The sequence below is a fragment of the Streptosporangium canum genome (assembly GCF_900113865.1).
In the GTDB taxonomy this organism is placed as follows: domain Bacteria; phylum Actinomycetota; class Actinomycetes; order Streptosporangiales; family Streptosporangiaceae; genus Streptosporangium; species Streptosporangium canum.
The window spans coordinates 56,844-170,727 of the sequence record NZ_FOQY01000007.1 but is presented as its reverse complement, the minus strand read 5'-3'; the positions used below and the strand labels follow the sequence as shown (position 1 = coordinate 170,727).

Annotated in this window: 104 protein-coding genes and 4 pseudogenes (2 of these 108 only partly in view); 52 read left to right on the top strand and 56 right to left on the bottom strand. The window is 71.9% G+C overall.

The window, feature by feature from the left end; genetic code table 11:
* Window positions 1–171, bottom strand: the 5' portion of a protein-coding gene (gene ctaD / locus BM085_RS13140) for an aa3-type cytochrome oxidase subunit I (RefSeq protein ID WP_245789305.1). 1,419 nt of this gene lie to the left of the window's left edge; the window shows 171 of its 1,590 coding nt (coding positions 1–171); its start codon is at window positions 169–171; the stop codon falls past the left edge of the window.
* 68 nt (window positions 172–239) lie between these two features.
* A complete protein-coding gene (gene ctaC, locus BM085_RS13135) occupies window positions 240–989 on the bottom strand; it encodes an aa3-type cytochrome oxidase subunit II (protein WP_435810403.1) in 750 nt (249 codons plus the stop codon).
* Window positions 990–1,205: 216 nt separating this feature from the next.
* Between ctaC and BM085_RS13130 the strand changes: the two genes are divergently transcribed.
* Genes BM085_RS13130 through BM085_RS13120 form a run of 3 tightly spaced genes read left to right on the top strand, consistent with a single transcriptional unit; the run spans window position 1,206 to window position 3,119 of the window.
* Window positions 1,206–2,342, top strand: coding sequence for a cysteine desulfurase family protein (locus BM085_RS13130; RefSeq protein ID WP_093887277.1), 1,137 nt, complete (start codon window positions 1,206–1,208; stop codon window positions 2,340–2,342).
* 25 nt (window positions 2,343–2,367) lie between these two features.
* Window positions 2,368–2,637, top strand: a complete 270-nt coding sequence (locus BM085_RS13125) for a sulfurtransferase TusA family protein (RefSeq protein WP_093887276.1) — start codon at window positions 2,368–2,370, stop codon at window positions 2,635–2,637.
* A 59-nt stretch (window positions 2,638–2,696) separates the two neighbouring features.
* Window positions 2,697–3,119, top strand: a complete 423-nt coding sequence (locus BM085_RS13120; RefSeq protein ID WP_093887275.1) for a CBS domain-containing protein — start codon at window positions 2,697–2,699, stop codon at window positions 3,117–3,119.
* A gap of 85 nt (window positions 3,120–3,204) precedes the next feature.
* Here BM085_RS13120 and BM085_RS13115 read toward each other — a convergent pair whose 3' ends face one another.
* Window positions 3,205–4,191 carry a carbohydrate kinase family protein gene (locus BM085_RS13115; protein WP_093887274.1) on the bottom strand — a complete coding sequence of 329 codons (987 nt, stop codon included), beginning with the start codon at window positions 4,189–4,191 and terminating at the stop codon, window positions 3,205–3,207.
* Window positions 4,192–4,332: 141 nt separating this feature from the next.
* Complete coding sequence (gene erpA, locus BM085_RS13110) at window positions 4,333–4,686, bottom strand: iron-sulfur cluster insertion protein ErpA (RefSeq protein WP_012889376.1); 354 nt, start codon at window positions 4,684–4,686, stop codon at window positions 4,333–4,335.
* A 194-nt stretch (window positions 4,687–4,880) separates the two neighbouring features.
* On the opposite strand from erpA, the gene nadA reads away from it, so the two are divergent.
* Complete coding sequence (gene nadA / locus BM085_RS13105) at window positions 4,881–6,035, top strand: quinolinate synthase NadA (protein WP_177245088.1); 1,155 nt, start codon at window positions 4,881–4,883, stop codon at window positions 6,033–6,035.
* A 63-nt stretch (window positions 6,036–6,098) separates the two neighbouring features.
* Here the strand turns inward: nadA and BM085_RS13100 are convergent, their stop codons facing one another.
* From BM085_RS13100 to BM085_RS13065, 8 genes are all read right to left on the bottom strand, one after another.
* Window positions 6,099–6,830 carry an SIMPL domain-containing protein gene (locus tag BM085_RS13100; RefSeq protein ID WP_093887272.1) on the bottom strand — a complete coding sequence of 244 codons (732 nt, stop codon included), beginning with the start codon at window positions 6,828–6,830 and terminating at the stop codon, window positions 6,099–6,101.
* A gap of 176 nt (window positions 6,831–7,006) precedes the next feature.
* Window positions 7,007–9,451: a serine/threonine protein kinase gene (locus BM085_RS45900; protein ID WP_093887271.1), complete on the bottom strand. Its 2,445-nt coding sequence runs from the start codon at window positions 9,449–9,451 to the stop codon at window positions 7,007–7,009.
* A gap of 66 nt (window positions 9,452–9,517) precedes the next feature.
* The gene (gene lysX, locus BM085_RS13090; RefSeq protein ID WP_245789304.1) at window positions 9,518–12,817 is read right to left on the bottom strand and encodes a bifunctional lysylphosphatidylglycerol synthetase/lysine--tRNA ligase LysX; all 3,300 of its coding nucleotides are present in this window, start codon (window positions 12,815–12,817) and stop codon (window positions 9,518–9,520) included.
* Window positions 12,818–12,855: 38 nt separating this feature from the next.
* Window positions 12,856–14,295, bottom strand: a complete 1,440-nt coding sequence (locus BM085_RS13085; protein ID WP_093887270.1) for an alpha/beta fold hydrolase — start codon at window positions 14,293–14,295, stop codon at window positions 12,856–12,858.
* Between the two features lie 4 nt (window positions 14,296–14,299).
* On the bottom strand, window positions 14,300–14,869 hold the full coding sequence (pspAB, locus tag BM085_RS13080; RefSeq protein WP_093887269.1) for a PspA-associated protein PspAB: 570 nt from the start codon (window positions 14,867–14,869) through the stop codon (window positions 14,300–14,302).
* Between the two features lie 4 nt (window positions 14,870–14,873).
* On the bottom strand, window positions 14,874–15,776 hold the full coding sequence (gene htpX, locus BM085_RS13075; RefSeq protein WP_093887268.1) for a zinc metalloprotease HtpX: 903 nt from the start codon (window positions 15,774–15,776) through the stop codon (window positions 14,874–14,876).
* Between the two features lie 9 nt (window positions 15,777–15,785).
* Window positions 15,786–16,064 (bottom strand): PspA-associated protein PspAA, encoded by a 279-nt coding sequence (gene pspAA, locus BM085_RS13070; RefSeq protein WP_093887267.1) that lies wholly within the window; start codon window positions 16,062–16,064, stop codon window positions 15,786–15,788.
* Window positions 16,061–16,879, bottom strand: coding sequence for a PspA/IM30 family protein (locus BM085_RS13065; protein ID WP_093887266.1), 819 nt, complete (start codon window positions 16,877–16,879; stop codon window positions 16,061–16,063). Before BM085_RS13065 ends, pspAA begins: the two co-directional genes overlap by 4 nt.
* Window positions 16,880–17,025: 146 nt before the next feature.
* Between BM085_RS13065 and BM085_RS13060 the strand changes: the two genes are divergently transcribed.
* Window positions 17,026–17,634: a DUF3043 domain-containing protein gene (locus BM085_RS13060; protein WP_012889366.1), complete on the top strand. Its 609-nt coding sequence runs from the start codon at window positions 17,026–17,028 to the stop codon at window positions 17,632–17,634.
* A gap of 107 nt (window positions 17,635–17,741) precedes the next feature.
* Here BM085_RS13060 and BM085_RS13055 read toward each other — a convergent pair whose 3' ends face one another.
* Window positions 17,742–19,022, bottom strand: coding sequence for an SMI1/KNR4 family protein (locus BM085_RS13055; protein ID WP_143120905.1), 1,281 nt, complete (start codon window positions 19,020–19,022; stop codon window positions 17,742–17,744).
* Between the two features lie 56 nt (window positions 19,023–19,078).
* Here BM085_RS13055 and BM085_RS13050 point away from each other — a divergent pair, with 56 nt between their 5' ends.
* On the top strand, window positions 19,079–20,077 hold the full coding sequence (locus BM085_RS13050; RefSeq protein ID WP_093887264.1) for an aldo/keto reductase family protein: 999 nt from the start codon (window positions 19,079–19,081) through the stop codon (window positions 20,075–20,077).
* A gap of 105 nt (window positions 20,078–20,182) precedes the next feature.
* On the opposite strand, the gene BM085_RS13045 is transcribed toward BM085_RS13050, so the two are convergent.
* Window positions 20,183–20,389: a hypothetical protein gene (locus BM085_RS13045; RefSeq protein ID WP_031167793.1), complete on the bottom strand. Its 207-nt coding sequence runs from the start codon at window positions 20,387–20,389 to the stop codon at window positions 20,183–20,185.
* A 287-nt stretch (window positions 20,390–20,676) separates the two neighbouring features.
* On the opposite strand from BM085_RS13045, the gene BM085_RS13040 reads away from it, so the two are divergent.
* Together BM085_RS13040 and BM085_RS13035 are read left to right on the top strand one after the other, a co-directional pair.
* Window positions 20,677–21,882, top strand: a complete 1,206-nt coding sequence (locus tag BM085_RS13040; protein ID WP_093887263.1) for a bifunctional adenosylcobinamide kinase/adenosylcobinamide-phosphate guanylyltransferase — start codon at window positions 20,677–20,679, stop codon at window positions 21,880–21,882.
* Window positions 21,883–22,041: 159 nt separating this feature from the next.
* Complete coding sequence (locus BM085_RS13035; RefSeq protein WP_245789292.1) at window positions 22,042–23,067, top strand: adenosylcobinamide-GDP ribazoletransferase; 1,026 nt, start codon at window positions 22,042–22,044, stop codon at window positions 23,065–23,067.
* Window positions 23,068–23,073: 6 nt separating this feature from the next.
* Here the strand turns inward: BM085_RS13035 and BM085_RS13030 are convergent, their stop codons facing one another.
* The 3 genes from BM085_RS13030 to BM085_RS13020 form a co-directional block, all read right to left on the bottom strand.
* Window positions 23,074–23,997 carry a CPBP family intramembrane glutamic endopeptidase gene (locus tag BM085_RS13030; RefSeq protein ID WP_093887261.1) on the bottom strand — a complete coding sequence of 308 codons (924 nt, stop codon included), beginning with the start codon at window positions 23,995–23,997 and terminating at the stop codon, window positions 23,074–23,076.
* 83 nt (window positions 23,998–24,080) lie between these two features.
* Window positions 24,081–25,106, bottom strand: a complete 1,026-nt coding sequence (locus BM085_RS13025) for a DUF1648 domain-containing protein (RefSeq protein WP_093887260.1) — start codon at window positions 25,104–25,106, stop codon at window positions 24,081–24,083.
* A complete protein-coding gene (locus tag BM085_RS13020) occupies window positions 25,103–25,438 on the bottom strand; it encodes a GntR family transcriptional regulator (RefSeq protein WP_093887402.1) in 336 nt (111 codons plus the stop codon). Before BM085_RS13020 ends, BM085_RS13025 begins: the two co-directional genes overlap by 4 nt.
* Before the next feature lie 102 nt (window positions 25,439–25,540).
* On the opposite strand from BM085_RS13020, the gene BM085_RS13015 reads away from it, so the two are divergent.
* The 7 genes from BM085_RS13015 (at window position 25,541) to lipA (ending at window position 33,951) form a co-directional block, all read left to right on the top strand.
* Complete coding sequence (locus BM085_RS13015; protein WP_093887259.1) at window positions 25,541–27,064, top strand: leucyl aminopeptidase; 1,524 nt, start codon at window positions 25,541–25,543, stop codon at window positions 27,062–27,064.
* Window positions 27,065–27,270: 206 nt separating this feature from the next.
* Entirely contained in the window at window positions 27,271–28,650 is a 1,380-nt protein-coding gene (gene lpdA / locus BM085_RS13010; protein ID WP_093887258.1) for a dihydrolipoyl dehydrogenase, read from the top strand.
* A gap of 38 nt (window positions 28,651–28,688) precedes the next feature.
* Window positions 28,689–30,152: a 2-oxoglutarate dehydrogenase, E2 component, dihydrolipoamide succinyltransferase gene (gene sucB / locus BM085_RS13005; RefSeq protein ID WP_093887257.1), complete on the top strand. Its 1,464-nt coding sequence runs from the start codon at window positions 28,689–28,691 to the stop codon at window positions 30,150–30,152.
* 138 nt (window positions 30,153–30,290) lie between these two features.
* Window positions 30,291–31,187: a TIGR01777 family oxidoreductase gene (locus BM085_RS13000; protein ID WP_177245086.1), complete on the top strand. Its 897-nt coding sequence runs from the start codon at window positions 30,291–30,293 to the stop codon at window positions 31,185–31,187.
* A gap of 38 nt (window positions 31,188–31,225) precedes the next feature.
* On the top strand, window positions 31,226–31,963 hold the full coding sequence (locus BM085_RS12995) for a Type 1 glutamine amidotransferase-like domain-containing protein (RefSeq protein ID WP_093887255.1): 738 nt from the start codon (window positions 31,226–31,228) through the stop codon (window positions 31,961–31,963).
* A gap of 28 nt (window positions 31,964–31,991) precedes the next feature.
* Window positions 31,992–32,669, top strand: coding sequence for a lipoyl(octanoyl) transferase LipB (gene lipB / locus BM085_RS12990; RefSeq protein WP_031167774.1), 678 nt, complete (start codon window positions 31,992–31,994; stop codon window positions 32,667–32,669).
* Between the two features lie 352 nt (window positions 32,670–33,021).
* Window positions 33,022–33,951 carry a lipoyl synthase gene (gene lipA, locus BM085_RS12985; RefSeq protein WP_093887254.1) on the top strand — a complete coding sequence of 310 codons (930 nt, stop codon included), beginning with the start codon at window positions 33,022–33,024 and terminating at the stop codon, window positions 33,949–33,951.
* 382 nt (window positions 33,952–34,333) lie between these two features.
* Here the strand turns inward: lipA and BM085_RS12975 are convergent, their stop codons facing one another.
* Complete coding sequence (locus BM085_RS12975; protein WP_093887253.1) at window positions 34,334–34,651, bottom strand: hypothetical protein; 318 nt, start codon at window positions 34,649–34,651, stop codon at window positions 34,334–34,336.
* A 2-nt stretch (window positions 34,652–34,653) separates the two neighbouring features.
* Window positions 34,654–34,815 carry a hypothetical protein gene (locus tag BM085_RS44365; RefSeq protein WP_177245085.1) on the bottom strand — a complete coding sequence of 54 codons (162 nt, stop codon included), beginning with the start codon at window positions 34,813–34,815 and terminating at the stop codon, window positions 34,654–34,656.
* Between the two features lie 205 nt (window positions 34,816–35,020).
* Here BM085_RS44365 and BM085_RS12970 point away from each other — a divergent pair, with 205 nt between their 5' ends.
* The 3 genes from BM085_RS12970 to BM085_RS12960 all read left to right on the top strand — a co-directional run bounded on the left by BM085_RS12970 (window position 35,021) and on the right by BM085_RS12960 (window position 39,184).
* The gene (locus tag BM085_RS12970) at window positions 35,021–37,459 is read left to right on the top strand and encodes a beta-glucosidase H (protein ID WP_093887252.1); all 2,439 of its coding nucleotides are present in this window, start codon (window positions 35,021–35,023) and stop codon (window positions 37,457–37,459) included.
* 247 nt (window positions 37,460–37,706) lie between these two features.
* A complete protein-coding gene (locus BM085_RS12965) occupies window positions 37,707–38,387 on the top strand; it encodes a DUF4191 domain-containing protein (RefSeq protein WP_093887251.1) in 681 nt (226 codons plus the stop codon).
* On the top strand, window positions 38,387–39,184 hold the full coding sequence (locus tag BM085_RS12960; protein ID WP_093887250.1) for a class I SAM-dependent methyltransferase: 798 nt from the start codon (window positions 38,387–38,389) through the stop codon (window positions 39,182–39,184). The genes BM085_RS12965 and BM085_RS12960 overlap by 1 nt, the downstream gene beginning before the upstream one ends.
* A gap of 105 nt (window positions 39,185–39,289) precedes the next feature.
* Here the strand turns inward: BM085_RS12960 and BM085_RS12955 are convergent, their stop codons facing one another.
* Window positions 39,290–39,754, bottom strand: a complete 465-nt coding sequence (locus BM085_RS12955; protein WP_093887249.1) for an RDD family protein — start codon at window positions 39,752–39,754, stop codon at window positions 39,290–39,292.
* A gap of 293 nt (window positions 39,755–40,047) precedes the next feature.
* Between BM085_RS12955 and glnA the strand changes: the two genes are divergently transcribed.
* The gene (gene glnA / locus BM085_RS12950; protein ID WP_012889343.1) at window positions 40,048–41,472 is read left to right on the top strand and encodes a type I glutamate--ammonia ligase; all 1,425 of its coding nucleotides are present in this window, start codon (window positions 40,048–40,050) and stop codon (window positions 41,470–41,472) included.
* 326 nt (window positions 41,473–41,798) lie between these two features.
* Here glnA and BM085_RS12945 read toward each other — a convergent pair whose 3' ends face one another.
* On the bottom strand, window positions 41,799–42,536 hold the full coding sequence (locus tag BM085_RS12945; protein ID WP_093887248.1) for a COG1361 family protein: 738 nt from the start codon (window positions 42,534–42,536) through the stop codon (window positions 41,799–41,801).
* 120 nt (window positions 42,537–42,656) lie between these two features.
* Window positions 42,657–43,193 (bottom strand): hypothetical protein, encoded by a 537-nt coding sequence (locus BM085_RS12940; RefSeq protein WP_218158700.1) that lies wholly within the window; start codon window positions 43,191–43,193, stop codon window positions 42,657–42,659.
* 221 nt (window positions 43,194–43,414) lie between these two features.
* Here BM085_RS12940 and BM085_RS46800 point away from each other — a divergent pair, with 221 nt between their 5' ends.
* The 3 genes from BM085_RS46800 to BM085_RS12930 all read left to right on the top strand — a co-directional run bounded on the left by BM085_RS46800 (window position 43,415) and on the right by BM085_RS12930 (window position 45,174).
* Window positions 43,415–43,540: a hypothetical protein gene (locus tag BM085_RS46800; RefSeq protein ID WP_281249842.1), complete on the top strand. Its 126-nt coding sequence runs from the start codon at window positions 43,415–43,417 to the stop codon at window positions 43,538–43,540.
* Window positions 43,541–43,721: 181 nt separating this feature from the next.
* Window positions 43,722–44,330 carry a C40 family peptidase gene (locus BM085_RS12935; protein WP_093887400.1) on the top strand — a complete coding sequence of 203 codons (609 nt, stop codon included), beginning with the start codon at window positions 43,722–43,724 and terminating at the stop codon, window positions 44,328–44,330.
* Window positions 44,331–44,337: 7 nt separating this feature from the next.
* Window positions 44,338–45,174: an LLM class flavin-dependent oxidoreductase gene (locus tag BM085_RS12930; protein WP_093887247.1), complete on the top strand. Its 837-nt coding sequence runs from the start codon at window positions 44,338–44,340 to the stop codon at window positions 45,172–45,174.
* An 80-nt stretch (window positions 45,175–45,254) separates the two neighbouring features.
* Here BM085_RS12930 and BM085_RS12925 read toward each other — a convergent pair whose 3' ends face one another.
* The 3 genes from BM085_RS12925 to BM085_RS12915 form a co-directional block, all read right to left on the bottom strand.
* Window positions 45,255–46,334, bottom strand: a complete 1,080-nt coding sequence (locus BM085_RS12925; protein WP_093887246.1) for a hypothetical protein — start codon at window positions 46,332–46,334, stop codon at window positions 45,255–45,257.
* 67 nt (window positions 46,335–46,401) lie between these two features.
* The gene (locus BM085_RS12920) at window positions 46,402–49,371 is read right to left on the bottom strand and encodes a bifunctional [glutamine synthetase] adenylyltransferase/[glutamine synthetase]-adenylyl-L-tyrosine phosphorylase (RefSeq protein WP_177245098.1); all 2,970 of its coding nucleotides are present in this window, start codon (window positions 49,369–49,371) and stop codon (window positions 46,402–46,404) included.
* 267 nt (window positions 49,372–49,638) lie between these two features.
* Entirely contained in the window at window positions 49,639–50,340 is a 702-nt protein-coding gene (locus BM085_RS12915; protein ID WP_093887244.1) for a type 1 glutamine amidotransferase, read from the bottom strand.
* A 230-nt stretch (window positions 50,341–50,570) separates the two neighbouring features.
* Between BM085_RS12915 and BM085_RS12910 the strand changes: the two genes are divergently transcribed.
* Window positions 50,571–51,434: an alpha/beta hydrolase gene (locus BM085_RS12910; RefSeq protein WP_093887243.1), complete on the top strand. Its 864-nt coding sequence runs from the start codon at window positions 50,571–50,573 to the stop codon at window positions 51,432–51,434.
* A 100-nt stretch (window positions 51,435–51,534) separates the two neighbouring features.
* On the opposite strand, the gene BM085_RS12905 is transcribed toward BM085_RS12910, so the two are convergent.
* The 3 genes from BM085_RS12905 to BM085_RS12895 all read right to left on the bottom strand — a co-directional run bounded on the left by BM085_RS12905 (window position 51,535) and on the right by BM085_RS12895 (window position 55,344).
* Window positions 51,535–52,260 carry a hotdog fold domain-containing protein gene (locus BM085_RS12905; protein ID WP_093887242.1) on the bottom strand — a complete coding sequence of 242 codons (726 nt, stop codon included), beginning with the start codon at window positions 52,258–52,260 and terminating at the stop codon, window positions 51,535–51,537.
* A 431-nt stretch (window positions 52,261–52,691) separates the two neighbouring features.
* Complete coding sequence (locus tag BM085_RS12900) at window positions 52,692–53,639, bottom strand: trypsin-like serine peptidase (RefSeq protein WP_245789291.1); 948 nt, start codon at window positions 53,637–53,639, stop codon at window positions 52,692–52,694.
* Window positions 53,640–53,982: 343 nt separating this feature from the next.
* Entirely contained in the window at window positions 53,983–55,344 is a 1,362-nt protein-coding gene (locus tag BM085_RS12895) for a glutamine synthetase family protein (RefSeq protein ID WP_086575665.1), read from the bottom strand.
* 226 nt (window positions 55,345–55,570) lie between these two features.
* On the opposite strand from BM085_RS12895, the gene BM085_RS12890 reads away from it, so the two are divergent.
* The 3 genes from BM085_RS12890 (at window position 55,571) to BM085_RS12880 (ending at window position 58,123) form a co-directional block, all read left to right on the top strand.
* The gene (locus BM085_RS12890) at window positions 55,571–56,449 is read left to right on the top strand and encodes a terpene synthase family protein (RefSeq protein WP_093887240.1); all 879 of its coding nucleotides are present in this window, start codon (window positions 55,571–55,573) and stop codon (window positions 56,447–56,449) included.
* Window positions 56,450–56,483: 34 nt separating this feature from the next.
* Window positions 56,484–57,029, top strand: coding sequence for an EF-hand domain-containing protein (locus tag BM085_RS12885; RefSeq protein ID WP_031167725.1), 546 nt, complete (start codon window positions 56,484–56,486; stop codon window positions 57,027–57,029).
* 80 nt (window positions 57,030–57,109) lie between these two features.
* A complete protein-coding gene (locus tag BM085_RS12880; protein ID WP_245789290.1) occupies window positions 57,110–58,123 on the top strand; it encodes a terpene synthase family protein in 1,014 nt (337 codons plus the stop codon).
* Window positions 58,124–58,289: 166 nt separating this feature from the next.
* Here the strand turns inward: BM085_RS12880 and BM085_RS12875 are convergent, their stop codons facing one another.
* Window positions 58,290–59,267, bottom strand: coding sequence for an ArsR/SmtB family transcription factor (locus BM085_RS12875; protein ID WP_093887239.1), 978 nt, complete (start codon window positions 59,265–59,267; stop codon window positions 58,290–58,292).
* Window positions 59,268–59,314: 47 nt separating this feature from the next.
* On the opposite strand from BM085_RS12875, the gene BM085_RS12870 reads away from it, so the two are divergent.
* The 7 genes and pseudogenes from BM085_RS12870 to BM085_RS46795 all read left to right on the top strand — a co-directional run.
* Window positions 59,315–60,553 carry an MDR family MFS transporter gene (locus tag BM085_RS12870; protein ID WP_177245084.1) on the top strand — a complete coding sequence of 413 codons (1,239 nt, stop codon included), beginning with the start codon at window positions 59,315–59,317 and terminating at the stop codon, window positions 60,551–60,553.
* A 71-nt stretch (window positions 60,554–60,624) separates the two neighbouring features.
* Entirely contained in the window at window positions 60,625–62,577 is a 1,953-nt protein-coding gene (locus BM085_RS12865; RefSeq protein ID WP_093887237.1) for a sensor histidine kinase, read from the top strand.
* 85 nt (window positions 62,578–62,662) lie between these two features.
* On the top strand, window positions 62,663–64,123 hold the full coding sequence (locus tag BM085_RS47180) for a BTAD domain-containing putative transcriptional regulator (RefSeq protein WP_093887236.1): 1,461 nt from the start codon (window positions 62,663–62,665) through the stop codon (window positions 64,121–64,123).
* Between the two features lie 2 nt (window positions 64,124–64,125).
* Window positions 64,126–66,288, top strand: a complete 2,163-nt coding sequence (locus tag BM085_RS12855; RefSeq protein ID WP_093887235.1) for a sensor histidine kinase — start codon at window positions 64,126–64,128, stop codon at window positions 66,286–66,288.
* Window positions 66,289–66,347: 59 nt separating this feature from the next.
* Window positions 66,348–67,247, top strand: coding sequence for a TolB family protein (locus BM085_RS12850; protein ID WP_093887234.1), 900 nt, complete (start codon window positions 66,348–66,350; stop codon window positions 67,245–67,247).
* An 87-nt stretch (window positions 67,248–67,334) separates the two neighbouring features.
* A complete protein-coding gene (locus BM085_RS12845; protein WP_093887233.1) occupies window positions 67,335–69,119 on the top strand; it encodes an NAD+ synthase in 1,785 nt (594 codons plus the stop codon).
* An 87-nt stretch (window positions 69,120–69,206) separates the two neighbouring features.
* Window positions 69,207–69,302, top strand: a pseudogene (locus BM085_RS46795) (helix-turn-helix domain-containing protein); the annotation flags it as partial.
* 21 nt (window positions 69,303–69,323) lie between these two features.
* Here BM085_RS46795 and BM085_RS45235 read toward each other — a convergent pair.
* The 9 genes from BM085_RS45235 to BM085_RS12800 all read right to left on the bottom strand — a co-directional run bounded on the left by BM085_RS45235 (window position 69,324) and on the right by BM085_RS12800 (window position 78,578).
* Entirely contained in the window at window positions 69,324–69,746 is a 423-nt protein-coding gene (locus BM085_RS45235; protein WP_218158706.1) for a cytotoxic translational repressor of toxin-antitoxin stability system, read from the bottom strand.
* Window positions 69,746–70,162 carry a prevent-host-death protein gene (locus tag BM085_RS12835; protein WP_093887231.1) on the bottom strand — a complete coding sequence of 139 codons (417 nt, stop codon included), beginning with the start codon at window positions 70,160–70,162 and terminating at the stop codon, window positions 69,746–69,748. Before BM085_RS12835 ends, BM085_RS45235 begins: the two co-directional genes overlap by 1 nt.
* Before the next feature lie 299 nt (window positions 70,163–70,461).
* Entirely contained in the window at window positions 70,462–71,049 is a 588-nt protein-coding gene (locus BM085_RS12830; RefSeq protein ID WP_093887230.1) for a TetR/AcrR family transcriptional regulator, read from the bottom strand.
* A gap of 7 nt (window positions 71,050–71,056) precedes the next feature.
* A complete protein-coding gene (locus BM085_RS12825) occupies window positions 71,057–72,355 on the bottom strand; it encodes a hypothetical protein (RefSeq protein WP_245789289.1) in 1,299 nt (432 codons plus the stop codon).
* A gap of 17 nt (window positions 72,356–72,372) precedes the next feature.
* Window positions 72,373–72,762, bottom strand: a complete 390-nt coding sequence (locus BM085_RS12820; RefSeq protein ID WP_093887229.1) for a hypothetical protein — start codon at window positions 72,760–72,762, stop codon at window positions 72,373–72,375.
* A 62-nt stretch (window positions 72,763–72,824) separates the two neighbouring features.
* Window positions 72,825–74,858, bottom strand: coding sequence for a right-handed parallel beta-helix repeat-containing protein (locus BM085_RS12815; RefSeq protein WP_093887228.1), 2,034 nt, complete (start codon window positions 74,856–74,858; stop codon window positions 72,825–72,827).
* Between the two features lie 161 nt (window positions 74,859–75,019).
* Complete coding sequence (locus tag BM085_RS12810) at window positions 75,020–75,637, bottom strand: TetR/AcrR family transcriptional regulator (protein WP_093887227.1); 618 nt, start codon at window positions 75,635–75,637, stop codon at window positions 75,020–75,022.
* A gap of 7 nt (window positions 75,638–75,644) precedes the next feature.
* A complete protein-coding gene (locus BM085_RS12805) occupies window positions 75,645–77,207 on the bottom strand; it encodes an MFS transporter (protein WP_093887226.1) in 1,563 nt (520 codons plus the stop codon).
* A 177-nt stretch (window positions 77,208–77,384) separates the two neighbouring features.
* Entirely contained in the window at window positions 77,385–78,578 is a 1,194-nt protein-coding gene (locus tag BM085_RS12800) for an MFS transporter (RefSeq protein ID WP_093887225.1), read from the bottom strand.
* Window positions 78,579–78,739: 161 nt separating this feature from the next.
* On the opposite strand from BM085_RS12800, the gene panB reads away from it, so the two are divergent.
* Window positions 78,740–79,585, top strand: a complete 846-nt coding sequence (gene panB / locus BM085_RS12795; protein ID WP_093887224.1) for a 3-methyl-2-oxobutanoate hydroxymethyltransferase — start codon at window positions 78,740–78,742, stop codon at window positions 79,583–79,585.
* A gap of 64 nt (window positions 79,586–79,649) precedes the next feature.
* Here the strand turns inward: panB and BM085_RS12790 are convergent, their stop codons facing one another.
* Window positions 79,650–80,561 (bottom strand): threonine/serine dehydratase, encoded by a 912-nt coding sequence (locus tag BM085_RS12790; RefSeq protein WP_093887223.1) that lies wholly within the window; start codon window positions 80,559–80,561, stop codon window positions 79,650–79,652.
* A gap of 213 nt (window positions 80,562–80,774) precedes the next feature.
* The gene (locus tag BM085_RS12785; RefSeq protein WP_093887222.1) at window positions 80,775–81,947 is read right to left on the bottom strand and encodes a trans-sulfuration enzyme family protein; all 1,173 of its coding nucleotides are present in this window, start codon (window positions 81,945–81,947) and stop codon (window positions 80,775–80,777) included.
* Between the two features lie 62 nt (window positions 81,948–82,009).
* On the opposite strand from BM085_RS12785, the gene BM085_RS12780 reads away from it, so the two are divergent.
* Complete coding sequence (locus BM085_RS12780) at window positions 82,010–83,446, top strand: aminotransferase-like domain-containing protein (RefSeq protein WP_093887221.1); 1,437 nt, start codon at window positions 82,010–82,012, stop codon at window positions 83,444–83,446.
* Between the two features lie 164 nt (window positions 83,447–83,610).
* On the opposite strand, the gene npdG is transcribed toward BM085_RS12780, so the two are convergent.
* A complete protein-coding gene (gene npdG, locus BM085_RS12775) occupies window positions 83,611–84,276 on the bottom strand; it encodes an NADPH-dependent F420 reductase (protein ID WP_093887220.1) in 666 nt (221 codons plus the stop codon).
* Between the two features lie 126 nt (window positions 84,277–84,402).
* Here npdG and BM085_RS12770 point away from each other — a divergent pair, with 126 nt between their 5' ends.
* The gene (locus BM085_RS12770) at window positions 84,403–84,981 is read left to right on the top strand and encodes a hypothetical protein (protein ID WP_093887219.1); all 579 of its coding nucleotides are present in this window, start codon (window positions 84,403–84,405) and stop codon (window positions 84,979–84,981) included.
* Between the two features lie 166 nt (window positions 84,982–85,147).
* Here the strand turns inward: BM085_RS12770 and BM085_RS12765 are convergent, their stop codons facing one another.
* Complete coding sequence (locus tag BM085_RS12765) at window positions 85,148–86,089, bottom strand: LysR family transcriptional regulator (protein ID WP_093887218.1); 942 nt, start codon at window positions 86,087–86,089, stop codon at window positions 85,148–85,150.
* Between the two features lie 103 nt (window positions 86,090–86,192).
* On the opposite strand from BM085_RS12765, the gene BM085_RS12760 reads away from it, so the two are divergent.
* Both BM085_RS12760 and BM085_RS12755 read left to right on the top strand, forming a co-directional pair.
* Window positions 86,193–86,462 (top strand): CBU_0592 family membrane protein, encoded by a 270-nt coding sequence (locus tag BM085_RS12760; RefSeq protein WP_245789288.1) that lies wholly within the window; start codon window positions 86,193–86,195, stop codon window positions 86,460–86,462.
* Window positions 86,459–87,118 (top strand): cyclase family protein, encoded by a 660-nt coding sequence (locus tag BM085_RS12755; protein WP_093887216.1) that lies wholly within the window; start codon window positions 86,459–86,461, stop codon window positions 87,116–87,118. The genes BM085_RS12760 and BM085_RS12755 overlap by 4 nt, the downstream gene beginning before the upstream one ends.
* Window positions 87,119–87,334: 216 nt before the next feature.
* Here BM085_RS12755 and BM085_RS12750 read toward each other — a convergent pair whose 3' ends face one another.
* On the bottom strand, window positions 87,335–87,517 hold the full coding sequence (locus BM085_RS12750; RefSeq protein ID WP_093887215.1) for a hypothetical protein: 183 nt from the start codon (window positions 87,515–87,517) through the stop codon (window positions 87,335–87,337).
* 45 nt (window positions 87,518–87,562) lie between these two features.
* Here BM085_RS12750 and map point away from each other — a divergent pair, with 45 nt between their 5' ends.
* Entirely contained in the window at window positions 87,563–88,411 is an 849-nt protein-coding gene (map, locus tag BM085_RS12745; RefSeq protein WP_012889292.1) for a type I methionyl aminopeptidase, read from the top strand.
* 3 nt (window positions 88,412–88,414) lie between these two features.
* On the opposite strand, the gene BM085_RS12740 is transcribed toward map, so the two are convergent.
* From BM085_RS12740 to BM085_RS12720, 5 genes are all read right to left on the bottom strand, one after another.
* Window positions 88,415–88,822 carry a sensor histidine kinase gene (locus BM085_RS12740; RefSeq protein WP_143120904.1) on the bottom strand — a complete coding sequence of 136 codons (408 nt, stop codon included), beginning with the start codon at window positions 88,820–88,822 and terminating at the stop codon, window positions 88,415–88,417.
* Window positions 88,823–89,011: 189 nt separating this feature from the next.
* A complete protein-coding gene (locus tag BM085_RS12735; RefSeq protein WP_093887213.1) occupies window positions 89,012–91,048 on the bottom strand; it encodes a bifunctional copper resistance protein CopD/cytochrome c oxidase assembly protein in 2,037 nt (678 codons plus the stop codon).
* Window positions 91,045–91,653 carry a copper resistance CopC family protein gene (locus BM085_RS12730; RefSeq protein WP_093887212.1) on the bottom strand — a complete coding sequence of 203 codons (609 nt, stop codon included), beginning with the start codon at window positions 91,651–91,653 and terminating at the stop codon, window positions 91,045–91,047. Before BM085_RS12730 ends, BM085_RS12735 begins: the two co-directional genes overlap by 4 nt.
* Window positions 91,654–91,707: 54 nt before the next feature.
* Window positions 91,708–93,000 carry a helix-turn-helix domain-containing protein gene (locus BM085_RS12725; RefSeq protein ID WP_093887211.1) on the bottom strand — a complete coding sequence of 431 codons (1,293 nt, stop codon included), beginning with the start codon at window positions 92,998–93,000 and terminating at the stop codon, window positions 91,708–91,710.
* A gap of 237 nt (window positions 93,001–93,237) precedes the next feature.
* Window positions 93,238–94,743 carry a PucR family transcriptional regulator gene (locus tag BM085_RS12720; protein WP_093887210.1) on the bottom strand — a complete coding sequence of 502 codons (1,506 nt, stop codon included), beginning with the start codon at window positions 94,741–94,743 and terminating at the stop codon, window positions 93,238–93,240.
* A gap of 95 nt (window positions 94,744–94,838) precedes the next feature.
* Between BM085_RS12720 and BM085_RS12715 the strand changes: the two genes are divergently transcribed.
* Together BM085_RS12715 and BM085_RS12710 are read left to right on the top strand one after the other, a co-directional pair.
* A complete protein-coding gene (locus tag BM085_RS12715; RefSeq protein ID WP_093887209.1) occupies window positions 94,839–97,055 on the top strand; it encodes a xanthine dehydrogenase family protein molybdopterin-binding subunit in 2,217 nt (738 codons plus the stop codon).
* A 33-nt stretch (window positions 97,056–97,088) separates the two neighbouring features.
* Window positions 97,089–98,474 carry an NCS2 family permease gene (locus BM085_RS12710; protein ID WP_093887208.1) on the top strand — a complete coding sequence of 462 codons (1,386 nt, stop codon included), beginning with the start codon at window positions 97,089–97,091 and terminating at the stop codon, window positions 98,472–98,474.
* Here BM085_RS12710 and BM085_RS42950 read toward each other — a convergent pair.
* On the bottom strand, window positions 98,471–99,355 hold the full coding sequence (locus tag BM085_RS42950) for an excalibur calcium-binding domain-containing protein (RefSeq protein WP_143120903.1): 885 nt from the start codon (window positions 99,353–99,355) through the stop codon (window positions 98,471–98,473). The genes BM085_RS12710 and BM085_RS42950 overlap by 4 nt on opposite strands.
* A gap of 701 nt (window positions 99,356–100,056) precedes the next feature.
* Here BM085_RS42950 and ald point away from each other — a divergent pair.
* Window positions 100,057–101,172, top strand: a complete 1,116-nt coding sequence (ald, locus tag BM085_RS12700; RefSeq protein ID WP_093887206.1) for an alanine dehydrogenase — start codon at window positions 100,057–100,059, stop codon at window positions 101,170–101,172.
* A gap of 52 nt (window positions 101,173–101,224) precedes the next feature.
* On the opposite strand, the gene BM085_RS12695 is transcribed toward ald, so the two are convergent.
* Window positions 101,225–101,953, bottom strand: coding sequence for a thioredoxin-like domain-containing protein (locus tag BM085_RS12695; RefSeq protein WP_093887205.1), 729 nt, complete (start codon window positions 101,951–101,953; stop codon window positions 101,225–101,227).
* Window positions 101,954–102,075: 122 nt separating this feature from the next.
* Between BM085_RS12695 and BM085_RS12690 the strand changes: the two genes are divergently transcribed.
* Together BM085_RS12690 and BM085_RS12685 are read left to right on the top strand one after the other, a co-directional pair.
* Window positions 102,076–102,726 carry a DUF305 domain-containing protein gene (locus BM085_RS12690; protein WP_093887204.1) on the top strand — a complete coding sequence of 217 codons (651 nt, stop codon included), beginning with the start codon at window positions 102,076–102,078 and terminating at the stop codon, window positions 102,724–102,726.
* 76 nt (window positions 102,727–102,802) lie between these two features.
* Window positions 102,803–103,102, top strand: coding sequence for a DUF3467 domain-containing protein (locus BM085_RS12685; protein WP_031167651.1), 300 nt, complete (start codon window positions 102,803–102,805; stop codon window positions 103,100–103,102).
* A 57-nt stretch (window positions 103,103–103,159) separates the two neighbouring features.
* Here BM085_RS12685 and trpS read toward each other — a convergent pair whose 3' ends face one another.
* The 4 genes from trpS to BM085_RS12665 form a co-directional block, all read right to left on the bottom strand.
* Window positions 103,160–104,125 (bottom strand): tryptophan--tRNA ligase, encoded by a 966-nt coding sequence (gene trpS, locus BM085_RS12680; RefSeq protein ID WP_093887203.1) that lies wholly within the window; start codon window positions 104,123–104,125, stop codon window positions 103,160–103,162.
* Window positions 104,126–104,286: 161 nt separating this feature from the next.
* Window positions 104,287–105,345, bottom strand: coding sequence for a threonine aldolase family protein (locus tag BM085_RS12675; RefSeq protein ID WP_177245083.1), 1,059 nt, complete (start codon window positions 105,343–105,345; stop codon window positions 104,287–104,289).
* 62 nt (window positions 105,346–105,407) lie between these two features.
* Entirely contained in the window at window positions 105,408–106,049 is a 642-nt protein-coding gene (locus BM085_RS12670; RefSeq protein WP_177245082.1) for an SDR family NAD(P)-dependent oxidoreductase, read from the bottom strand.
* Window positions 106,046–108,112 carry a DUF6421 family protein gene (locus BM085_RS12665; protein ID WP_093887202.1) on the bottom strand — a complete coding sequence of 689 codons (2,067 nt, stop codon included), beginning with the start codon at window positions 108,110–108,112 and terminating at the stop codon, window positions 106,046–106,048. The genes BM085_RS12670 and BM085_RS12665 overlap by 4 nt, the downstream gene beginning before the upstream one ends.
* A gap of 203 nt (window positions 108,113–108,315) precedes the next feature.
* On the opposite strand from BM085_RS12665, the gene BM085_RS12660 reads away from it, so the two are divergent.
* The 3 genes from BM085_RS12660 to BM085_RS12650 all read left to right on the top strand — a co-directional run bounded on the left by BM085_RS12660 (window position 108,316) and on the right by BM085_RS12650 (window position 110,484).
* Window positions 108,316–108,510: a helix-turn-helix transcriptional regulator gene (locus tag BM085_RS12660; protein WP_031167642.1), complete on the top strand. Its 195-nt coding sequence runs from the start codon at window positions 108,316–108,318 to the stop codon at window positions 108,508–108,510.
* A complete protein-coding gene (locus BM085_RS12655; RefSeq protein WP_093887201.1) occupies window positions 108,500–108,880 on the top strand; it encodes a hypothetical protein in 381 nt (126 codons plus the stop codon). Before BM085_RS12660 ends, BM085_RS12655 begins: the two co-directional genes overlap by 11 nt.
* Before the next feature lie 134 nt (window positions 108,881–109,014).
* Entirely contained in the window at window positions 109,015–110,484 is a 1,470-nt protein-coding gene (locus BM085_RS12650; protein WP_093887200.1) for a serine hydrolase domain-containing protein, read from the top strand.
* Between the two features lie 177 nt (window positions 110,485–110,661).
* On the opposite strand, the pseudogene BM085_RS47405 reads toward BM085_RS12650, so the two are convergent.
* A pseudogene (locus BM085_RS47405) lies at window positions 110,662–110,736 on the bottom strand (hypothetical protein); the annotation flags it as partial.
* An 85-nt stretch (window positions 110,737–110,821) separates the two neighbouring features.
* A pseudogene (locus BM085_RS47400) lies at window positions 110,822–110,935 on the bottom strand (hypothetical protein); the annotation flags it as partial.
* A 157-nt stretch (window positions 110,936–111,092) separates the two neighbouring features.
* Between BM085_RS47400 and BM085_RS12635 the strand changes: the two are divergent.
* From BM085_RS12635 to BM085_RS12615, 5 genes and pseudogenes are all read left to right on the top strand, one after another.
* On the top strand, window positions 111,093–111,449 hold the full coding sequence (locus BM085_RS12635; protein WP_093887199.1) for a VOC family protein: 357 nt from the start codon (window positions 111,093–111,095) through the stop codon (window positions 111,447–111,449).
* 134 nt (window positions 111,450–111,583) lie between these two features.
* Window positions 111,584–112,156, top strand: a complete 573-nt coding sequence (locus BM085_RS12630; protein ID WP_093887198.1) for a DoxX family protein — start codon at window positions 111,584–111,586, stop codon at window positions 112,154–112,156.
* A 203-nt stretch (window positions 112,157–112,359) separates the two neighbouring features.
* A pseudogene (locus BM085_RS46790) lies at window positions 112,360–112,458 on the top strand (methyltransferase domain-containing protein); the annotation flags it as partial.
* Window positions 112,459–113,086: 628 nt separating this feature from the next.
* A complete protein-coding gene (locus BM085_RS12620; protein ID WP_093887197.1) occupies window positions 113,087–113,740 on the top strand; it encodes an NAD(P)-dependent oxidoreductase in 654 nt (217 codons plus the stop codon).
* Window positions 113,741–113,881: 141 nt separating this feature from the next.
* Window positions 113,882–113,884 carry the 5' portion of a hypothetical protein gene (locus tag BM085_RS12615; RefSeq protein ID WP_093887196.1) on the top strand. It continues 702 nt past the right edge of the window, so only the first 3 of its 705 coding nucleotides appear in the window; it begins with the start codon at window positions 113,882–113,884; the stop codon falls past the right edge of the window.

Sequence of the window (113,884 nt, the reverse complement as noted above, 5' to 3'; positions counted from 1 at the left end):
CGTGCCGTGCATGGTGAACAGCTGGTTGAACTGCTCGTTGCTGGTGATCTGCAGGCCCGGTTGCGCCAGCTCCGCTCGCATGATCAGCGCCATGACGCCGCCGATCAGGAAGAACACGAACGAGGTGATCAGGTAGAGATGTCCGATGATCTTGTGATCGGTGGACGACATCCACTTCGCGATGACGGAGCCCTTGCGGGCCCCCACCGGCGCGAGAGTGAGGGGTTCGTTAAGTGCGGTCACTGGGCACCCGCCTGGCTAGCGATGTACTGGTCGAACTCGGCCTGCGGGACGAGCTTCACGTTGAAGAGCATCCGGCTGTGGTCCGTACCGCAGAGCTCGGCGCACCGGCCGGCGTAGACGGCGGGCTTGTCCAGCGTGTCGACCTCGAACTTGTTCTCGACACCCGGGATCACGTCGCGCTTGAAGTGGAAGGCCGGCACCCAGAAGGAGTGGATGACGTCCGGCGAGACGAGGTCGAACTCGACCTTCTGGTTCACCGGGAGCATCAGCTGCGGCCCCTGGGTGTAGTCGCTGACGGGCTTGCCGACGACTTCGACCTTCTTGCCGTTGTATTCCGTCGTGAAGCGCCAGCTCCACTGGAATCCCTCGACCTTGACCTTCACGGGCGCCTGGCCGGTCATCGCGTTGACATAGTTCTGGTCACGCGCGGTGAAGTAGAAGAACACGCCGACCATGATGATCGGCACCACCGTGTAGAGGATCTCGATGGGGAGGTTGTAGCGCACCTGGGGCGGCAGCTCGTCCTTCGAGTTCTTCTTCTTGCGGTGGAAGGCAACGGACCACAGGATCAGGCCCCACACGACCACACCGGTGGCGAGAGCGGCGATCCAGGATCCGTTCCACAGATTCTGAACGGTCTCGGCCTGCTTGGTGATGGCGCCGGGCAAGCCGCCCCGGGACCACTCATCGGCACTACAGGCCGTCGCGGACACCAACAGCAGCGCCAGAGCGGCAGCGCGTGGCACCCGGCGGCGGGCCAACGGACGCCGTGCAGAACGGCGGGTCGGACTCACGGATCGCCTACCCCACAGATGAAGCCCAGGAGTCACTCCTGGGCGGTCGTTTATTCATGTTCACAACTTGTAGTTCACAGCTTTACGCTGGGGGACACACTAGCGCGGACCACCCCCGCCCCCCCGCGCAGCCCCCGAATGCGCCGCACTTGGTGCGACGATTGAGGCGTGGCGTACTTCGACGCGGCCTCCACCGAGCCGCTGCACCCTCAGGCACGCGAGGCGCTGATCGCGGCGCTCGACGTCGGCTGGGCCGACCCGGCGAGACTGTACGGTCCAGCCCGCCGCGCAAGGATGTTACTGGAACAGGCGCGGACGGAAATCGCCGAGGCGCTCGGCGCCCGGCCCGACGAGGTCTCGTTCACCGCCTCCGGGACCCAGGCCGTGCATCTGGGCGTGCTCGGCACCCTGCACGGGCGGCGGCGCGCCGGGCGCCGCCTGGTGACCTCGGCGGTGGAGCACTCCAGCGTGCTGCACGCCGCCGGGATCCACGAACGCGACGGCGGTTCGGTCGAGACGATCGGCGTCGGCCGTACCGGCGTGGTGGACCTGGCCGCGTTCGGCGAGGCGGTCCTCGCCGGCGGTACGGCCCTGGCCTGCCTGCAGAGCGCCAACCACGAGGTCGGCACGGTCCAGCCGGTCGCCGAGGCCGCGGCCCTGTGCGCCGGGGCCGGCGTGCCGCTGCTGGTGGACGCGGCGCAGACCGCCGGCCGGATGCCGCCGCCGGACGGCTGGTCGGTGCTGACGGCGAGCGCGCACAAGTGGGGCGGCCCCGCCGGGGTCGGCGTGCTGGTGGTCCGCAAGGGCACCCGGTGGCGCACCCCGCTGCCCGAGGACGACCGGGAGCGCCGCCGGGTCCCCGGCTTCGAGAACGTGCCGGCGATCGTCGCGGCGGCCGCCGCGCTGCGCGCCATGGCGGCCGAGTCGGCACAGGAGTCGGCCCGGCTCTCGGCGCTCGTGGACCGGATCAGGAGGGAGGTGCCCCGGCTCGTCCCCGATGTCGAGGTCATCGGCGATCCCGTCGCGCGAGCCCCGCATATTGTCACCTTTTCGTGTCTTTACGTGGAGGGCGAAGCGTTGCTGACAGAACTGGACAAGGCGGGATTCGCCATATCGTCCGGCAGTTCATGTACGGCGAGTACGCTTCGTCCATCGCATGTTTTGGAGGCCATGGGCGTGCTTACACACGGCAACGTCCGGGTATCGCTGCCCCAGGGCGCGTCCGGCACGGATGTCGACCGCTTCCTCGCCGTCCTGCCGGACATGGTGAAGAGGATCCGCGAGGACGCGGGCGTAAGGACGTGATCGACATTCGGGGAGTGAAGGTTTCATGACGTCCAGGCAGACCGCCGCGGAGGGGTCCACCCAGCCTCCGGCGCTGACCATCGACGCCCTGGGCAAGAAGTGCCCGATCCCCATCATCATGCTCGCCGAGCAGATCAACCAGGTCCCCCGCAACGGGATCGTCTCGGTCCTCGCCGACGACCCCGCGGCGTTCACCGACATCCCGGCCTGGTGCCGGCTGAAGTCCCACCACCATGTGGCCAGCTACGAGCTCCCCGGCGGCGGCTGGGCCATCCATGTGCGGCGCAATTACTGACTTATCCGGAAAAACGGGTAGGAACCCCCGAAAGTCAGCACACGTTTCGGGGGGAACACATGAGCGGAGAGACTGCCAAGGACCTGATGAGCTCGGGGGCCCGGTGCATCGAGGCGCACGAGACGCTCGACCGGGCCGCGCAGATGATGCGGGAGCTGGGGGTCGGCGCGCTGCCGATCTGCGGGAGCGACGACCGGCTCAAGGGGATCATCACCGACCGCGACATCGTGGTGAAGTGCGTGGCCGCCGGCAAGGACCCGTCGAAGGTCACCGCCGGGGACATGGCCACCGGTCTGGTCTGGGTGACCGCCGACGCCACCGCGGGGGACGTCCTGGCCAAGATGGAGCAGCACCAGATCAAGCGGCTTCCGGTGATCGAGAACAGCCGCATCGTCGGGATGATCAGTGAGGCCGACCTGGCCAAGCATCTCCCGGACGACCAGCTCGCCGACTTCGTGCACCGCGTCTACGCGAAAGCCTGAGCTCCAGGTCCACGCGTAAGCCCGAGCTCCGGACGCTCCGCGCCCCCGGCCTCGCCGTGGGGGCGCGGAGCGCCGTGGCGAGAACTCAGGCGTGGTGGCACTTCACGTGCTGGGCCACCTCGGCGGCGGCCTCGGCGCCGTAGGCGGCGGCGAAGCGCTCCAGGAAGACCTTCTGGCCCAGTTCGTACTCCTGACCGCCGACGCGCTCCAGCACGTGGGTGGCGGTGAGGTTGCCGACCTGGCCGCACCGCTCCAGGGACAGGCCCCAGGCCAGGGCGGCCAGGAAGCCGGACCGGAAGGCGTCGCCCACGCCGGTGGGGTCGGCCTTGCCGAGCTCGGGGGCCGGGGGGACGTGCAGGGGCGGCTCGCCCTTGCGGTCGATCACGACGCCCTTGGGGCCGAGCGTGGTGACGCGGACGCCGACCCGGTCGAGGATCTCCTCGTCGGACCAGCCGGTCTTCTGCTCGATCAGACCCTTTTCGTAGTCGTTGCCGAACAGGTAGGCGGCGCCGTCGATCAGCTCGCGGATCTGCTCGCTGGGCATGCGGGCGAGCTGCTGCGACGGGTCGGCGGCGAAGGGGATGGCGCGCTGGCGCGCCTCGTCGGTGTGCCGGAGCATCGCCTCGGGGTCGTTGGGGCTGATCAGCACCAGGTCGAGGCCGCCGAGCCGCTGGGCGATCGGGCCGAGCTCGATCAGCCGGGCCTCGGCCATCGCGCCGGTGTAGAAGGACGCGATCTGATTGTGATCCTCGTCGGTGGTGCAGAGGAACCGAGCGGTGTGGTGAAGCTCGGAGACGTACACCGACTCACAGTCGACGCCGTGCCGCTCCAGCCAGGAGCGGTAGTCGGCGAAGTCAGCGCCGACGGCACCGACCAGGACGGGGCTCAGCCCCAGGCAGCCCATGCCGAAGGCGATGTTGGCCGCGCAGCCTCCTCGGCGGACCTGCAGGTCGTCGACGAGGAATGACAGGGACACCCGGTCGAGCTGGTCGGCGACGAGCTGATCGCCGAAGCGACCCGGGAACGTCATCAGATGGTCGGTCGCGATAGAGCCGGTGACGGCGATGCGCACGGGATCTTTCTCCTCGTTGTCAGCATCTAAGGGAAGGGCGAGCGGTGAAACCCCGCAAGAATACGCGACCCCGCGGACGCGCGACGGCCCCGCGGAGTGAGAGATCTCACCCCGCGGGGCCGTCAGGTGCCGCGCCGCCGCCTAGTTGAACGAGTCTCCGCAGGCGCACGAGCCCGTGGCGTTCGGGTTGTCGATCGTGAAGCCCTGCTTCTCGATCGTGTCGACGAAGTCGACCGTGGCGCCCACGAGGTAGGGCGCGCTCATCCGGTCGGTGACCACGCTGACACCGTTGAAGTCCGTGACGATGTCGCCGTCCATGGAACGATCGTCGAAGAAGAGCTGGTAGCGCAGGCCCGAACAGCCGCCCGGCTGCACGGCCACGCGCAGCTGGAGGCCCTCCTCGCCCTGCTGCTCCAGCAGGCTCTTGACCTTGGCGGAGGCCGCGTCACTAAGGATCAGACCCTGCGCCGTGGTCTCGCTGCTCTCAACCGACATGTGGTGACTCCCGCGTCTGCGTCAACCGCCCGATCGGAACGGCTGTCTGTTTTGACGTCCTTCTTAGACGCTACCAACACCTGCCGGCAGCTACACATTCCTCAGTCCCGCACTACCCCCCGCGACCCCGGAATAAAGCGACCACCGCCGTGTGTCATGATTAGTCGTCAGTTCGACGATAAGGGGGTGTGGCCGTGACGACCACCGAGACCGGGCTTCCGCTCTTCGTCCTCGGCAGGGGGACCGATCCGCACAGTGAGCGCGGTGTCGACTGCCCGGGCGAGCTGCCGTCCGCCTCCGACCCGGCGCTGGTGGAGCGCGCCCGGCGGGCCAAGGCCGCGCTCGGCGACCGGGTCTTCGTGCTGGGGCACCACTACCAGCGTGACGAGGTCATCCAGTTCGCCGACGTGACCGGCGACTCCTTCAAACTCGCCCGTGAGGCGGCGGCCCGGCCGGACGCCGAGTACATCGTCTTCTGCGGCGTGCACTTCATGGCCGAGTCCGCCGACATCCTCACCGGCGACTCGCAGCGGGTCGTGCTGCCCGACCTCGCGGCCGGCTGCTCGATGGCCGACATGGCCACGTTCGACCAGGTCGAGGAGTGCTGGGAGGCACTGGAGGACGCCGGGATCGCCGGCGTCACCGTCCCGGTCACCTACATGAACTCCAGCGCCGACATCAAGGCGTTCTGCGGGCGCAACGGCGGCGCCGTGTGCACCTCCTCCAACGCCAGGCGCGCCCTCGACTGGGCCTTCTCCCGCGGCGAGAAGGTGCTGTTCCTGCCCGACCAGCACCTGGGGCGCAACACCGCGGTGCTGGAGATGGGCCTCTCGCTGGACGAGTGCGTCGTCTACAACCCGCACCGGCCGAACGGCGGGCTGACCGCCGAGCAGCTCGAGAACGCCAAGATGATCCTGTGGAAGGGCCACTGCTCGGTGCACGGCCGCTTCACCTCCGAGTGCGTGGACGACGTCCGCGCGCGGATCCCCGGCGTCAACGTGCTGGTGCACCCCGAGTGCAGGCACGAGGTGGTCACCAAGGCCGACCACGTCGGCTCGACCGAATACATCATCAAGAAGCTCGAAGAGGCGCCGGCCGGGTCGTCCTGGGCGGTGGGCACCGAGCTGAACCTGGTCAAGCGGCTGGGCCAGATGTTCCCCGACAAGAACGTGACGTTCCTGGACCGGACCGTCTGCTACTGCTCGACGATGAACCGGATCGACCTGCCGCACCTGGTGTGGGCGCTGGAGTCCCTGGCGGCCGGTCAGGTCGTCAACCAGATCACGGTGGACGAGGACACCACCCACTGGGCCAAGGTGGCGCTGGACCGGATGCTGGCCCTGCCCTGATCCGCGTCTCCGGAACGGGCCCGGCGCGCTGCGGCCGCCGGGGCCCGTCGTGCTCGCCCGGGGCTATCGCAGCTCGTAGACCACCCGGACGCGGACCGAGATGTTCTGCTGGCCGGGGCTGATGGAGGCCTTGTCGGCCGCCAGCGCGCCGCCGAACATGACCGGCGAGGGCGGTGTGCCCCCCTCCTCGGTGATCGACACGACGCGGCCCAGCTCGTCACCGGCCAGTTCGGCGTACTGCTCGGCGCGGGCCCGGGCGTCCTCGAAGGCCGCGTCACGCGCGGCCTTGAGCATCTTGTGGGTGTCGGACACCTCGAAGGAGACGCCGTTCAGCCGGGCCTCCTCCCCGACCGCGGCCACCGCGTCGATCACCTTGTCGGCGGAGTCGACGTCGCGCACCACGGCCTCGACGCCCTGTGCCGCCCGGTATCCGGCGACGACGGGGTAGTTGTCGTACACGGGGCCGAGGGACAGCTCGTTGGTCTGCAGATCCTTGGCCGCGATCCCGGTGCCGAGCAGCGCCTCGGTCAGCTTGGCGGCGGCCTTGCGCGCGTCGGCGAAGGCCGTGCTCGCGGAGGAACGGCGCACCTCGACACCGGCGGTCAGGCGCATGACGTCGGGGATGGAGGACAGGTTCCCCTCCCCCACGACCGTGATCTGCGACCGGTTGTCGTTCACCGTCACCTTCGCGGAACCGGGAACGGGACCGGAACCGGAGTCGGCGGACGCGATCCCGCCGAACATGCCCATGGTGACGAGCGCGGCCAGGGCCACGGTGCGTGGAAACTTGATCATAGGTGCATGGCATCACGGGGCGGCGGCGGCGGCGGGGAGCCGCCGGTGCGCCCTGTCATATCTTGAACTTCGGATCACCGCGCGCTCCCGCCACCGGGCGAGCGGCCCGGCGCCGCCGGGCGGGCGGTCTCCCGGCCGGCCGCCTCGGCGTGTCCGGCGGGGTCCACTCCCCCGCGTCAGCCCTCCCGGGTGAAGCGCATGAACTGCTTGTCGTACTCCTTGGCGTCGGTGCTGGTGGCCAGCACCCGCTTCACCTGCCCCCGAAAGTCGATCACTACCGCCTCGTAGCCGGCGCCCTTGCGCCGCCAGCCGGCGATGTGCTGGTCGTCGTACCAGCCGATGAGCCGCTTGGTCGCGAACGGGATCCTGACCTTGGCCTCGGCGTCGGCGGCGGTGGACCAGACGCAGATCTCCCGCTCGGTCCCCTTGCAGTACGTCATGAGCAGCGTGCCCGACGGGGAGATGTCGTCGCCCTCCACGGTGATCGGGGTGCCGACGTCCAGCAGGGTCTGCAGCACGGTGCCCTGCAGGTCGTAGAAACGGATGCGCTGGGTCTTGCCGGTCAGCGCCCAGGTGCCGACCGCCCGGCCGTCCCCCCGCCAGAAGTAGCTCCAGGTGCCCGCGTCCTTCTCCTTCACGCGGACGATGGCGGCCTTCTTCCTGGCGATGTCGATGACCGCGTAGCCGTACTCCTTGCTGGTGTCGCCGACCGCCTCGTACAGCGTCACCAGGCCCCGCCTGCCGTCCGGGGACCACTGCGGCAGGGTCGGGTAGACCGGTGCCTTGGTGATCTTGATCTTGCTCACCGAGCCCGACCGCCGGTCGACGACGGAGACGACGGCGTAGTTGTTCTTGTCGTAGACCTTGTCGGTGGCCAGCGCGTGGGTGCCGGAGGCGTTCGTCGTGTACTGGAAGTATTTGCCGTTCTTGGCGAAGCTCCCGCCGGGGGCGCGGACGTAGAGGTTCTTGTCCCAGTCGAGGCTGTAGGCGCTCAGCTTGATCGGGTCGTCGTCGCTCTCGTGGAGCGTGATCGAGCTGCCGGGAAGTTTGACCGTCCTGGTCGCCCGGGGCGGGCCGGAGACCGTCGCGGCGGGGGTGGCGGTGGGCTCCCCGGGCTGGGGGGTGGGGTCGCCCGGCTGGGAGGTGGCGGGCGGGTAGGTGCTGCCCGCGTGGGTGGACACGATCGGGTCGGACGGGGTGTCGCGCAGCGCCAGCGTGATCCCCACGGCCGCGACGAGCGTGACCGCGAGCCCCGCGCCGGCCACGACCCAGACCTTGCGCCGGCGCCCCGGCTCCGGTCCCTGCCCCGGGTACGGCGAGGCGCCGCGGGAGGGGTAGGTCGCGGGGCCGCCGTAGGGCTGCGGGACCGCCTGCTGCGGGTGACCGCCGGGCCCGCCCTGAAGGTGGCCCGGCCCCTGCTGGTGGTGGGCGTGCTGCGGGTAGCCCCCGGGACCGGTCTGGGGGTAGCCGTCCGCGCCCGCCCACTGCTGCGGGTAGCCCTGCCCGGTCTGCGGATGCCCTCCGGGCCCGGTCTGATGGGGATGCCCTCCGGACCCGGTCTGCGGATGCCCTCCGGGCCCGGTCTGATGGGGATAGGAGTGGCCCGGCCCGGCCTGGGGATAGCCGTCCGGCCCCGCATGCGGGTAGCCCTCCGGGCCGGCCTGCTGCGGATGGCCGCCCTGCGCGGCGCCGGGGTGCTGGGCCGGGGCCTGGCCGCCGGAGCCGGGGCCCGTCTGCTGCGCGGCCGCCGCCGAGCCCTCGGCGAGGATGCCGCGCGGCGCGGTGGGCGTCGGCACGCCCGGCGCGCCGCCGGCGTGGCCGAGCAGTCGCAGCAGCGCCTCCCCCGCCGTGGGCCGCAGGGCGGCGTCCTTGGACAGGCACTGCCCCACCAGGTCACGCAGGGCCGGATCGGTGATCGCCCGCAGGTCGGGCTCCATGTTCATGATCCGGTTGAAGATCGCGGGCAGGCTGTCGGTGCCGAACGGCGGCCCGCCGGTGGCCGCGAAGACCATCGTGCAGCCCCAGGCGAACATGTCGGCGGGCGAGCCGGCGGTCTCCCCCGCCAGTTGCTCGGGGGTCATGTAGGAGGGGGTGCCGATCGCCATCGCGGTCAGCGTGGAGGTCCGGTCGAGCGCCTTGGCGATGCCGAAGTCGATCACCCGGGGGCCGTCGGAGGCGAGCAGCACGTTGGACGGCTTGAAGTCGCGGTGCACGATCCCGGCCTGGTGGATCGCGACGAGCGCGGTCACCGTGCCGATCGCCAGGCGGTGCAGGGCCGAGCCCTCGCGCGGCCCCTCGCCGGCCACGACGGCGTCCAGCGTCGGGCCGTCGATGTACTCGCTGACGATGTACGGCCGGTGCTGGTCGACGCCGGTGTCGATGACCGCGGCGGTGCAGAACGGCGCGACCCGCTGGGTCGTGCTGACCTCGCGGACGAAACGCTCCAGCGCCTCCTCGTCCTGGGCGAGATCGGCGCGGAGTAGTTTGACCGCGACGCGGGCGCCCGTGGGCGACACGCCGAGAAACACCGTCCCCTGACCGCCCTCGCCGAGCCGCGCGGTGAGCTGATACTCCCGCACCCGCTCGGGATCCCCAGGCCGCAAGGACACGAGGTCCGGCATGGCGACACCCTCCCTTTAAGGACTTTTTACGGTCCATTGTGAGGGCAAATGGTCACAGTCAGTGCATCAACCCCGGGGCCGCGTCAGCGGGAAGGCCAGCGTCTGCCGGATCGTCTTCCCGGTCAGCAGCATGATGAGCCGGTCCACGCCGATGCCGAGGCCGCCGGTGGGCGGCATGGCGTACTCCAGCGTGCGCAGGAAGTCCTCATCCAGCTCCATCGCCTCCGGGTCCCCGGCGGCGGCCAGCAGCGACTGCCCGGTCAGGCGGCGGCGCTGCTCGACCGGGTCGATCAGCTCGGAGTAGGCGGTGCCGAGCTCGACACCGTAGGCGACCAGGTCCCACCGCTCGGCCAGCCGGGGGTCCTGGCGGTGCGGCCGGGTGAGCGGGGACACCTCCGACGGGAAGTCGGTGTAGAAGACCGGCCCGGCGGTCCGCTCCTCCACCAGCCGCTCGTACAGCTCCAGGAGCACCGCGCCCCGCCCCCATCCCGGATCGTACGGCACCGCCAGGCGGTCGGCCAGCTTGCGGAGCTCCTGGACGGAGGTGTCCACGGTCACCTCCTCCCCCGCCGCCTCCGAGACGGCCTCGTTGACCCCGACCGTCCGCCAGGCTCCGGAGATGTCGATCTCCTGCCCGTGCCTGCGGATCACCGGCGCGCCGAACGCCGCGACGGCCGCCTCCTGGACCAGCGCGCGGGCAAGGTCCAGCATCGTCCGGTAGTCCGCGTACGCCTGGTAGGCCTCCAGCATCGTGAACTCCGGGTTGTGCTTGTAGGAGACCCCCTCGTTGCGGAAGGCCCGGCCGAGCTCGAAGACCCGCTCCGCCCCGCCCACGCACAGCCGCTTGAGGTGCAGCTCCGGAGCGATCCGCAGGTAGAGCCTCGTGTCGTAGGCGTTCATGTGGGTGACGAACGGCCGGGCGCAGGCGCCGCCGTGGACGGACTGCAGGATGGGCGTCTCGACCTCCAGGAAGCCCCGCCGTACCAGGGCGTCGCGGAGGCCGTGCAGGACCGCGCCCCTGATCCGCAGCGTCTCGCGGGCCTCGGGGCCGGTCACCGGGTCGAGGGGAGGCCGCCGGGCCCACGTCTCCGAGCCGGCCACGCCGCGCCGCCTGCCGGGCGGCGGGCGCAGGCATTTGGCGGTCGTCGCCCACTCCTCGGCGAGCACCGACAGCTCCCCGGTCCTGGTGGTGACGACCTCGCCGACGCAGCCTACGTGGTCGCCCAGGTCCACCGTGTCGCGCCAGCGCTCCAGCCCCGCGACCTTGGTGATCATGAGCTGGAGGGTGCCGCTCCAGTCGGCGACCGTGGCGAACAGCAGCCCGCCGTGGTCGCGGACCAGCGTAACCCTCCCGGTCACCGCCACCCGCTCCCCGGTCCGCAGGTCGGCGGCCCGGCCGGGATGGGCCTGCCGTACCTCGGCGGCGGTGTGGGTGCGCGGATAGTTCACCGGGTAGGGGTCGCCGCCCCCGGCCCGGATCCGGTCCAGCTTGGCGAGACGGACCCCGACCTGTTCCGGTACGGCGGGGCCGCGCTCATCGCTCTCGCCCGGCTCCGGCGCGAGGGCCGCGCGGGCCGCCGCGGGGGGCTCCACCGCCGGGCGGACCGGCCCCTCCCCGCGCCGCAGCAGGGTGGGCAGGCTCGGCGCGTGCCCCAGGAAGCCTTCGGCGATCACCGAGGCGAGGCCGACCTTGGGCAGGTCGCGGCCGTCCTCGTAGGCGAGGTAGCGCGGCACCCACTCGGGGCGGTACTTCACGTTCGCCCGGTACAGCGACTCGAGCTGCCACCAGCGGGAGAAGAACAGCAGCATCCCCCGCCAGGCCCGCAGCACCGGCCCGGCGCCGATCCTCGCGCCCTCCTCGAAGGCGGCCCGGAAGACCGCGAAGTTCAGCGAGATGTGCTCCACTCCCAGCGTGGGCGCCTGCCTGACGAGGCCGGAGACCATGAACTCCGTCAGGCCGTTGTCGGCCTCGCGGTCGCGGCGCATCAGGTCCAGGGAGAGGCCGCGCTCGCCCCACGGCACGAACGACAGCAGCGCGGCGTGGCCGCCGTCCGGCCCGAGTGCCTCGACCAGCACGCACCTGCCGTCCGCCGGGTCGCCCAGGCGTCCCAGCGCCATGGAGAAGCCGCGTTCGGCCTCGGTGTCCCGCCACGCCTCGGCCCGGTCGATGATGCGGCGCATCTCCTGCGGGGTCAGCTCCTCGTGCCGCCGGACGCGCAGGGTGTATCCGGCCCGCTCGACCCGGTTGACCGCCTGCCGCACCCCGCGCATCTCCCGGCCGGACAGGGTGAAGCGGGCGACCTCGATCACGGCCTCGTCGCCGAGCTGGAGGACCCGCAGCCCGGCCCGGTTGTAGGCCCTGGCGCCCTCCTCGCTCGCTCCGATGGCCGCCGGGGTCCAGCCGTACTCCCCGGCCTGGTCCATCCACGTCCGGATGGCCGGTTCCCACGCCTCCACGTCTCCGATCGGGTCGCCGCCGGCCAGGCTGACCCCGGCGACCACCCGGTAGGAGACGGCCGCCTTGCCGCTGGGGGAGAAGATCGCGGTCCGGTCCCTGCGGGTGGCGAAGTATCCGAGCGAGTCGCGCTCCCCGGTGGCGGCCAGCAGCGCGCGCACCCCGGCCTCCTCCTCCGGAGGCAGTTCGGCGCTGGCCCGTTGGGAGCGGAACAGGACCATGAAGGCCGACAGGATCGCGACGGCGGTCAGCAGGCCCACGACGAAGCCGACCCAGGCCGGCGGGTGCCCGACCCGGTCGAGGTCGAGGGTGACGGCGCCGCCCAGTGACTTCTCCAGCGCCCAGGCGAACCTGCCCCGCGACTCCAGCGTGCCGGGGAAGAGGGTGACCAGCAGGTAGGCGACGCCGAAGGACATCGTGAACAGGAGGGCGAGCGTGAGCAGCGCCTTGCGGAAGGCGCCGCGCTGCACCTTGGCGTAGAACTCGCGGCGCGCGAGCACCAGCACGGTCAGCAGGCCGGCGACGAAGACCAGGTTGACCGTCCCGGTGGCCAGCAGCCAGGTGGATTCGTGCCCCCGGAAGGCGCTGTCGCCGAAGAGGTAGACCAGGGGCAGCAGGAGCACGTCGAGCAGGAGGGTCAGCGACAGCAGCACCACCAGCAGCCAGTACGCCGCGCGCTTGTGGCGGGAGAGGGCGCCGGCGAGGATCGCCAGGAACACCGCGTAGCCGAGGTTCGCCTCGACCGAGAAGACGCTCGTGCTGATCACGTCGGTGGCCGGCCGCAGCAGTCTCCGGACCGGCCCGGCGAGCGCGATGAGCGCCGAATAGGCCGCAAGCACCGCGAAGAACACGCCCAGCGCCCGAGGCACCGCCGCCGTCCAGTCCCGATCCTTCAGCCGAGATGCCATCATCACCCCCGAGATGATCGCTACTCAGATCGTATACCCGGCTACGTATCGTGAAATCTGCTAATCGTCCGGACCGCTTCGGCGATCGCCTCGGGGCTTTCGAGCTGGACCTCGTGCCCGGTGCCGGGCAGGGCGATCAGCTTGGCGTCGAGGAGCTCGGCGAGGTCGTGGTGGCAGCGGTCCTCCGGACCGGCGCTGAGGATGACGACGGGGATCTCCGGGAAGGGACGGGTCCCGCGCAGCTCGTCGAGCTCGGCGGTCATGTCCGGATAGGCGAGCCACTCGGCCGTCGCGGCGGCCAGGACCCGGCCCCTGCCGTACACGGTACGGGCGCGGTCGTGCGCCCCCATGAGGAGACGGTGCGCGAAGGGCAGCACCAGGCAGGCGACGGCGGTCGCGCCGAACGTGCCGCCCAGCGCCGGAAGGGCGCGCTGTACGGCGCGCACGGCCGCCGCCCGCGCCGCGCCGCGGGGCCGCACCGCGGACTCGCAACTGGGGTCGACCAGCACCAGCCCCGCCACCCGCCCGGGATGGAGCCGGGCGAAGGCCTCCGCGTGCCGGCCCGCCGCCGAGTGCCCCACCACCACCGCCGGCGATCCCGCGAGCGCGCCGATCCGGTCCGCCTCCTCGCGCAGCGTGGGCGGCCTGCGGTGGCCGGAGCTGAGGCCCAGGCCCGGCCGGTCGAACCGGATCACCGCGTGGTCGCGGCTGAGGTCGGCGGCGACCCGGTCCCAGTGGAACCACGCCCCCGCCATTCCCGCGCAGATCAGCACCGGCGGCGTCCCGGTCCCCTCCAGCAGGACGTGCGACTTCGGCGGTGCCGCCATCGTCCGGTCCCGCCACAGCGCGGCCCCCAGCAACAGCAGCCAGAGCCCGATGACCGCGACCTGGAACCGCTGCGCGAGCCCCACCGGGGCGCCGGACGCGACGGCCGCCAGGGTCCACACCGTGGCCACGGCCATGAGCACGGCCAGCGCCGCCCCGCCGTACCCGATGAGCGGCCACCTGCGCCGCCGCAGCGCGCTCACCGGCAGCGCCAGGAGGCTGACCATCGCCCCCGCGGACGCCAGGGCGCTGGTCGCCGTGTGGATCCGGTGGGACGGTGAGACCCGCCCCGCCGCCTCGGCCGCCGCGCACACGGGATCGCTCAGCGCGGCGCAGTCCAGCGGGAACAGGCCGCTGTCCAGAACCGTCATCCCGCCCAGCAGCGCGAGACCGAGCCAGCCGAGCGCGCCCCACCGGCCGGGACGCTCGTCGGGGACCAGGGCCACCGCGGCCAGGCAGGCGATCCCGGAGATCACGTCGGCGGCCCGCACCAGCCACGACCACGGCTGGTCGGCGGCCGCCAGCTCGCTGACGTACGCGTCCGGCCCGCCGATGCCGGGGTTGAGGAACTGCACCGGCAGCCAGGCGCTGTAGCACAGGCCCGCGACGGCGAATCCGCAGGCCGCGATCCAGGTCAGCCTCCGCCGGGCGTGCATCGCTCTAGAGCCCGGGGGCGCCCCACAGGGGGAACCAGCGGCTGAGGTCGGGCTCGATCGGGAGCTCCCCCTCGACCGCGGCACGCACCTGAAGCTCCAGCGCGTTGTCCCTGTGCTGGCCCGACAGCGGTGCGAACGGGTAGAAGGTGCCCCGCTTGTAGAGGTAGACCAGGGCGAGCGCGCGGGCGGACTCGTCGGCGAACACGACCAGGGAGCAGAGCAGGGAGGGGCCGAACCCCGCCGCCTCAAGGGAGGAGTTGACCGCGTGCAGATCGGTGACCAGGTCGCTGAGCTGCTCGGGCGTGCGGCGCACCAGCAGCCAGGTGTAGCCGTAGGCGTCCTTGGACTCCTCCACCGGCGGCCCTCCGCCGGCGGCGAGCAGCTGGGTGACGTCACGCTCCAGCTCGGCGAAGGCCCCGCCCTCGGCCGAGCGGAAGCAGACCGACCCCGTCCCGGTCGGCGCCAGCCCGGTCGCGGCCTGCAGGGTCACCGCCGCCGACGGCAGCGCGAACAGCGCGTCCAGGTCCGGTTTCACCGCTTCGGTACGGCCCAGCAGCGCGTCCCACCACTTCACCGGCTCACACCCCCTGGCCGAGCTGGGCCGAGATCCTGGCGAGCTGTTCCAGCCGCCGGTTCAGCGGCGGATGGGTCGCCAGCAGTGTCGCCAGGCTGGCGCCACCCGACAGCGCGGGGACGAAGAAGAAGGCGTTGAACGGCTCGGCCTCGCGCAGGTCCCTGGTCGGGATGCGGGCCATCTCACCGCTGATCTTGACGAGTGCGCTGGCCAGGACGGAGGGGCGCTGGGTGAGCAGCGCTCCGGCGCGGTCGGCGGCCAGCTCGCGGTAGCGCGACAGGGCGCGGGTGAGCAGGAAACTGACCCCGTACACCAGGGCGGAGACCAGCATGATGATCAGGCCGATCGGCAGGCCGCCGCGGTCGTCGCGGCCGCGCCCCAGGCCGCTGTAGAGCGCGACCCTGGTCATGAGCCCGGCGACGATGCCGAGGAACGAGGCGATGGTCATCACGGCGACGTCGCGGTGGGCGACGTGGGACATCTCGTGGGCGAGCACGCCCTCAAGCTCGGCCCGCTCCAGGCGGCGCAGCAGGCCGGTGGTCACGCACACCACGGCCTTCTTCTGGTTACGGCCGGTGGCGAACGCGTTCGGGACGTCCGAATCGGCGATCGCCACCCGCGGCTTGGGCATGTCGGCCATCGCGGAGAGGCGGTCGATCATGCCGTGCAGCTCCGGGGCCTGCTGCGGGGTGACCTCACGTCCGTGCATCGCGAACAGCGCGATGCGGTCGGACATGAAGTACTGCACCAGCAGGGTGCCACCGGCTATGAGCAGCACCAGGATCGTCTGGACTCCCAGCGTGATCAACACGCTCACGAAGACGACATACAGCAGTCCGAGCAGGAACATGGTCAGAACCATGCGACTGGTCAGGCCCCGGTCCGGGGCGAACCGGGTGTGTGCCATATGCCCAAACTATCCGGGAATCAGCCCCTCATCGCCGAGCATCTCCCGCACTTCTTCCATGGAAGCGTCAGCCGGAGGCAAAATCAGCTCCGAGGACTCCAGACTGTCGTCCGGGAGCGCCTTGCCGACATGGCGGACCTTGTCCAGCAGATCGTGCAGGCGGGCCCGGAAGACCTCCTCGTCGCCGGCCTCGATCGCCGCCTCCAGCTCACCGTCCAGGGCGTTGAGAACGCCGAGGTCGCTGGGATCGATCTCGGTCTGGCCCTCGCCCATGATGCGAACGATCACAGCCCCTCCCCCGGCTGACGGTACTGCTGGGTCTGGGGGGACTGCTGCTGCTGAGGCTGCTGGTGGGGCTGCTGCTGGGGCGCTCCGGACTCGATCGCGCTCTTGGGCGCGGAGCCCTGCCCGAGCTCGGCCTTCATCCGGGCGATCTCCAGCTCCACGTCCTGGCCGCCGCCCATGCGGTCCAGCTCGGCCTGGATGTCGTCGCCGCGCTGCCCGCTGAAGTCGTCGAGCGCACCGCTGGCCAGCAGCTCGTCGATGGCGCCCGCGCGGGCCTGCATCGAGGCCGTCTTGTCCTCGGCCCGCTGGATCGCCAGACCGACGTCGCCCATCTCCTCGGAGATGCCGGAGAAGGCCTCGTTGATCCGCGTCTGAGCCTCGGCCGCGGTGTAGGTCGCCTTGATCGTCTCCTTGCGGGTGCGGAAGGAGTCGACCTTGGCCTGCAGCCGGTGCGAGGCGGTGGTGAGCTTCTCCTCCTCGCCCTGCAGGTTGTCGTGCTGGACGCGGAGGTCGGCGATCTGGGTCTGCAGGCTCGACCGGCGGGTCAGCGCCTCGCGGGCGAGGTCCTCGCGGCCGACGCCCAGCGCCTTGCGGCCCTGCTCCTCAAGCTTGCGCGACTGGGCCTCGATCTGGTTGATCTGCAGCTCCACCCGCTTGCGCGAGGTGGCGACGTCGGCCACACCCCGGCGCACCTTCTGCAACAACTCCAACTGACGCTGGTAGGAGTAGTCCAGGGTTTCGCGTGGATCCTCCATCTTGTCCAAGGCGTTGTTGGCCTTGGACTTGAAGATCATGGAAAGTCTCTTCATCACGCTCATGCGCGTCGGCCGTCCCCTTCTTCAAATGCGCTTCGGGTCACCCCAGTGATTCCAGCCCCCCATAGAAAGCTCCGGAGCCACCTAGGTTCACCCTACGCATAACGCACGAGGGCGTCACTAAGTTGCAGTCCCGGTAGGCTGACGATGTGTTCCGACGTACCCAGACCACCGCGGACGACTCCCCCGTCTCCGCTAACGATCCTAAGCCTGCGGGCAAGGGGCGTCCCACACCCAAGCGCCGGGACGCCGAAGGCCGTCGCCGCCAGCCGGTGAACGCCCCCCAGAACCGCAAAGAGGCCTACAAGCAGCTCCGCGAACGCCAGGCCAACGACCGCGTCAAGGCGCGCGAGGGCATGATGCGCGGCGACGAGCGCTACTTCCCGGCACGCGACCGGGGCCCGGCACGCAAGTTCGCCCGTGACTGGGTGGACTCCCGCCGGATCATCAGCCAGTATTTCCTGCCGTTCTCGCTGCTGATCCTGCTGCTCACCTGGGTCCCCTTCCCCGGCGAGACCCGGCAGTACATCTACGCCGCCGTCATCACGATCGGCTGGCCGATCATGATGGTCGGCGTGCTGTTCACCTCGGTCTGGGTGTCCTGGAAGGTCAAGAAGCTCGTGACCGAGAAGTTCCCCGGCGAGAGCGTCAAGGGCGTCGGCTTCTACGCCGCCATGCGCGCGCTGCAGATCCGCAAGCTGCGCTTCCCGCCGCCCGCCTTCCTCCCCGGCGGCAAGCCCGTCCCGGCGAAGAAGTAGGCGTCCGGGTCCTCTCCGAGGACATCGCGTCCCTCCGCCCCGCCCGGTCATCCGGCGGGGCGGGGTGCCGCTGAGCGGCCGGCTCCGGCGGTAGCCGTACCGCGGCCTCAGTTCACGACGTCCCAGTCGAGCTCACCCTCGGTCACCCCGGGCTTCCAGTAGCCGACGGCGCCGTCGGTCTCCATCGCGTCGGCGACCGCCTTGAGCAGGGCGTAGTGCGAGCGGATCGGGACCCCGCCGGGCGTGAAGCTCATCTGGCCCTCGTGGTCGGTCTCCCCCACGTCGCGCATGACCGAGTCGACCACCAGATGGTTGCCGCTCCCGTCGGAGCCGAACGGGATCATGCGCCCATCCCACCACTCCGTACGCGGGTCGGAGCCCTCACCCCGGTCCTCGAGCTCGTCGTCGATCCCGCACAGCATCCGCCAGGTGTCGCGGATCTCGCGGACGCCGAGGAACCCGTTGGGCAGGAAGCCGAACGGCCAGGTCCCGTCCACGGCCGCGGCGCCGTTGTGCCGCAGCAGGGAGGCACGCAGGTCGTTGGGGAAGCGCAGGCCCATCTGGGCCTCCGCGACCGCGATCGTCCGGGCCCTGGCGGGCCCCCTGAGCGTGCGGCGGCTCGCGGGGGCGTTCGCCTTCAGCCACCTCTCGATCCGCGCCCACTGCCGGTTCACCGCCCGGGTGACCCTCGGGCTGAGTGGCCGCACCCGGGGCGCCCGTGTCACGGGGTGGCAGTCGGCGTCGGGAACCGTCTCGTCCGGGGCCGTCGCGGTGCCGTCCGGAGCCGGGGCGGTGTCCACGGGGAACGGGGCCTCCGCCTGCGACCATCGGGAGGTGCCCTCCGCGCAGAGCGTGCCGACGCGGTCACCCGCTATCACCGTGGCCGGGTCCGGCTCGCCGGGCACGCACGGGCCGATCAGGGTCTCGGACATGTCCCCGAAACGGATCTCCCCCGTGGCCTCCTCCGTGACCGTCGGCTCCTTGGAGAATGTCGCGTTCTCCAGGGCCTGCGTGCCGAACACCAGCAGGCACAGCGCGACGGCGACGGCACCCCAGCGGGTCAGGCGGCGCCGGGTGAGGTCGTCCAGGGGCTTTCGCGGCGGAGAGTCCGGGGCCAGGAAACGGGGGATGTAGGGCCTGACGGCGTAACGCTTGAGGTCGTCGGCGGTGGGGGTGCCGAGGATCGGAGCGGGGGGCCACTGCGGTGAGGGAGCCGGTACGGCCTCGACCTCGGGTCCGAGTCCGGATCCGGGGGCGATCTCCGTGCGGAGGGCGTCCCCGGGGACGGCCGGAGACCGGCGCAGGCGCAGGACCGCCACGACGATCGCCGCCACCGCGGCGGCCACGAGTGCGAGCCGTACCCATCGAGAAGTGATCAACCGCAACACGCCGGGCAGAGTATCCCGAATCGGTCTGTCGCATGACACCTACTAGGGTCGGAAGCATGGAATTCCGCCACCTTGGCCGTAGCGGCCTCATGGTCAGTGAGATCAGCTACGGCAACTGGATCACTCATGGTTCCCAGGTCGAGGAGGACGCCGCCCGGGAATGCGTGCGGGCGGCGCTCGACGAGGGGATCACCACCTTCGACACCGCCGACGTGTACGCGGACACCAAGGCGGAGGAGGTGCTCGGCCGCGCCCTGAAGGGCGTCCGCCGCGAGTCTCTGGAGATCTTCACCAAGGTCTACTGGCCCACGGGTGCCGGCCCCAACGACCGCGGCCTCTCCCGCAAGCACATCACCGAGTCCGTTCACGGCTCGCTGCGCCGCCTGCAGACCGACTACGTCGACCTGTACCAGGCCCACCGCTTCGACAACGAGACGCCCCTTGAGGAGACCCTCAAGACCTTCGACGACCTCGTACGCCAGGGCAAGGTCCTCTACGTCGGCGTCAGCGAGTGGACCGCCGACCAGATCGCCCAGGCCTTGAAGATCGCCGACGAGATGGGCTTCGACCGCCTGGTATCCAACCAGCCGCAGTACTCGATGCTGTGGCGGGTCATCGAGGCCGAGGTCGTGCCGCTGTCCGAGAAGGAGGGCCTCAGCCAGATCGTCTGGTCCCCGATCGCCCAGGGCGTGCTGACCGGCAAGTATCTGCCGGGCCAGCCGCCGCCCGCCGGCTCCCGGGCCACCGACCCCAGCGGTGGCAACTTCATCTCCCGGATGCTGAACGACGACGTGCTCACCCGCGTCCAGGACCTGAAGCCGATCGCCGGCGACCTCGGGCTGAGCATGGCCCAGCTCGCGGTGGCGTGGGTGCTGCAGAACCCGAACGTGGCCTCCGCCATCATCGGGGCGACCAAGCCGGAGCAGGTCCGCGACAACGTCAAGGCCTCCGGGGTGAAGCTGGACGCCGAGGTGCTGAAGAAGATCGACGACGTTCTCGGCCCGGTGGTCGAGCGCGACCCCGCCAAGACCGTCAGCCCCGAGAAGCGCCCGTAGTCACCCGAACAGCCAGAACCCCTTGAGCCGCCATTCCTGCAATGGCGGCTCAAGGGTTTTCCTTTTCATTCGGGGCGCGGAGACGTCATTCAGGACGCGGAAATGTCATTCGGGGCGCAGTGACATCTTCTCGTATTCGACCCGGTCGTCCTCAAGCAGAGTGACCTTCTCGACACCGGCTTCCAGCAGCTCACGCCAGCTCTCACCGAGCCACGACTCCGCGTCCGCCTGACTCGGGAACGTTTCGGGCGGCACGACCCCCTCGGTCACCAGCCCGCCGTTCGCGTTCTCATAGCGCCAGTGCCAGGTCATGTCACACGCTCCTTCTCGCGGGTTCTGCCGGCGCCTCCGACGGCTCAGCGAACCCTACATCCCCGAGCATGAGGGCGGCCGGAGGCAGCCGCGCGTCCGTCGCCCCGAGCCACGCCTCCCCTGCCATGCCCGCGCGGCGGGGGGGCGGTGCCCCTGCCCCGGCGGGCGGCACCTCCCCGGTGAACGGCACGCCTTCCACCCGGTTGAGGGAAACAGCACGCCTTCCACCCGGTTGAGCGGTGCGACCGCCTTCGGCCTGCCAGGCCGGGTGCGCCTACCCTGAGGCCGTGAAAGTCCTGATCTCCGGCACGGCGGCGGTCCCCGGCTGGCCTGCCCCGGGCTGTGGGTGCGCCTCCTGCGGGCGCCTCACCCCCGGCCACCGCCGCCCCACCGAAGTCACCCTCACCGACGACTCCGTACGGCTCCCGCTCACCGGCCCACTCCCGCCCTGCCACCAGGTCTCCAGCCGCCCCACCGGAGTCACCCTCGCCGACGACTCCGTACGGCTCCCGCTCACCGGCCCACTCCCGTCCGGCCACCGGGTCTCCACCGGCCCGGACGGTCTGACCCTCACCACCCCTGGCGGGGAGCGGGTTCTCTACGCGGCCCCGGCCGCCTCCCACGACACCTCATCCCCGGCCCCTTCCCCGGACTCCCGTGACGCCCCGCCCTCGGCGGACCGGTACGGCGAGCGCGGAGCGGAGCGGGTCCCGGCGCGCGCGGAGAACGGGCCGGCCGTCTGCGATCTGGTGCTGATCGACGTGCTGGACCGGCCGGAGCGGCTGGGAGATCTGCGCCGCCGAGGCGTGATCGGCGAGCGGACCCACGTCGTGGCCGTGGACATCGATCATCGGGTGCCGACGGAGGCGGAGCTGGCGCGGCGGGCGGCGCTGTGGGGAGTGCGGGCCGTACCGGACGGGACGGTCCTCGACACCGGCGAACCCGTCCCCGGCCGGCCCCCGCGACCGCGGCGGACCCTGCTGCTGGGTGGGGCGCGCTCGGGGAAGTCGGCCGAGGCCGAACTCCGGCTGGCGGGCGAGCCTGAGGTCCTCTACGTCGCGACCGGGCCGTCCGGCGGCGGCGACGCCGAATGGACCCGCCGGGTCCAGGCGCACCGTGACCGCCGACCGGCTCACTGGGGCACGGCCGAGACCACCGACCTGGCCGGACTGCTCCGGACCGCCGAGGTCCCGATGCTGATCGACGGGCTCGGCACCTGGGTCGCCGCGGTCTTCGACGAGTGCGACGCCTGGTCGGGCGGGGACGGCCGGGACGCGGTCACGGCCCGGTGCGACGAACTGGTGGCCGCCTGGCGGCAGGCCCGCGCCCAGGTCGTGGCGGTCTCCGACGAGGTCGGGCTCGGCGTGGTGCCCGCCACCTCCAGCGGCCGGATGTTCCGCGACGTCCTCGGCCGCCTGAACCAGCGGCTGGCCCTCGAATCGGAGGACGTCGCCCTGGTGGCGGCCGGCCGCCTCCTCCCCCTGCCCATCTGACCGCCCCTCCCCGGGCCGCCCCTACCCGTTACCCGTCCGGCCGGGCACAGGCCCCTGCCACCGGGCCGGGCATGGGACAGCGTGCCGTGTGGAGGTGCCCGGCGGTGGGCGGCGTGCGAGAGGCGGCCGTCCAGGGGTTCCGGACTACGATCGTCGATCGTGTCTGAAACGCCGCCTTCGGAGAGACCGTCCTCGTTCGCCGACGGAGTGCGCCTGGCGATCGGCACGTTGAGCGTGTTCACCGTCCGCCCGGGGGTCGTCGACCGCAGGGCCGGGGGGATCGCGATGACGGTCGCCCCGTTCGTGGGAGCGCTGATCGGAGCCGTCGCCGGGGCGGTGCTCACGGTGGCGCTGCGGCTGGAGATCACCCCGCTCCTGGCGTCGGCGCTGGCCGTGGCCACCGTGGCGCTGCTCACACGGGGGCTGCACCTGGACGGGCTGGCCGACCTGGCCGACGGGCTGGGCAGCGGCAGGCCCGCCGGACAGGCGCTGGACATCATGAAGCGCTCCGACATCGGCCCGTTCGGCGTCGTGACGCTGATCTTCACGCTGCTGGCCCAGGTGGCGGCGCTGTCGGAGGTCGCCGCCGCGGGGGCGGGCCCGACCGCGCTGTTCACCGCCTGCGTGGCGGGAAGACTGGCGCTCACCTGGGCCTGCCGCGCGGGCGTCCCCTCCGCCCGCCCGGGCGGGCTCGGCGCGATGGTCGCGGGCACCGTACGGCGGGGCCCCGCGCTGGCCGTGACGGCGCTCATGCTCGCCCTGTCGGCGGCCCTGACGCTCCTGCCCTCCATCGGCGCGTTCAGCCCGGTGTCGCCCGCCTTCTCCGGCGCCTCCGATGGACGCGACCTGTCCGTCTTCTACGTCTCGCCCGGTGATCCCGGAGCCACTCCCCCTCACGGCGATCCCGGAGCCGCTGTCTCGCCCGGTGGCTCCGCAACCGCTGGAGAAGTGATGCTCTCCGAGACCAACGGGCCGGCCGGCTTGGCGGCCGCCGGCGCCGGTTACCGGCGTTCGTCCTCCCTCTGGGGCCCCTGCGTGGCCGTTCTCGCCGGACTGCTCGCCGCCTGGGCGCTGCGGCGCAGGGCCGTGCGGCGGCTGGGCGGGATCACCGGGGACGTGCTCGGCGCGCTCGTCGAGATCGCCACGGCCACCACGCTGGTGGTGTATGCGGTGACCGTGGGCTGACCCCGGTCAGACGGCCACCGGGGCGGGCCGCTCGACCGGCCGCCATTTGAACAGCGCGGCCGAGACCACGGCCAGCAGCGCCGAACCGACCAGCCCCGTGATCCCGGCGACGACGAGGTCAGGCGGGTCGGCCGCGTCGCCGACGAGCAGGACGAGACCCCCCGACGCGTTGAGCGCGCCATGGCCGACGACCGCGGGCCAGATGCTCCCGGAGTAAAGGCGGAGCCAGCCGAGCAGGGCTCCGTAGGCCACGCAGAAGACGACGAACATGGGCGCCGCCCACGCGCCGAGCTCGGGGTAGTTGTAGCCGCGCAGGGTGAGCGGGGCGTGCCAGAGGCCCCAGATCACGCCGGACACCAGCAGCGCCCGCCAGGTGCCCAGCGGCATCAGACGCGGCAGCAGCCAGCCTCGCCAGCCCCACTCCTCCCCGAACGCCGCGACCGAGTTGATCAGCGGGGCGATCAGGAACGCCGCCACGATCTGCACGACGGCCAGCGTCCCGGGATCCACCGAAGGCGCCTGCCCCGGGGAAACCGCGGCCAGGCCCTCGCGGAACAGGCTGAGCCCCTCGAGGTCGACGGAGAGCAGCCCCAGGGCGGCGCTGAGCGCGATGGCCGCGGCGGCCAGCAGCGGGGTGCCGAACCAGGCCATCGCGACGAGCGCGAGGGTGCGGCCCCGGCGCTCGCCCAGTGTCAGCCCCGTCCGCCGGGCCCATTCGCGCCAGGTGGTCCCGGGCGCCGCGCGCCGCCTGCCGTACAGCCGGACGGCGAGGACGGCGAGTGCCGGTGTGAACATCATCGCGACGCCGCTCACCATGATCAGCGGGGAGGCGAGAGAGGCTCCCGTCAGCCAGATGGGGAGGGCGAACAGCCAGGCCAGGCCATACGCGGTGAGCAGGAACAGCCGGAGGTCGGCTGGACGACGGGGCATGACACCACCTTCGGGGGGAGATCTTCACGGAGCGGGGAGCACTTCGGGGCAGGCGTGGGGGTGGTCCCGGTCGGCGCCCGGGATCAGCGGGCGCCCTCCATGACGAGGGTGTTCAGCAGGGCGGCGCCGCGCTCGGCGTCGTCGACCGAGATGGCGAGCCTGCCGCCCGAGGCGTAGCGGACGACGAGGCACTCCCCACCCCGGAGCATGATCGTCGCGGCGCCGGGCAGGCCCCGGACGCCCCAGCCGCCCACCTCCCGGGGGAAGCGCTCCTCCGACCAGGCGCTGTCCAGCTTGACGAGCGGGACGTGCCTGCGGGGCAGGCGCAGCGGCCCGTAGGAGACCTGGAGGCCGTCCTGGGCGATCCGCACGCGCACCGAGCTGAGCGCCACGCAGAGGAGACCGGCGACGATCGCGGCCACGAAGGTGGGCCAGGGGGCGCTCTCCGCGCCGAACGCCGCGGCCACCAGCAGGCCCGTCCCGACGGCGGCGAGGGAGGCCCCGATGGCGAGGAGCCAGCCGTTGCGGGCGGAGGAGACCCAGACCGCCCGCTGGCCGGGGCGCAGTTCGAGCAGGTCGGCGTCGGTGCCGCCGCGCCGGGAGACCTCGTCGGGGCCGGGGCGGGCGGCGAGCGCGCCCAGCCAGCCGCCCAGTGCCAGCCCGGCCGGGGCCAGCAGCGCGGCGAGGGACAGGCTGCCCGCCCGCCGCCAGTCGGGCGCGTCGAGGTTGGCCGACACGGTGGCGAGCTGGACGGCCAGGAAGAACAGGCCGCCTCCGCCCAGCAGCGCTCCCAGCCCCATCCGGCCGGCGCGGCGGCGCAGCCTCGCGGCGCCGGTGGCGGCGGCCGACACGCAGGCCCCGGCCCCGATCAGCAGCCACACCGCCGTCCAGGCGACCAGCGCGACGGTGAAGGGCGCCGACCCGTCGGGGCCGCCCGACGGCCCCCAGTGGACGGCCAGCGGGTCGGGCAGCCGGTCGCGCAGCGTCAACGGCACGGCGACCAGCACGGCGGTCACCAGCGTCACCCAGCCGGCGGCCACGGAAACGAATCGGCCTCGCAGGCCCATGGCGGTCTCTCCCTCCGGTGACCGGCCGTCCGGCGCGGTCACGAGATCTCCCTGATCAAGTCGATGACGTCGTCGTGCCGGTAGCCGTACTGGCTCGCCTCGGCGAGCAGCGACCGGAGCCTCTCCTCCAGCACGCTGCGGGGGTCGGGGCGGCTGAGCACGCTCACGCCGCGCCCGCGGCGGAACTCCAGCACGCCCTCGTCGCGCAGGTCCCGCAGGGCGCGCAGCACCGTGTTGGCGTTGATGCCCAGCGCCTCGGCCAGGTCGCGGGCCGGTGGAAGCCGGTCTCCCGGCGCGTAGGAACCCTCGGCGACGGCGCGCCGGATCGCCTCGGCCACCTGGTCGTGCAGGGGCCGGGGATCGTTCAGATCCAAGGTGATCAACATAGTGCTATCGACATTAGCACCATCACTCCGAATGGTGCTAATCGAAGTGGCATCATCGGGCCGAGTGATTCGTAGGACGAACCCGCGTTTATGCGTACTGCGCAAGCCCGACTAGCATCGGGCGACGTGACCACTGTGCGGCTGAACTCAACTGACAACGCTGTCTCGTTTGATACCGATGCCCTGGTCGTCGGCGTCCACACCGGCCCGGACGGCCCGCGTCCCGCTCCGGGGGCCGAAAGTGTGGACGAGGCGCTGGGCGGCGGGCTCGCCGCGACACTCCTCGCGATGGGCGTCAAGGGCAAGCAGGGCGAGATCGCCAAGCTTCCGACCTTCGGCGCGCTGTCCGCCCCGCTCCTGGCCGTCGTCGGCCTCGGTGACGCTCCCGAGGGCGACTACGACACCGAGTCCCTGCGCCGCGCCGCGGGCACCGCCTCGCGCGCCCTCGCGGGGACCGCCCGCGTCGCGCTCGCGCTGCCCGCCGCCGACGCGCAGCGGGCCGGGGCCGTCGCCCAGGGCGCCCTGCTCGGCGCCTACTCCTTCACCACATACCGGACCACCGGCGAGCAGACCGCCCCGGTGGCCGAGCTGACCGTGCTGAGCGGCGCCGACGGCGCTCAGGCCGCGGTCGAGCGCGCCGCCACCGTGGCCGCCTCGGTCTCCCTGGTCCGCGACCTGGTCAACACCCCGCCCTCGGACCTGTGGCCGGCCCGCTTCGCCGAGATCGCCGAGCAGACCGGCTCGGCGGCGGGCCTGTCGGTCGAGGTTCTGGACGACAAGGCCCTCAAGGAGGAGGGCTACGGCGGCATCGTCGCCGTAGGCCAGGGTTCGGCCAACCCGCCGCGCCTGGTCCGCCTCGCCTACAGCCACCCGGAGGCCGCCAAGACGGTCGCGTTCGTCGGCAAGGGCATCACCTTCGACTCCGGCGGCCTGTCGCTCAAGCCGACGTCCTCGATGGACTGGATGAAGTCCGACATGAGCGGCGCGGGCGCGGTCTTCGGCGCGCTCGTCGCGATCGCCAAGCTGGGCCTCAAGGTCAACGCGATCGGCTATCTCTGCCTGGCGGAGAACATGCCCAGCGGCACCGCCCAGCGCCCCTCCGACGTCTTCACCAGCTTCGCGGGCAAGACCGTCGAGGTGCTCGACACCGACGCCGAGGGCCGCCTGGTCCTGATCGACGGCATCGCCCGCGCCGGCCAGGACGACCCCGACCTGATCGTGGACGTCGCCACGCTCACCGGGGCGCAGATCGTGGCGCTCGGCTGGCGTACGGCCGGCGTCATGGCCAACGACGACGAGCTCCGCGAGGAGGTCGTCCGTACGGCCGGCGAGCAGGGCGAGGCCGCGTGGGGCATGCCCCTGCCGGAAGAGCTCCGCAAGGGGCTCGACTCCCCCGTCGCCGACATCGCCAACCTCCACCCGGAGCGCTTCGGCGGCATGCTGACGGCGGGCATCTTCCTTCGGGAATTCGTGCCGGACGGGGTCCGTTGGGCCCACATCGACATGGCGGGACCGGCCTTCAACAAGGGGGAGCCCCACGGCTACACGCCGAAGGGCGGCACCGGGGCGATCACCCGGACCCTCGTCGGCCTCGCCGAGCGTTACGCGAGCTAGCCGGCGCCGCGCAAGCGGGTCACAAGCTACGTGGACAAATGAAAAGATGCGGTTGTCGGGGCCAGGCCAAGAGCGAGGCCCCGACGATGCGGCGAGCCGTGCCCGAGGGGGAGGCGTGGATGCTAACCAGTTTCCGCGCGACCAGCCGGGGCACGGAGCGGGCGCGACCGTGAAGACGGTAATCCAATCCGACAAGGAGCTTTCCTGTGGCTGATGGCAGCGGCCCCTACGACATCGTCGTCCTGGGTGGCGGTAGCGGCGGGTATGCCTGCGCCCTGCGGGCGGCCGAGCTGGGCAAGACGGTCGCGCTGATCGAGAAGGACAAGATCGGCGGCACATGCCTGCACCGGGGATGCATCCCCACCAAGACCCTCCTGCACTCGGCGGAGGTCGCCGACGAGACCCGGGAGAGCGCGGCGTTCGGCGTCAAGGCCCGCTTCGAGGGCATCGACATGGACGGCGTCCACGCGTTCAAGGACAAGATCGTCACTCGCGCCTGGAAGGGCGTCCAGGGCCTGCTCAAGAGCAAGGGCATCACCATCATCGAGGGTGAGGGCCGCCTCGCGGGCCCGAACCGGGTCGCCGTCGGCTCCGAGGTCTACGAGGGCCGCAACATCGTGCTGGCGACGGGCTCCGCGCCCCGGTCGCTGCCCGGCCTGGACATCGACGGCGAGCGGGTCATCAGCAGCGAGCACGCGCTCAAGCTGGACCGGGTGCCCACCTCGGTGATCGTGCTGGGCGGCGGCGTCATCGGCGTGGAGTTCGCCAGCGTGTGGCGCTCCTTCGGCGCCGAGGTGACGATCGTCGAGGCACTGCCGCACCTGCTCCCGCTGGAGGAGGAGTCCAGCTCCAAGCTGCTGGAGCGCGCCTTCCGCCGCCGCGGCATCAAGCAGGAGCTGGGCGTCTTCTTCGAGGGCGTCAAGTCCACCGACACGGGCGTGATCGTCACGCTCGCCAACGGCAAGACCCTCGACGCCGAGCTGCTGCTCGTCGCCGTCGGCCGCGGCGCCGTCTCCTCCGGCATGGGCTTCGAGGAGGCGGGCATCGCGATCGAGCGCGGCACCGTCACCGTCGACGAGTTCTGCCAGACCAGCGTGCCGGGCGTGTACGCGGTCGGTGACCTGATCCCGACCCTGCAGCTCGCCCACGCGGGCTTCGCCGAGGGCATCCTGGTGGCCGAGCACATCGCCGGGCTGAACCCGGTGCCGATCGACTACGACGGCGTGCCGCGGATCACCTACTCCGACCCCGAGGTCGCGTCGGTGGGCATCACCTCCGCCCAGGCCCGCGAGCGTGGTCACGAGGTCGTCGAGTTCACCTACGACCTCGCCGGCAACCCCAAGAGCCAGATCCTGCAGACGCAGGGCGCGGTCAAGATCGTCACCGAGAAGGACGGCCCGGTGCTCGGCGTGCACATGGTCGGCCGCCGCATCGGCGAGCTCGTGACCGAGGGGCAGCTGATCTACAACTGGGAGGCGCTGCCCTCCGAGGTCGCCCAGCTCATCCACGCGCACCCGACCCAGTCCGAGGCCGTCGGCGAGGCGATGCTGGCCCTGGCCGGCAAGCCGCTGCACGTCCACAACTAATAACAAGCCCTCACTCGGAACACGAGAGAAGACACCCAATGCCGAAGTCCGTACAGATGCCCCAGCTCGGCGAGAGCGTCACCGAGGGCACCGTCACCCGTTGGCTGAAGAAGGAGGGCGAGCGCGTCGAGGCCGACGAGCCGCTCCTCGAAGTCTCCACCGACAAGGTCGACACCGAGATCCCCTCGCCGACGGCGGGCATTCTCACCAAGATCGTCGTCGCCGAGGACGAGACCGTCGAGGTCGGCGCCGAGCTGGCCGTCATCGACGAGAACGGCTCCGCGGGCGCCGCTCCGGCTCAGGAGGCCGCTCCCGAGCCCGAGCCGGAGCCGGCCCAGCCGATCTCCTCGATCCCGCAGCCCGCCCCGCAGGCCGCAGCTCCGGCCCCCGAGCCGGCTCCGGCCCCGCAGGCCGCCGCCCCGGCTCCGGCCCCGCAGGCCCCGGCCCCGCAGGCTCCGGCTCCGCAGGCCGCCCCGGCCCAGCAGGCCCCGGCGCCCCAGGCCGCCCCGGCCCAGCAGGCCCCGGCGCCGATCTCCGGCGACAGCCCGTACGTCACCCCGCTGGTCCGCAAGCTCGCCGGCGAGCACAACGTCGACCTGGACGCGCTGAACGGCACCGGCGTCGGTGGCCGCATCCGCAAGCAGGACGTGCTGGAGGCCGCCCGCAACCAGCGCGAGCAGGCCGCCGCCCAGGCTCCGGCCCCGCAGGCCGCCGCCCCGCAGGCCCAGGCGGCCGCTCCCGCCCAGGCCCCCGAGCCGGTCGCGGTGGACACCACGCTGCGCGGCCGTACCGAGAAGATGTCGCGCCTGCGTCAGACCATCGCCAAGCGCATGGTCGAGTCGCTGCAGGTCTCGGCCCAGCTCACCTCGGTGGTCGAGGTCGACGTCACCAAGATCGCGCAGCTGCGCGACCGGGCGAAGGCCGAGTTCCAGCGGCGCGAGGGCGTCAAGCTCTCGTTCATGCCGTTCTTCGCCCTCGCCGCGATCGAGGCGCTCAAGCAGCACCCGAAGCTGAACGCCACGATCAACAGCGAGACCAACGAGGTCACCTACTTCGACGCCGAGCACCTCGGCTTCGCGACGGACACCGAGCGCGGCCTGCTCGTCCCGGTGATCAAGGACGCGGGCGACCTCAACATCGCCGGCCTGGCCCGTAAGATCGCCGACCTGGCCGAGCGCACCCGCACCAACAAGGTGAGCCCGGACGAGCTCGGCGGCGGCACGTTCACGCTGACCAACACCGGCAGCCGCGGCGCGCTGTTCGACACGCCGATCCTCAACCAGCCGCAGGTCGGCATGCTGGGCACCGGCGCGGTCGTCAAGCGCCCGGTGGTCCTGGACACCGCCGAGGGCGAGGTCATCGCCGTCCGCTCGATGGTGTATCTCGCGCTCAGCTACGACCACCGCCTGGTCGACGGCGCCGACGCCGCCCGCTTCCTGACGACGATCAAGCGTCGTCTCGAGGAGGGCCGCTTCGAGAACCAGCTGGGCCTCAACGCCTAGTCCCGCTCTCGTCCCACCGGGCCGGTCCGCACTGCGCGGGCCGGCCCGGCTCGTTCCACGAGATCTTTCCCCCGTGGCGAATCCGGCGACCGCCGTGCTCCCGAAGTCCCCGGGGGAGGGTCGGATAGATTGGACGACATGGCGATCATCGTTACCGGGTCCTCGGGCCTGCTGGGATCGGCTCTGGTCAAGGCTCTGCGGGCCGACGGCGCCCGGGTGGTCCGGTTGGTACGGCGGGCGCCGCAAGGCGCGGACGAGTCGTTCTGGAACCCGGCCAAGGGGCTCGTCGACCCGGCGGCCCTGGAGGGCGCCGAGGCGGTGGTCCATCTCGCCGGAGCGGGGATCGGCGACCGGCGCTGGAGCGACGACTTCAAGCGCGAGGTGGTCCGCAGCCGGATCGAGGGGACCAGGACGCTGGTGAAGGCGCTGACGGAGCTGTCCGCCAGGCCGCCGGCGCTGCTGTCCGGCTCGGCGATCGGCTTCTACGGCGACACCGGTGACCGCGAGGTGGACGAGACGTCGCCACCGGGCTCGGGGTTCCTGGCGCAGGAGGTGGTGGTGCCCTGGGAGGCCGAGACGGCGCCCGCCGAGGAGGCGGGCATCCGGGTGGCCCGGCTCCGCACCGGCCTGGTGCTGAGCGGCGACGGCGGCATGCTGCCCAGGATCCTGCCGGTCTTCAGACTGGGCCTGGGGGCGCCCCTGGGGTCGGGAGAGCAGTACTGGTCGTGGATCTCGATCGACGACTGGGTGCGTGCCGTACAGCGCATCCTGAAGGACCCGGAGATCTCCGGGCCGGTGAACCTGACCGCGCCGGAGCCGGTCACCAACGCGGAGTTCACCAGGGTGCTCGGGGAAGCGGTGCACCGGCCCACGATGCCGCTCGCCGTACCCGGGTTCGTGCTGCGTACGGCCCTCGGGGGCTTCGCGGAGGAGGGGGTGCTGACGGGGCAGAGGGCGGTTCCGCGGCGCCTGCTCGAGGCCGGCCATGCGTTCCGGCATATGGGTCTCAACGAGGCACTCGCCGCCGTACTCTAGGGTCCCTGTTTCCACCGAAGCCATTGGAGAGATGACGTATGGGCAGGTCCGGGCAGTCTCACATCCTCGCCATCGGGGGCGGCTCCTTCCGTCACTCCAAACGCCACGGATTCATCGAGGCGAGCGCGCTGCTGCGGTACGCCCTTGACCTGACCGGCCAGGACCGGCCCAAGCTGGGCCTGCTGGCCACCGCCACGGGAGACGACTCCGACTGGCTGCTGAAGATGTACGGCGCGTTCCGCGACTGGGACGTCGAGATCAGCCATCTGACCGTGTTCCCGATGCCCAACGTCGAGGATCCGCGTGAGTGGATCCTGAGCCAGGACGTCATCTACGTCAGTGGCGGCAGCGTGGCCAACCTGGCGGCGCTGTGGCGGCTGCACGGCCTGGACGAGGCGTTCGAGGAGGCGTGGCGGGCGGGCGTGGTGCTGTCCGGGCAGAGCGCGGGGGCGCTGTGCTGGCACGTGGGCGGCAACACCGACTCCTTCGGGCCGACGCTGCGGACGTGGTCCGACGGCCTGGGGCTGCTGCCCTACTCGTGTGGTGTTCACTACAACTCCGAATCGCAGCGCCGCACGCTGCTGCACGAGTCGGTGGCCTCGGGCGAGCTGCCCGGCGGTTACGCCGCCGACGAGGGCGTCGCGCTCCACTACGTGGGCACCGAGTTCATCCAGGCCGTCACCGTGGATCCGGAGGGCTACGCCTACCGGATCGAGCACGACGGGACGGACGGGGTGAAGGAGTTCCGCATCGAGCCTCGCCTTCTCACGTCATGACCACGAGCGGGTCAACTACTCTTGAGACGTGAGTGACCTGGCGATAGTCCGTCTTGGCGTTGACTTCCCCTACGAGCAGGCATGGGATCTTCAGCGGCGGATCCATGCCCGCCGGGTGGCCGGCGAGATTCCCGACACCTGCCTGATGCTCGAACACGCGCCGGTCTACACGGCCGGCAAACGCACCGCCCCGAACGAACGGCCCTCCGACGGCACCCCGGTCATCGACGTGGACCGGGGCGGCCGGATCACCTGGCACGGTCCCGGCCAGCTCGTGGGCTATCCGATCGTCAAGCTCGGTGAGCCGCTGGATGTGATCTCCTACGTCCGGCTCCTGGAGGAGACGCTCATCCACGTCTGCGCCGACTTCGGCGTACAGGTCGGCCGGGTGGAGGGGCGCAGCGGCGTCTGGGTGGCCGGGGACCCCTCGCACGGCCTGCCCGACCGGAAGGTCGGCGCGATCGGCATCAGGGTCGCGGGGGGTGTCACCATGCACGGGTTCTCGCTCAACTGCTCCAACGACCCGAGCTGGTACAACCGGATCGTCCCGTGCGGGATCAGCGACGCCGGGGTCTCCTCGCTGTCGGCCGAGACCGGCCGCAGGATCGTGGTCGACGAGGTCATGCCGTACGCCGAGAAGCATCTGGCCGAGGCGCTCGGCGCGCGGGCCTTCGAGCTCCCCGAGGAGGAGCTCTTCCGGCGCTGAGCGCGCGGGCGGCCGGGATCTCGAAGGCGTCGACGGTCTCCGGGGGGACCTTCGCCGAGCCCCCGCGCGGGCGGGGGCCGTGGCGGGCCGTCCACCCCCGGCCGCGGACCGCTCCGCGACCGGGCCTCGGGCGAGGCATGGCGGTCCTGAAGCGCCGCCCGGCATGCGGGAAATGTGCCGTCTCCTCCGCGTGCGCGGATCCGGACGAACGCCACACATGTGCGGATCCGCACCGCCACCCCCCGCATGTGTGGTCATTCTCCGGCGGGACATAAGCTGGGGCGGTGAGCGAGCGTAGCGAGCGAGCGAATAGACACAGCACCTCGGTCCCGCGACCGACGAAGGAGGTCGCATGACCGTTGCTCCGGAAGGCCGAAAGCTCCTCCGTCTGGAGGTCCGCAACGCCGAGACCCCCATCGAGAAGAAGCCCGAGTGGATCAAGACCAAGTTCAGGACCGGTCCCAACCACACCGAGCTGCGGGCGCTGGTCAAACGCGAAGGTCTGCACACCGTCTGCCAGGAAGCCGGATGTCCCAACATCTCGGAGTGCTGGGAGGACCGTGAGGCCACCTTCCTCATCGGCGGCGACCAGTGCACCAGGCGATGCGACTTCTGCCAGATCGACACCGGCAAGCCCAAGGAGTACGACACCGACGAGCCGCGGCGGGTGGCCGAGTCGGTCCGGCAGATGGGCCTCAACTACGCGACCGTGACCGGGGTCGCCCGTGACGACCTGCCGGACGGCGGCGCCTGGCTGTACGCCGAGACCGCCAGGCAGATCCACGCGCTGCTGCCCGGCTGCGGCGTCGAGCTGCTGGTGCCCGACTTCAACGGGGACCAGAGCCAGCTCGAGGAGGTCTTCTCCGCCGCCCCCGAGGTGTTCGCGCACAACGTCGAGACCGTGCCGCGGATCTTCAAGCGCATCCGCCCGGGGTTCCGTTACGAGCGGTCCCTGGGAGTGATCACCAAGGCCCGCGAGGCCGGCCTGGTGACCAAGTCCAACCTGATCCTCGGCATGGGCGAGGATCGCGAGGAGATCGTCCAGGCCATGCGCGACCTCCACGAGGCCGGTTGTGACCTGCTGACGGTGACCCAGTATCTGCGTCCCACCCCGCGCCACCACCCGGTGGACCGCTGGGTCAAGCCCGAGGAGTTCGTGGAGCTCCAGAAGGAGGCCGAGGCCATCGGTTTCGCCGGAGTCCTGTCCGGCCCGCTGGTCCGTTCCTCCTACCGGGCGGGGCGTCTCTACAAGCAGGCCATCGAGGCGCGTCAGCACGCCTGATCTCCCCGTTCCGGCATCGGGCCCCGCGCCTCCCGCGCGGGGCCCTTCCGTTTTCCGCAAGGCGCGTCCCGCCTCGCAGTGCCCGTGCGCGCGTTCGGTGGCAGGCCGGTCGCCCCGCCCGCCCGGTCCGATGCGACCGTGGCCTCCCGGCGTAGCCGTACCGCCAGGAGCGAAGCCCACCCCCAGCCCACCAAGGCCACGAGGCGGAGCAGGAGGCTCAGGGGTTGTGAGTTCTCACCGCGCTCCGACAGCACGCCGGACAGCACGTAGATCGTCGGCAGTGCCGCCGCGCTCCAGCGCTCCAACGCCCCCTGACACCCAGCCCGTCCGGCTCACCGAACCGGCACCGCGCGCCCCGGCACGGCATGGCGTGGCCTACCGATCAGCGTGGGCGGCTGAGGGCGACCTCGGCCAGATCCGTCCATTGCTCGGCCGAGGAGCTGGGCACGACCACCCAGTCCTTCACCTCCCTGCCCTGCCCCGAGGGGTCGAACAGGGACGCCCCGGGCAGATTGAGCGCGGCCGCGTGCTCGGGGGTATCCCTGACCAGCCGGAACACCATCGCGCCGTCGCGCTGCAGGCTCGCGAACACCTTCCCCGCCTGATCTTTGAGCGCGGGACTCCCCATCATCCTGGAGATCCGTACACCCAGGTCGGCCAGCTCGGCGCCGACCTGCTTGAAATCCTCTTCCGCGCTCATCGTCAGTCGGCCCCAAACTCCATGGCGGTGCGGTCGAGCGGCTCGTCGCGGTCGGGGCTCTTCCCGCCTGACGCGATCGCCTCGGCCCCGCCTTCCGGCAGCACGGCGATCAGGCTAGTCGTCCTGACGGCACCGATCAACGCCGGATGCGGGGTGCCGGCCATGCCGGGTCCCCGCCGCCGCCCCTCGGCTACGCGTGATAGATCACTACCAGCGCCGGCCAGGGTGAATGTGAAGATCAGCGGTTAAAAGACAGGCTCGGAGACGCGCCTTGCGGAGCGGATCCCCCGGCCGGGACGGCGGCGGGTTTTATAACTTTATGGTCAACAAACCTACTGGGCACTCGGTTTCCTGGGTGAGACTGGCCCGATGGACATCGAGAGCCTGATCGGGCGACTTGACCTGAGCGCCAAGGTGCGCCTGCTGACCGGCGCGGACATGTGGTCGCTGCCCGCCCTCCCCGAGATCGGGCTCAGGCGGCTGGTGATGAGCGACGGCCCGATCGGCGTACGCGGGGAGCAGTGGTCCTGCGCCGATCCCTCGATCGCGCTGCCCAGTCCCACCGCGCTGGCCGCGACCTGGGACGTGGCGCTGGTCCGCCGGGTCGGGCGGCTGCTCGCCCGGGAGGCGCGCCGCAAGGGCGTGCACGTGCTGCTCGCCCCGACCCTCAACCTGCACCGCAGCCCGCTCGGCGGCCGTCACTTCGAGTGCTTCTCCGAGGACCCGTATCTGACCGGCGAGCTCGGCGCCGCCTACGTGGAGGGGGTCCAGGAGGGCGGGGTGGGCACCACTCCCAAGCACTTCGTGGCCAACGACTTCGAGACCGACCGGTTCACGGTGAACGTGAGGGTCGGCGAGAAGGCGCTCCGCGAGGTCTACCTGGCGCCGTTCGAGCGGGTCGTCCAGGCCGGCGCCTGGGGCATGATGGCCGCCTACAACTCGGTCAACGGGACCACGATGACCGAGCACCGGGCACTCCAGCGGGACCTGCTGAAGGACGAGTGGGGTTTCGACGGCTGCGTCGTCTCCGACTGGACCGCCGCCCGCTCGACGGCGGCGACGGCCGAGGGCGGGCTCGACGTCGCCATGCCGGGGCCGTCCGGTCCCTGGGGCGAGAAGCTGGAGGCGGCGGTCCGCGAGGGCCGGGTCGCCGAGGAGGTCGTCGACGACCAGGTCCGCCGCGTCCTCCGCCTCGCCCGGCGCGTCGGCGCCCTGGAGGACTCCTCCAGCCCCTCCAAGGACTCCTCCGGTCCCTCCTCCGGCCCGGCCGCACCTTCTCCCGCCACCGGTTCCGCCCCGGCCGCCGGCGACACGGAGATCGACGGTACGGCGCTCGCCCGCCAGGTGGCCGCCCGGTCGTTCACGTTGCTGCGCAACGAGGGCGGCCTGCTGCCTCTCGGCACTGTCCGGAGTGTGGCGCTGATCGGGTCGGCGGCCGGTGAGGCCCGGGTCATGGGCGGGGGCAGCGCCCAGGTGTTCCCCGCCCGGGTCGTCTCGCCTCTGGAGGGCCTGCGCGGGCGCGGAGACGTCGAGGTCCGCCACGCGCTCGGCACCGACCCCCGGGTACGGCTCGCGCCCCTGGCCACCCCCGCCCGCGCCCTCTTCCTGGACGCCACGGGCGAGATCCTGGCCGAGCACCCGCTGGCCGGCACAGAGGCCCGCTGGGTCGGGTCGCTCCCCCCGGACGTGGACCCCGGCCGCCTGGCCGCCGTCGAGATCCGCACCGTCCACACCCCCGGGGCGAGCGGCCCGCACGAGTTCTCGATCGCCGGCGTCGGCGCGTTCACCATGAGGATCGACGGGGACACCGTCTTCGACGGGACGATCACGGCTGAGGGCGGCGACCCGGCCGCGGCGTTCCTCTCCCCGCCGGAGCGCCGGATCACCGCCACGCTCGCCGCGGGCACTCCCGTCGAGCTGAGCGTCAGGCACCCCACGGGAGCGTTCGGCCGCATGGCCTTCGTGTCGTTCACCCTGGGCCACGCCGCCCCCTCCCCCGGCGACGACGCGCTCATCGCCGAGGCGGTGGACGTCGCCGCAGGCGCCGACGTGGCGGTCGTGGTCGCCTCGACCACCCCGGAAGTGGAGAGCGAGGGCTTCGACCGCACCGGCCTGGCCCTGCCCGGCCGCCAGGACGAGCTGATCGCCAGGGTCGCCGGGGCGAACCCACGCACGGTCGTGGTGGTGAACGCCGGATCACCGGTGGAGATGCCATGGCTGGAGCAGGTCGCCGCGGTCCTGCTGACCTGGTTCCCGGGCCAGGAGGCCGGCGACGCGCTGGCCGACGTGCTGTTCGGCGACGCCGAGCCCGGCGGCCGGCTGCCCACCACCTGGCCGGTCCACCAGTCCGACGTGCCCGTCCTGAACGTGACCCCGGCCGGCGGGGAGGTCGCCTATGACGAGGGCCTTTTCATCGGATACCGCGCCTGGGAGCGCGCCGGCCGCGCGCCGGCGTTCTGGTTCGGCCACGGGCTGGGCTACACGACCTGGTCCTACGACACGATCGCCGTCACCGGCACGACCGTGACGGTGGCCGTGACCAACACCGGCCGGCGCGCCGGACGTGAGGTCGTCCAGTTCTACCTCGCCGCGGTGGACCGGGACCCCGACCGGCCCGCCCGCCGGCTGGCCGCCTTCGACGTCGTCGACGCCGGCCCCGGCCAGACCGTGGTCACCACGGTCCACCTGCCCGAACGCGCCTTCCAGGTCTGGACGGAGGAGGGCTGGCGGACCGTCTCCGGCGACTACACCGTGGAGGCGGGCCGCAGCGTCGCCGACCGCCGTCTGGCGGCGACCGTGACGGTGTGAGGCTTCCGCAGCGAGTCTCACCCGGCGGCGGTCCCGGCCGCGCGAGAGATCCGCACCACGCCTCAACCGGCGGCGGTCCCGACTGCGCGAGAGATCCGCACCACGCCTCAACCGACGGCACCCCCGGCCGTGTCGCCCCGTCCGGCGGCGGCGGCGCCTCTCCGGGCCGCTCCGCCGGGCGCCGCCGACCGGCGCGCGGCAGGTCACGTTTTCATATCTTGACCCCTGGATTTGTATCCTTCAGAACATGGCCAAGAAGCCCGAAGACCCAGAGCGCCCGGGGCGCATCAAGCAGCTCCGTATGATCGCCCAGATCATCAAGGAGGCCAACCCCAAGGGGATGCCGATCGTCTACGCGTCGGCGCTTGGCACGCTCGTGCTGTGCATCGTGATCGGCCTGGTCACCGGCTGGTTCTGGTATCTGCTGTTCATCGGGATCATGCTGGCTCTCACGGTCGGGCTGGTCGTGTTCGGCCAGATCGCGCAGAGGTCGCAGTATTCGATGCTGCACGGCCAGGTCGGCGCCGCCGCCGCGATCCTGCAGGGGATGCGCGGCAACTGGGAGGTCACCCCGGCCGTCGCGGTCAACCGCGACCAGGACATCGTGCACCGCGTGGTCGGCTACCCCGGCATCGTCCTGGTCTCCGAGGGACCGGGCAGCCGCGTGCAGAAGATGCTGGTGGCCGAGAAGAAGCGCGTCCAGCGGGTCGCGCTCGACGTCCCGGTCTACGACATCCAGTCCGGCGACGGCGAGGGCCAGATCCCCCTCGCCAAGCTGCAGCGGCATCTGATGAAGCTGCCCCGCAACCTCAAGAAGCCCGCGGTCTACGAGATCAACAACCGCCTCAAGGCGCTTCCTCAGACGCTGCCGATGCCCAAGGGCCCGCTGCCGCGCGGGGCGAAGATGCCCCGGCCGAAGATGCGCTGATGGACCTCGCAGGAGTCGACCGGCGCCGGGTGGACGCGGCCGGCACCTCGCGGGCCAACCGCGGCTGGTGGGACGGCGCCGCGGACGAATACCAGGCCGAGCACGGGGAGTTCCTCCGCGACTCGGGCTTCGTCTGGTGCCCGGAGGGCCTGGACGAGGCCGACGCCCATCTGCTGGGCGAGGTCGCGGGCAAGGATGTCCTGGAGATCGGCTGCGGCGCGGGACAGTGCGGGCGGTGGCTGGCCGGCCAGGGGGCCCGGGTGGCGGCCTTCGACCTGTCCTTCCGCCAGCTCCAGCACTCCCGCCGGATCGACTTCGGCGGCGACTCGCCGCTCCCGGTGGTCCAGGCCGACGCCGAGGTCCTGCCCTTCGCCGACGAGTCGTTCGACCTGGCCTGCTCGGCCTTCGGCGCGCTGCCGTTCGTGGCCGACGCGGCGGCCGTTCTCACCGAGACGCGCCGGGTGCTGCGCCCCGGCGGCCGCCTGGTCTTCTCGGTCAGCCACCCGATCCGCTGGGCCTTCCCCGACGACCCGGGCCCCCGCGGGTTGACCGCCGACCGGTCCTACTTCGACCGCTCGCCGTACGTGGAGCTCGACGACGACGGGCGGCCCTCCTACGTCGAGCACCATCGCACGATGGCGGACTGGATCGGGCACGTCGTCGCGTCGGGCCTGGTGGTGGCGGGGCTGGTCGAGCCGGAGTGGCCCGGCGGCCACGACCGCGAGTGGGGCGGATGGAGCCCGCTGCGCGGCCGTCACCTGCCCGGCACCGCGATCTTCACCTGCGTCAGGCCGTAGGGACGGCCGAGGGCGGCGAGCTTGCGGGCTCCCCACCTTCCGGAGGCGCCGTCGGACCTTCCGGAGGCCGGACGGGCCCGGGAGCCCCTTACCGGCTCGCCTGGCTCACATACGCACGACCACGGTGTTCGCCGCCCGGTCGTGCAGACCGCGCTGGTCGCGGTCCCAGATGAGCGCCGGTACGGCCAGGCACAGCAGCAGGGTCCGCGCCAGCACCGCCACGAAGCCCGGACGTCCGCCGCCGAGCGCGGCGACCCGGATGCCGAACAGCCGCATGCCGAAGGTCATACCCATGAAGCCCACCAGCAGGATGTATTCCGCCGCGAGGACCGCGAGCGGGACCCAGCCCTGCTCGGCCGGGTTCACCCCCAGGATTCCCTGCGTGATCGCCCAGGTGCAGATCAGCCAGTCGACGACGAGGGCGCCGATCCTGCGGCCGAACCCCGCCACCGCGCCGCTGCCCTGCTGGGGCAGACCGAGCTGCTCTCCCGGATAGCCCAGGTCGACTCCGGCCGACCTGACGCCGCCAAGCCAGGTCTGGGTCCATCGGGGTTGCTGCCTGCTGCTCATGGCTAAACGGTATCCGCCCCGGGGGCCGCTCCCGCATCCGCCCGAGCCGGCTGCCCGGACACGGGGTCCGCGCAGGCCCGGAGGTGAGATCCGGACATCCCCGGGTATGGGCCCGCGCAGGCCCGGACGTGAAAGTAGGGCAAAGGACGGCCCTTCGCCCGCAGTCCCACCGGATCGCGGGGCTAGCGTGAAGGCGACTTTCCCTTAACACGAGTGAAACAAACGAGACACGGGGCGGTAACGGCACATGCCTATGTTCGGCACTGATAGCCCGTGCCCCTTGGGAGGTTCGCGTGTTCAACTCCGCCGACGACGTCCTGAAGTTCATCAAGGACGAAGGGGTGCAGTTCGTCGATGTCAGGTTCACCGACCTGCCGGGGACGACGCACCATTTCACGTTCCCAACGGAGAACTTCGGAGCGAGCGTCTTCACTGACGGCCTCATGTTCGACGGCTCGTCGATCCGGGGCTTCCAGGCCATCCACGAGTCGGACATGCTCCTGCTGCCCGACCCTTCCACGGCCGTGCTGGACCCCTTCCGGCAGCACAAGACGCTCAACATCAACTTCTTCGTGCACGACCCGCTGACGGGCGAGGCCTACAGCCGCGACCCGCGCAACGTCGCCCGCAAGGCCGAGGAGTACCTCAAGGGCACCGGCATCGCCGACACGGTCTTCTTCGGCCCCGAGGCCGAGTTCTACATCTTCGACGACGTGCGGTTCGAGACCAACGCGCATTCGAGCTATTACCACATCGACTCGATCGAGGGCGCCTGGAACAGCGGCAAGGCCCAGGAGGGCGGCAACCTGGGTTACAAGCCGCGCTTCAAGGGCGGCTACTTCCCGGTCCCGCCGATGGACCACTTCACCGACCTGCGCTCGGAGATGGTCCGCAAGCTCATCGAGGCCGGCATCGATGTGGAGATGCAGCACCACGAGGTGGGCACGGCCGGCCAGGCCGAGATCGACTTCCGGTTCAACACGCTGCTCAAGGCCGCCGACACCCTGATGCTGTACAAGTACATCGTCAAGAGCACGGCCCTGGCGCACGGCCACACGGTCACCTTCATGCCCAAGCCGATCTTCGGCGACAACGGCTCCGGCATGCACTGCCACCAGTCGCTCTGGAAGGACGGCGAGCCCCTCTTCTACGATGAGGTCGGCTACGCGGGCCTGTCCGACACCGCCCGCTACTACATCGGCGGCCTGCTCAAGCACGCCCCGTCGCTGCTGGCCTTCACCAACCCGACGGTGAACTCCTACCACCGCCTGGTCCCCGGCTACGAGGCCCCGGTCAACCTGGTCTACTCCCAGCGCAACCGCTCGGCGTGCATCCGCATCCCGATCACGGGCTCCAACCCGAAGGCCAAGCGCATCGAGTTCCGCGTGCCGGACCCGTCCTGCAACCCGTACTTCGCCTTCGCCGCCCAGCTCATGGCGGGCATCGACGGCATCCGCAACAAGATCGAGCCGGTCGAGCCGGTCGACAAGGACCTCTACGAGCTTCCCCCGGAGGAGGCCCGCAACATCCCGCAGGTCCCGGGCTCGCTGTCGGACGTGCTCGCCGCCCTTGAGGCCGACCACGAATACCTGCTGGAGGGCGGCGTGTTCACGCCGGACCTGATCGAGACCTGGATCGCCTACAAGCGCGAGAACGAGATCGACCCGATCCGCCTGCGCCCCCACCCGCACGAGTTCGAGCTCTACTACGACGTCTGAGCCGCCGAATCTCTGACCCGCGGGAACGCCGGCGGTTGACCCGCCGGGGCACACCAGAGGCACTCGGGCATCCCGCGAAAGGCCGTCGACCGTCCCTCCGCCGAGGGCACGGTCGGCGGCCTTTCGCCTCCCCGCCGCCCCGCCTCCCCGCTTCTCCAGCCTTCCCGACTTCCCTGCCTTCCCGGTTCCCCGGCTCCCGCGCCCCGGCGGCGTGAGCCGGACGGGCGGCCGACTCTCCCGGACCTCAGAGCTTGATGCGGGCCGCGATCGGCAGGTCGCCGCCGACGGCGGGAGCCGGCTTACCAGGCCGGCTGGCTCGCCGCGGCTCAGAGCGGTTGCCTGCCGTCGCCGTCCCCGTCGATCCCGCTCATGGCGCGGGCCGCGGCGGCCACCTGGGCCCGGTAGCGCCGGCGAGCGAACGCCACCAGGAGGATCAGGGCGCCGGCCACCAGGATCGCGGCTCCCACCCAGTGGAGCGGGAAGACCAGGACGGTCGCCGTCGCGGCCGTTGACGTCCCGCCGGGACCGGGCAGGGCCACGGTGGCGCTGCACAGGCACATCAGGGGCGGGTCGAAGGTGGCGGCGATCTCACGGGTGGAGCCCCGGCTCACGGTGAAGTCGGGGAAGGAGACGCTCTCCCCGTTCACCCGCAGGCGCAGGTGGTCGTCGCCGCGGAAGTCGCGGTGCACGGTTCCGGTGTCGCGCACCGTCGTGGTGAAGGTCAGGGGCCCGCCGAGCGCGAAGCTCGGGGCACGCAGGCCCATGACCTCCGCGGAGTCGTCGATGGGCCCGGGAACGGCGATGTAGACGGGAGCGCCGATCCCCCGGTTGATCCGGATGTTGCCCGCGCCGGTCCCGGCGGGCACCAGGAAGACCAGGGCGAGCTGGTGATCGCCCGGTTCCGGATCGGACGGCACGTTGATCCGGACGGACACCTGCCGGGTCCCGCCCGCCGCCAGGCGGAAACGGTCAGGGGTGACGGTGACCCAGTTGCTGGCGGAATAGGGGGCCTTGGGTCGGGCGCGGGACGGGCTGATCCCGCGCCGGCCGGACCCGCCGTCCACAGCAGGAACGCCCCGACGAGAACGGCGACGCTCCCGCGCCCCGGCCGTACGGTCACCTTCGACTCTCCACAGTGTCGCTCTCCGCGTAGGGGTCTTCTCCGCAGGTCGTCCGGGTGTCGCCTACAGGGTGGTGGCCACGTAGTTGATCGTTCCGGAGTAGGTGTCGGGACGTACGAACGGGATCGTGATCCGGTAGTCGTGACTGAAGTCATCGCCGTCCGCGGCCGAGGGCGCGGTCTTGCGGAACACCTCGACCGGGGTTCCCCGGGCCAGCGGGACGAACGGGCCGCCGGGGATCCGCTCCACCAGCAGCGAGCCGGTCGGGATGGTCTCGGGGTTGCCGGCGGTGCCGAGGAGTTCCCCGGCCGCCGGGAAGACCGTCACGGTGTAGCCGGCGAAGTTGTTCGTCGTCACGGTGAAGTCCACCGGGTCGGCGGTGTCGACGGTCTGTCCGGGACTGCCGGTGAGCGTGAACGAAGAGGTGAGGTTCGTCAGCGTGATCGCCCCGGTCACCACGACGTTGGCGACGGTGGCGTCCGAATCCGTGTCTCCCGGCGCGGCCTTGGCCGCCGAGCTCGTCTCCCCCATCGACAGGGCGACGCCGGCCACGAGCGTGCCCGCCGCCATCGCCACCCGCCCTACGCGTTTTCTTGACATCGCCAACGCCCCCATTCCATCCGGATAGATGACCGACTGGGTTGATTGCGTCACCGAAAGTAACACTGCGACGGCAGCTTAGGGCGGATTGGTCACGATGCGTAACAAAGGGCGTGTCGTGACTTCCCCGGCCTATCACTCACTCAAGTGAGCTATCAGTCCGTTGCAAGCAGTTCTGGATATTTATGAGGGGCAAGAGAATGCTCTGTCAGGAGAACACCGTGTTTCGCAGTATCACCGGCGTCACAGGAATCGTCCTCATCGTCCTTTCCACCGCCGTCGCCTGTGGCGCGGGCGACGAGCGGGCGTGCGCCGCCTCCGGCGGCACGGTGACCGCGGCGCCATAGCGGGCCACCGTCTCCAAGGGGCCGCAGGCTCCCCGGACGGTGCAGAAATCACCGAAGCCTGGAAAGAAATTCAAGATCGACGACTGTGACTGAGAAACGGCGGAGAAGGCGGACAGCGCGGAACAGCGGCACATTAGGCAGAATGATCCTGACTTACGGCGATAAATCGAGGTGAGTGGACGTGACCGGGATCTCCCGGGATGGACGGCGGCATCCGGGGGTCTCCAAACGTCGCCGGCTGGCCGCGGCGACCGTGCTCGCAGGAGCCCTCATGGTCCTCAGCGGCTCGATACCGCTCCTGCCCGTCACCTTGAACCGGGTGACGGCCATCGCGTACGCGATCGAGGCCGGGCAGGAGCAGCCGGGGTGGACGGGCGGCGAGATCCCGTACTCGTGGGGCGGCGGCCACGACGACGTCCCCGGCCCCTCCCTCGGCACCTGTCAGGGCTACAGCGGCGCGATCCTCCCCTGCCCCGCCACCAGGACCCGCGGCCTTGACTGCTCCGGGCTGGCCAGATGGGTCTACCGCCTGGCCTACGGCCGCGACGTCCTGGGACCGGGCAACACCGACGACCACATCAGGCGGCTCACCGAGATACCCGCCGCGAAGGCGCGGCCGGGCGACCTGGTCTTCTATGGCAAGATCGGCAAGCGTAAGGTGAAGACCCACCATGTGGGCATCTACGTCGGCCAGGGCAGAATGGTCAACGCGCTGAAGACCGGCACCGAGATACGGATCGACTCCCTCACCGCGGTCAAGGGCTTCGCCGGATACTTCCGCTACCTGTAGGAGAGACATGCGCCTGGGCGTGATGTTCGACCGCGACCTGCCCCCGGAGTCGCTCATCCCCTTCTGCCGTCACCTGGACGCGGCCGAGGTGGACGACGTGTGGGTGGTGGAGGACCTGGGCTGGACCGGGTCGATCTCGTCGGCGGCCACCGCGCTCGCCGTCACCGAGCGGCTCCGCGTGGGCATCGGGATCACTCCGGCGCCGCTGCGCAATCCGGCTCTGCTGGCCATGGAGCTCGGCAACCTGGCCCGCATGCACCCGCGCCGTCTCGCGGCCGGGATCGGCCACGGCGTCCAGGACTGGATGCGGCAGGTGGGCGCGCTCGCCCCCTCGCCGCTGGCCCTGCTGGAGGAGACCGTCGTGGCCGTGCGCGCCCTGCTGCGCGGCGAGACGGTCACCCTCCAGGGCCGGGCCGTACGGATCGACGGGGTGAGCCTGGTGCACCCGCCCGCGACCGCGCCGCCGGTTCTCGCCGGGGTCGTACGGCCCCGCTCGCTGGAGCTGTCCGGGCGGGTGGCCCAGGGCACGATCCTGCCCGAGGGGGTCGGCCCGGCCCGGATCGGGGAGGCACGCGAGGCGGTCGGGGGAGACGGTCACGAACTGGTGGTGTTCACCCATCTGTACGTCGGCGGCGACCCCGCGGTGGGTGCGCGCCTGGCGGCCGGTTCCGCGGAGTTCCTGCGCGTCGATCCGGACGAGGTCGTGATGGCGGTGGGCTCCCCCGAGGTCGCCGCCGACCAGGTCAGGTCGCTGTGGGAGGCGGGGGCCGACACGGTGGTGCTCCGCCCGTTCGGGCCGGACCCCCTCCCCCAGGTCGACCTGGTCCTGGCGGAGCTGCGCTAGAGGCCCCCGCCCGGAGCCGGGCGTGAGAAAGGCCTCCCTCGCCGGAGGGTTTCAGCGCCGGCGGGGAGGCCCCGGAAAGACTACGGGCGCCGGCCCCGGATGCCGGTCAGCCGGCGCAGGACGTCCCACCAGAAGGAGGCGCCGAACAGCAGCGCGACCACGCTGATCAGGTAACCGGGCCAGTGTCCCGGGGTGATCAGGCGCTCCCACCAGACGGCGCCGTTCCAGTTGAAGGACGGGTCCTCCGAACCGTCAGGGGGGATCGTCACGCTCACGACGGCATGGTCGAAGATCTTGACCAGGGCCGGGGAGCTGAAGGACTCGGTCACGCAGGCGTACGGCTCGGCGGCGCCCTCCACGGCGCACTTGTCCCGCAGCGCGCCCAGACCGTCCTGGCCGCCGCTCGCGATGGCCGCCACCCCGGCCCGGTAGGCGTTGTCCCGCAGCAGGGTCTTGCCGTACTCCAGCGCGTCCATGCTGAACAGCAACGTCAGCAGCAGGCCGAGCACGAACACCACCCACTTGACGTAGCGGCGGTACAGCGTGGACAGCCGCTGCATCTCCCCGTCGAACCAGGTCTCCACGCCCTTGCGGAACTTTCCCAGGTCCCGCTGCGCCCCCTCCCAGACGCCCCGCAGGTGCCCGGCCAGCGGGCTGCCGATGGCCTCCAGCTTGGCGAGCAGGCCCTCGACCCCGCCCTCCTCGGCGGAGACCAGCTCCATCACCGCACCGGAGAACCGCTCGGGCGGGATGTCGGAGATGCTGGTCCGCGCCCCCGTGGGACGGTCGATCTCCTGGAGCCGTCCGTACAGCCGCCCGGTCATGTCGACCGGCGGCGCGGGCGTCTCGGCGGCGAGCACCGCGGTGGGATCCACCGGGACCGGCTCGACCACCGGCGGCGCGGGCTCCGGCTCGTGCCTGGGCCGCGGGTCGTCCTTGGAGAAGGGCAGCTTGGCGAAGACGTCGGCCACCTTCGCCGGGATCCAGGACGCGCCCTCCCGCGGACCGCCGTCCATGGTGTCGCGGAGGTAGGCCCACAGGAACTTGCTGCGGATCCCGAACAGCCGGACGAATGCCTCGTTGATCCCGCTCACCATGAGCGACAGGAGCAGGAAGGCCAGCACCAGGCCGATGGCCAGGTCAATGTAAACGGATATCAAAATGGATCACCCGCACCGTTGATACACGCCCGCCACTCCCGGCGCAATGCGATCAGCGGAAAACGGGTCAGTCTTCGTAGAAGACGCGCTCCATGACCCGGCGGGCCCGGCGGGTGACGCGGCGGTAGTCGTCCACGAGATCCTCGCTGGCGTCCTGCGGGTAGCCCATGGCGCGGGAGATGAGCGCGCGCTCGCGCAGATCCACCGGGATGGAGTCGGCGGCGCGCCCCCGGACCAGGACGATGGCGTCGCGGACGCGCGAGGCGAACCGCCAGGCCTGGGTGAGCGAGGCCTCGTCGGCGGCTGTCAGCAGGCCCTCGGCGACCGCCGCGCGCAGCGTCTCCAGGGTCCGGGTGGTCCGCAGCGACGGCAGGCGCCCGGCGTGACGGAGCTGGATGAGCTGGGCCACCCACTCCACGTCGGACAGCCCGCCGGGGCCGAGCTTGGTGTGCAGGGCCGGGTCGGCCCCGCGGGGCAGCCGCTCGGCCTCCATCCGCGCCTTCAACTTCCTGATCTGCAGCACGGCCGCGTCGGGGATGCCGCCGGCCGGGTAGCGCAACGGGTCGGCCAGCTCCAGCAGGGCCGTGCCGATCCAGCGGTCCCCGGCGGAGAGGCGGGCGCGTAGCAGCGCCTGGGACTCCCACGGCGACGACCAGCGCCCGTAGTAGGCCGCGTAGGAGGCGAGCGTGCGGACCAGCGGCCCCTGGCGCCCCTCGGGGCGCAGGTCGGGGTCGATGAGCAGCGGCGGGTCGGGGGCGGGCAGGGCCAGCAGGCGGCGCAGCTCGTTGGCCACCGCGAAGGCCGCGTCGGTGGCCTCCCGCTCCGGCACCCCCTCAAGCGGCGCGTGCACGAACATCACGTCGGCGTCACTGCCGTAGGAGGACTCGAACCCGCCCAGGCGGCCCATCGCGATCACCGCGAACCTCGTGCCCAGCGGGGTGCGCCGCTCCATCTCGACCTTGCTGATCGCGGCGTCCAGCGCGGTCTGGATCGTCATGTCGTTGAGCGTGGACAGCGCCTGGCCGACCTGCTCGATGTCGATGTGCCCGGTGAGGTCGGCGACCGCCGTACGGAACAGCTCCCTGCGCCGCAGCCCCCGCACCGCGGCGACCGCGCTCTCGGCCTCCGTGGGATGGCGGCCGACCGTGGCCCGCGCCTCCGCCAGCAGCGCCTCGGCGGGCCGGGGGGCCAGCTCCGTGTCCGAGCCGAGCATCGCCACCGCGTCGGGGGCGTGCAGCAGCAGGCCCGTCACATAACGGCTGGTCCCCAGCAGCCGGGCCAGCCGCGAGGCCACCGCGGTCTCGTCGCGCAGCAGCCGCAGGTACCACGGGGTGGCGCCGAGCTTGTCGGAGACCTGGCGGAAGCCGAGCAGGCCGCCGTCGGGGTCGGGGGCGTCGGCGAACCAGCCCAGCATGACGGGCAGCAGGGTCCGCTGGATCGCCGCCCGCCGCGACACGCCGCTGGTCAGCGCGCTGATGTGGCGCAGCGCCCCGGCCGGATCGGTGTAGCCGAGCGCCTCCAGGCGGGCCTGCGCGGCGGCGGTGGAGAGCCGGGCCTCGGACTCGGGCAGGCGGGCCACGGCCTGCAGCAGCGGCCGGTAGAAGAGCTTCTCGTGCAGGCGCCTGGCCTCCATCGCGTGCCGCCTCCACCGGGTGGTGAACTCCCCCACCGGGTCGCTGGTCATGCCCAGGCTCCGGCCGAGCCGGCGCAGGTCGCCGGCGTCCTCGGGCACCACATGGGTCCGGCGGAGCCGGTGCAGCTGGATCAGGTGCTCGACCTGGCGCAGGAACGTGTATGCCTCGGCGAGGGCCTTGGCGTCCTCCCTGCCGACGTAGCCGCCCCGGGACAGGGCGGCCAGCGCGGACAGCGTGCCGCGGCGGCGCAGCAGCGGGTCCAGGCGGCCGTGGACGAGCTGGAGCAGCTGGACGGCGAACTCGATGTCGCGCAGGCCGCCCGGCCCGAGCTTGAGCTGCCGCTCGGCCTCGCCCGCGCGGACGTGCTCCTCGACCCGGCGGCGCATGGCCTGCACATCCTCGACGAACCTGTCGCGGGTGGCCGCCTGCCAGACCATCTCGTTCATCGCGGCGACGTACTGCTCGCCGAGCTCGGAGTCGCCCGCCACCGGCCGGGCCTTCAGCAACGCCTGGAACTCCCACGTCTTGGCCCAGCGCCGGTAGTAGGCCTGGTGACTGGCGAGGGTGCGGACCAGCGGGCCGGCCTTGCCCTCGGGGCGCAGCGCGGCGTCCACCTCCCACAGCGATCCCTCGGGAGTGCTGGCCGAGCAGGCGCGCATCATGCCCTGGGCCAGGCGGGTGGCGGACTGGAGTGCCTTGGTCTCGTCGACGCCCTCGCACGGCTCGGCCACGAAGACGACGTCGACGTCGCTGATGTAGTTGAGCTCGCGCGCCCCGCACTTGCCCATGCCGATGACGGCCAGCCGTACCGAGCCGGACTCGGCGTGCTCGGACCGCGCGACGGCGAGCCCCGCCTCCAGCGCGGCCCCGGCCAGGTCGGACAGCTCGGCGGTGGACTCCGTGAGCGAGGCCTCGCCGGTGACGTCCCGCGCGGCCAGCCGGAGCAGCCGCCCCCGGTAGGCGACCCGCAGCGCCACCAGGGTGGCGGTGCCGGCGTCCGCGGCGCGCGGCTCGGGGTCGTCGGGCTCCGCGCCGACCGCGAGCAGCAGCTCGGCGCGGAGCTCCTGCGCGGTCGGACGCCGTACGGCATGCGCGCCGCCGAGGAGGCTCCAATGCTCGGGATGCTTGGCCACATGGTCGCCCAGGGCGGAGCTGACCCCGAAGACGCCGAGCAGCCGCGCCCGCAGGCCGGCATCGGACCGGAGCGCTCCGAGGACGCTCGGATCCCGCTCGGCCAGCCGGTTCAGCGAGGTGAGCGCCAGGTCGGGATCCGCCGCGGCGACCAGGGAGCCCAGCAGGCCGAGATCGCCGACCGCCTCGGGCCCCAGCTCGTCGAGCAGCCGCTCGGCCCTGGCCCCGTCGGCGAATCCGAGCCGGGCCAGCCGCCCGGCGGTCGTCTGCATGCGGGGCACGGCGCTCACCGACCCTCCATCATCCTCAATCGCAAGCACTGGCGGCCTTCCCCATCCCTACCCCGACGGATCACAAGGCGCACGCCTGCCCGCGGTCGCGCACGCCTCCGGCTCCCCGCCGGAGGCACGGAGCGGGCGCCGCGCCTGGGCCCGCCCTCCCCGGTCCGGCTCACACCCCGGGCGCCCCGGAGCGTCGCCGCACACGCCAATCCTGAAAGTGTGCGACGTCGGTGGCGGATTCGCAACGTAATCATCCGGTCACGCGGATCGGACGACGGCGGCGAACCGTTCGGCGAGGAGGCGCCAGGTGCCGGCGAGACGTGCCTCGGCCTCCTTCACCTGCATGGCGAGCTCCTCGGCCGAGTGACCCAGGGCGGTCAGGTGGTCGGCCGAGTCGCCGGTCCAGCCGGCGAAGATCTCGGCGGTGGCCTCCGGGTGGAACTGCACCGCCCACGCCTTCTCCCCCAGCCGGTATGCCTGGTTGGGGTAGGGGTCGCCGGTGGCCAGCCGTACCGCGCCCTCGGGGAGCCGGGTCATCGCGTCGCCGTGGTACTGCACGGCCGGGGCGGGGCCGAGGCCGGCGAACAGCGCGTCGGCGCCGGCCTCCGGGAGCGGGACGATCTCCCGTGCGCCCACCTCCAGGCCGTGCTCGCCCCGTTCGACGGAGCCGCCGCAGGCCAGCGTCATGAGTTGAGCGCCCAGGCAGATCCCCAGGGTCGGCACGCCGCCCTCGACCGAGCTCCGGATCAGGTCACGGGTGGCGGGCAGCCAGGGGTAGCGCTCGTCCTCCCAGGCGGCGGCCTCGCCGCCGAGCACGATCAGCCCGTCATCGGCCCGCTCCGGCACGGTCTCCCCCAGGTAGGGCCGGACCACCTCGCACCCGACCCCGGCCCCGGCCAGCCACCCGGCGAAGAAGCCCAGGCCCGCGTCGGCTCCGTGCTCAACGACAGTAATCCTCATGGGGCAATTATGGGCTGAGGACCCATAGTGCCCCACGGTGCTTACCGGCCACGAGAGCGGGAGGACGGGCGTTGACCCCGGCGGAGGACACCCGCCACCATGAATGCGATGTCAGACGATCGACCGGCCGGCGGAACGGCCGTGCTCGTGGAGCGGCGCGGGACGGCGGCCGGCGAGACCCGGCCGCCGTCCGGCGGGTGATCCGTCCTGCAGATCCTGAGGAGAACTCCTTGAACCCTGTCTTCGGCGACGTCGAGGTCCCCGGCGGCCGGCTGCGCGTCGCCCGGTTCGGCACCGGGCCCCGCCTGATCGTGGCCGTGCACGGCATCACCGCCTCACTCATGGCCTGGAGCGGGGTCGCGCGGCGGCTGCCCGCCGAGTGGTCGCTGGTCGCGATGGACCTGCGGGGCCGCGGCCACAGCGCCGAGCTGCCCGGCCCGTACGGCCTGCCGCGGCACGCCGAGGACGTCGGCCTGGTCGCCCGGTCCCTGGGCGCGGAGTCCGGCATCGTGCTCACCGGCCACTCGATGGGCGCCTACGTCGCCGCCCTCGCCGCGGCCGGCCGCGACTACGCCAGGGTCGTGCTGGTCGACGGGGGGCTCCCGCTGCCCCTGCCGCCGGGCCTGGACCCCGACACGGTCCTGTCGGCCACGCTCGGCCCGGCCATCGCCCGGCTCGGCCAGACCTTTCCGAGCACCGACGCCTACGTCGACTTCTTCAAGGCCCACCCCGCCTTCGCGGGCAACTGGAACGACCGGGTGGAGGAGTACGTCCGCTACGACGCGGCCGGCCCCGAGGGCGCGGTGCGCTCGCGGGCTCGGGAGGAGGCGGTCCGCCAGGACGGCCGGTGGCTGCTCACCGAGAGCGAGGAGATCGGCGCCGCGCTGCACGCGGTGAAGTCGCCGCTTTCCCTGCTGCGGGCCCCGCGCGGACTGCTGGACCAGCCGGTCGGCATGATCCCCGACGAGCTGGCCGCCACCTGGACCGGGCGGCTGCCCGCCCTGGAGGACGAGCTCGTCGAGGACTGCAACCACTACACGATCCTGATGGAGGACCGCTGCGCCTCACTGGTCGCCGACCGTCTGGTCCGGTGACCGGCGGGGACGGCGGCACCTCCATCGCGGCCGTCCCCGGCGCAGGGTGCCCCGGCCGTTCTGGCCGGAGATCACCCGGCCGGGGCACGGGTCAGGCGGGTCAGGCGGGAGCGATCCAGACGGCCTTGGCGGCGGCCACCAGGGTGCCGTCCACCTCGTAGACGGCGCTCTCGCCGAAGAGCTTGCGGCCCTCGCGGCCGGTGGAGCGGGCCACCACGGAGTAGGTGCCGCCGGGGTAGACCCGGCGGTGGACCTGCGCGGTCAGGCGGCCGAGCAGGGCCGACTCGCCGGGCCCGAAGTGGGCCCAGCCGGTGACGCAGTCGAGAGCGGCCCAGATGATCGCGTCGGGGACGGTCCCGTCCTCGTCGGTGACGGTCATCGGCACCCGCCAGCCGGCGGCGACCAGGTCGGTGCCGGGCACCGAGCCGGGGAAGATCCGCAGGCCGTCACCCGGGTCGCGCATGCCGCAGGCGAAGCAGCCGGGGAAGGCGTGGCCGGTGAGCCCGGCGAAGCCGCTCTCGGCCAGGGCCGCCTTGTTGAAGGGCACGAACGCCGGGGCGTCGAGCCGCTCGGCGACCGGGATGGCCTCGACGAGGAGGGTGTCGCCACGGGTGAGGGTGGCGGTGTTGGCGAGGTGGCGGAGATCCAGCTCGGTCTCCAGCGGCGTGGGTGCGTGCAGCGTGACCTCGACAGCCGAGTCGTGCCGGGCGCCGTGCGACGCCTCGGTGACCGTGCCCGCGATCCATCCGCCGTTCGCGGTGCCCTCGGGCCCACGGAAACGCGCCGGAACGGACAACATGGTCTGCAGCTCGGCAGCCGTCGTCATACCGCACCTCCTATTGCCTTATATGGCTATTGATCGTCAAAAATCCCTCTAAACCGACCGACCGATTTTACCGGAGTCGTTGCACACACGGCGAACCAGGGGTCCGACGGTCTCCGGAGGGCCGGAGCCGGACGGCATGCCGTCCGGTCCGAGGTCGCGGTGGAGCGCCCGCCTCGCGGCCGGCGGCCGGCCCGTCATGCCGGCCGGCCGTACCGGCGGGGCGCCCCGGAGGGAGCGCCCGTGGGCACGGCGCCGAGCATATAGCCGGGAAACTCTGCGACGCCCTGGATTTGATCTGATATCTCGCCGACCCTCCCGGCGGGAGGGCCCTTACAGGACCGGCAGGTAGCGGCCGAGCTCGAACTCGGCGACCTGGCGGCGGTATTCGCGCCACTCGGCGCGCTTACGGATGCGGCGGTGTAGGGCGCCGTCTACGCGATGGAGCCGGTCCGCCTGATGGAGCCGGTCCAAAGGCTGGCGGCGGTGTTGTAGACCAATGCCGCCTCTCTGTCGAAGTAGGGGGAGACGCCGGTGTCATAGCGGTTGTCGCCGTCGGTGTCGGAGACGCTGATCGTGATGCCGGTGAGGTAGCCGGTGCGGCTTTCGCTGCTGTAGCCGTACAGCCAGGAGGAGCCGAGAGAGCCTTCACCGGTGAACGGGGAGTCGACACCGATGGGCTGATCGGCGGAGATGCCGGAGAGCGTCATGGTGAATGTCAGTCCGGTGGACGATTCAAGGGTCTGGCCTGTGTAGGGCCGGGTTCCGTCAGGGTGGGGGCCGGCCGGATAGCCGAAGACGTCGACCGAGGGGGTCGACGTCTGGTTCCAGGCGAAGCCCTGCCCGCCGACGGTTTCAGTCAGACGCCCGGTGTCGGTCAGCACGCCGGCGGAGGACGAGACGACGCCGTTGTACACGTTCACAAAGGCGAAGTCGCGGCCGTAGTCCGCGTACACGTCGAAGTCGTAATGGGTGAGGGCCTGCTTTCCGACGTACAGACCCCACGGGATCGTCCCCTCGGAGTAGCCGGGAACGAAGACCCACTTGTCGAGTGCGGCGCCGTCGCTCTGGGGGTCGTACACGCAGTGACCGGCCGTGGCGACAAGGTTGCGGTACTTCGACTGTATGGCGGTGCCCGTACACCAGTGCGCCTGACCGTCGGCGCCGACGAAGAACACCTTGCCCCAGGTCGTGGACGGTTGCCCTTCCTCTGAGAGCAGGGGCGGCAGCGGGTCGATCTGGCCGGGCACGCCGTCCGGGACGACGGGGGTGGACACCCGTTCCCCTTGGACCACGGTCTGCACGGCGTAGGGTGTGGCGTTCTTCAGATTGGCGGCTCCGTCGGCGAGCCAGAACGCCGCGACCTGCTGAGCGGTCGGCACGGTAAGGGCCAGAGGGACTTTCACCGCACTCGCGGCCTGGGCCGGTGCGGAGACGACAGTGGAGCCCAACAGACCCAATCCGATGCCTAACGCGATCAGTGTGCGCCTCATAGCAGATCTCCCTGTCCAGTCACGGGGCGTCTTTTACTGCCCCATCAGCATGGAAACCCGGCCTGATGATCATCAGGGCCAGCCAGGAGGAAGATCATAATGCTCGCGAGATGTCCCGTAAAGAAACGATTGAGATCGTACGTCCGGTGCGAGGGAGTCGGCTGGACCCACCGGCGCGCGGGCCACGGCGAACCGGGCCCGCGCGCCGGGAGAATATGCCGCCGACCTGGGCTTACAGCACCGGAAGATACCGGCCGAGCTCGAACTCCGTCACCTGGCGGCGATACTCGTTCCACTCACTCCGCTTGTTGCGCAGGAAGTAGTCGAAGACGTGCTCGCCGAGGGTCTCGGCGACCAGCTCGCTGCGCTCCATGACCGCGATGGCCTCGTCCAGCGACTGGGGCAGCGGCTGGATGCCCAGCGCGCGGCGCTCGGCCGAGGTCAGCGCCCAGACGTCGTCCTCGGCGCCGGGGGGCATCTCGTAGCCCTCCTCGATGCCCTTCAGGCCCGCGGCCAGGATCAGCGCGAAGGCCAGGTAGGGGTTGCAGGCCGAGTCGAGCGAGCGGAACTCGATACGGGTGGAGCCGCTCTTGTGCGGCTTGTACATCGGCACCCGGACCAGGGCCGAGCGGTTGTTGTGGCCCCAGGAGATGTAGCTCGGGGCCTCGCCGCCGGCTCCGGCGATCGCCTCGGCGCCGCCCCACAGGCGCTTGTAGGAGTTCACCCACTGGTTGCAGACCGCGGTGATCTCGGCGGCGTGCGCGAGCAGGCCGCCGATGAAGGAGCGGCCGACCTTGGAGAGCTGGTAGTCGGCGCCGGGCTCGTAGAAGGCGTTGCGGTCGCCCTCGAACAGCGACATGTGGGTGTGCATGCCGGAGCCGGGATATTCGGTGAAGGGCTTGGGCATGAAGCTCGCCCAGATGCCCTGCTCCAGCGCGACCTCCTTCATGACCAGCCGGAAGGTCATGATGTTGTCGGCGGTGGTGAGCGCGTCGGCGTAGCGCAGGTCGATCTCCTGCTGGCCCGGACCGCCCTCGTGGTGGCTGTATTCGACCGAGATGCCCATCGACTCCAGCATCATGATCGCGTTGCGTCGGAAGTCGTGGCCGGAGCTGTGCGGGGTGTGGTCGAAGTAGCCGCCGTCGTCGATGGGCTCGGGGCGCGCGCCGCGCTCGGGCCGGTTCTTCAGCAGGAAGAACTCGACCTCGGGGTGGGTGTAGAAGCTGAAGCCCATCTCGGAGGCCTTGGCCAGGGTGCGCTTGAGCACCCAGCGCGGGTCGGCGTGCGAGGGCGAGCCGTCCGGCATGAGGATGTCGCAGAACATCCTGGCCGCGCCCGGCGTCTCGCTGCGCCAGGGCAGGATCTGGAAGGTCGACGGGTCCGGTTTGGCGAGCATGTCCGACTCGTAGACCCGGGCGAAGCCCTCGATCGCCGAGCCGTCGAAGCCGATGCCCTCGGCGAAAGCCCCTTCGAGCTCGGCCGGGGCGATCGCCACCGACTTGAGGAACCCGAGCACATCGGTGAACCACAGCCGGATGAACCGGATGTCGCGCTCCTCAAGGGTGCGGAGAACGAACTCCTGCTGGCGGTCCAAAGCCTTCTCCTTCATCGCAGACGCCGACGTGGTGCGGCACGTCTGGCCTTCTACCAGTCTGCCCGCTCCGTGTTTCGCACACGTTACGAGGAAGAGCGGTGAGATGCCGCATCGGACCCGTCACGCCCGCGCGTGACCTGCTCCGTCGTGCCTCCGCGTGCCTCGCCCCGTCCCCTCCTACAGTGTGCGCCGGGAGCCGCTGAAGTTCTATTCGGGGGAAGAGACGATGCGCACCGGAGTTCACAGACCGACGGGCGGGGCCGCGCTGCCGGCCCCGCTCACCGAACGGCTGGCGGCGATGGCCGCCCCGTGCCCCATGCATCCGTCGATGTACCAGATCGAGGCCGCGGTCATCGAGTGGACCCGCAGGGTCGGCCTGGAGGCCGACCCCGGCGCCGGCGCGCACCTGCTGGCCGGGCGGGCCTTCGCCCGGTACGGCATGGGCACGGCAACGCTGTTCGCGCGCTGGCTGATCTGGACCTCCCGCTTCCGCGAGAAGCCCTCGGCGTTCGCCGGGGTGCTCGCGGTGGCCGGGGGCGGCGAGCCGGGCCCGCCGCTGGAACGGGCCTTCGCCGACCTGTGGCGGGTCTGCGCGCCCGGGATGGGCGACGGGTGGCGCGAGCGGTTCCTGGCCGGGCTGGCCGCTCAGCACGCGGCGCTGCTCGACACCGTGGCGCCGTCCGCCGAGGACTACCCGGCGCTGGGCCGGGCCCGCTTCGGCCGGTGCCTGTCCGACCTGGTGGAGCCCTGCACGGGGGTGGAGGTGCCCGCGCCGGTCCGGGAGAGCGCGCAGTGGCGGGCGGTCGTCGAGGCGAGCGCCGACGTGGCCGTCTGGTGCGACGACCTGGCCTCCGGGCGCGGTTACGTGGCGGCGGCCCCGGTCCCGCGCGGCGAGGCGGCCGAACAGTGGGTGATCGACCGTGTCGTGGCCCGGATGGAGGAGCTGTGGACCGCCGCCCGCGCGATTCCCGTGGTCGTGGAACGGCACGGCCTCGACTTCGCCGCCTCCCGTGAGGTGATCCAGGTGGCGTGCGCTTTCTTGACCATTCCCAGGGCTTACCTGGAATGGCTGTTGGAATCACCCCGCTATCGTCACTTACGGTAACCGTCTGAGTTCTTGACGTAACACGGGGGTCAAGATGAGCACTGAGCTTCTCAAGCACAAATTAGACCGCGCCTTCGCGCACATGGACGTGAACGGCGACGGGAAGATCGAGCGCGACGACCTGCTCGGCCTCGGGGCCCGGATCCTGGTCGGCTTCGGCGAGTCGCCGACCTCGCCCACCGGCAGCAGGCTCGTCCACGGCTTCGAGTCGATCTGGCAGACCCTGTCGGCCGAGATCGACGCCGACGGCGACGGCGCGATCTCTCCGGAGGAGTTCCGCGCCGGCATGACCTCGGCGTTCGTCCAGGGCGACCGGTTCGAGGCGGTGTTCGGGCCGGCCGCCGAGGCGATCGCGGAACTGTGCGACGCCGACGGCGACGGGGCCGTCGGACCGGCCGAGTTCCGGGTCATGCTGACCGCGTTCGGCACGCCGCACGACGACGTGGACGTCGCCTTCGAGCGGCTCGACCGCGACCACGACGGGAGCCTCTCGGTGGGCGAGCTGGTCGAGGCGGCCCGGCAGTACTACACGAGCGCCGACCCGAACGCGGCCGGCAACTGGCTGTTCGGTCCGCTGTAGTGACGCTGACCCGTACACCGACCCATCCGCCATCCCAGACCGGGACGGGACAGCGGCCCCCCTGGGAGCCCGCTCCCGCGGTGGCCGCGACGTTGCTGCTGCCGCTCGTCGACCGGGTTCCCTCGATGGCCGCCCCCTGCCGCATGCACTCCTCGATCGACCGGATCGAGTCCTCCCTCGCCGAGTGGACCCGGGAGGTCGGGCTGGAGACGCCGGCGCGGGCGGGGTTCGAGCGGATGGCCGGCCGGGCCTTCGCCGGCTTCGGCGTGGACGCGGCCCTTCTGTTCGCCAAGTGGCTGACGTGGCTGTTCCACTTCGACGACGAGTGGGACGAGAAGCCCGCCGGCCACGCGGCCGAGATCGTGGAGGCCACCTTCGCGCGCCTCGGGCGCCTGGCGGGATCCGCGCCGCTCCCGGCGGAGTGCTCCGTCCCGGCCCAGGCGCGGGGCGGCGCGGCGGCCGGGGCCACGCCTCGGGCGCGGGGCGCCGTCCCGGTCGAGGCGGCCTTCCAGGACCTCTGGCGGGTCACCGCCGGGCGGATGAGCGCGCGCTGGCGGGAGCGGTTCGCCCTGGGGCTGCGCGAGCAGGGCGCGGCCTGCCGCGCGGAGGCGGACAACCGGCGCGCCGGGCGGGTGCCCTCCGCCGGGGAGTATCCGGCGCTCCGCCGGGGAACCGCCGGCCCCTACCTGTTCGACCTGGTGGAGGCGTGCCTCGGGGTGGAGGTGCCGGCCCGGCTGCGGGAGAGCCCGACCTGGCGGACGCTGGTGGACGCCTGCAACGACGTCACCGCGTGGTGCAACGACGTCGCCTCCCATCCCAAGGAGCGGGCGAACGGCGACGTGCACAACTACGTGACGGTCGCGGCCGCCGCGTTCGGGCTCTCCGACGCCGGCGCCGTGGTGTGGGTGAACGACCGCATCGCCGAGCGCGCCGAGGACCTGCGGGCCGCCGCCATGCGGCTGCCGGAGCTGTTCGACCGGCTCGGGCTGTCGCCGGCGCAGGCCAGGGACGTCAGCAAGGTGGCGTGCGCGTTCCTCTCGGCGCCCAGGGCCCAGCTGGAGTGGCTCCTGGAGTCCAGCCGTTACAGCGCGTGAGGTGACCGCGCGGATCCCGGGTGCGCCCCGAGCCGTCCGGGCGGGGCGCGCCCGGCGGGCCGGACGTCCGGCGCGAGGCGGATGTCCGGCCCGCCGGGCGGACGGGCGGACGGCCCCGGCTCCGCGCCGCCACCGGCTCCGGTACGCCGCTCCCCGCACCGTCCGGTCAGGACACGCAGACCAGGGAGTCGCCCATCGGGGTGCGGCGGTAGACGACCTCGCGGCCCAGGCGGCGGCGCGTCACCAGGCCCCCGTCGGCCAGGACGGTCAGGTGCTGGCTGACGGCGCCCGGGGTGAGGGTCATCCGCCGGGCGAGCGCCGAGGTGGTCGCGGGGTCGGCCAGGGCGGTCAGGATCTGCGCCCGGGTACGGCCGAGCAGCGCGGCGAGGGCCCCCGGGGCGGGCGGAGGGCCCGAGGCCCACAGCGTGCCGACGCCCGTCGCCGGGTAGAGGAGCATCGGCTGGTACGGCTCGACCATCACGGCCGTGTCCGGCCAGTAGAAGGCCGTCGGCACCAGCACCAGGCCGTCGCCGCCGATCGGTTCGGTGTAGTCCCAGGGCCGGGTGACCCTGAGCCGGTCACCGCGCCAGCGCACGTTCGGGTGCAGGTCGGAGAAGAGTTCGCGGGCCCCGCCCACGGCGAGCTGCCGGGAGCGCCGCAGCACGTCCGCCTCCAGCAGGCCGTAGATCCGGGGCCAGAACTCGGCGAACGCCGTCTCCCAGTAGCGCTCCAGGGTGTCGGCGACCCGCGCCACACCCGCCTCGGGGTCGGCCATGAAGCGCTCGATGACGTGGGGGTCCGCCCCGGTCACCCAGCCCGCCTCCTCGGCCGCCCGCTCGGGGGGCGTCCGCCGTACCCGTTCGAGGTCGGCGGCGAAGTCGGGCATCGGGGTCTCGGGCGTGGGGGTGACGAAGTCCACGAGATACCCCTGGAGCGGGACCAGCGCGAACAGCTCCGACAGGTCGACGCCGGCCAGGCGGGGCCGTACGGCGCGCACCCAGGGCAGGTGGAGGGAGTGCCTGGCCGGGTCGCGCAGCGCGCGCAGGCTGACGACCAGCTCCCAGATCGGTGAGAACGCGAAGCGGATCCGGGCCACGTCGTCCGGGGCGAAGATCCACTCGACGTGACACGACTTTTTAGGCACGGCTAAAAGATTCGCGCACCGCCGGGCGCGTGTCCAACCCTGGCGGCATGACAAGTACGACCCTCGCCGGACCCGGTTTCCTGCGGTCGAGGCTCGGTGGCCTGCCCCCGGCGTTCTGGGCCCTGTGGACCGGCACGCTGGTGAACCGGGTGGGCATGATGGTCCAGCCGTTCATCGGCGTCTACCTGACCCAGGCCCGCGGCATGTCCCTGGCCGCCGCCGGGGCGGTGATGGCGGTCTTCGGCGTCGGCTCGCTGCTGTCGCAGATCATCGCCGGCTGGCTGGCCGACCGGTTCGGCAGGCGGATCACCCTGACCGGCGGCATGGTCGCGACCGCGGCCACCATGGTGGCGCTCGGCTACAGCGCCTCGCTCCCGGCGATCGTCGCCACCATGTTCGTGCTCGGCATGACCGTGGACATCTACCGGCCGGCGTCCACCGCCCTGGTGGCCGACCTGATCCCGCCCCTCGACCGGCCGCGCGCCTACGGGCTGCTCTTCTGGGCGCTGAACCTGGGCTTCGCGGTGGCGATGGTCGCGGGCGGCTGGCTCGCCCAGGCCGGGTACGGCTGGATGTTCGGCATCAACGCCGCCACCTCGCTGGCCTTCGGCCTGCTGGTGTGGCGGGCGGTGCCGGAGACGCTGCCGGCGCGGAGCGGTCCGGGCGGGCTGGACGGGCCGGACGGGCGGGGGCGCGGCGGCTTCGCCGACGTGCTCAAGGACCGGCTGATGGTCGCCTTCAGCGTGATCACCCTCATCTCCACCGTGGCCTACAGCCAGGCGTTCACCACCCTGCCGCTGGCGATGACCCACGGGGGGTTCACCGCCGTCGACTACGGCATGGTGATCGCCGTCAACGGCGTCCTGATCGTGCTCGTCCAGCCGCTGACCGGCGACTGGTTCGGCCGGCTCGACCACAGCACCGTGCTCGCGGTGGGCCTGGCGGTCATCGGCGCGGGCTTCGCGCTGACCGCCGCCGTCTCCAGCATCGCCGGATACGCGCTCTCGGTGATCCTGTGGACGGCGGGCGAGATCGTCACCGCGGGCATCCCGGGCGCGATCGTGGCCGCGCTCGCCCCGCCCCACCTGCGCGGACGCTACTCCGGCATGTACGGCTTCGCGTGGTCGGGCGGGGCGTTGATCGCTCCGCTGCTCGGCACCGGGCTGCTGGAGGTGGGCCCGGCGGTGCTCTGGCCGGCCATCGGCGCGATCAATCTGGTGGCCGCCGGGGGCCTGCTCGCGATCGGTCCGGCGCTGCGCCGCCGTACGGCGGCGGCCGCGCATTGATCGCTTGTTGATTGGATTGTTGTCCGCGCCCGTTAAGGTCCCTCTAAGTACGACATAGAAGGGCCGGGGCGATGCGCGGGCTGAGCCGGGTGTTCCCGACGGTTACGCCTGTTCAGGCGCGGGTGGCGGCATTGCTGGCCGCCACCGTGTCCGTCGCCATGGAGTGCGTCAACATCTGGGTCACGGCGCAGTTGCCGCAGCCCTCCTACACGCCGTTGCCGTTCGCCCCCGAGGACATGGCGGGGACCGCGTTCCCGATCTTCGGAGCGCTGCTGGTCTTCAACCGGCCCCGCCTGATCATCGGCTGGCTGCTGGTGCTGGGCGGCCTGGCCTGCGCGACCAACATCCTGCTGGCCAACATCGCCCTGCTGCACGCCCCCTCCCCCTACGCGACGGGTGCGCCCAAGGTCCTGTGGGTGATCGTCGGCCAGAGCTGGGTCGTCGCGACGCTCCTGCTGGGCGTGCTGCTGCCCCTGCTGTATCCGACCGGCCGCCTGCCCTCGTCCCGGTGGCGCCCGTTGGTGGTCTTCGCCGTGCTGGTGCTCGGCCTGGAGGGCCTGCGGTCGCTGCTGACCGTCCTCGAAGTGCAGCCGCCGCTGCCGGCCGTCATGGAGATCCTGCACCGCCTGTCCGCCGGGGCGATGGGGCTGGCCTTCCTGTCGCTGGCGGTGCGCCTGCACCGCGCGGGACCGGTCGAGCGGCGTCAGATCCTCTGGCCGCTGCTCGCGTTCGCCGGGTTGATCATCCCGTGGGTGGTGGGCGACCCGATCTGGTGGCTGGCCTCCTTCACCCTCCCGCTGATCCCCGCCGCGATCGCGGTGGCGGTGCTGCGCTACCGGCTCTACGGCATCCAGACGCTGATCACGCGGACGCTCGTCGGCGCGGGCCTGGTCGGCGCGATCGGCGGGGTGTACGTGGCGGCGGGGGCCGCCTCCAGCCTGTTCCTGTCCGACGTCGACCGGATCGGCGGCCTGTTCGCCGCGCTCTGCGCCGGGGCGTTCTTCCACCCGTTGCGGCGGGTGCTCCAGCGCGGCGCCGACCACCTGCTCTACGGCAGCAAGGGCGATCCGGTGGCGCTCGCCGGAGAGCTCAGGCGGCGCCTGCAGCGGACCGATCCGGCCGGCGGGCTGGTCGCCGCCCTGGACGTGCTGCGCGAGGGGCTGGCGGTGACCGGGGTGGCGGTGCGGTTCCAGGACGGCCCGTCCGGCGAGGCGACGGCGGGAGACCTGCGGGAGGTGGTCCGCGACGTCGCGCTCGTCTGGCACGGCGAGCCCGTGGGCCGCCTGCTCATCGGCCCGCCGGGGGTCAGGCGGCTGCCCGCCGCGCACAACGAGCGGGTCATCGCCGCGCTCACGCCGTACGTGGCGGACGCCGCCCACGCGGTCCGGCTGGTCGGCGCGCTGCGGCGCTCGCGCGAGCGGATCGTCGCCACCCGTGAGGAGGAGCGCCGCCGCCTGCGCCGCGATCTCCACGACGGCCTCGGCCAGTCGCTCAGCGGCATGGCCATGTCCATCAACGCGGCCCGCCGCTCCCTGCACGTCTCCCCCGAGACCGCCGACCTCATGCTCACCGAGCTGCGCTCCGGCATGGACAGCGTGACCAGCGACATCAGGCACCTGGTGTACGGCCTGCGCCCGCCCGCCCTGGACGACCTGGGCCTGGCCGGGGCACTGGCCGAGATGGCCGGGCCCGACGTCGCGGTGGAGGTGAGCGGGGACCTGACCGGCCTGTCGGCCGCCGCCGAGGTGGCCGCCTACCGGATCGTCCAGGAGGCGCTGACCAACGTCCGCAAGCACGCCCGGGCCGAGGTGGTGCGGGTCTCCCTGGAGCGGGGCGAGGACCTGCGCGTGCGGGTGAGCGACGACGGGGTCGGTGTCCAGCCCGGCCGGCGCTCCGGGGTCGGGCTGGCGTCGATGCGCGAGCGGGCCGCCGAACTCGGCGGCACCTGTGTGATCGGTTCGCCCCCGGAGGGGGGCACCGTGGTCGAGGCGGTGCTGCCGCTGAGCGTGAATGTGGAGATCTGACGACCGATGATTTCTTACAGCCTGCGAACGATGGTGGGTATTGCCGTATGACATTGGACCAGGTAGCTCTACGATTACGCCTGCAATGCTGACATTTCGTGCTTTAGGACCGTTCCAGGCGCGCCACGGCGACGTGGTGCTCGACCTCGGCGGCCAACGCCAGATGGCGGTGCTGGCCCGGCTCCTCGTAGCCGGTGGTCGCGCCGTCCCCGTGAGCATGCTCATCGACGAGCTCTGGCCGGGCGAGCCCCCGGCCCAGGCGCTGTCCACCATCCAGGGATACGTCTCGCGGCTGCGGCGCGCCCTGGAACCCGGCCGCGCGCCCAGGGAGGAGGCGGAGGTGCTGGTCTCCGCCCCGCCGGGATACGCGCTGCGCGCCGCCCCCGGCCAGGTGGACTCCTGGACGTTCGAGAGCGCGGTCAAGATGGAGGGCGAGCCGTCCGTGGTGTGGGAGCGCCTGAACGACGCTCTCGCGCTGTGGCGGGGCCCCGCGCTCGCCGAGTTCTCCGACCTGCCGTGGGCGGTGACCGAGGCGGGCCGGCTGGAGGAGCTGCGGCTGATCGCGGTCGAGCACCGCGCCGACGCGGGCCTGCTGCTCGGGCAGTCCGGTGCCCTGGTGGCCGACCTGGAGGCGCACGCCTCGGCCCATCCGCTGCGGGAGGAGGCCTGGCGGCTGCTCGCCCTGGCGCTCTACCGGAGCGGCCGGCAGGGCGACGCGCTGGGAGCGCTCCGACGCGCCAGGGTGATGCTCCGCGACGAGCTCGGGCTCGACCTCGGCGCCACCCTCCAGCGCCTGGAGTCCGACATGCTGTCGCAGGCCGCGCATCTGGACCCGCCCGCGGCTCCCAAGGAGACAGCCTCCGCGCGGGTGACCGAGCGGCCGGCGGGGCTGCGCATCGTGGTGGCCGACGACCAGGCCCTGGTCCGCACCGGCCTGCGGGTCGTGCTGGACAGCGAACCCGGCTTCGATCTCGTGGCCGAGGCCGAGGACGGCGAGCAGGCGATCGCGGCCGTCCGGGAGACCTCGCCCGACCTGGTGCTGATGGACATCCAGATGCCCCGGCTGGACGGGCTGACCGCCGCCCGGCGGATCCTGGCCGACGACTCCCCGCCAAAGGTGATCATGATGACCACGTTCGGCACGGACGACAACCTCTACGCGGCGCTGCGGGCCGGGGTGAGCGGCTTCGTCCTCAAGACCTCGGCCCCCGAGCAGCTCATCAGCGCGATGCGCGCCGCGCAGGCCGGTGACGCGCTGATCGACCCGGCCGTCACCACCCGGCTGATCGCCTCGTTCGCCGGGCGCACCGACCCCTCGGCCCCGCCCGGGCTCGCCGGTCTCGGCGACACCGAGCTGGACCTGATGAAACTGGTCGCCCGGGGGCTCACCAACCGGCAGATCGCGGCGACCCTGTCGGTCTCCGAACAGGCGGTGTCGCAGTCGGTGTCCAAGCTCCTGGACCACCTGGGGCTGTTCGACCGGGCCCAGCTCGTCGTCTCGGCCTACGAGTCGGGGCTGGTCAACCCGGGTGGCATAGGCAGGTAACGATGTGCACGAAGGAACGGGGCCGCGACGCGGCGGCCCCGGCGGTGCCGGAGGCGTCGGGCCGGAAGACCCCCGAGGCCCCCGGGCCCGCGCGCCGGGAGGGCACGGACGCCCCGGCCTTCCCGGCGGCCCGCGACTCCCCCCGGCCCGCGCGCCGGGAGGGCGCCGGCCCCGCGTTCGCCTCGCTGCCCGGGGCCCGGCTGGTCGTCATCGTCGTGGTGGCGGCCACCGCGCTCACGCTCACGGTGATCGGCATCGTGATCACCGTGAACCTCCCGCCCGAGTGGTTCCCGGGCATATTCGTCACACCCGACCTGGCCTGCGGACTGACCTTCCCGGTGGTGGCCGCCTTCCTGCTGGCCCACCGCTCGCGCCCGGCCACCGCCTGGCTGATGTCCGCCGGCGGGCTGGGCTGCGCGGTCAACGTCTTCGGCAGCGCCATGATGAGCTACTCCGGGGCCTCGGGCGACCTGGCGACCGCGGGCTACTACCGCTACGCCGGAGGGATCGGCTGGATCGTGGGCGGCACGCTGCTGGCGATCGTGCTCCCGCTGTACTCCCCCGACGGGCGGCTGCCCTCCCGGCGCTGGCGGCCGCTGGTGGTCGCGGCGGTCGCGGTGATGGTGGTGGAGACGGTCCGCCTCGTCGTGCGCCCGGCACCGCCCGCCAAGGACTACCCGCTCCCCCAGATCATCCCCAACCCGCTCGCGATCGACGCGCTGGCCCCCTACAACCTCACGATCCAGAACTTCCTGGCCGGCCTGATCAACCTCCTGGCGGTCCTGTCACTGCTCTCCCTGGCCCTGCGCGCCCGCCGGGCCGACCCCGTCCTGCGCCGCCAGATCGCCTGGCCGCTGACCGCGTTCGCCGTCTACGTCGTCTTCCTGCTCGCCGGGGCCGCCTGGCACGTGGCGGCCACGGTCGCGACCGGGCTGATCCCGGTCGCCATCGCCTTCTCCGTACTGCGCTACCGGCTCTACGGCATCGACACCGTGGTCAGCCGCGCCTTCGTGGCCGCCGGGCTGATCGCCGCCGTCAGCGCCGTCTACTTCGGGGTCGGCGCGCTCGCCGGGCTGACCCTGTCCGACTACGACCGGATCGGCGGCCTGACGGCGGCGCTGTTCGCCGGGGTCGTCTTCCACCCGCTCCGCCTCGTGCTGCGGCGCTGGGTCGACCGGCTCATGTACGGCACGCACGGCGATCCGCGCGCCCTGGCCGCCCGGCTGGCCCACGAGGTCGGCGGGGCCGATCCCGCCAACGCCCTCGCCGCCGTGACCGCGGTGATCCGCGACGGGCTGAGCGTCACCGGGGTCGCGGTCGAAGTGGACGACCCGGGGATCAGGCGGGTGGAGGCCGGCCTGCTGGGCCCGGCCCCGCGCACGGTGCCGCTGGTCTGGCACGGGGAACCGGTCGGGCGGCTGCTCCTCGGCGCCCCGGGCCCCCGCAGGTTCGCCGCGGCCCACAACGACCGGCTGATCGCCGTGGTCACGCCGTACGTGGCGGACGTGGTGCACGCCGTACGGATGACCGCCGACCTGCAGCGCTCCCGCGAGCGGATTCTCACCGCCCGCGAGGAGGAGCGCCGCCGCCTCCGCCGGGACCTGCACGACGGGCTCGGCCACGCGCTGACCGACATGGCGATGTCGATCAACATGGCCAGGATCAGCATGCGCACAGCCCCCGCCTCCGCCGAACGGCTCCTGGCCGAGCTGCGCGGCGGCATGGACGCGGTCGGCCAGGAGATCAGGGAGCTGGTCTACGGCCTGCGCCCGCCCACCCTGGACGAGCTCGGCCTGGCCGGAGCCGTACGGGCGCTGGCCGCCGAGGGGGAGCCGCAAGTGGCCGTCGAGACCGAGGGCGACCTGTCCGACCTCCCCGCGGCCGCCGAGGTGGCCGCCTACCGGATCGCGCAGGAGGGGCTCACCAACATCCGCAAACACGCGCGGGCCCGTTCGGCGACGGTCTCGCTGCGACGCGGCGAGTCGCTGGTGGTCCGCGTCCAGGACGACGGGCACGGGCTGCCCGCGGTACCGCGCTCGGGCATCGGCCTGCTGTCGATGCGCGAGCGCGCCGCGGAGCTCGGCGGGACGTGCGTGATCGGCGCGGCGCCCGGCGGCGGCACCGTGGTGGAGGCCGTGCTGCCGATTTCGGCCGCCCAGATGTGAACCTTTTCCCCCTTTCAGGGTTCTAACTACCCGTTGGTGAACTGATCCGAGGAGATCCTTTGAAGCACTGGGCCATGGCCGCCGGCGTCGCACTCGCCGTGTCGACCGCCGCCGTCGCCGCCCCCGCACTGGCCTCGTCGCAGGCGGCACCGGTCACGGACGCCGTCTACTTCGGCTACCAGGAGGGCCAGGTTCAGGTGCTGACCGACCGGCGACCCGGCTTGACCAGCGTCCGGATCGGCGGCGGGACCCTCTCGGCGCAGTTCTCGGTGGCCCCCGACGGCAGGCGCATCGCCTGGATCGACGAGAAAGGCCGTCTGCGCGTGGGGTCGGCGAGCGGGGACAAGGTGATCGCCAAGGACGCCGCCTACGGCGCCCCCTGCCTGACCCCCGCCTGGACCGCCGACGGCAAGCGGGTCGCCTACCTGAGGAAGGGCACGGCCGCGGCCATGGCCGTGGCCGTGGCCGGCGCGGACGGCAAGGGCGTGGTCGACTCCGGCACGACCCTCGGCCCCTGCCATCTGACCTGGTCGGCCGATGGCAGGACGCTCGCCGGTTACGCCGGCGACACCGCCGGCGTCTACTTGCTGGACACCCGCTCCCGCGTCTCCGGCAAGGTCCCGGGGATCAAGCTCGCCAACCACGTGGAGAGCCTGTCCCCCGACAGCCGCCGGGTCGTGGTGAACGCGATCGGCCCGAACGCCCCCGGCGGCGACGGCTCCTGGACTCCGCTGTTCACCCCGTCGATCTACGACACCAAGACCGGCAAGAAGATCGCCATCCCCGTCAAGGGCAGGCTGGTGGGCGCCCGTTACCTGCGCGACGGCCGCCTCGCGGTCCGCGTCAGGGGCGCGGCCGCCAACACGCTGGTGACCCTCGACGCCTCCGGCAGGGAGCTCCGGCGGGCGGCCGAGCCCGCCAAGGCCAGGAACCTCGGCCTGCTCGGCGTTCTCGGCTAGGAGGCCGGCCTGTCCAGGGGTGATCGGGGCCCGGCGCCCCGATCGCCCCTGGACAGCTCCCGGCGCGGCCGGGAATAGGGTGGGCACGTGGCTCAACTCCGTATCGCCCTGGCCCAGACCGATCCCGTGGTCGGCGACCTGGCGGGCAACGCCGACAAGCTCGTCGAGTGGACCCGGCGCGCCGCCGGCCGCGGCGCGCACCTGGTGGTGTTCACCGAGATGTTCCTGACCGGCTATCCGGTCGAGGACCTGGTGCTGCGCAGCTCGTTCGTGGAAGCCTCCACCGCCGCGGTCGAGGCCCTCGCCCGGCGGCTGTCCGACGAGGGGCTCGGCGAGATCCCGGTGGTCGTGGGCTACGTGGACCGGGCCGACCTGGCGCCGCGGGTGGGGCAGCCCAAGGGCGCCCCGCTGGACGCGGCCGCGCTGCTCCACCGGGGCCACGTGGTCACCAGGACCGCCAAGCACCACCTGCCCAACTACGGCGTCTTCGACGAATACCGCTACTTCGTGCGCGGCGACCGGCTGCCGATCGTCCGGTTGCACGGGGTCGACGTGGCCATCGCGGTCTGCGAGGACCTGTGGCAGGAGGGCGGCCCGGTCGCGGTGGTGGCCGAGGCCGGAGCCGGGCTGCTGGTGGTGCCGAACGCCTCGCCGTACGAGAAGGAGAAGGACGACGTGCGGCTCGCGCTCGTCTCCCGCCGGGCACGGGAGGCGGGCTGCGCCCTCGCCTACGCCAACCAGGTGGGCGGGCAGGACGAGCTCGTCTTCGACGGCGACTCGCTCATCGTCTCCGCCTCCGGCGAGCTGGTCGCGCGGGCCGCGCAGTTCGCCGAGGAACTGCTGATCACGGACCTGGAGCTGCCCGAGGCCAGGTTCGGCGGCCTCGGCACGTTCCAGGTGGACGCCGGGGACGGGACCGTCATCACGGTGGAGCGGCTGGAGCTTTCGGCCTTCCCCGTCGAGCCGTACGCCCCCGAGCCGCCCTCGATCGCCCCGCAGCTCGACGACATCGCCGAGGTCTACTCGGCGCTGGTCCTCGCGGTCCGCGACTACGTCGCCAAGAACGGCTTCCAGTCGGTCATCCTGGGCCTGTCGGGCGGGATCGACTCGGCGCTGACCGCCACGATCGCCTCCGACGCCATCGGCCCCGACCGGGTGCACGTGGTGATGATGCCCTCGCGCTACTCCTCCGAGCACTCCCTGGAGGACGCCTGGGAGCTGGTGAACCGGCAGGGGATCAACGCCCGGACCGTGCCGATCGCCGACATCGTGGACAGCTTCGACAAGGAGATCGAGCTGTCCGGCCTGGCCGCGGAGAACCTCCAGGCCCGGGTCCGCGGCATGATCCTGATGGGCCTGTCCAACCAGCACGGCCACCTGGTCCTCACCACCGGCAACAAGAGCGAGCTGGCCACCGGCTACTCCACCCTCTACGGCGACTCCGCGGGCGGCTTCGCGCCCATCAAGGACGTGCTCAAGACCCTGGTCTGGAAGCTGTCGCGCTGGCGCAACGCCCAGGCGGGGAGGTCGGGCGCGTTCCTGCACGGCTTCGCGGTGCCGCCGATCCCGGAGAACTCCATCGAGAAGGAGCCCAGCGCCGAGCTCCGCCCCGACCAGCGCGACACCGACTCCCTGCCGGAGTACGACGTGCTGGACCGGCTCCTGGACGACTACGTCGAGAAGGACATGGGCTCCGCCGAGCTGATCGCCGCCGGCCACGACCCGGCCCTGGTCGCCCGGATCATCCGCCTGGTCGACCTCGCCGAGTACAAACGCCGCCAGTATCCCCCGGGACCCAAGATCACCCCCAAGAACTTCGGCCGCGACCGCCGCCTGCCCATCACCAACCGCTGGCGCGAGACGACCGGCTGACGGTCCGGTGGCCGCAGGCTCCGGTGGTGCGCCCTCCGGGCCGTTTCCGGCCGGTGGGCCCCTGACCGGCTTACCCCCACCACCACGGGCCGCCTGCTCGCCGAGCGGCTCGGCGTGACCGTACGGACGGTGGAACGCGACATCGCCCGGCTGCGGGAGGCCGGCGCGCCCATCGCGGTGCGGTCCGGGCCCGGCGGCGGCATGTCAGGCGCCGTCGGACCAGAAGAGCTGCAATCTGGTGATGGCGGCCTCTCTGGTCATCCTCGCGATCTCCGCCTCGCTGAGACCGACCCGCGTGATCAGAAGATGGACGAGGTCGGCGGGGAGCGACTCGGCCGGGACGATCGGCAGGCCTCGGTCCGGCTTCTCGCCTTCCTTCACGCATTTCCAGAACTCGTCCTCTGTGACATCGAGTTGGTCACGGAGAATGTGCGCCCACAGGCTGCGACCGTAGGAGGTCCGGTCGGGCGGATGTGAAATCCTGGTCCGCAGGACCCTGCCGTCCGGGAGGTATATCTCGTAAGTGACGTGGTGGGTTCCCGAACGGCCACGTGCGTCACGGACCCTGGTCCACCCTTCTCCCAGACAGAACTTCTCGTGGTCCTCCCTGGCGGCCTGGGGCCACATCACGATGCCTGACCTGTCAGCCAGCGACGTAGCTCATCGTCATCGCTAAGGGAGATCAACAGGACCAGGCCCCAGTTCTCCCGATGGTTGGGTGCATCAAGGAGACGGTCCTGCCAGTCCTCGGCGTAGTCGCGGAGAGCGTCGACCATCTCATCGACCGCCGCGTCAAAGGTGGGACCGTCCGCCGCCACGGGCAGTCCGGGGATGAACACCGACCAGCCGCCGTCCTCGGGCACCACCTCGGCGCGGGACGGGGTCACTGTGGTCAGGAAATCCCGCAGACGCTCAGCGTCAATCACAACGGCTCTGGCCGTGTCCCGGCGGAGGGTGGCGGTCTGACCACGCGCGGCCGCGTCCAAGAGGTCCTTGAGGTGGGCGCGCGCCTCGGTGTAGCTGTCGTAGTGCAGAGATGTCACAGAGCCTCCTAGCATGGTCCTCCAATCGTCAGCTCTGCCCACAAGTACGTCAAGTACTTAGAGTACTTCGCCGCTGATCTCGGCCGCTCTGGAATACGGCCCCAAGCTCTTCTTCACCCAATCCGAACGGGACGCCTTCGTCGGCGGCGTCAAGCTCGGCGAGTTCGACGACTGTTCTCCGACACACCTCAACCGCTCGCCGCTCCATCATCCGGCCGGGGAGGTGAGCGGTTGCGGTTTCCACGACCGTCGTTCCCGGATACCGGCCGGTCGGTGCCGATGACCGCCGGGTTTCCCGGTCAGCGCGAGAGAACGTGTTCCAGGTAGGCGCGCAGGAGCTGCTTGGTCTCGGCGATGTAGCCGGGGGCGCCGCCGGGAGACTCGCGGAAGGCGAGTTTGAGGAGCGCGTCGGCGGCCTCGACCGCGACGAGCAGGGGGCGGCGCAGACCGGCCGTGTCCACCGGGCGGTGGTCCGGGCCGGCCGGGGCGATCCGCCGGGCCAGGTGGTCGGCGAGCGATTCGGCCACCGCCCGGTTCCCGCTGAAGTCGACGACCGCGAAGCCCGGGACGGTGCGTTTCATCTCGACGTATTCGTCCACGATCAGGTCGGCCATGTCCGGCCAGTGCGCCACTCCCGCCAGCCGCCGCTCGATCCGGGCGAGGAAACGCTCCAGGTTGCGCTGGGCCAGGGCGTCGGCCAGGCCGCGCTTGTCGCGGAAGAAGCGGTAGATCGAGCCGATCGGCACCTCGGCGCGGGCCGCCACCGCCCGGGTGCTCAGCGCGTCGTAGCCGCCTTCGTCGAGCAGGGCCGCCGCCGCGTCGAGCATCTGGTTCACCCGATCCACGCTGCGCCGCTGGACCGGGTTTCTGCGTACGGAGGATCCCACGGCCCCATCATGCCGCGAAGAGAAGGGTGAGCCCGCCGACGGTGTAGCAGACCATCAGGACCAGCAGCGGGATCTGCCCGGCGACCGCCCTCTCCGGCGGGAAGAGCCGTACGGAGCGGTCGTGGGCCGCGACCACGCCGAGCACGTGGCCGGTCACGATGGCCAGCACCTGGACGGAGGCGATCACGCCGGCGCTCACCACCTCCTGGTCCACGGTCCGGTCCAGCCCCAGGGAGAGGATGGCCGCCTGCTGGCCCTCGATGACGAGGAGCGAGAAGTAGTGGGCGATCAGGTAGCCGACCGCGACGGGGACCAGCGAGTGGGCGAACCGCGGGGCCATGCCGTGACCACGGCTGATCGCTCCGGCGGCGGCGGTGCAGGCCAGGTAGAGGAGCGCCACGAGGCCGATCGCGGCCAGCAGGCCGAGGGTGCCGGTGGCGGTACGGCCCAGCGGCCCGGTCTGCAGGATGTCCACCCACCACGGGGAGGTGGAGAACCCGTCGTATCCGGTCGTGCCGAGCAGCACGCACACCACGGCGACCAGCCCCGGGGCCGGGCGCAGGGCGTCGAGCCCGTCGAAGGGGTTGCGCAGCACGAGCCTGCCGTCGTCCCTGCGGCCCAGCGGGGACAGGCGGCCGATCAGGGCGGAGTAGGCCTCGAAGGCGTCGGCCCGGTCGAACCACCGCGTCCCGTACCGGAAGGCACCGGTCAGCTGGGCGGCGCCGTACAGGATGAAGAAGGCCAGCAGCGTGGTCGTCGAGGCGGGGGCCGGTGAGACCAGCTCCATCCAGGCGAAGGCGGCCAGGCCGAGCGCGGCCGGCCGGTAGCCGAACGGGGCCGGCCCCTTGTCCCGGCCGCCGAGCAGCAGGTGGACGGTACGCAACGGGTTGACGAGCCGCCAGACCGGGCCGAGCAGCAGCGACGCCGGGACCAGCCCCACCCAGAGGACCACGTAGACCAGGTGGGCCGCCGGGTTCCGGTCCGGGTCGTCGGGCCCGAGGAGCATCCACGCCCCGGCGAAGGCGGCCCCGGCCAGCCCGAGGACCCGCAGGGCCCAGCGGATCCGCGTGCCCTCGGGGAGCCTCACCGGCCGCCCCGCCGCACCGCCCCGGAACCGCGAGTCCGCCCAGAGCAGGGCCAGTCCCAGGAACGACGCGAACAGCGCGGCGAACGCCCCGGCGAAGGCGTAGAACAGCGGGATCGGCAGGTCGTGCCGGCTGCCCAGTCCGTGGGCGAGCAGGCCGGTCACCCCCTGGGAACCGGTCACGCCGTCCAGAGGACCGGTCAGGCCGTGCAGAGGACCCACGCCGTACAGGGAGCCGGTCACCGGACGGCGAGCTGGGTCAGGACGAGCCCGGAGTCATGGGTCTCGACCTCGAACAGCCCGGTGCGGTCGGCAAGGACGTCGACGGTGACGGGCCGGCCGGGTTCCAGGCGGCGGGTGAGGTCGAAGCCGTGGACGTGGATCTCGTCGGCGACGTCGGAGGTGACGACCAGACGGACCGCCTGTCCCCTGGCGACCTCGACGCGTCCGGGAGGCGGCACCACCTTCCGGCCGGTGATCGCGATCTCGACCGTCGGCCCCTTGGGGGCGCCGTAGCTGTCGTAGGCGGGGGGCGCGGTGGCCACGCTGTGGTCGGTGCCGGGGTTGTGGTGGCCGGTGGAGACGTTGCAGGCGGCCAGCAGCAGGCAGGAACCCGCGACGCCCAGCACCCGCCACTCCTTCGGGAACCTCGTCCGCCCTGTCTCCGCGGCCCCCGGCAACCATGACCGTCTCACGCGGGCACTTCCTCAACGCGCGCGGCGGCGGCCGTACGGCGCGGCTCCGGGGCGAGCAGCACGATCGCCCAGAGGGTCCAGACGCCGGCGAGCAGGCCCCGGATCCAGCCGGGACCGAGCGGCAGCAGCGGGATCATCATGACCGCCTTGTCGAACGCGTCGGCCAGGGCGAGGGCGCCGAGCACGACCGTGAACCAGCCGAACGCCCGGCCGCCCGCCGGTCCCCCGGCGGGTCCTCCCCTCCCGAGCCACAGCCGTCCGGCCCCGATCCACCACACGCCCATCAGCGCCAGGGCGGCGGCGGGCAGCGGGGTGTGGCCGTAGGCGGCGCCGAAGACGTCCAGGGTCAGGCCCGCGAGCCCGGCGAAGGTGACGGCGAGAGCGGCGCGCGAGCGGAGCCTGCGGCGCTGGAGCAGGATCGCGACCAGGCCGAGGACGAGGGAGGTGGCGAGGGCCAGCTGGATCTCGACCCTGGCCAGGCCGGTCGAGCCGTACCAGTCGCATCCGGCCGGTAGCCGCCTCTCGCCGATGCTGTAGTCGTTGCACAGGTAGCTCTTGGCCAGCTTGACCGGCTCACCGAGGATCCTGGACGGCCCGGCCGAGCCGCAGGCGGGCAGGGCCCACGGGGTGGAGGGGCCGGTGCCGCGCTGCCAGCAGTTGCCCGTTCCCTGGCCGTCCCAGGAGACGCCGGCCCCGTTGGGACGGTCGGCCCCCTCGGGCGTCACCCCGAGGTGGTTGCCCTCGTAGAGGTTGTGGTGGGAGGTGTCGAACTGCTTGTCCCAGGACTCCTCGCCCCGGATGAAGGCGGGCACCGCGAGCAGGTCGAACGCGGCCGACTCGTGACCCCAGATCCAGTTGTCGCGGAAGACGTTCCAGTTGCCGCCCGCCGTGACGATCCCGGTGCCCCGGGGCATGCCGATCTGCGGGCAGACCACACCCCGCTCGTAGCCGCGTTCGGCCGCGGGTTTGGCGCAGGTGCCGTCGGCGACGTAGCGGTAGTAGTCCTGGTTGTTGTCGTGGATCCGGTTGCGCTCGAACCGCGCGTGGTTCTGCGGCAGGCCCGGATGCCCGGCGAACGCGCTGTCCATCGAGGCGCCGCCCATGTTGTCGTAGAACTCGTTGTCGTGGACGTAGACCGAGTCGCCCGCCGTACCGGAGTAGCCCACCATGTTCTGGTGGCTCTTGCAGCGCCGGATCTCGATGGAGTAGCGCGGCACGTCGTGGCCACGGCCGTCGTTGATGTCGGAGGCGCTTCCCGGATAGATGCCCGAGTCGCCGTTGCCGTGCGACTCGCAGTCGGTGTAGAGGCCGTGGTCGCTGGCGAAGGTCAGGAAGCCGTACTCGTCGTTCCAGCGGGTGAGCATCGTGTCGATGACGAAGCCGTCGGCGGCCAGGATGTAGAGCGAGTTGAACGTGGTCCGCTGCGCGGTGAAGTTGCGGAAGTAGATCCCGTTGGAGGTGTCGGCCCGGATCGCGTTCAGCTTCTTGTACTGCGCGTCGATGATCACGTCCGTCGGCTTCGCTCCGGTGCCCTCGATCTGCAGGTTCTCGATCCCGAGGATGGCGACCAGGTTCTGGTTGTGCGGGCACTGCTTCTGCTGCTCGTAGGAGAGGATCTGGTAGCCCCACGACGACTGGCGGGCGTTCAGGTTGGCGCAGGCGCCGGTGGGTTCCGGCTGGCTGGGCTCCTCCAGGTAGACGCCGGGCAGGATGGCGATGTTCGTCCCGGGCCGGTCGACCCGGTCCACGGCCTCCTGCAGGTGGCGGTACCCCTTCTCCTGGCAGCGCTCGAACAGCTCCAGGTTGCGCCGCCTGAGATCGGGCGGGAAGTCCGCGATCCGCCTGCCGAAGTCGGCGCGGTCGTTCTTGCAGACCAGCAGGTCGGGCTCCCCGGTACGGCGCACCGGGACGCTGCCCGACCCGTCGGGGAAGGTCACGGGGCGTTCTTCGTGGGCGAAGGCGGCGGAGGCGGGCAGCAGCAGGCCGAGGGTCAGCGCGACGGCGGTCGCGACCCTGCGCAGGGAACGCATGACCGCGAGAGTAGAACAATGTTCATGTTTTGCCTAGACTTGTCCTGCGAGATCCCCAGACGCGGCTCAGCGAGAGGCGAGGCTCAGGGGGCTCAGCGGGAGACGCGACTCAGCGAGAGGCGAAGCTCAGCAGGAGACGCGACTCAGGGGGGAGGTAAGGCTCAGCGGGAGGCGAGGCCGGCCAGGAGCTGGTCGACGATCCGCTCGGCGATGTCGTGCGGGAGCCCATCGACCCCGTCGAGCCCCACGCTCCGGACGTACCACATCACCGTGCCGACCAGCGTCGCCATCGCGACGGGCACGTCGAGGTCGGCACGGATCTCCCCCGTTGCGATGCCCCGCTGCAGCAGGGCGCTCATCACCGCCCGGCGCGGCTCGATCGTGGCCTGCCGGATCCGCTCCACCAGGCGCGGATGCCGTTCGGCGTCGTTCATCGCGATGTTCAGGACGCACCGGCTGCGCGCGTCGCAGGCGTCGCGCCGGACGACCTCCAGGTAGGCGATCAGGTCCTCGCGGACCGACCTGCCGCCCATCTCCGGAAGAGGCGACTTGAGCTTCGCCAGCGCGTCGACGACCAGGTCCTCCTTGTTGGACCAGCGCCGGTAGATGGTGGTCTTGCCCACCCCGGCGCGAGCGGCGATCGCCTCGATCGACAGCTCGGCGAGGCTGATGCCCTCGCCCATGAGGTCGAGGGTCGCGTCGATGATCGCCTTCTCTGCCCTGGCGCTGCGGGGGCGGCCCGCCGGGCGGGCCGCCTGCGTCTCATCGGTCGTGGTCATCGCACACCTACACTACTGCCGGTTCCTTCCCGCGATCCAGGTGCTCGGCGGGGGGAAGGGCGCTGTTCTTGCCGGGCAGCCACTTCAGCACCACCAGTGCTCCGAGCAGCGCGATCGCGGCCGACACCAGGGCCGTGATGTGCATGCCGTCAATGAAGGCGCGCTTGGCTGGCTCGATCAGCGCCGCGCCGCGCTCCCCGAGACCGCCGGCCACGCCGAACGTCCCGGTCAGCGACTCGCCCGCGAGGTGCCTGAGCTGCTCGGGCAGGCCGGTCAGCGCGGGGGCGATCTCCTCACGGTAGGTCGCCGAGAGCAGCGAGCCGAGCAGGGCCACGCCGAGCGCGCCCGCGATCTGGCGGACCGTGTTGCTCATGGCCGAGCCGACGCCCGCCTTCTCCCGGGGCAGCGACTCCATGATCGTGGTGGTGGCGGGCGGCATGATGTTGGCCATCGCCGCGCCCTGGACGAAGAAGACGATCTCGATCACCAGCACCGGGGTGTTCTGGTCCATCAGCGCGTAGGCGGCCAGCGCGGCGGCCACGACGAGCATGCTGACGGTGGCGGTCAGCTTGCCGCCGAAGCGCCTGGCCATCTGCTGGCTGAGCGGGGCGAAGATGATCTGCGCGGCGGCGAACGGGATCATCAGCGCGCCGGCCTGCAGCGCGCTGAAGCCCAGCACGATCTGCAGGTAGAAGACCAGGAAGAACATAGCGCCCATCATCGCGAAGAACACGATGCCGATCATGCCGACCGCGGTGGCGAAGCGGGGGTCGCGGAAGTAGGTGACGTCGAAGGCCGGGTGGTCGATGCGGCGCTCGTACCAGACGAAGGCGACCAGCACGGCCACCCCGAGGACCGCCGGGACCAGCACCTCCGCACTGGTGACGGTGGCCAGCTCGCCGGCCCGGATGATGCTGTAGGTGAGGGCGACCAGGCCCACGATGGACAGGATCACACCGACCGGGTCGAGCTTGGACGGCTTGGGGTCACGCGACTCGGGCACGACCAGCGCGATGAGCACGATGCCGATCAGCACGATCGGCAGGTTGATCAGGAAGACCGACCCCCACCAGAAGTGCTCGATGAGCAGGCCGCCGGTGATCGGGCCGATCGCCACGGCGATGCCGACGCCGCCGGCCCAGATGCCGATCGCCTTGCCGCGCTCCTGGGGCGGGAAGACGTTGGAGATGATCGCCAGCGTGGCCGGCATGATCGCGGCGCCGCCGATCCCCATGAACGCCCGGGCCACGATCAGCTGCCCGGGGTCCTGGGAGTAGGCGCTGGCCAGCGAGGCGAGACCGAAGAGCACCATGCCGATCATCAGCATGCGCTTGCGGCCGGTCCGGTCGCCGATGACGCCGAAGGTGAACAGCAGACCGGCGAAGACGAGGGTGTAGGAGTTGATCGCCCATTCCATCTGGCTCTGGGTGGCGCCCAGGCCCTCAGCCGGGTCGGCGATCGTCTTGAGGGCGACGTTGAGGATCGTGTTGTCGAGCACGACCGCCAGGAGGCTGAAGACCAGCACTCCCAGAACCTGCCATCGCCGCGGATGGCCGAGCTGGTGTTCCATTGGGGGTCCCCGTTTTCGATACGCTAAAGTTTCGCTACGCAACCGTAGCGTTCGCCGTTTCGATACGCAACCGTCCCGTTTCGTATTTACGCGATGTTCACACGGACGCGACGTTCACACGGGCCCGGCGCTCACACGGGCCCGGCGCTCACACGGGCCCGGCGCTCACACGGAAGGTCAGGCGGCGGCGGTCACCGGCTGCTCGGCCGACACCGGGACCCGCCGCCAGAACGGCAGCGCGATCAGCACCATCCCCATGCCGACCAGCCCCGCGAGGGCGAAGGCCCACCCGGCGCCGACACTGTCGATGACCGCTCCGGCGATCGGCGCGGAGAGGGCGCCGCCGATGAGCAGCGCCGTGCCGTGCAGACCCATCGCCTCCCCGCGGGCCCCCGCGGGGACCCAGCGGCTGAGGGTCTCGACCGTGGACGACAGCCCGGGGGCGCACAGCAGCCCCGCCGGGAGCAGCGCGACGAGCAGCCACCGCCAGTCGCCGCCCACCAGCCCCACCGGGATGGTGAGCGCGCCCATCCCCCCGACCAGGACCAGCGGGGAAAAGCCGCGGGGCAGCCCGCCGTACACGAAGCCGCCCACCAGCGAGTAGGCGCACCACAGTCCGATCGCCAGACCGGTCCACGCCGTGTCGCCCGTGTGCTCCAGGGTCGCCACCAGGGAGAGCTCGGAGGCGGTCAGCACGAAGGTGGCCGCGGAGGCGGTGCCGAGCAGCGCGATGAGCCCCGGGGTCAGCCACTGCCGCCTCAGGACCTTCTCCGCCGGCGCCTCCAGCTCCTCGGCCGAGCGGGTCGGCGGGTTCAGCAGGATCAGCGCCGCGCCGGAACAGGTCAGCCCCACCGCGACGATGGACATCGTCCACGCGCTGCCGAGCACGGTGATCCCCATCACCCCGAGGGCGGGCCCGGCCATGTAGGACAGCTCGACCATCATCGAGTCGAGGGAGAAGCCGATCCTGCGCTGCTCGACCGGGACCAGGGCCGCCAGGCACTGCCTGATCACGCTGAACACCGGCAGGGCCAGCAGGCCGGCCACCGCCGAGGCGACCAGCAGCACGGGGTACGGCAGCGCCCAGGCGCAGGACCAGAAGGCGAGCTGCGCGACGGTGGTCACCGCCAGGACCGGGCGGAGACCGTGCTTGTCGACGAACCGCCCGGCCAGCGGCGACCCGACCGCCATCCCCACCGTGGTTGCCGCGCCGACCGCCCCCGCCGCCAGCCACCCCAGCCCCAGGCTGCGGATGTGCAGCGTCAGCGTGATGCCCATCGCCGTCGACGGGACCCGGGCGACCAGCCCCACCAGCAGCAACGTCCGTACGCCCGGAAGGGCGAGCAGGCGACGGTAAGGTTCTATAGCCATTTTGATTGCTTACCTCCGCATGCATTGTGTCGTATGGCACTGACATCCCCGCCACTGGATTACCGCCGGGGCGGGGGGTGTTTAACGAGGCGACCGCGTGCAATCATCGGAAACGTCCGGGGACGCCACTGGGGCGCCTCGAGACTCTTCTGGAGGGTTTTATGTCCTCTTCCGTCACCAGCCGGCCGACCTCCCTCTACGGCGGCCAGGCAGGACGAAGGATCACCGTCCGCGACATCGCCGCCGCCAAGGAACGCGGCGAGAAGTGGCCGATGGTCACCGCGTACGACGCGATGACCGCCAGGGTCTTCGACGAGGCCGGCATCCCGGTGCTGCTCGTCGGCGACTCGGCCGCCATGGTCGTGTATGGCTACGACTCGACGCTGCCGGTCTCGGTGGACGACCTCATGCCGCTGACGGCAGCCGTGGTACGCGGTTCGTCGCGCGCGATGGTGGTCGCCGACCTGCCGTTCGGCTCCTACCAGTCCTCACCGCAGCAGGCGCTGGAGACGGCCGCCCGCTTCATGAAGGAGGCCGGCGCCCACGCGGTCAAGCTGGAGGGCGGCCGGCGGGTGCTCCCCCAGGTCGAGGCCCTGGTCTCGGCCGGCATCCCGGTCATGGCCCACCTCGGCCTGACCCCCCAGTCGGTCAACGCCTTCGGCGGCTACCGGGTGCAGGGCCGCGGCCAGTCGGGCGACGAGCTCATGGCCGACGCCAAGGACCTGGAGTACGCCGGCGCCTTCTCCGTGGTGCTGGAGTGCGTCCCCGCCGAGCTGGCCGAGCGGGTCACCGCGTCCCTGTCGATCCCCACCATCGGCATCGGCGCCGGCCCCGCCACCGACGCCCAGGTCCTGGTCTGGCAGGACCTGATGGGCCTGACCCCGCACCCCGCCAAGTTCGTCAAGAAGTACTTCGACCTGGCCGGGGAGATGGACAGGGCCGTCCGTGCCTTCGCCGACGAGGTGACCACCGGAGCGTTCCCGACCCCCGAGCACAGCTACCGCTGACGCACCGCCCCCCGCCGCCCCGCCGCCTGCGGGAACTCCCGGAGGCGCCGGGGCGGCGGCACGCTCAGAGCAGGGTCGCCGGGTCGGTGTTGGCACCGCAGACGACCACGGCCACCCGCTCGCCGGGGGCCGGGGTGTAGGCGCCCGAACGGAGGGCGGCGAAGGCCGTGGCCCCCGCGTGCTCGGCGGCTATCCGGTAGGAGCGCCACATCTCCCGCCGGGCGTCGACGATGGCCTCGTCGGACACCAGGACGCTGCGGACTCCCGCGGCGGCGGTGACGGCGTAACCGATCGCGCCGATCCGGCTGGCGCCCAGGGCGTCGGCTCCCACCCCGGAGACCTCCACCCGCACCGGGCCTCCGGCCTCCAGCGCCCGGTGCAGGGTCGGGATGAGCTCGGGCTCGACGGCGACCACGCGCGCCCTGCCCGCGACCGCGGCGGTGATCCCGGCGACGAGCCCGCCGCCGCCGACCGCGACGAGGACGGTGTCCACTCCCCCGCTCTGCTCCAGCACCTCCAGCCCGACCGTGCCCTGCCCGGCGACCACCTCGGCCTGGTCGTAGGCGTGGATCTCCAGGGCGCCGCTCTCCGCCGCCCGCTTGGCCGACGCCTCGTACGCCTCCGCGTAGACGGCCCCGGTCTGGGTCACCTCCGCCCCCAGCGCGCGCAGCCCGGCCACCTTCACGGGGCTGGACACCGCCGGCACGAAGATCTCGGCCCTGACGCCCAGGGTCCGCGCCACATACGCCACCGCCAGGCCGTGGTTGCCGCCGCTCGCCGCGATCACCCCCGCCTCGGGCAGCTCCCCGGCGGTCAGGACCCGGTTGAAACCACCCCTGACCTTGAACGATCCTGAGTGCTGCGTCCCCTCCAGCTTCAGCAGCAACCCGGGCGAAACCTCCATCACCGGAGTACGGCGGACATACCCCGCGATCCGCTCGGCGGCCTCCCGCACATCCCCGACTGACACGTCCACGCCGACACCCTTCTCAGAAGGTGACCGTCCAGCCCTCCCGGCGGCCCCGCGCCGCAGTGTAGGAGACTCCGTGGACCTTCCAGCCCGGCGGCGTCGAGCGGGGTGACCACACCTGCGCCGTTGCCCAGCGCGAACGGCGCGGCGCGGCGGCGCGTGATGGGGTGCCGGAAGTCCTCGTCGACGAGGTGGAGCAGCTCGGAGGGGGGCGGAAAATCAGGAAAGCGCCTGAGTGAAATCGGCCCAGAGATCCTCGATGTGCTCGATGCCCACCGCGACCCGGACCGTGCCCTCACCGATCCCGTGGCGGGCGAGCTCCTCGGCCGTCAGCGAGCGGTGGGAGGTGGTCGCCGGGTGCAGGATGAGCGTCTCGACGCCGCCGAGCGACGGGGCCAGCAGCGCCAGCCGTACCGAGCTCATGAACCGCTCCCCCGCCGCGCGCCCGCCGGCCAGGTCGAAGGAGAAGACCCCGCCGAAGTCCGGCAGCAGCTTGGCGGCCAGCTCGTGCGAGGGGTGCGAGGGCAGGCCCGGCCAGTGCACGGCCGACACCGCCGGGTGGTTGTCCAGGCGGAGGGCGAGTTCGCGGGCGTTGGCGCAGTGGCGCTCCATCCGCAGCGGCAGGGTCTGCAGGCCGCGCAGGGTGAGCCAGGCGGCGAACGGGTCGGCGGTGGCGCCCAGCTCGACCGCGAAGTGCCACACCTTCCGGTAGAGCTCTTCGGCGGCGAAGACCGCGATGCCGCCGACCACGTCGGTGTGCCCGCTCAGATACTTGGTCGTGGAGTGGACGACGATGTCGGCGCCGTGCTCCAGCGGGCGGCACAGGATCGGCGAGGCGAAGGTGTTGTCCACCACCGAGACCAGTCCGGCCTCGCGGGCCGCCGCGCACATCCCCGGCAGGTCGGCGACCTGGGTGACCGGGTTGGCGATGGTCTCCAGGTAGACCAGCCTGGTCTCGGGCCGTACCGCCGCGCGCAACGCCGCCGGATCGTCCTCGGGCACGTAGGAGACCGCGATCTGGAAGCGCGCGACCAGGTCGTTGATCATCGCGGCGGTGCCGCCGTAGAGCGGCTTCTGCGCGATCAGGTGGTCGCCGGGCTTGAGCAGGCCGAGCAGCACGGAGTTGATGGCACCCATGCCCGAGCCGGTGGCGACCGCGCCGACGCCGCCCTCCAGCCCCGCGACGGCCTCCTCCAACGACCGGACCGTCGGGTTCGACAGCCGCCCGTAGACGAAGGGGCCGTCGGGACGGCCCATCCCGTCGGCGAAGACGGCCGGGTCGTCGAAGACGAAGCCCGAGGTCTGGTAGAGCGGCACCGTGATCGGACGGCTGCCGTCGAGCTGCGGCTGGGGAAGGTGGACGGCCCGGGTCTCCGGACGGAGTTCAGTCATGCGTTAAGAATGTCCGGTTCACGGGTTACTTGTCAGAGCCAATTAGGCAATATTGGTTCATCATGCGAGCCAATTCCGAGCAACTGCTCGCCAAGCTCGGGCGCTGGTCGTCCGGCCGAGGCCCCCTCTACCTCCTGCTGGCCGTACGGCTGCGCGCCCTGATCGATGACGGCGAGCTGCCCCCGGACACCGTGCTGCCACCCGACAGGGTCCTCGCGCGGTGGCTCGCGGTGGGCCGGGGCACCGTGGTCGCGGCCTACGACCTGCTCCAGCAGGAGGGCAAGGTGGTGCGCCGGCAGGGCAGTGGCACCCGGGTCTGCGGCGCCGATCCGCCCGCCCTCCGCAACCTCGCCGGCGACGGCGTGGTCAACCCCCTGCTGCTGCACCTGCTGGCCCCGCCGGACGGCGTCATCCTGCTGACCTGCGCCGCGCCGGACAGCCCTCCCCCGGTGCTGATCGAGGCCTACCAGGAGGCGGCGGCCCGGCTGGCGCGGGTCCGGCACGACATCGGCTACCACCCCGCCGGGCATCCGGTGCTGCGCGAGTCGCTCGCCTCCTACTACCGGGCACGCGGCGTGCCCACCACCGCCGGGGAGATCCTGGTCACCAACGGCGCGCAGCAGGCGCTGGCCCTGCTCGCGAAACTGCTGGTCTCCCCGGGGGACACGGTGCTGACCGAGGCCCCCACCTATCCCGGCGCGCTGGAGGCGTTCCGGGACGCCGCCGCGCTGTTCCGCACGGCCGGCGACGCCGAGGAGTTCTGCGCGGCGCTGGCGGACCGGCCGGTCCTGGGCTATGCCGTCCCGACCGGCCAGAACCCGACCGGCGGGGTCATGCCCGCGCTGACCCGCCGCCGCCTGGCCAGGCTCGCCGTCGACCACGGCGTGCCGATCGTCGAGGACGAGGTCCCCGCCGAGCTCTGCTTCTCCGGCGAGCCGCCGCCCCCGCTGGCCTCCTACGGGACATCGGGGCAGCTCATCACGGTCGGCTCGCTGAGCAAGCTCGTCTGGGGCGGCCTGCGCGTCGGCTGGATCCGCGCGGCGCCGCCGCTGATCTCACGGCTGACCCGGCTGCGGGCCATCTACGACCTCGGCGGCGACGTGCTCGCCCAGCTCGCCTCCGCCTGGCTGCTCTCCCGGGTCGGCGAGCTGCGCCGCGACCGCGTCGAGGTCCTCCGGCGGCGCCACGACCATCTCCGCGCCGAGCTGCTCCGGGAGCTGCCCACCTGGACCGCCGAGCCCGCGCTCGGCGGGCAGACGATCTGGGTACGGCTGCCGCACGGTGACGCCGACGCCTTCGCCCAGGTGGCCCTCCGCCACGGGGTGGCGGTGGCCCCCGGCCGCTCCTTCGATCCGTCGGGCGGCCACGGCGACCGTCTACGGCTGCCGTTCCTGTTCTCCGAGGAGACGCTCACCGAGTCCGTGGCCAGGCTCGCCTCCGCCTGGCGCGACTACGACGGCGCCCGCCGCCCCCACACCCTGCGCGCCCTCCTCGTCTGAGCGAAGTCGTGAATTCCTCACTGTCGCCGGGCTCCGAGATCGGTCGCCGCCGGAGGCCGTGGCGCCGGCCGTCGCCTCAGTCGCAGGCCGGTCGAGCGCGAAGACCCTCACCCATTACAAGATCGTCAAAGCCGGGCGCCGTCTGACCGGTGCGGGCAGTACGGCTAGACGTCGGTGACGCGGAGCCCGGCGTGGGCCTTGTAGCGGCGGTTGATGGAGATGAGGTTGGCGGTCAGCGCCTCGACCTGGTGGGCGTTGCGCAGGCGGCCGGCGTACACGCCGCGGATGCCGGAGATCTGGCCGGCGAGCGCCTGGACCGTGTCGGTGGCCTCGCGGTCGTCGCCCAGGACGAGCACGTCCAGGTCGACCTCGGTGACCTCGGGGTCCAGCAGCAGGACGGCCGAGACGTGGTGGAAGGCGGCGACCACGCGGCTGTCCGGGAGCACCGCGGCCGCCTGCTGGGCGGCGCTGCCCTCCTCGACGGCCAGCGCGTAGGCGCCCTGCTTGTCGAAGCCCATCGGGTTGACGCAGTCGATGACGATCTTGCCGGCCAGCTCGGCCCGCAGGGACTCCAGGGTGGACTTGTGGCCCTCCCACGGGATCGCCACGATCACCACGTCGGCCTCGGCGGCCACGGTCGCGTTGTCGGCGCCGCGCGCCGGCAGCCCGAGGCCCGCCGCCGCCTCCGCGGCCCGCTCCGCGCTGCGCGAACCGATCAGCACGGCGTGTCCCGCCATGGCGAAACGCCTGGCCAGCCCCTTGCCCTGATCACCGGTGCCGCCCAGGATCCCGATCGAGATTCCGCTCACGTCCAGACTGTCAGTGCTCACTCGTCGCTCCTCGGCGTTGTCCTGTGCGGGTCGGCGCCGGGCTCACCCGGCCCCACGACATGCTCAGATCATGCCAGGAGCCGTGTTCGCGCAACCAACCGGAGGTGACTGCGGCACCATGGACGCATGGACGCTCGGTCGGTGGCACTTCTGCGCGAGATCCTCGACTCCACCGGCTGGGTGGAGCGCACCCGCGAGTTCGGTCTCGCCCTGCGGGCGACGCGGTCCCCGGGAGGCCTGCTGGTGGTCGGCACCCCCGACGAGGAGCCCTGGCATCTGACCGCGCATCTCAGCGACGAGGCCCGGCTCGCCGGGCTGCCCCAGCTCACTCCCACGCTGGTGCGCTGGGCGCCCGCCCCGGACGGGCCCGCGCACCTGCGGGTCGGACTGGAGCGGGTCGAGCGGGCCAGGCGGGGCGAGACGCTGTTCGTGGTGAGCGAGGAGCAGGCCCCCGCGCCCCTGCTGGAACGGGTGAGCGACGCCCGGCGCACCGGCGCCACGATCCTGGCCCTGGACGGCGGCGACCCCGAGCTGGAGGGGCTGGCCCACGACGCGCTGGCGGTCCCCGGCCAGGCCCCGCTCTCCTTCGACGGGGCCCAGCACCTGGTCAGCATGGCGGCGGGCCAGGTGGAGCGGCGCCCGGGCCTGCGCGACCGGCTGGCCAGGCTGCTGGAGCGGGTCAGCGGCCCCCAGGTCGCCGACTGACCGCAGCCGCGCCCACCCGCGGGCCACCGGATCAGCCACAGCGGGCAACCGGCCGGTCCGGGCCCCACCGGATCACCCCCGACGGACAACCGGCCCAGCCCGCACACCACCGGATCAACCCCGACGGGCAACCCGCCGGTCCGCACACCACCGGCTGGCCCTCGGGTCAGCGGACCTCGTAGCGCTCCCCGAGCCGTGCGACGAGGACCTCCGCGGCCCCCCTCAGCGCGGCGATGACCACCGCCTGCAGCGGGCCGGGCTCTCCCGACCGGGTACGGCTGACGCGGGTGACGGCGTCCAGGCGGCGGGCGCCCACACCGGTGATGTCGGTGACCACGACCTCTCCCGCCGGGACGTCCAGCAGGGCCAGCGACGGCACGATCGCCACCCCGTGCCCCGCCGCGACCAGGGCGAGGGTGGGCGGGAACTCCTCGATCACGTGCGCCCGGTACGGGGTGAACCCGTACAGGGCGGCCAGCCGTTCCAGCGCGTGCCCGCACGCCTGGTCGGCCGGTCCCGCCACCCAGGGCACGCCGCCCAGCTCCGCGACGCCACGCGGGACCTCCGTCCAGCTCGGCGGCGCCACGATGCGGTACTCGTCCACGTGGAGGGGGTGGGAGACGACCGAGGGCCGCACCGGGACGGGCTCGTCGGCGTCCTGCTCGGTGATGGCCAGGTCGATGCCGCCGAGGCGGAGCTCCTGCAGCGCGGGCGGGCCGTACAGCTCGTGGATGCGCGGCCTGATCTCGGGGTGGCGCTCGGCCAGCGTGCCCAGCGCGGGCACCAGCAGATGCCTGATGACGGTGGGGAACGCCGCGATCGACACCGGCCCGGCCAGCAGCTCCGAGAACCTGGTCAGCTCCCGTTTCGCCTCGGTCAGCTCCTCCTCGACCCGCTCGGCGTATCCGGCCAGGACCCGCCCCGCCGGGGTGAGCGCGATCCGGCGCTGCGACCGGTCGACGAGCGCGAGCCCGACCTCCCGTTCCAGGAGCGCGAGCTGCTGGGAGACCGCCGAGGCGGTCAGGTGCAGTGCCTCGGCCGCGCGCACGACGCCACCGCGGCGCGCGACCTCATGGAGTACCCGGAGGCGGCGGGGATCGATTTCCATACAGCTGAGCTTACGTGGATGTTAAGGAGACTTTATTTGCCCTTCATGGACGGGGGCCGGGATCATAGGGACATGCGCACCTTCCCCACCGGCGTGTGATCCGGTGTCCCTCCTGATCAACGCGCTCGGCTGGCTCGGCGCAGGTGTCATGCTGTACGGCTACGCCATGGTGTCCGCCTCCCGGATGGCCGGTGACGGCATGCCGTTCCAGACGATCAATCTCGTCGGGGCCGTCGCCCTGATGATCAATACGGCCTACCACTCGGCGTGGCCCTCGGCGATCCTCAACGTCGTCTGGGGCGCGATCGGCCTGGTGGCCGTCACCAGGATGGTCATTGCCCGGACCAGGAAGAAGACGGTGAACGTCCCATGACCCGGCTGATCGAACTGAGCCACCGCATCATCGAAGGCATGCTCACCTACCCCGGGATCCCCGGGCCGCGGCTCGGCGCGCACCTGACCAGGGAGGCCTCGCGCGAGGTCTACGCCCCCGGCACCGAGTTCCACATCGGCAGCATCGAACTGGTCGCCAACACCGGCACCTACCTGGACACCCCCTACCACCGCTACCCGGACGGCCCCGACCTGTCCGAGGTGCCGCTGGAGGCCGTCGCCGACCTGCCGGGGGTGGTCGTGCGGGCCGAGGGCCTGCGCTCGGTGGGCCGCGACCGGTTCGCCGGATGCGACGTGCGCGGCAGGGCCGTGCTCGTCCAGACCGGCTGGGACCGGCACTTCGGCACCGAGGACTACTTCCACGGCCACCCCTACCTCGAAGCCGGGGCCGCCGAGTGGCTCGTGGCCCAGGGCGCGGCGCTCGTCGGGGTCGACACGCTGAACATCGACGACACCCCGCCCCGCGGCGAACGTCCCGCGCACACGCTCCTGCTGGGCGCGGGCATCCCGATCGTGGAGCACATGACCGGCCTGGCCGCGCTCCCCGACACGGGGTTCCGCTTCCACGCCACCCCGCCGATGGTGGCGGGCCTGGGCACCTTCCCCGTCCGCGCCTACGCGGTCCTGGACGGCTGAGCGCACGCCGGCCTCCGGCGTGGCAGGCCCGCCGGAACCCGCTCGGCGGTGCGGGCCCGTCGCCGGCGTCGCACCCCGCACCTCCGGCGGAAAGGCGTCTCTCCCCGCGCCTCCGGCGGAAACCTGACCGGGGCCGGCACCCACAGCCCCGAGCCCGGCCTTCCGCGCCCCGGCGGCGTCGGCGCAAAGCCGGGGCGGCCGCCCCGGCCGGGGCCGCTAGTCATCCCCGTTCCAGGTCTTGTCCTCCTCCTTCCACGCCTCGTTGCGCTCGGCCGCCGTCTTCAGCGCGTCGGCCGCGGCCCCCCGGCTCTCGTAGGGGCCCAGCCGGTCCTTGTTCGGGCACCCCTCGTCGGGCTCGACCGCCATGTGCTTCAGACAGAACCACCACTGATCACTCATGACGGCAATACTGCCCACTGGGAAGCACAACTAGACTGGGGGACCATGACGACACTGCTCCAGCCCGGGCGGATCTCGCCCATCCGCAAGGTCCCCGCCGGCATCGAGCGGCCGGAGTATGTCGGGAAGAAATCCCCGAAGACCGGCGAGCCCGACGTCAAGACGCCCGAGATCATCGAGCGGATGCGGATCGCCGGCAAGCTGGCCGGCCAGGCACTCGAGGAAGTCGGCAGGCACGTGGCGCCCGGCGTCACCACCGACGAGCTCGACCGGATCGGCCACGAGTTCCTCTGCGACCACGGGGCCTACCCCAGCACGCTCGGCTACCGGGGCTATCCCAAGTCGCTGTGCACCTCGATCAACGAGGTGATCTGCCACGGCATCCCGGACGACACGGTGCTGCGCGACGGCGACATCGTCAACGTCGACATCACCGCCTTCATCGGCGGCGTGCACGGCGACACCGACGCCACCTTCCTGGTCGGCGACGTGGACGAGGAGTCACGCCTGCTGGTCGAGCGCACCCGCGAGGCCACCAACCGGGCCATCAAGGCCGTCGCGCCGGGCCGCCAGCTCAACGTGGCCGGCCGCATCATCGAGGCCTACGCCAAGCGGTTCGGCTACGGCGTCATCCGCGACTTCACCGGCCACGGCATCGGCACCACGTTCCACTCCGGGCTGATCGTCCCGCACTACGACGACCCGTCGCTGGCGGTCACCCTGGAGCCCGGCATGACGTTCACCATCGAGCCCATGCTGACCCTCGGCACGATCGACTACGACATCTGGCCCGACGGCTGGACCGCCGTGACCAAGGACCGCAAGCGGACCGCCCAGTTCGAGCACACCATCCTGGTGACCGACACCGGCCACGAGATCCTGACGCTGCCCTGAGGGCTAACGGGGTGCCGCCGCGGTCACGGTGGTGCCCCCGCCCACGACGCCGTTGACGGTGAGCGTGCCTCCGAGGTCGGCGAAGTGGGCACGCATGGCGGCGATTCCCCGGCCCGCGGCCGGCCCGGAGAAGCCGGCGCCGTCGTCGCTCACCGTCATGCGCAGCCCGCCCCCGCCCAGCGTCACGGCGACGGAGACGATGTTCGCGCGGCTGTGCCGCTCGATATTGGAGAGGGCCTCACCCAGCGTGGCCAGAACGGCCCGGGCCGCTCGGGGAGGGACGTCCCCGCCGGGCAGCGCCCAGATCTCGACGACGGTCCCGGTGCGCTCGGCCCACTCGGTGAGATGCTCCTCAAGGGCCTGTGCCAGACTCCGGCTCCGCCCGCCACGCATGCGCACTTCCTCGGACACTGATCAACCTTCCTGACGCACAAGGCGACCACCGGTCTTCCCGCACGGCACGCGGCCGGCAGGTCTGACTCGACGTGGCGCGCGACGACCAAGCGCTGCACCCGCTGCGGTGATGCCCGAACCCCCGCCCACCAGGCTACCGGAGGCGCCCGGGGCGGGGATGGAAGATAGGGGGCCGTAGCCGTCCGGCTACTCTGCGCGCTCCCTCTTGTCGAGCTCGGCCAGGTAGTCGTTGTAGGCGTCGAGCTGGGCGTCTCCGGTGCCGCCGGTGCGGGCCGCGAGGGCGTCGGCCCGGCGGTCGGCGCGGCGGGCCTTGCGGTCGTCGTCCTGCCACCACTGGAAGGCCAGTGCGATCAGCACGATCAGCGTCGGGATCTCGCCGAAGCCCCAGGCGATGGCGCCGCCGGTCCGCTGGTCGGCGAGCGCGGAGACGCCCCAGGTGCGGCCGAGCTGGTCGTACCACTCACCGGCGAGCACGGTGCCCATGCTCATCAGCGCGATGCCGAAGAACGCGTGGAAGGGCATCGTGACGAACAGGAGCATCAACCTGGCGTAGTGGGGCAGCTTGTGCGGCGCCGGGTCCACCCCGATGATCACCCAGAAGAACAGGGAGCCGCTGATCAGGAAGTGCACCGTCATGGCGATGTGGCCGAGATGCTCCTCCATCGCGGCGGCGAACAGCGGGGTGAAGTACAGCGCGTAGGTGGAGACGACGAAGATCGCGGTGGCGATCGCCGGGTGGGCGACGAAGCTGACGAACCTGCTGTGCAGGATCGTGGTCAGCCACTCGCGCGGCCCCCGGTCGCCCCGCTGCGCGGCGGGCTTGAGCGCGCGCAGCGCCAGCGTGACGGGGGCGCCGAGCACCAGGAAGATCGGCACCAGCATGGACAGCGTCATGTGCTCGGCCATGTGGGCGCTGAACAGCACCTTGGCGTAGCGGGAGACGCCGCTCTGGGTGGCGATGAGCAGGATCAGCACGCCGATGAACCAGGCGACGGTGCGGCCCACCGGCCAGGAGTCGCCGCGGCGGGCGAGCCGTACGACTCCGGCGAGGTAGAGCCCGCCGAGCAGGGCGATCAGGGTGCCGGAGAACAGGTCGAGCCACCACAGCGAGGCCAGGTTGGCCGGCGAGATCTCCGGCGGCATGGGGTAGCCGAGCAGTTCGAAGGCGCGGTCGGCCGGCAGCACCGCCGGAGGCGGGGCGGTGCGGGAGAGCGCGACGGCCAGCCCGACGGTCGCGAACATGACGAGGATCTCGCAGGAGGCGAACCGGACGAAGGCCCCCGGCCCGCCGGCGGCGAGCTGGGGCAGGGTCCGCTTCCTGTGCCACCAGCCGATGGCGCCGAGCACCGCGAACGCGGCGGTCTTGGCCAGCAGCAGCAGGCCGTAGTCGGAGGTGAAGAGCTCCGAGAGCGAGGTGAGCCGGGCCAGGACGCTGAACAGGCCCGACAGTCCCACGCCGATGAAACACCACAGCGCCATCGAGGAGAACCGGGCGGCGGCGACCGCCAGGTGCGGCTGCCGGCGCAGCGCGTGGCCGCAGAGCACCGCGAGCCCGCCCACCCAGAGCGCGAGGACCAGCAGGTGCACCGCGACGCCGGTGGTCGCCAGGTCGTGGTTGGGCGAGGAGGCGGAGTGCCCGGTCAGCGCGGGAGGCAGCAGCGTGATCAGGGCGAGCAGGAGCAGGCCGCCGGCGGCGCCGGCGGTGATCGCCCCGCGGGCGAACAGCGCGATCGCCACCCCGAACAGCACCACCAGGGTGAGCGAGATGCCCTGGGAGACCTGGCTGGCGAAGCTGGTGAGCTCGTTGCCGCCGAGCACGTCGAGGACGGGCAGGCCGAGCGCGTCGGACAGGCTGAACACCATCGTCGCGGCGGCCGCGCCCGCCCAGACGAGCGCGAGCCACGAGGCTGCCCTGACGTAGACGAGGGCGGGCTTGCCGAGCAGGCCCTTGTCGCTGGGGAGGAAGGCCGTGGCAGCCAGCAGCACACCCACGGTGAGCACGCCCGCCACGTCCATCGCCAGCTTGGACAGCGGCAGCCCCCAGCGGGTGAGCGCGCCCTCGTCGGGCAGGCCGGGGATGATGCGCGGGCTCGCGCTTCCTCCGGCGATCATGGCGATCACCAGGCCGGCCACGGCCGCGGCGATGCCCGCGAGCACGAGCTTCACCGTCCGGCCCGTCTCCGCCCGCCGCTCGGCCTGGGCGGCCCGCCCCTGCCCGCTCACGGCTTCTTCTTGTTGCGCATGCTGAAGAACAGGCCGATGCCGACGCCGGTGACGCCGCCCACGATGAGCCACATCCAGCCGGGCACTCCACCCGAGGAGTCCGGCTCCTGCCCCGCCTGGGCCGCGGGGGCCGGGCTGATCACGGCCGTGGCCGGGGCCGCGCTCTCGGCGGGCGCCGGGGACGACGGGGACGACGACGGCTCGGAGACGCTCTCGGACGGCGCCGCGGAGGGCGTCTCCGGGCCGACGAGGGTGAAGGGGATCTCCCCTTCGATCGGATGGCCGTCGGAGGAGACCACCCGATAGGCGATGACGTAGTCACCGGGCGGAAGGTCGTCCTTGAGCCGCTGGGTCACCACCGCACCGTCGACGGCGGGCTTGCCGTCCTGGTGGGCGACGTTGTCCGTGGTGTGCACGACGACGTTCGGGAAGCGCACCGAGGCGCTGAACGTCAGCTTCACCTGCTCGAGGCTCTCGACCTTGGCGCCCTTGGCAGGATCACTGCTCTTGAGCGTGTCGTGGGCGAGGGCGGGCGAGGCGAAGGCCGTGCCGAGGACGAGGGCGGCGATGAGCGCGAGAACGACCGCGACAGGGGAAGTCTTCATGGCAATCCCAAGGCTACCGACGCCATCACGCGGTCCTGACCTCCCCGTCCCGGTCTAGAGTCCCACGCAGGCCAGTGCCCGCTGGTAGGCGTCCACGCTCCGGGCCGGCTCGTCGATGCGCTCCAGGATCCGCGCGGCGGTCAGCCACGCGTGGGCCGTGTAGCGGGTGATCGGCGACCGCTCCAGGCACTCCGCCCCGGCCAGCAGCTCCTGTATGGCCTTGTCCTGCCTGCCGAGCTCGGCGAGGGTCTCGCCGTGCAGCAGCCGGGCCTCGGCCTGCAGGACCTGCGGCATGCCGTCGAGCAGGTCGCAGACGGCGCGCATGTGCTCGCCGGCGCGCTCGGACTGGGAGAGCAGCAGCTCCACCCGGGCGAGGTTCATCGCGCAGCGCATCTTGTCCATCGGGTTGGCGGAGGTCTCGACCAGCTCGGACTCCACCTTGAGCAGCACGTCGCGCCAGGCCTCCGCCTCCATGGGGCGCACGGTCAGCAGCACCTGGGCGTAGTCGCCGCGCAGGCGGGCCAGCCGGCGGGGGTCGCCGTACTCGGACTGGATGGCGATGGCGCGCTCGACGTGGGTGACGGCCTCATCGGAGTGGCCGGACTCGACGGCGACGATCGCGGCGCCCCAGTGTGCCAGGGTGAGCGACTGCGGCGAGCCGAGGAGGTCGGCGGCGGCGAGCACCTCGGCCGAGAACTGACGGGCCCGGAGCAGGTCGCCGCGCTCGACGTAGGCGGCGAGGAGTTGGGCGCCCAGCCTCATCAGGTCGTCGGTCCAGGCGGGCCGGACCGCCCCGCCGATGATCTGCTCGGGGACGCGCACCGCCTGGGCCAGGTCGCCCTGCTCGCGGTAGCATCGCGAGAGCGCGACGGCGACCGCGATGTGACGCTCGGGGGCCATCAGCGCGGCCTCGTTCCGGCGGAGCGTGTTGAGCAGGACGATCGCCTCGTCCAGGTCGCCGCAGGCCTCGGTCGCCAGCGCCAGGCCGTACTCGGCGTCCTGCCTGAGCTGGGGCAGGCCCGCCAGGCCGTTGTCGGCGAGGAGCTCGGCGTAGCGGGTGCGGGCCTCGGCGACCTCGCCGTTGTCCATGGCCAGCCGGGCGTAGCTCAGCGCGAGCTCGATCTCCTGCATCTGCTCGGCCGTCACGCCGTTGATCAGATAGGTGAGGGAACAGTCGAGCTTTTCGGCCAGGAGCTCCAGCACGGAAGGGGTCGGAGTGCGCTTGCCGCTCTCGATGAGCGACACGTAACTGTCCGAAAGTTCTGGATGCGCCAGCTGCGCCTGGGAAAGGCCCCGTTGCCGGCGGACGGTCTTGATGCGCTGCCCGACCAAGTCTTGACCAGTCACGTTACCCCTTGAAAGATGTCATTCGAGCAGCAGAACCTACGACAGGAGTCTCCCCGTGCGCCGACGTCTCGCCTTGTCCGCCCTCGCCATGCTATTTACGGCCGCTTTTGCCGTCACCGGTAATGCTACGACCGCAAGCGCTGATTCGTCTGCCCCCTCAGAGGCCGCCTCTGAGTATTCTTCAGAGTGGTACACGATGCAGACCCTGGGCTGGAACCACCCGGACTAACCGAAGGATCAGTTCGCTCGCAGGGCGAGGAACAGGTCGACCCGGTCCGCCATCGCGGACAGGTCCCGTCCGGTGAGCTCCTCCACCCGGCGGATGCGGTAGCGGACCGTGTTGACATGGACGTGCAGGCGTTCGGCACAGGCGTTCCACGAGCCCACACAGTCGAGGAACGTGCCGAGCGTCCGCACCAGGTCGGAGTTGTGGCGCCGGTCGTAGTCGAACAGCGGATCCAGCGTCCTGGCCGCGAACGACCGCCGCACGTCGTCGGGGACGGTGGCCAGCAGCAGCGCGTGCGTGTAGATCTCGTCACTGGTCACGACTGCCCCGCCGCGCGCCTCCGCCAGCCGCCGCGCGTGACCCGCCTCCTCCGCGCCGCCCCGGATCGCCGACGGTCCGGTCAGCGCGGCGCTCACCCCGATCGACACCCGGATCCCGGGCAGCCCGGCCGCCAGCGCCCGCGCGCCCGCCCGCAGCGTCTCGGCCAGCTCGCCCGCGGTGCCGCCCAGCGGCACCAGCGCCACCGCCCCGTCCGCCCCCGCCGCGGCCACCACCCGGGGGCGCAGCAGCTCCTCCAGAACCTGGCCGCCGAGCCTGGCCGGGTCCGGCCCCCGGGTCGCCCCGGGCCGGGCGACGGTCGCGTTCACCACGGAGTACGGCTCCGCCGGGCCGATCCCGCAGGTCCGCAGGCCGGCGTTGAGCTCGGCCGGATCGCTCCCCGCCGAGCGGGCCAGCGCGATCAGCTGCTCGGCGAGGCGGCGCTCGACCCGCCTGCCCTCCTCCATCCTCGTCCGTTCCAGCGCGACGCAGGCCGCCAGCTCGAAGCCGAGGTCGGCCTCGCCGAGCAGGTCGCCCCCGCAGACCAGGGCCCAGCCCGCGGCGCGGTGCTCGCGGCCCACGCCGAAGAGGGTGAAGGTCCCCGAGGGGGCGCGGACCGCATGCGGCAACCGGGGGGCGCTCAGATACTCGTGCGCCAGCCGTACGGCGTCCGCCCGGTCCAGGGCGCCGGCGATGAGCGCGCCGGTGGCGGAGACGACCGCGCCCGCCATCGCGAGCTCCTCGTCCATCAGCGCGAACAGCTCCGGCAGGCCGGCGCCCTCGGCGACCGCCGCGACGATCCTGCGGTGGCGGCCGAGGGCGTCGCGCAGCTCCGCGTGCCGGGGGGTGACCATCTCCGCGACCGTCCGGAAGGAGACCTCGACGGGCACCGCCAGCAGCGGCAGGCCGTACGCGCGGCACGCCCGGACGAGGTCGTCGGGCACCGTGCCCAGCCAGGCGCTGCCGGCGCCGAGCGCGGCCACCCCGGCCTCGGCCAGGCGGCCCACGAACCGTTCGGAGTCCTCGGGCCCGTTGCGCCACATGAGGCCGGACAGCACCAGCTCCCCGCCGGACAGGTAGCGCCCGGGATCGGGCAGATCGGTGATCTGCACGCCGGTGAAGTCGCGGTCCAGGTGCTCCTCGCCCGCCAGCAGGGTGAGCCTGAGCTCCGCTATCCCGACCAGGTCACGTATCCGCATAATTGGATAAAACTACAAGAGCCGTCAACAGCCCCCTCCAGCGTTTCGTCGCGTCCGCCATGTTCACTCCTGACCTGGGCTGATGTACTGCTGTAGTGAGCGGCATCGAGACTCGGCAGGACCGGAGTCAGGGCGTCGGCGCGAGCGTCCCGCGCCCCGACGGGACGCTGAAGGTGACGGGCGAGTTCGCCTACTCCTCCGATCTGTACCTCGCGGACATGGTCTGGGGGGCGACCCTGCGCAGCCCGCACCCGTCCGCCTGGATCCGCTCGGTCGACATCGGTCCCGCGCTGGCCATGCCGGGCGTGCTGGCGGTGCTCACCCACGAGGACGTGCCGGGCGAGAAGTTCTACGGCCTGGAGCACAGACACCAGCCGGTGCTGGCCGTCGACCAGGTCCGCTACCAGGGGGAGCCGGTCGCGCTGGTGGCCGCCGACCATCCCGAGCGGGCCAGGCGGGCGGCCGAGGCGATCGTCGTGGAGTACGAGGTCCGCGAGGCGGTCGTCGATCCGCGCCGGGCCGCCTTCGACCCCTCCTGCCCGACGGTCCACGACCACGGCAACGTGCTGCGCCACCAGCCGGTCCGGGTCGGCTCCGACTTCGAGGCGCCCGTGGTGGTCACCGGGGAGTACGAGGTGGGCATGCAGGACCAGGCCTTCCTCGGCCCGGAGTCCGGCCTGGCCGTACCGGCCGAGGACGGCGGGGTGGACCTGTTCGTCGCCACCCAGTGGCTGCACGTGGACCGCGACCAGATCGCGCCCTGCCTCGGGCTCCCCCCCGAGCTGGTACGGCTGTCGCTGGCCGGGGTGGGCGGCGCGTTCGGCGCCCGCGAGGACCTGTCCATGCAGGTCCACGCGTGCATGCTGGCGCTGCGCACCGGCCGTCCCGTGAAGATGGTCTACAACCGCGAGGAGTCGTTCTTCGGCCACGTGCACCGGCATCCGGCCTGGATGCGCTACGAGCACGGTGCGACCTCCGACGGGAAACTGCTCTACGTCAAGGCGGAGATCCTGCTCGACGGCGGCGCGTACTGCTCCTCCTCCCCCGCCGTGGTCGGCAACGCCGCCTCCCTCGGGGTGGGCCCGTACGAGGTGGGCAACGTCCGGATCGACGCCTACGGCGTCTACACCAACAACCCGCCCTGCGGGGCCATGCGCGGCTTCGGCGCGGTGCAGGCCTGCTACGCGTACGAGTCGCAGATGGACAGGCTGGCCGAGGCGTGCGGCATCTCCCCGGTCGAGGTCCGCGTCCGCAACGCGGTCTCCCAGGGCTCCACGCTGGCCACCGGGCAGATGATCGACAGCCCCGCGCCGCTGGCCGACATGCTCCGCGAGCTGGCGGCCATGCCGCTGCCCGAGGCCGCCGGGCCGGACCTGCTGGACATGCCCGGCGGCGTGTCGCAGACCACCCACGGCGAGGGGGTGCGGCGGGGCGTCGGGTACGGCGTCGGCATCAAGAACATCTGCTTCTCCGAGGGCTTCGACGACTACTCCACCGCCCGGGTCAGGATCGAGCTGCTCGGCGGCGAGCCGCACGTCCTCGTGCACACCGCGGCGGCGGAGGTCGGTCAGGGCCTGGTGACGATCCAGGAGCAGATCGCCCGCACCGAGCTGGGCGTCGACAGGGTGACGGTCGCCCAGGCCGACACCTCGGTCGGCTCGGCCGGGTCCTCCTCGGCCTCCCGCCAGTCGTACGTCACGGGCGGCGCGGTCAAGGCCGCCTGCGAGGCCGTACGGGAGCGGCTGGACGAGCTGCGGGCCGACGGATCGTCGCTGGTGGAGGCGCTGGAGCGGGCCGGGGCGATCGAGGAGACCCGGGAGTACCGGCACCGGCCGACCTTCCCGATGGACCCCGTCACGGGGCAGGGCGACTCCCACACCCAGCTCGCGCTGTGCGTGCACCGCGCCGTGGTCGACGTGGACGTGGAGCTCGGCCTGATCAAGGTGGTGGAGCTGGCGGCCGTGCAGGACGTGGGGAAGATCATGAACCTGTCCGCGCTGGAGGGGCAGATCCACGGCGGCTCGGCGCAGGGGCTGGGGCTGGCGCTGATGGAGGAGATCCAGGTCGCCGGCGGGCGGGTGCTCAACCCCTCCTTCACCGACTACCTGATCCCCACCATCCTCGACATGCCGCCGATGCGCGTGTCGATCCTGGAGAACCCCGACCCGCACGCCCCATACGGCCTGCGCGGCGCGGGTGAGCCTCCCACGCTGTCGTCCACCCCCGCCGTGGCCGCCGCCGTACGGGCCGCCACCGGCCTGCCCCTGTCACGGGTGCCCATCCGCCCCCATGACATCGTGCCGAACGGGTAGGAACCGATCGTCCCCCTGCGCGAGGGGGGAGTTATGGATCGGTTCGATCGGTTCTTCGAGCTGTCGGCACGCGGTTCGACCGTCGGCCAGGAGGTCCGGGGCGGTCTCACCACGTTCATGGCGATGGCCTACATCATCCTGCTGAACCCGATCATCCTGGGCGGGGCCGTCGACGTCACCGGCGCGAAGCTGTCGATCCCGCAGCTCACCGCGGCGACCATCATCGCGGCGGCGGTGAGCACGATCCTGATGGGGCTGGTGGGCAACGCGCCGTTCGGCGTCGCGGCGGGGCTGGGGCTGAACGCGGTGGTCGCCTACCAGGCCGCGCCGTTCATGACCTGGGCGCAGGCGATGGGACTGGTCGTGCTGGAAGGCCTGGTGATCGTGGTGCTGGCGGTCTCCGGGGTGCGGCGGCTCATCATGAACTCCATCCCCCTGGCGCTCAAGCACGCGATCAGCGTGGGCATCGGGATGTTCATCACGCTGATCGGGCTGGTGGACGCCGGGTTCGTCGCGAGGGGGACGGGGACGCCGGTGCAGCTCGGCAGGACCGGCCACCTGACCGGCTGGCCGGTGGCGCTGTTCTGCTTCGGCCTGCTGCTGGTGATCGTGCTGTTCGTGCGCAAGACCCGGGGGGCCATCCTGATCGGCATCGTGGTCACCGCCGTGCTGGCGATCGTGGTCAACTCGGTCGCGAGGGTCGACCCGGCGGCCTGGGGCGTCGTGGTGCCCCGGCTGCCGGAGGCGGTGGTGGCGCTGCCGGACACCGGGCTGATCGGCCAGGTGGACGTGTTCGGCGGGTTCGCCCGCGCCGGGGCGGTGACCGCGACGGTCGTGCTGTTCACGCTGGTGCTGTCCGGGTTCTTCGACGCGATGGGCACGATCATCGGGGTGAGCGACGAGGCGGGCATGGTGGACGCCGAGGGCCGGGTGCCCCGGCTGGGGGCCATCCTGACCGTCGACGGCGTGGCCGGGGCGATCGGCGGGCTCTCCAGCGCCTCGGCCAACACGGTCTTCGTGGAGTCGGCGGCCGGTGTCGGCGAGGGCGCCAGGACCGGCCTGGCCGCCCTGGTCACCGGCGGCATGTTCGTGCTGACCCTGTTCTTCACCCCGCTGGCCACGGTCGTCCCGGCCGCCGCGGCGGCCCCCGCGCTGGTGCTGGTGGGCGCGCTGATGATGACGCAGGCCAGGAACGTGCCCTGGGAGGACCTGACCCTGGCCATCCCGGCCTTCCTGACGATCGTCATGATGCCGTTCACCTACAGCATCACCAACGGCGTCGGCGCCGGCGTGATCAGCTACACCGTCATCCAGGCGGCGACCGGCCAGGCCCGGCGGATCCCGTGGCTGCTGTGGGTGGTCACCCTGGTCTTCGCGGCCTACTTCGCCATCGAGGGCATCCGGGTGCTGATCGGCTAGACCATGTCGTCGGAGTCGCAGGCGACGCCGTCATTGTCCTTGTCGATGTACCACTTGTACTCCTTGTGGCTCTCCCGGTAGTAGGGCCCGTAGCCCTCCTTGGCCGCGGCCTTGCAGTCGGAGTACCGGGGGTCGCCCCCGTCCTCGCCGTCCTGCCCGCCGCGGGCCGCCGCCGTGGGCGCGAGGGTCGGGGCGGGGGGCGTCGTGGCGGCCGTCGTGGTCCCGGTCGTCGTGGTCCCGGTCGTCGCGGCCGTCCCCGTCGTGTCCGTGCCGGTAGGGGCGGTGCCGGTGGGGGCCGTCCCCGGTGGGGTCGTGCCGGTCGTGGCCGGCGGGGGCACGGGCTGGTCGGAGGCCGTGGGCGGGGAGACCGGGACCTGCGGGGACTGGCCGGGCGACGGCGTCACGGCGCCCACCGCGCCGCGCAGCCGGGCGACCATGGCGTCCGCCTGCTCCTTGGTGAAGGAGCCCGCGATGCTGAGGCTGTCCTCGGTGATCACCTGGGCGACGCGGGGCGCCGCCACCACCTTCTCCCCCACCACGATCGCGATCTGCTGCTTGACCGCCTCCTGGGTCAGGTCGTTGATCTGGTCGCGGAACGCGGGGGCGAACGCGATCCTGACCGAGTAGGCGCCGCTCTTCTCCAGGACCGTCTCGATCTTGTGTACGGCGGTCACGCTTACTCCCCCGGCGAGGGTGTAGCAGGTCTGCCCCGTGTCGTCGGGCACGCCCTCGGGGGTCGCGCAGGGGCCGGACTGCGAGCCGGTCACCGGGGCGAAGTGGATGGGGACCGACAGGCGGCGGGGAGGCGGCGCGCCGAGCGGCATGTCGGGGTTCCTGGTCATGAGCACCGCGAGGGTGCCGAGCACGCCGGTGGTCAGCACGACGACGACCAGGGCGGCGATCAGGACGACGGTGGTGACCCTGCTCGCCCTCGGGTCGCCCGGCGCGCCCCCGCCGGGACCGCCCCCCTGCCGCGGCCCCTGCGGGCCCGGGGGAGAGCCGGGCGGCGTGGGCCCCTGAGGCCCGGCCGGCCCGTGACCCCCGTGAGGCCCGGCTGGAACCCCGGGCGGCCCCGCGGGGCCATGTGGCCCGCCCGGGGTTCCAGCCCCACCCGGAGCGCCGTACGGCTCCGTCGGGGAATCCGGGGGCCCGGCGGTGAGGTGCGGCTCCGTCGGGGAACTCGGGGGCCCGGCGGTGAGGTGCGGCTCCGTCGGGGAGCCGGGTGACCCCGCCGGGGGGCCCGGGGGCCCGGGGGCGGCGTGCCGCCCGGCCGGGGCGCCGGAGGCACCCGGAAGATGTCCGTGAGACCCGGGTGGAGGTCCCTGCGGCACCGGCGGATCACCCGGACCCGCGTGCGTCTCCATCGTCATCTCCCGTATCCCTCGCATTTGCTCGCGGCGAGCCTACCGATCAGCGAAAGGACCGGGTAACCGGACAGTAAAGCCGGCCCCGGAAACCCAATGATTCACAGAGCTTGACAGTCCGTCATCATCGATGGTCGATTCTTTCCATCTTGCACATGGTGGTCCTTTTCCGGGGAACGCAGAGTGAAGAAGACACAGGCGCGAATCCTGGAGGAGCCGTGAAGATCGCAGTTCCCCGCGAGGTCAAGAACCACGAATACCGGGTGGCCCTCACTCCCGCGGGAGCCCATGAGTTCGTCAGGCACGGCCATCAGGTCTTCGTCGAGAGAGACGCCGGCACCGGATCCTCGATCCCCGACTCCGACTTCCGGAGCGTGGGCGCGATGATCCTGGACTCGGCGGACGACGTGTGGGCCGAGGGCGACCTGGTCCTGAAGGTGAAGGAGCCGGTCGCCGAGGAATACCACCGGATGCGCAAGGGGCAGGTGCTGTTCACCTACCTGCACCTGGCCGCGTCCGAGGAGTGCACCCGCGCCATGCTCGAATCCGGCGTCACCGGCGTCGCCTACGAGACCGTGCAGAGCGCGAACGGCTCCCTGCCGCTGCTGGCCCCGATGTCGGAGGTGGCCGGACGGCTCGCCCCGCAGGTGGGGGCCTACCACCTGATGCGGCCCGAAGGCGGGCGCGGCGTGCTCATGGGCGGGGTGTCGGGCGTGCACGCGGCGAACGTGGTGGTGATCGGCGCCGGGGTGTCCGGCATGAACGCCGCGGTCATCGCGCTGGGCATGCAGGCCGAGGTGGTGCTGCTGGACAAGAACATCGACCGGCTCCGCCAGGCCGACATCATCTACCAGGGCCACTGCCAGACGGTCGCCTCGAACAGCTACGAGGTCGAGCGCGCGGTCCTGGCCGCCGACCTGGTCATCGGCGCGGTGCTGGTGCCCGGCGCGAAGGCGCCCAAGCTGGTCAGCAACGAGCTGGTCTCGCGGATGCGGCCGGGTTCCGTCCTGGTCGACATCTCCATCGACCAGGGCGGCTGCTTCGAGGACTCCCGGCCGACGACCCACGACGCGCCGACCTACCGGGTGCACGACTCGATCTTCTACTGCGTGGCCAACATGCCGGGCGCGGTCCCGCACACCTCGACCTACGCGCTGACCAACGTGACCCTGCCCTACGCCCTGGCGATCGCCGACCTGGGCTGGCGCGAGGCGCTGAGGAGCGACCCGGCGCTGGCCGCCGGCCTGAACACGCACGAGGGGCATCTGACCAACCAGCCCGTGGCCGAGGCTCACGGGCTGGAGGCGATGCCCCTGGAGCGGGTGCTGGTCTAGGGAGCGCCCCGGCCGGTACGGCCCGCGCCGGGCGCGGACCGTACCGGTGACGTCAGGAGCTCGGCGAGGCGCTGGGCGACGAGGTCGCGTCCGGGGCCGTGGACGGCTCGGGAGCGGTGGAGGCGCTGCTGCTCGGAGCCGCCGTGGGAGCGGCCGTCGGGATCGGGGCCTCGGCGGTGGTGGTGTCCACGCCCCTGTCGCAGGAGGCGCCGAACTCGGGGGTCTCGGCGCTGTTGTTCCTGTACTTGGCGATGTACTTGGCCAGGCGCGGGTCGTCGGCGCTGTCCACCTTGAGCTGCTTGTTCCAGGAGCTGGCCACGACCTTGGCGGGCAGGCCGGGGAAGGGGCTCAGGAGCATGTACTCCTTGGAGGCCAGCTTCTTCAGCGTCTCCACCTGGTCCTTGGGCAGGTCCGGCTGGTAGGTGATCCACACGGCGCCGTGCTCCATCGAGTGGACGGCGTTCTCGCTGTTGACCGGCTTGTCGTAGACGCCGCAGGTCTGCCAGGCCGAATTGTGCTCGCCGCCGAGCGGCGGGGTCTCCTTGTAGCTGACCTGGGTCTCGACGTGCGCGCCTCCCGGGTACTTCGCACTGGTGACGGCGTCCAGCGAACTGGTCGCGCGTTCGTTGATCAGGTAGAAGCCGACCAGCCCGGCGAGCAGGACGATGACGGCGCCGCCGGCGCCCCACATGAGGAACGCGGTCCTGCGCTCCTTACGCTTCTGTTCCTGACGCATCCGGGCGATGTGTTCCCGTCTCGCCTGCGCCTTTTCCTTCGTCATCGACCCTCCAGCCGGCCACCAATTTCGGGTCACACTATGCCCTACCGGCGTGTGTGGAGGATAAGCGAATCACAATGCGTGATACACCGACGATTGCCGACAGTGGGTAGTCTGGGCAGGCGATGGAGACCCCTGCCCAGAAACCCCCGAAGACGAGGCGCCGCGTGGCGCTCGGCGTGCTGCTCGGCTGTCTGGTCGTGGCAGCGGTCCTGCTGCTGGTCGTCGGCAGGACCACGGCCCCGACCGACGCCTCGGCCGAGGCGGGATTCGCCCGCGACATGTCCGTCCACCACGCCCAGGCCGTCGAGATGTCCTTCATCGCCAGGGACGGCAGCCAGGACGAGGCACTGCGGCGGCTCGGCTACGACATCATCGTCACGCAGACCGCCCAGCGCGGGATGTTCAGCGGCTGGCTGCAGCAGTGGGGGCTGAACCAGTCCAGCGAGCGGCCGGCGATGGCGTGGATGGCCGGTCACGGCCACGACGGAACGGCCCGGACCTCTGCCGCGATGCCCGGCATGGCCGGCGAGGAGGAGCTCAAAAGGCTCCGCGAGGCCGCCGGCAAGGAGCAGGAGATCCTCTTCCTGCAACTCATGATCCGCCACCATGAGGGCGGTGTGCAGATGAGTCAGGCACTGTTGAAACTGTCGGACCGCGACGAGGTGGCCACGATGGCCGGGCACATCGTCAACGGTCAGGCGGGTGAGATCAAACTGATGACCGACATGCTGAGGCAGCGCGGCGCCCAACCGCTGCCTTCCATCCTTAGATAGCGTCGGCGCGTCCCTGCACTGCCGGTTTCCGGCCAGGGCAGCATGGAGCCAACCTGGCCGGAGGAGACAGAAGATCATGGTGAACGACGAGCCGGAGAACCGCCTGGAGGTGAGCATCTCCGCCGAGGTCGAAGCGGGGCAGTACGCCAACTTCGCCTCCGTCTGGCACACCCAGGATGGCTTCGTCCTGGACTTCGCGGTGATCACCAGACCACCCCAGCTCGCCAACGACCCCTCCTCGGGACAGCACTTCGTCAGTGTGCCGACCCGGATCGTCAGCCGGATCCGGATCCCCCCGAGCCAGGTGTTCGAGCTGATGAAGGCCCTCGAACAGCAGCTCACCGCCTACGAGAACGAGACGAACCACAAGAACTGATCCGCGGGGGCCGGCCGTCCCGGCGCGGCGGTCCTCCCGCGGATCAGCGGACCTCCTTCAGGGCAGGCCGATCGCCTTGCGGGCCGCGGCCACCAGGCCGGCGGTGCGCTCGACGGCCTGCGCGGCCCCGGCGTCCAGCAGGCGCGACAGCTCGGCGGGGTCGGCCGACAGCTCCGTGTGGCGCTCCTGGATCGGCCGCAGCGTCTCCACCACGGCCTCTGCCGTGTCCCGCTTGAGCGCGCCGTACCCCTCGTAGGAGAGCGACTCGATCGGCTGCCCGGAACAGACCGCGAGCAGGGTGAGGAGATTGGAGACGCCCGGCTTCCCCTGGAGGTCGTAGCGGACCTCGTCGTCGGAGTCGGTCACCGCACGCATGATCTTGCGGCGGATGTCGGCGGGCGGGTCGAGCAGGTAGACCGTCCCGGCGGCCGAGCCGTCGGACTTGCCCATCTTCGAGGTGGGCGCGGTCAGGTCCATGACCCTGGCGGCGATCGGCGGGTGCGCGGCCTCGGGCACGGTGAACGTCTCGCCGTAGAGGCGGTTGAACCGCAGGGCCAGGTCACGGGTGAGCTCGACGTGCTGGCGCTGGTCCTCCCCCACCGGCACGAGGTCCACCCGGTGCAGCAGGATGTCGGCGGCCATCAGCGCGGGATAGGTGAGCAGCGACAGACGGACCTCCTCCTGGTTGGCCGATTTCTCCTTGAACTGGATCATCCGCCGCATCTCGCCGAAGTAGGCGGTGCTCTCCAGCAGGTAGGCGAGCTCGGTGTGCGCGGGCACCTGGGACTGGATGTAGACCAGTGAGCGGTCCAGACCGGAGGCGAGCAGCAGGGTCGCCGCCTCGCGGGTGCGGGCGCGCAGGCGCTCCGGGTCGTGCTTGATCGTCAGGGCGTGCAGGTCGGCGACCGCGTAGACGCAGTCGGCCTCGTCCTGGAGCCGTACGGCGGGCAGGATCGCGCCGAGGAGGTTGCCGAGTGTGAGGTGGCCGGTGGGCTTGAACGCCGAGAAGACGCGCTTGGTCATGGTCACTCCTTGCTGGGAAGGGGACCGCCGCGCGCCGGGCCGTACCCGGAAACGGAGAACGGCCGCCGGTTCACGGCGGCCGTCTGGTTGCGCAGTCGAGGCTGGCTAGCGGGTCCGCCGATGGGCGGCCCGCCACAGCCCCAGACTGTGCTTGTTCATGCTCAGGAGTGTATCTCCTCCGCCACGGCGGCGGCAAAGGCGTCCACGTCCGCCTCGGTGGTGTCGAACGCCGTCATCCAGCGGACCTCGCCGGTGGCCTCGTTCCAGGTGTAGAAGCGGAAGCGTTTCTGCAGGCGCTCGGTCACGTCCGGCGGCAGGATCGCGAAGACCGCGTTGGCCTGCACCGGGCGCGGGACCTCCACGCCGGGGATCTCCCGGACGGCGGCGGCCAGCCGCTGGGCCATGGCGTTGGCGTTGCGGGCGTTGCGCAGCCACAGGTCCCCCGCGAGCAGCGCCTCGAACTGGACCGAGACGAACCGCATCTTGGAGGCGAGCTGCATCGAGGTCTTGCGCAGGTAGCGCAGGCCGCGGACGGCGTCGGGGTTGAGCACCACGACGGCCTCGCCGAACATCAGCCCGGCCTTGGTGCCGCCGAAGGACAGCACGTCCACGCCCACGTCGGTGGTGAACGCGCGCAGTGGCACGTCCAGCGCGGCGGCCGCGTTGGTGGCGCGGGCGCCGTCGAGGTGGACGAGCATGCCGAGCTGGTGGGCGTGGTCGCAGACCGCCTTGATCTCGGCCGGGGTGTAGAGCGTGCCCAGCTCGGTGGTCTGCGTGATCGAGACGACCTTGGGCTGGGCGCGGTGCTCGTCGCCGAAGCCCCACGCCTGCCGGTCGATCAGGTCGGGGGTGAGCTTGCCGTCCGGGGTGGGCACGGTCAGCAGCTTGAGCCCCGCCGACCGCTCCGGCGCCCCGCCCTCGTCGGTGTGGATGTGCGCCGACTCGGCGCAGACCACCGCCTCCCAGGGCGCGGTCATCGCGCGCAGCGCGACCACGTTGGCGCCCGTGCCGTTGAACATCGGCCACGCCTCGGCCGTGGGGCCGAAGTGCCCGCGGAAGACCTCCTGCAGCGCCCCGGTGTAGACGTCGTCGCCGTAGGAGGTCTGGTGCCCCTCGTTGGCGAGGGCGATGGCCTGGAGGATCTCCGGGTGCACCCCGGCGTAGTTGTCGCTGGCGAAGCCCTTCACCAGCGGGTCGTGCCTGCGGATCGCGTCCGTCACTTCTTTCCCCTCAGCGAGGCGGCCGGTGATACGGTGACCGGCCGCCGTGGTGCCTGTCACGCTCACTCGCGGGTGAGGTCCAGCCGGGTGCCGTTGGCGTCGGTGTCCCAGAGGCCGTCGATCGCCCCGGCGAGGTCGTCGACGTCGGTGAAGCCCGGGAACTTCCGCTCCGGGGCGGCCTCGCGCATGGCCTCGTTCACGAGCGCCTTGACGACCAGGATATTCGCCGTGGCGTTCGTGCCCTCCAGGGCGTCGGCGAAGGCCAGCGTCCAGGCCTCGGAGGCGGCCTTGGCGGTGCCGTAGGCGGCGTTGCCCTGGGTGGGGCGCTCGGCCGCCTTGGCCGAGACGATGGCGAACCGGCCGCGCTCGCTCGCCTTGAGCAGCGGCTCGAAGGCGAGCGTGACGTGCTGGAGGGTGCGGACCAGCAGGTCGTGCAGCAGGTCCCAGTCTTCCAGCCTGGTCTCGGCGAAGGTCTTGGACCCGCGCCAGCCGCCGACCAGGTGGACGATCCCGTCCACCCTGCCGTGCTCGGCCTCGATGTCGCGGGCGAGCCGCTTGACGGCGTCGAAGTCGAGCAGGTCGACCGCGAGCGTGCCGTCGGCGCCGGACTTGTCCACGCCGATGACCGTGTGCCCCTTGTCCGCGAAGCGGCGGACGACGGCCTGGCCCGCGGGGCCCGCCGCGCCGGCAACAACAATGATCATGCTCGGATCCCCTTCGTGGATGCGACGACGTCGCCGAGCTTACGGCGCAGGGCCTCGTAGAACATGCTCAGGGGGAACTCGTCGGGCAGCACCGCGTCCACCACGGCCTTGGGGAAGCCCTCGACCGGCAGCGCGTCCACGCCGCGGTTCCAGACCGAGGCGGGGTGCGGCTCCACGTAGGCCGCGACGAGCTGGTGCGCGGCCAGCCAGTGGGCGAGCTTGGAGCGGTCGATGCCGTCGCGGTAGAGCTTCTCCACCTCGGCGCGCAGGTCGGCGACGCCGTCGGCGAGCCGGCTCCAGTCCACGCTCAGCCGGTTGTCGGTCCACCGGACGATGTCGTTGCGGTGCAGGTAGGCGAAGAGGAGCTGGCCGCCGAGCCCGTCGTAGTTGCGGACCCGGTCACCGGTGATCGGGAAGCGGAAGAGCCGGTCGAAGAGGATCGCGAACTGGACGTAGCGGGCGTGCGGCACGCCCTCCCGCTCCAGCTTCACGGCCTCGCCGAACGCGGTGAGGTCGCAGCGGAGCTCCTCCAGCGAGTACAGCCAGTACGGCATGCGCTGCTTGATCATGAACGGGTCGAACGGCAGGTCGCCGTGGCTGTGGGTGCGGTCGTGGATCAGGTCCCAGAGCACGAAGGTGTCCTGGGCCAGCTCCTGCGACTCGATCAGCCGGGCGGCGTCCGGCGGCAGCGCCAGCTTGAGCGTCGCGGCGGCGGCCTCGCTCACCGCGCGGAACCGGGCGGCCTCGCGGTCGCAGAAGATGCCGCCCCAGCTGAAGCGGGACGGGGTCTCCCGGACGGCGACGGTCTCGGGGAAGAGCACCGCGGAGTTGGTGTCGTAGCCGGAGGTGAAGTCCTCGAAGGCGATCGGCACGAACATCGGGTTGTCGTAGCGGGTGTTCTCCAGCTCGGCCAGCCACTCGGGCCAGACGGTGCGGATCCAGACGGCCTCGATGTAGCGGAAGGTGGTGCCGTTCTGGGTGTACATCGGGAAGACGACCAGGTGCTCCAGTCCGTCCACCCGCTGGGTGTCGGGGTGGAAGGCGTTGAGCGAGTCCAGGAAGTCGGGCACGCCCAGCCCCTGCTCGACCCACTTGCGGAAGTCGGCGACGACCGCGGCGAGGTAGGCCTCGTCGTGCGGGAAGCGCGGTGTGAGGCCGTCGACGTGGTCGACGATCTCGGAGATCAGCGCCACCGCCCGGTCGCGGTCGCCCTCGATCGAGCCGTCCTTGGCCTGCAGGGGCTTGAGCGCCTCCACGGCGTCCTTGAGTCCCCGGAAGGCGGCGCGGGCCTCCGACTCCTTCGCGGCCGCCGGGGCGGGGACGCGCGCGGCCCAGGTGACGAGGTTGCCCCAGAGCGCGGCGTGGTCGTAGTCGCCGATGGAGTCGTCGCCGAACAGGTCGGAGTCGGCGAGGACCACGACGCGGCCCTTGCCGTGCCGTACGGCCACCGCCAGGGGCCGGCCGGCGGGGTCCGCGGTGGGCGACGTCCGGAACAGGACGGTCGCGTCCTCGGGGGCGACGAGCACGCCCGCGCGGTAGAAGCACGCGCGGCGGGCTCCGGCGAGGAGGTCCTGGCCGCCGGTGTCGCCGGGGGAACCCAGGACCCAGGCGGCCACGCCGTTGTGGGCGCTCCGGGGGTCCTGGACGGTGGTGTGCTCGACGCCAACGCCGAAGCGGGCGAGCAGCTCCTCAAGGTTGCTGCCGTACTTCTCCTGCTCGCACTCGGCCAGGACGACCAGGCCGCCACCGTCGGCCACGTAGGCCTCGACCGCGTCGAGCTCCTCCACGGGGAAGACGGGGCTGCCCAGGCCGGTGGTGCGCTCCCAGCGGCCGGCCGAGGGGTGCGCGATCACGAAGACGTCGTTCGGGCCCAGCAGGGCGGGGGTGATCGGCCCCTCGGTGTGCGCGGCCACGGTGTGGCCGAGGCGGCGCAGGATGCCGGCGGCCCGCACGTAGCTGTTGTCGTCGGGATGCCCGGGATTCATCGTCTCGGCCACATCCCGCCGGATGGTCCACGACTCGCTGTGCGCCTCGTCGAACAGTACGCGCGGGAAAGCTCTCACGATAAATCCTCCCTCAGATGAGACCTAATGACGGAAAATATACACAATCCATCCCAATATTGACACATCCCTTACGGCCGAACCGGGCGAACCGGCTCGGCGCCGGCCGCAGCCCGCCAGGCTCGATGTAAAGCTCACTTGACATGAGGGAAGTGTCAAGGGTACTTTCCATGCAGAGGGTGATGTAAAAGGAGCTTTACATTGTGGACAACGACGTCAGGGAGTTACGAGGCGCCGCAGGGCTCTCCCAGCAGGCTCTCGGGGAGCGTCTCGGCGTGTCCCGGCAGACGATCAACGCCATAGAACAGGGCCGGTACGACCCCTCGCTCCCCCTTGCCATCCGATTGGCCCGGTTCTTCGGCCGGACCGTCGAGGAGGTCTTCCACTGTGACGACTGACCGCTGGTTCTTCCCGGCGTTCTGCCTGCTGCTCGGCCTGCTGCTGGGCGTGCCGTTCATGCTCCGCGGCGAGGTCGCGATCGGGCTGGTGTTCGTCGGCATCATGGCCGGCTACGCCGCCGTCCTCCTGCTGACGCGCAGCCGCAGCGAGACCACGGCGATGCTGAGCGGCGAGCTGGGCGACGAGCGGCGCAGGCTCAACGAGCTGCGCGCCCGCGGCGCCACGGCCCACGTGCTCATGACGATCGTGCTCGGCGGGTTCTTCATACAGATCTGGCGCGGCGAGGATTACCTGCCGTTCGCCGCCCTGGCCGCCGCCGGGGGTGTTTCCTATGGGATCGCGCTCTTCTACTTCTCCCGGCGGGGCTGACACCCCTCCCGCATGCCGCGCGCCCGATCCCGTCCAAGGCCCTGCGGCCCGCCCCGGCTCTGATCTCCGCTCCCGAGGAGCCGCACGCGAGACCCGGACCCGATCCGATCCAACCCCCGGGAGGGGAGCGTTTCATGTTCAACCGGAACAGTCTGGCGTTCACCCCGGGTCAGCTACTGGCCGCCGCGGTGGCGGCGGGGCTGGCCGCACTCCTCGCCTTCGCCGTCGCGCCCACGCCGCCGCGGCTCGGGGCCGCGACGACGGGTGACCTCGCGCTGGCCGAGGCCGTACGCGAAGCGGCGGGATCCGACGGCTACCGCGCCCTGTCCGTGGCGCTGGTCGACAACGGCGTCATCCGCACGGCCGGGGTCGGCGACACGGGCGGGCCCGTCCCGCGTCCGGTCGACGCGTCCACCCCGTTCGAGATCGGCTCGGTTCCCAAGGCGTTCACCGGCATGATCCTCGCCGACATGGCGGCCCGGGACGGCCTCGACCCGCGTTCGCCGGTGCCCGGCCTCAAGGACTCGATCACCTACGAGGAACTGACCAGCCACCGTTCCGGCCTCCCCCGGCTGCCCGGCGGCATGGGCATGCTGGCGAGGGCGATCGCCGCGAACTACAGCCACGGCAACCCCTACGGCGGACAGGACGTCTCCGACGTGCGCGAGGCGGCCGGCTCGGCCGGGCTCTCCGGGCGCGGCGAGGTCTCCTACTCCAACCTCGGCGTGGCGGTGCTCGGGAACGCGCTCGCCGAGCGGGCGGGCCTCCCCTATCCCGAGCTGCTGAAGCGGCGGGTGCTGGAGCCGCTCGGCATGAAGGCCACCACCACGTCGATCCCCGCGACGGGCAGGGCGCACGGCTACACGGAGGCCGGGCACGAGGCGGACCCGTGGGTGGGCACGGGCTTCCTCCCGGCGGGCATCGGCGTCTGGTCCACCAGCGCCGACCTCGCCCGCCTCGCCGCCGCGATGCTCACGGGCAGTGCCCCGGGGGCCGACGCCGCGACGCCGCGCTTCACCCAGGACCAGACCCGTCGCGTCGGCTACGGCTGGTTCACGACGAAGACCAAGAAGGGCCAGGTCACCTGGCACAACGGCGGCACCGGCGGCTTCAGCGCGTACGTCGGCTTCGACCGCGACGGCAAGCGCGGCGTGGTCGTGCTGGGCAACACCGACAAGGGCGTCGACCATGTGGGCCTGCGGCTGCTCGGCCACGACGCGCCGGAGCCCTCCCCCAGCCCCCAGGCCCTCATCGCGATCGCGGGCACCCTGCTCCTGCCCCTCGGCGCCGCCCTGACCGTGTGGGAGCCGGCGACCCGCCGCAAGCCGACCCGCAACCGTCCCCAGCTCGACCGTCTCGGCGTGGTCAACACCACGGCCACCGCCGTCCTGCTCCTCTGGGCGGCCTGGCTGATCGGAGCCTGGGGCGCGCTGCCCACCGCCCTGTTCATCCTCGCCACAGCGGCCACGGCCGCCGGCACGGCACTGACCCTCACCCGCTGGCGAGACCTCCCCACGGCCCGTCAGCCCGGCCGCCGGCTCCCCGCCCTCTTCGGCCTCCTCGTCAACCTCGCGATCGGCACAGCCCTCCTCCTCGCGACCTGACCCTTGGAGAGGCTCCGGATCGGCATCGCGCGGCAGGTAGCCCTCGATCTCTACCCAGGGCCGGAACCGGGCCGGTAACCGGGCTGCGACGTTGTCCATCATCTCCTTGATCCGGATCAGCGCGCCCTCGCCCCCGAGCGCCTCGTCACACCTCCTCACGAAGTCCTCGGTCGGAGGCCGCCGCCCGGTCTCCGCCATGGAGATCGTGCCCAGCGCGAATCCGGTCCGTCTGGCCGGCTTCCCCTGGGACAGCCCGGCCTGCTGCCGGTATCGGCGCAGCTCGTAGCCGAAGAACGCGATCGGCGACGTGGCTCTCCACGGTACGCACCGAGATGCACAGCCGCGCCGCGATCTCGGCGTTGCCGAGATGGGCTCCGACCAGTTCCAGCACCTCGGCTTCCCGGAGCGAGATCTCCACTCCTGTCACCGCTGTCCCGGTTTCCCGCACCATCTCCGCACATCATCCGCAATGGCCACCGTGCGCGATCCGTGCCGTCGATCCGTGGCCGGGTTCCGTGATCGCCACGGATGTGGACCCGCCAGGCCGGGCGAGAAGCTGTGACCACGCCGACAGCGGGTCGATGTGACCCACGACCACAGGAGTGACCATGACCGGCTCTTCCCCCCAGGGAATCAGGACCGTGCTGCACTCCGTGTCCGACCTGGCCAGGGCCAAGGCGGTGTACGCGGCCCTGCTCGGCATCGCGCCGCAGACCGACTCGTCCTACTACGTCGGCTTCGAGGCCGAGTGCCAGCACATCGGACTGGTGCCCGGCGATGGACCGCAGGGCATGACCTCGCCGGTGGCCTACTGGCACGTACCGGACATCGAGGCGAAGCTCGCCGAGGTGACCGCCGCGGGAGCCACCGTGAAGGAGGCCGCGCACGACATCGGCGGCGGCCGCCTGGTGGCCACCGTCACCGACCCCGGCGGCAACGTCCTCGGACTGCTTCAAGACCGATGAACGCCGACCCCGCGCCCAGCGCCGCCCGCCGCCACGCCGCCACCACCCCATAGACGACGGACGGGCCGGCTCGTACCGACCCGCCCACCAAGATCTTTCCCCGGCCGACCCGACAAGAAAGGCAGTGACCGGACATGAACCGGAACGTCAGCGAGAACCCACTCGGCGTCAAGGACGTCGAGCAGCCCAAGGAACGCGGAACGAGGTTCACGCTCAACGGCGCACTTTGGTCACTCCAGGCGTTGTTCGGCTTCTTCTTCGCCGGCAGCGGTTTCGGCAAGGTGCTGCTGTACGACGGAGCCCTGTATGCGGCAGCGCCCCAGGCCGTGGCTTGGTACGCCGCGGTGTCGCAGCCCCTGATCGTCTTCATCGGGGTCTGTGAGGTGCTTGGCGGCATCGGCCTGATCCTGCCGGCGATGACGGGCGTCAAGCCGAAGCTGACGCCGCTCGCCGCCGCCGGCCTGACGCTGACGATGATTCTCGCGGCCGGTTTTCATATCATGCGCGGCGAATACGAATTGGTGCCCGCGAATCTCTTGCTGGGAGGCGTCGCGGCGTTCGTCGCGGTCGGACGATGGAAGCTGAGGCCCATCGCACCCGCGACCATCACCACCTCACGCGCACTCAAGTCGTCCGCGGTCCTCGGCGCACTGGCCCTGCTGGCATTCGCTCCGACGTGGTACACGATGACCAACGCCCAATTCTGATCACTCCGTTTCGCACGCCGGCCGCCCGGCCACCTCGCCCGGCATGAGCGGATCGAGGAACCCGGGAACGGCAGTCGGCGCTGATAATGATCTTGCGCGAGGCATGAGAAGGATCTTCACCGCAGCGTGAGAGGTCCTGTCCTCGACACCGGCGGCGGCGCAGCAGGTCTGCCGGCGGTGGGCCGGTCGACACCCTCCCGGTTGACGGCTTCGACGTGGCCGTCAGCCGGTTCGGGATCATGTTCTTCGCCGACCCGGTCGCCGCGTTCGCCAACATCGGCCGCGCGCTGCGGCCGGGAGGCCGGCTGGCCTTCCTGTCCCTGCGGGAGATGAGCGACAACGACCCGGGCCCCGTCTTCACCACGATGGCCGAGCACCTCCCGGCACGGCCCGCCACCACCGGCCCCGGCGCTCCGGGGCCGGAGTCGCTGGCCGACCCGGACCGCATCCGCGAGGTGCTCACCGGCGCGGGCTTCGAGGCGGTGACCTCGGAGCCTGTCGAGGCGCCCCAGATGTGGGGCCGGGACGCCGAGGACGCGGCCGGATTCCTCGGCGCCTGGGGTCCCGTCCGTTTCATGCTCGACCAGGTCGACCCGGTGTCCGCCGCCCGCGACGCTCTCACGGAGGCGCTCCGGCCTCACGAGGAGCCCGGCGCCGTACGGCTGCGCGGCGCGGCCTGGCTGGTCACCGCCACCCCGCCCCAGCCTCCGGGAGAACCAGCCGATCCCCGGCCCTCTCCCCCGCACCGCCGGAAAATCCATCCGGCACGGCCCGCCCTCCCGGCCCTCGGAGAACCGGCCGTCTCACCCCGCACCGCCGGAGAACCGGCTGGTCGGCGTAACTATCGTTGCGGAAAGCGACCCTCCGCGCCCTACCGTCGCGACATCGGCCGGCGATCCTCCGCCGGCCCTGACGGACGGAGCATCCGCGATGAGCAAGATCGCAGTTTTCGGCGCGGGCGGGCGGGCCGGCCGGCGGGCGGTCGCCGAGGCCGTCTCCCGCGGCCACCAGGTCACCGCGGTGGTGCGCGATCCGGCCAGGTACGAGGGCCCGACCGGTGACGGGGTGACGCTGGTGGCCGGCGACGTCACCCGGGCGGACAGCGTGGCGGCGGTCGCCGCCGGGCACGACGCGGCGATCAGCGCCGCCGCCCGGCTCGACGTGCCGGCGGAGGAGTTCTACGTGGGTGCGGCGCATGCCCTGCTGGACGGCCTGGCACGGGCGGGCGTCGGCCGGCTGGTGGTCGTCGGCATCGGCACCCTCCTGGAGACCGCGCCCGGAGTGCGGCTCCTGGACGCGCCCGGCTTCCCGGACGAGGCCAGGAACTTCTCCCTCGGGCACGCGGCGGAGCTCGACGTCCTGCGGGCGGCGGACACCGGGATCGACTGGCTGATGGTCACGCCGCCGCCCACGCTGCTCGACGACGAGGCCCCGCGGACCGGCCGCTACCGGACCGGCGGCGAGCAGGTGCTGCCCGGCGGCGAGGAGACGGGCCTGCTCTCCTACGCCGACCTCGCGGTCGCGCTGGTCGACGAGATCGAGAACCCCAAGCACCACCGGACTCAGGTCGCCGTGGCGCCCTGACCTGGCCCGGCCGGCGCCTGCCTCCGGGGGAGACGGCCTTACCCGTGAGAGGGACAGCGGATCCGCCCGGCGGCGGACGACCGGGGAGGAGACGGCGACCTACCTTCCTTGCGACAGTTCCCGCACAGGCAAGGAAACCCCATG

Bases quoted from the DNA above. Each gene is read 5' to 3' on its own strand.
- BM085_RS13125 (WP_093887276.1), top strand. From the start codon at position 2,368: ATGACGTCCAGGCAGACCGCCGCGGAGGGGTCCACCCAGCCTCCGGCG.
- BM085_RS13120 (WP_093887275.1), top strand. From the start codon at position 2,697: ATGAGCGGAGAGACTGCCAAGGACCTGATGAGCTCGGGGGCCCGGTGC.
- erpA (WP_012889376.1), bottom strand. From the start codon at position 4,686: ATGTCGGTTGAGAGCAGCGAGACCACGGCGCAGGGTCTGATCCTTAGT.
- BM085_RS13100 (WP_093887272.1), bottom strand. From the start codon at position 6,830: ATGATCAAGTTTCCACGCACCGTGGCCCTGGCCGCGCTCGTCACCATG.
- BM085_RS45900 (WP_093887271.1), bottom strand. From the start codon at position 9,451: ATGCCGGACCTCGTGTCCTTGCGGCCTGGGGATCCCGAGCGGGTGCGG.
- lysX (WP_245789304.1), bottom strand. From the start codon at position 12,817: ATGATGGCATCTCGGCTGAAGGATCGGGACTGGACGGCGGCGGTGCCT.
- BM085_RS13085 (WP_093887270.1), bottom strand. From the start codon at position 14,295: ATGCACGCCCGGCGGAGGCTGACCTGGATCGCGGCCTGCGGATTCGCC.
- htpX (WP_093887268.1), bottom strand. From the start codon at position 15,776: ATGGCACACACCCGGTTCGCCCCGGACCGGGGCCTGACCAGTCGCATG.
- BM085_RS13065 (WP_093887266.1), bottom strand. From the start codon at position 16,879: ATGAGCGTGATGAAGAGACTTTCCATGATCTTCAAGTCCAAGGCCAAC.
- BM085_RS13050 (WP_093887264.1), top strand. From the start codon at position 19,079: ATGGAATTCCGCCACCTTGGCCGTAGCGGCCTCATGGTCAGTGAGATC.
- BM085_RS13045 (WP_031167793.1), bottom strand. From the start codon at position 20,389: ATGACCTGGCACTGGCGCTATGAGAACGCGAACGGCGGGCTGGTGACC.
- BM085_RS13030 (WP_093887261.1), bottom strand. From the start codon at position 23,997: ATGCCCCGTCGTCCAGCCGACCTCCGGCTGTTCCTGCTCACCGCGTAT.
- BM085_RS13015 (WP_093887259.1), top strand. From the start codon at position 25,541: ATGCGTACTGCGCAAGCCCGACTAGCATCGGGCGACGTGACCACTGTG.
- sucB (WP_093887257.1), top strand. From the start codon at position 28,689: ATGCCGAAGTCCGTACAGATGCCCCAGCTCGGCGAGAGCGTCACCGAG.
- BM085_RS13000 (WP_177245086.1), top strand. From the start codon at position 30,291: ATGGCGATCATCGTTACCGGGTCCTCGGGCCTGCTGGGATCGGCTCTG.
- BM085_RS12995 (WP_093887255.1), top strand. From the start codon at position 31,226: ATGGGCAGGTCCGGGCAGTCTCACATCCTCGCCATCGGGGGCGGCTCC.
- lipA (WP_093887254.1), top strand. From the start codon at position 33,022: ATGACCGTTGCTCCGGAAGGCCGAAAGCTCCTCCGTCTGGAGGTCCGC.
- BM085_RS12975 (WP_093887253.1), bottom strand. From the start codon at position 34,651: ATGAGCGCGGAAGAGGATTTCAAGCAGGTCGGCGCCGAGCTGGCCGAC.
- BM085_RS44365 (WP_177245085.1), bottom strand. From the start codon at position 34,815: ATGGCCGGCACCCCGCATCCGGCGTTGATCGGTGCCGTCAGGACGACT.
- BM085_RS12970 (WP_093887252.1), top strand. From the start codon at position 35,021: ATGGACATCGAGAGCCTGATCGGGCGACTTGACCTGAGCGCCAAGGTG.
- BM085_RS12965 (WP_093887251.1), top strand. From the start codon at position 37,707: ATGGCCAAGAAGCCCGAAGACCCAGAGCGCCCGGGGCGCATCAAGCAG.
- BM085_RS12960 (WP_093887250.1), top strand. From the start codon at position 38,387: ATGGACCTCGCAGGAGTCGACCGGCGCCGGGTGGACGCGGCCGGCACC.
- BM085_RS12955 (WP_093887249.1), bottom strand. From the start codon at position 39,754: ATGAGCAGCAGGCAGCAACCCCGATGGACCCAGACCTGGCTTGGCGGC.
- BM085_RS12940 (WP_218158700.1), bottom strand. From the start codon at position 43,193: ATGTCAAGAAAACGCGTAGGGCGGGTGGCGATGGCGGCGGGCACGCTC.
- BM085_RS12930 (WP_093887247.1), top strand. From the start codon at position 44,338: ATGCGCCTGGGCGTGATGTTCGACCGCGACCTGCCCCCGGAGTCGCTC.
- BM085_RS12920 (WP_177245098.1), bottom strand. From the start codon at position 49,371: ATGCAGACGACCGCCGGGCGGCTGGCCCGGCTCGGATTCGCCGACGGG.
- BM085_RS12915 (WP_093887244.1), bottom strand. From the start codon at position 50,340: ATGAGGATTACTGTCGTTGAGCACGGAGCCGACGCGGGCCTGGGCTTC.
- BM085_RS12905 (WP_093887242.1), bottom strand. From the start codon at position 52,260: ATGACGACGGCTGCCGAGCTGCAGACCATGTTGTCCGTTCCGGCGCGT.
- BM085_RS12890 (WP_093887240.1), top strand. From the start codon at position 55,571: ATGCGCACCGGAGTTCACAGACCGACGGGCGGGGCCGCGCTGCCGGCC.
- BM085_RS12885 (WP_031167725.1), top strand. From the start codon at position 56,484: ATGAGCACTGAGCTTCTCAAGCACAAATTAGACCGCGCCTTCGCGCAC.
- BM085_RS12870 (WP_177245084.1), top strand. From the start codon at position 59,315: ATGACAAGTACGACCCTCGCCGGACCCGGTTTCCTGCGGTCGAGGCTC.
- BM085_RS12865 (WP_093887237.1), top strand. From the start codon at position 60,625: ATGCGCGGGCTGAGCCGGGTGTTCCCGACGGTTACGCCTGTTCAGGCG.
- BM085_RS47180 (WP_093887236.1), top strand. From the start codon at position 62,663: ATGCTGACATTTCGTGCTTTAGGACCGTTCCAGGCGCGCCACGGCGAC.
- BM085_RS12855 (WP_093887235.1), top strand. From the start codon at position 64,126: ATGTGCACGAAGGAACGGGGCCGCGACGCGGCGGCCCCGGCGGTGCCG.
- BM085_RS45235 (WP_218158706.1), bottom strand. From the start codon at position 69,746: ATGTGGCCCCAGGCCGCCAGGGAGGACCACGAGAAGTTCTGTCTGGGA.
- BM085_RS12815 (WP_093887228.1), bottom strand. From the start codon at position 74,858: ATGCGTTCCCTGCGCAGGGTCGCGACCGCCGTCGCGCTGACCCTCGGC.
- BM085_RS12810 (WP_093887227.1), bottom strand. From the start codon at position 75,637: ATGACCACGACCGATGAGACGCAGGCGGCCCGCCCGGCGGGCCGCCCC.
- BM085_RS12805 (WP_093887226.1), bottom strand. From the start codon at position 77,207: ATGGAACACCAGCTCGGCCATCCGCGGCGATGGCAGGTTCTGGGAGTG.
- BM085_RS12800 (WP_093887225.1), bottom strand. From the start codon at position 78,578: ATGGCTATAGAACCTTACCGTCGCCTGCTCGCCCTTCCGGGCGTACGG.
- panB (WP_093887224.1), top strand. From the start codon at position 78,740: ATGTCCTCTTCCGTCACCAGCCGGCCGACCTCCCTCTACGGCGGCCAG.
- BM085_RS12785 (WP_093887222.1), bottom strand. From the start codon at position 81,947: ATGACTGAACTCCGTCCGGAGACCCGGGCCGTCCACCTTCCCCAGCCG.
- BM085_RS12780 (WP_093887221.1), top strand. From the start codon at position 82,010: ATGCGAGCCAATTCCGAGCAACTGCTCGCCAAGCTCGGGCGCTGGTCG.
- BM085_RS12770 (WP_093887219.1), top strand. From the start codon at position 84,403: ATGGACGCTCGGTCGGTGGCACTTCTGCGCGAGATCCTCGACTCCACC.
- BM085_RS12765 (WP_093887218.1), bottom strand. From the start codon at position 86,089: ATGGAAATCGATCCCCGCCGCCTCCGGGTACTCCATGAGGTCGCGCGC.
- BM085_RS12755 (WP_093887216.1), top strand. From the start codon at position 86,459: ATGACCCGGCTGATCGAACTGAGCCACCGCATCATCGAAGGCATGCTC.
- BM085_RS12750 (WP_093887215.1), bottom strand. From the start codon at position 87,517: ATGAGTGATCAGTGGTGGTTCTGTCTGAAGCACATGGCGGTCGAGCCC.
- map (WP_012889292.1), top strand. From the start codon at position 87,563: ATGACGACACTGCTCCAGCCCGGGCGGATCTCGCCCATCCGCAAGGTC.
- BM085_RS12730 (WP_093887212.1), bottom strand. From the start codon at position 91,653: ATGAAGACTTCCCCTGTCGCGGTCGTTCTCGCGCTCATCGCCGCCCTC.
- BM085_RS12720 (WP_093887210.1), bottom strand. From the start codon at position 94,743: ATGCGGATACGTGACCTGGTCGGGATAGCGGAGCTCAGGCTCACCCTG.
- BM085_RS12710 (WP_093887208.1), top strand. From the start codon at position 97,089: ATGGATCGGTTCGATCGGTTCTTCGAGCTGTCGGCACGCGGTTCGACC.
- BM085_RS12695 (WP_093887205.1), bottom strand. From the start codon at position 101,953: ATGACGAAGGAAAAGGCGCAGGCGAGACGGGAACACATCGCCCGGATG.
- BM085_RS12690 (WP_093887204.1), top strand. From the start codon at position 102,076: ATGGAGACCCCTGCCCAGAAACCCCCGAAGACGAGGCGCCGCGTGGCG.
- BM085_RS12685 (WP_031167651.1), top strand. From the start codon at position 102,803: ATGGTGAACGACGAGCCGGAGAACCGCCTGGAGGTGAGCATCTCCGCC.
- trpS (WP_093887203.1), bottom strand. From the start codon at position 104,125: ATGACCAAGCGCGTCTTCTCGGCGTTCAAGCCCACCGGCCACCTCACA.
- BM085_RS12670 (WP_177245082.1), bottom strand. From the start codon at position 106,049: ATGATCATTGTTGTTGCCGGCGCGGCGGGCCCCGCGGGCCAGGCCGTC.
- BM085_RS12650 (WP_093887200.1), top strand. From the start codon at position 109,015: ATGTTCAACCGGAACAGTCTGGCGTTCACCCCGGGTCAGCTACTGGCC.
- BM085_RS12635 (WP_093887199.1), top strand. From the start codon at position 111,093: ATGACCGGCTCTTCCCCCCAGGGAATCAGGACCGTGCTGCACTCCGTG.
- BM085_RS12630 (WP_093887198.1), top strand. From the start codon at position 111,584: ATGAACCGGAACGTCAGCGAGAACCCACTCGGCGTCAAGGACGTCGAG.
- BM085_RS12620 (WP_093887197.1), top strand. From the start codon at position 113,087: ATGAGCAAGATCGCAGTTTTCGGCGCGGGCGGGCGGGCCGGCCGGCGG.